We start from the raw sequence: 113,428 nt of genomic DNA, 5'->3' as shown, positions 1-113,428 counted from the left end.
GTGCGCCAGCGCCAACGCTGTATCTGGCCCAAACCGCTGCCCCCGAAGCCGCCCCTGAGGCTGCCCCTGAGGCTGTGCCCCCCGCCGTGCCACCGGTAGCGGAGAGTTCATCGGCACCCGATTGGGTACTGCAGCTCGATGGGGTGCTCGAACCGCTGGCCGATGGGGTGGGTCTGCTGTACCTGATTGGCGATGTTGTGCTGCTGATTATTGCGGGCACGCTGCTGGTGGCCTTTTGGGGCGGTCGCTACTCGCAGTCTTGGAAACTGATTGCGATCGCAGCCTTCTGTCTTTACATCGCCGACATGTTTTTTGCCTACGCCGTCAACACCGACACCTACATAGAAGGCAGCCTGTGGGAAGTCTTTTGGACGTTTTCGGCGGTGTTCTTTGGTTTGGGTGCTGTAGTTGAGCACGCAATTTCTCTAAACTCTCGGCGCAGCCCCCGACGGCGACGCGGCTAGAGCCACCGACGGGTTCTACAGAGATATTAGCCTTAAGATATTAGATGGCATTGTTACGGAACCCAAGGCATGGCACCCAAAAAGCTGACTGAGGCTGACAAGACATCTATCTTGAGCCTGTACCGCCAGCCCCAGGAGACAACCTCTACACTGGCGGAGCGCTACGGGGTCAGTAATAGCACCATTAGTCGCTTGCTCAAGGCCAGCCTGCCCGAAGATGAGTACAGCATTCTCATTCAGCAAAAGCGCGGCACTACCGATAAAGTTACGGTGCCCCCTGCCCTGCCCCAAGCCGACGCTCCGGCCAAAGCTAAGCCCCGTCGCCAGAAGACTGCCGACCCTGACCCGGAGGTGTCGGTTCCGGCGGCTGATTTAGAGTCAGCGAATTTAGCGCCAGGAGCTTTAGAACGAGGGACTTTAGAACTAGAGGATTTAGAGCCAGGAAATTTAGAACTAGAGGATCTAGAGCCAGCTAGCCCAGCCCTACTTGCTGTTGACAAAGCCCCGGCACCGCCTGCTAAACCCACCCGCAAGCGGCGATCGAGTGGGGAGGAAGCACCCGCTGTCGAAGCCGAGCCTGAGCCTGAGGTCGTTGTTGAAGTTCCGCCTGAACCCACACAGCTGTCGATTCCTGACCCGGCTCCGGCGGTGCCAGAAAAACCGGCCCGCCCAGTGCTGAAGTCGGCTCAGGCGGTGGCTCCAGTCGCTGCTGTGCTTGAGGCTGACGAGACGATTGAAGCCACTAACGACCTCGACGACGACTGGGACGACGCTGTTCTCGGCGACGACTACGGCGATGACGATGACGAGGGCGACGATGACGAAGGCTATGCCTGGGAAGGCAGCGATCGCGCCACCCCCAACCTCGGCATCCTAGAGATCTCGCCGCTCACCGCCGATGCGCTGCCGCCCCTGTGCTACGTGGTCGTTGAGCGCACCTCGTCGGAGCTGGTGGTGCTGCCCCTGCGTACCTTTGCCGATCTGGGTCAAATTCCTGAGGCCGAAGGCGATTCGCGCACCCTGCCTGTGTTTGAAAACCACAATGTAGCCCGCCGCTTTTCGCGCCGCAACCAGCGGGTGGTCAAGGTGCCCGATGGCAGCCTGCTGCAAACCACCAGCCCTTACCTACAGGCCAAAGGCATTACCCGCCTGCTGATCGACGGGCAGGTGTTTTCGCTGGGTTCAGACCCGGTAGAACCGCTGATCTCCGGCGCAGACGAGTAGTCTCTATGGACGTACTGCTGCACCTTGCCATTGGCATTGGCCTCAGCGCCGCCGCCGGGTTCAGAATTTTGGTGCCGTTTTTGATCGCTGGCCTTGCGGCGCAGCAGGGCTATTTGACCCTGTCCCCCAGCATGGCGTGGATGACAACTACGCCCGCCATTTTGGCCCTGGCCGCCGCTACGGCCCTTGAGATACTGATCTACTTCGTGCCGGTGGTTGACAACCTGATGGATGCGGTAGAACTGCCAGCGGCGGCGATCGCGGGTACCGTACTCACCGCTGCCGTCACAGGTGGCGACATCAACCCCTTCTTGCAGTGGAGCCTGGCGCTGATTGCGGGCGGTGGTGTGGCCAGCAGCACCCAGGCTTTTACTGGGCTGGCGCGGCTGGCCTCGACAGCGGCGGGTGGCCCGGTCGGCAACATTGCGGTTTCTACCACAGAACTGGTTAGCTCAACCATTCTTTCGGTACTGGCGATCGCAGTGCCAATTCTTGTAATGATCGTAGTAGGTGTGCTGCTGTACCTAGTGTTTCGACGGCGACGCCGCCAACGACGGACTTCTTAAACCGTTGGTCCACTGGCCCAGCCGCCCCGTCCCACCTTACCTCTATGGGAATCGCCTTGAGCTATGGCCAAAAAAAACACCATTACTCACGCTAAAAAAGCCTTTAAGCATCAATTCGACGCGATGGTGCCGCTGATTTTATCGGAATGGCCCCAGCTGCTTGAAGACAATCTACGGGCGACCAAGGGCGACCTGGAGCTGGCCGTAGACTATATCAGCGGCGAAGTGGACCACACCAAAACCCGCGTTCGTCGCCACCTAGATGAGCTGGCGGGGCTGATAGAACCGGCTCAAACCGCAGTCTCAGCGATCGCTGTAGATGGTTCAACCAGCTCAGATAGTGCAAGCAGCGCGCTATCCTCCAGCGTTGACCTGCTGCTAAACGACCTAGAAGCCCGCACCGAGCACCTAATCGCAGAATTTAAGGCTGAGATGCTGCCCGAGCTAGAGAAAAAAGCCCGCAGCAACCTGGGTACCAGCCTGCTAGTTGCCCTGGGGCTAGGATTTATTTTGGGCCTGCTCCTGGGAGGCAAGCGTGACTAGCTCAACCTCCACCTGGGATCAGCTCGAGGACTACATTCGGCGGGTGCTGCGCCTGGGCTCTGTGCTGGTCGATGTGCACCTGGATGTCGCCATACAGGAGGCCACCTACGAAAGACAGCGACTGCTGGGTGGCCTGGTCATGCTGGCGATCGGGGTTGGTATGCTGACTACGGCGGGGGTGCTGGCCGAGGTGGCCAGCGTTGCCTGGGTTCAGTCGCTGGGGCTGTCGTGGCTACAGGCCATTAGTGCTGTGGCTGGGGGCAATCTGGTTCTGGGGCTAGGGTTTTTGGGTTCGGCCAGGGCAAGGCTAAGCGGCCCGGTAATGACTCAAACTCAGGCAAGATTGGCGCGATCGATAGCGCTGCTGAAGGCTAAAGACGAGTAAAGCCTCTACCTTGGCCACGTCCCATCAGAAGGTATATTGCGCCCCTTAGCACGGCTTGACCAGTTCTTGCAGCAGGCCTATCACCTGCTCCATGCTTCCCCGCAGAAACACCATCTCACGCTCAATCGCGCTGAGCCGCTCTAGTACGGGCTCCTGGGTAGCGTTTGGCATTCTATTCTTAGCGCTGGCAGGGATATTGCTGGCCTGACTTAGCTTAGTTACCAACGCATCCCAGCCATTAGCCTTGATGCCGAAATGGGCCTTGGCCGCTTTGAGGGTCTTAAATTCTTGCTGCAAACTGGCCACGTCGTAGGGCGCTTGCCCCTCACCCGACTCCATCCGCTCCAGATCTTCCTCGACCATCTCTACCACCTCATCAATGAGCCGATCGTGGTTTTGGGCCATCTGGGCGGCTGCACCCAAAATCCGGGAGGTCGCTTTAATCTGCGTGTCCGTTTCCTGCCGTAGCTCCTCGGCAATGCCGCGCAGGCGATCGCCTAGAGTCGCAGGTTGCGAAGCTGAAACTATCGAAACTGAATCATTGCCCATGGGTAGCCTCCTTACTCCGCCAGAATTTCTCTCACAGCAACCCATATCCGCTGGAATTTTTGCAGCATCCCCACAGGATTACTTGCGGTCTCATCATCGACTGAATCTACTAGCCTCTGAATCCGATCCATCCGAGCTGCTACATCTTCCAAGCTCTTAATAGCTTGATCCTTCTTGGTCAGCGACTCGCGAAGGACAATCGCCATATCACCAATTTCCTGCTTCAGTCGCTCATTTTCTCGCTTGCGCCGGGTTTCCCAACCTTTAATACCGGCTTTGGAGCGCCGCTCAGTTTTTAGCTCTTGCTCAATCTGCTTATACAGCGCCAGGTAGTTCTGGGATTCCTGCTGGGCTTCATTGTACTTGACCTCCAACTCGCTGCTCCTGGCCTGCTCCTCGGTATACAGCGCCAGATAGGAACTGGCCTGCTCCTGGCTTTCCCGAAAGAGCACGATCGTCGATTGCAGCTTTTGCTCTTGCTCCTCGTAGAGAACAATTGTCGACTGCAGCTTTTCCGATTGCTTTTGGTAGAGCGTCTGGCTTTCCTCTAGCTGTCGCGCTTTCTCAACAATCTGGTCCTTGGCCTCATCCCGTTGCGATCGCACATTGGCAAGCAGCTGCCTCAGCTCCCTAGACGACGTCGGCTCAGCCTGTCGTGCGTGCGGGTGTCGGTTGGCATTGTCGTCGGATGTGGTACGTCTATCGTTTCGTCGCATTCCCGTCATTTGCAGACACCCCCTTAAACACAGCTGCACTAATGTCTTCTTTTTGAGAGTGCCCCTGTCCGGAGGCGAGGACTAAGCCTCAGAAAAAAGTTTTGATGAAGACCTCAATGCACAAGGTGATCGGTAGCATTACTGAAAGTAAAAGAATTAGCCCGCTATGACCAATGCAGGGATAGGCATCGGGGCACTCTGAAACCTACCAGAGTGTCCAAATCCTTTCTCCCGCTATGACTACTAACCTGTTGAAGCTGGCCGATACCGTGCGGATGGCTGCACGCACCTATGACAATGGCAAGCGGGAAACAGCCCTCAAGCTGCTCTCTATAGTCGCTTCTAAAGTTGAAACTTCAGAGGATGGGCAGAGGCTTTTTGCATTAGTAAGGAGTGATATCCAAAATTCAGGTATCAGAGTGTACTTCCAGTCCATTATCCTTGGGTCCGGAGGTACCGCTGTTCACAGATAAATATAGATTCCAGGGCTAATCTTGCTGAGTGGAGAACTGGCGTGCCCCGATCGCAGCCAGCACCCCCGCCACCACAATCAAAATTGGAATTGTAAACCACGGAAACTCGCTCAAAGGCTGATAGGCCGCCGCCCGTAGGCCTATGGTGGTATAGGTCAGCGGCAGCAGGTAAACAATTACCTTGAGGGCGATGGGCAGGGTGCTGGGGTCAAAAAACGTGCCGCCCAAAAACGACATTGGCACAATCAAAAAGTTGTTGAACAGGCCTACGCTCTCCAGCGATTTGACGTTGAGCCCCACGATGACCCCTAGGCCGGCAAACACCGCACAGTTGAGTACCACCAGCAGCAAAAACAGGGGGTTAATGAAGCTCCAAAACCGCCCCGTAAAGAGAATGGCCACCAAAATGACCGAGCCCGCTGTCATTAAACCGCGCACAATGCCCGCCAGCATTTTGCCTAGGTGCAGGGCGAGGGGATGCACCGGGTAGAGCAGCATTTCTTCGAAGGTTTTGGTGAAGAGGCGATCGCCGCAAATCGAGAAGGTGGTGCCGCCAAAGCTAATTACCATCGACGACAGGGCCACCATGCCCGGCAAAATAAACTCCAGGTAATTGTCGCCTGCCGGGGGTGTGGTCACCTGGTCGATGGCGCTGCCCAGGCCGAGGCCAAAGGCCAGAATGTAGATCAACGGCGACACCAGCCCCGAGGCCGCCACCTGGGGAATACGCACCCGTAAATCGAGCCAGTCGCCCCAAAACACCGTTAGCATGTCGGCCCAGAGGGTGCGCAAGGGCAGCGAGGCGACCTGCTGCGAACGGGGGCGGGAGAGAATGTTAGTCACGGGGCGGCTCCTGCAATGTTTCTTAATAGCCTGTTACTAGCTTACGCCCTGACTATCCCCAAAGAAAGCGATCGCAGGGTATAGAAGCGGCAACTGTATATATCCATTGCGTTAAAGACACGAAAAGTTAGACAAGCTTGTGGGCTGATCCCCAGATTTTTAGCATAGAGATATGCGGCGCGTTGACCTTTGCGAGAGCGTTCCGAAGAAAAGTCATTCCTCAGGAGCCTCGCCTGTCTCTGGCCCTTTTTCTGCCCTTTCTTAAACCCTTCACAAAGCCTTCACAAGGTGCCTTCACAAGGTAATAAACGTCTCGCTGGGCAGGGGCTGCGGTGGTAGTAAGCCCGCTTTTATCAGTACTTGTATGAGGTGGCGACATGGTAGCTACGTCTGTGGTTCAGCATTCTTCCATTCAGCGAGATCAGCAGCTGGTGCTCTGGCTCGACGAGCTGCGGCTAGAGGATGTGCCGATTGTGGGCGGCAAAAACGCCTCCCTGGGAGAAATGATTCAGCAGCTGACGCCTAAGGGGGTGCGAGTGCCGTCGGGCTTTGCCACCACCTCCTACGCCTACCGCTACTTTATTGAGAAAACCGGCCTTGATGCTCAGCTGCGCCAGGTGCTGGGCGGTTTTGATATCAACGATGTGACCGAGCTGCGGCGGCGGGGCCGAAAGGCGCGATCGCTGATTCTCAACGCCACCTTTCCCGACGACCTCAAGACTGCCATTCTCAACGCCTACCATCACATGTGCGAAACGGCGGGCCAAAGCCTCTGCCTGGGCGACGAGTCGTGCCTAGAAAACGCCTATACCGAAGTCGATGTGGCCGTGCGCTCTAGCGCCACCGCCGAAGACCTGCCCGATGCCAGCTTTGCGGGCCAGCAAGAAACCTACCTCAATGTCTACGGCGACCAGGCGGTGCTAAATGCCTGCAAGAAGTGCTACGCCTCGCTGTTTACCGATCGCGCCATTTCCTACCGCACTACCAAAGATTTCGACCACTTCGATGTAGCGCTCTCGGTCGGCATTCAGCGTATGGTGCGATCAGATCTCGCCACCTCGGGGGTAATGTTCTCAATCGATACCGAAACTGGCTTTCAAAACGCCGTGCTAATCACTGCGGCCTATGGCCTGGGCGAAAACGTAGTGCAGGGCAGCGTCAACCCGGATGAGTACGTTGTCTTCAAACCAACGCTCAAGTCTGGCCACAAGCCCATTCTGAACAAGCGCCTGGGCACCAAAGCGCTGCGCATGGTCTACGACACCACAGGTACTGAGCTGACTAAGAACGAGCCTGTGCCCCTGAGCGACCAGGGCCGCTTTGCAATCGAAGAAGACGACATTCTCCAACTGGCCCACTGGGCCTGTACCATCGAAGACCACTACACCGAGCTGCGGGGCACCAACAGCCCGATGGATATTGAGTGGGCGAAGGATGGCATTACGGGCGAACTGTTCATTGTGCAGGCTCGACCCGAAACGGTGCAGTCGCAAAAGGCTCAGAACGAGCTGCGATCGTACATTTTAGATGTGCCCAAGGGGGTAGAGCCGGTAGCCCGAGGTCGGGCCGTGGGCGATCTAATTGGGCAGGGTGAGGCCTGCGTGATTTTAGACGTTTCTCAAATCGCTCAGTTTCGCCCCGGTGAGGTGCTGGTCACCGCCCGCACCGACCCCGACTGGGAGCCGATTATGAAGCAGGCCGGCGCGATCGTTACCGACCAGGGCGGGCGTACCTGCCACGCCGCCATTATTGCCAGGGAGTTGGGCATTCCTGCGATCGTTGGCTGCGACAACGCCACCCAGATACTCACCACCGGAGAACCCGTCACCGTCTCGTGCGCCGAGGGCGAAGAAGGGTTGATCTATCGCGGCGAGCTGCCCTTTAGGGTTGAAACGACCAAGATCGACAGCCTGCCCGAAACCCGAACCAAAATCATGATGAACGTGGGCAACCCCGAGCTAGCCTTTACCCTGGCCGCCCTGCCCAACGACGGTGTCGGCCTGGCTCGCCTAGAATTCATCATTGCTAACCACATTCAGGTGCACCCCCTGGCCCTGCTCAACTTCGATCAGCTCACCGACGGGGGCGAAAGACGCAAAATTCAGCAGCTTACCGCCCTTTACGAGCACAAACCCGATTACTTCATCGATAAACTAGCCCAGGGAGTAGGCACCCTGGCTGCGGCCTTCTACCCCAAACCCGTTGTTGTCCGTCTGGCGGACTTTAAGAGCAATGAGTACGCCAACCTGCTGGGCGGCAGCACCTTTGAACCCAATGAAGAAAACCCCATGCTGGGCTGGCGCGGTGCTTCGCGCTACTACGACGATCGCTACCGCGACGGCTTTGCCCTAGAGTGCCAGGCTCTCAAGCGCGTGCGCGATGATATGGGCCTCACCAACGTGATTTTGATGGTGCCCTTCTGCCGTACCCCCGATGAAGGCCGCTGGGTACTCGAAGAAATGGCTAAACACGGCCTGGTGCGCGGCGAAAATGGCTTGCAAGTGTACGTCATGTGCGAACTGCCCAACAACGTAATCCTGGCCGACGAGTTTAGCCAGGTGTTTGATGGCTTCTCCATTGGCTCTAACGACCTCACCCAGCTCACATTAGGGCTCGATCGCGACTCGTCACTGGTGGCCCACCTGTTTGACGAACGCAGTACTGGCGTCAAGCGCATGGTGAAGATGGCGATTCAAACTGCGAAGGAAAACAACCGCAAAATCGGCATCTGTGGTCAGGGGCCGAGTGATTACCCCGAGTTTGCCCGCTTTTTGGTGGAGCAGGGGATTGATTCAATTAGTCTCAACCCCGACACGGTGATCAAAACCCGCCTAGAGATCGCCGATATGGAGCAGCAGATGGGTTGAAAAGCTAAGACTCCCAGGGTGTTGAAAGACCCCTGGGAGCTAGCTGAACCTGGGCGGCAGGGACAATCTAGGCGATTCTCTTTCAGAGAGGCTACGCCAACGCCGCCGCCCAGTCACCCTACGATCGCATCCCTCGCCTGCGGGTCATTACGGCGAGGTACTCGCCGCTGCGCCCGGTGGGGATAGGGTCTGACCAGGCCACTCTGTCGCTGTAGCCCAGCGCCACCAGTTGGCCAATGGCATCGGTCACAGCGCCGTAGTCGCCCAGCAGAATGTGCCGCAGGGTCTCCTGGCAATAAGTGGGCTTGCCCTGAGCGAAGTCGAAGGGCAGGGTAAACGGTACGGGGGACTCATCCCCCGAGGTGGGTTCTAAAAACATACGGGCCTCCGTTTTCACTAAAGAAAACGGGGAACTATCCAGCTCCCTCTTTTTCTCTGTGCCGTGAGGCCAGAGCTGTGGTGAAGCAAGAGACGGAACTACAATGATTCCAGTCATCTCAACTTACCCGGTTTAAGGTGGGATGATCAGGGGATTTGAGGAGCCGCTAACTCCTCTCTTCCCCGCCTAGAATCATTCCCCGCAGTCTTACCTTGCCAGAAGTGGGCTGTAAGTTCAACCGTATTGCCTAACCAATATCTAACGGACTCCTGACACCCCGAACCCCTCGGTTGAGTACATGTGAGTACATGGGTGTAGATCATCGTTGTCTTCACATCCTTGTGGCCCAACAACTCTTGCACCGTGCGAATGTCGTAGCCATCCTCTAATAAATGAGTGGCAAAACTGTGGCGAAACGTATGGCGCCCACCATGCTTGGTGATATTAGCTTGTTTTAAGGCTTGTCTAACCGCTCGCTGTAAAGCTCACTCGTGAACATGGTGTCGTCTTACAACCTTGGATCGAGGATCAACGGAACGCTTCCAAGACGGAAACACAAACTGCCACCCCCACTGCTGATTAGCGTTGGGATACTTTCGTTTTAGCGCATAGGGCAGTTCAACAGTGCCATAGCCCAACGACAAATCTAGCTCGTGGAGCTTTTTAGCCTTCTGGAGCTGAAGCTGAAGAGGGGGTTCTAACAACTTGGGTAACATGGTCTGGCGATCTTTCTTGCCTTTGCCATCACGCACAGTAATCTGCCCATAGTCAAAGTCCAAATCCTTGACCCGCAACCGCAACCCTTCCATCAAGCGCATACCACTGCCATAGAGCAGACTGACAATGAGGTGTTCAATACCATCTAAATGAGCCAAAATTTGCTTCACTTCTGAGCGACTAAATACTACAGGTAGCCGCTCTGGTTTCTTTGCCCGCTCAATGTCGTCAATGTAGGGCAAGTCAATTTGAAGCACCTGGCGGTAGAGAAATAGTAAAGCACTCAGCGCCACTGACTGGGTTGAGGAAGCTACGTTTCGTTGAATGGCTAGGTGCGAGAGATATGCCCGAATTTCATCTGCACCCATATCCTTCGGGTGCCGCTTGTCGTGAAACAAGATGAAATCTCGGATGTAGTGTACGTAGGACTTCTCAGTCTTGAGGCTGAAATGCTTGAGGCGAATCGCTTCCCTCACTTGGTCAAGCAGGCGCGGCGGTGACATAGGTAGATGCTGGATAATTCCCCGGAGCCAGGGGTTATCCAGCAAAAATGCTGGATAATACCCCCAAACTCTATACTTAACCCTCAAATCTGCTGGATAACACCCGGACGTTACGGACTTATCCAGCAAAAATGATGTTTAATTCCTTAAGATCCAGGTATTATCCCGTGGATCCGCTGGATAATTCTGGAGAGTAGGGGTCTTATCCAGCGGATCTGACACTTAATACATAGTTCTGCCGCTAAATCTTGGATGGGGCAGTAGTTTAAAGGTTATTTGCAGGCGTTTAGAAACTAGACAAAACCTAGTTTGTAGTATTTTTTAGCATGTTCAGCGAGATTCACAGATTCCTGTTGTAATTGCCTATGAGTCAGCAAACCTTTCTAAAAGTGCCCTTCGTTTGGGAAGAGCCGAAACCACTGATTGAAGTTTCACCGCGACTGACCTTTGAGCCAGTGAAAGCAAAACATGACAGTCAGTTAGTATCAGTTGTTACACGTGTAATGGCTTTATCATTAGACCCAAGTGATCAAAGAAGAGCATCAGAGGATGATCCTCATGCAGCGATTGAGATGTTTTTGAATTCAGCTAGAGATGAGTTCTCCTATCAAGATGACTGGTGGCAGATGGGGATTAACGGAACTGGAGACATCGTAGGGGTTGTTCTTCCGGTCACTTTTAACGGGTGTACTAAAGATGGGTTAGAAGAAGGAACAATCTACTACATCGGGGTTGTGCCGGAGTATCGAGGGCTTGGTTTTGCAAACGATCTTTTGTCACAAGGAACGCGGATATTACAAGAAATCGGAGTCTGGCGAATATTTTGTGATACGGCTGTGAATAATTTGCCCATGATCTCTACATTCAAACGGGTTGGCTATCGACAGCATGGTGAACCTTGGGAACGCCCTGTTCAGTTGTGATAAGTTTGCACGGTAGAACAACACAGTGGAGCGGACGTATAGAGTCTTCGCACTTCGCTTTGATCATATCTGTCGCCGCTCACTTTTGCCGTTATGCCTCTTGCCCTTCAGTGAAGAATAAGTTCCCTAATAAACTGTTTGGCATAGGTGTTTCATTGAAATAAACTTTGTTAGATTGAAGCTTGTAAAGAGACAAAGCTACAACCTATGGATCCTGTAATAGTTGCGATCTCGATCATGATGCTCCAGAAAGTCTTCGAGAAGACTGGAGAGATGTTAGGGGAAAAAGTTATGGAACAGAGCGCAAAGCTTCTTTCCTCACTCAGACAAAAATCTCCGGAGACTGTTTCTGATATCGAGTCTTACCCTGATAAAGCTCCAAATTATGGTCGAGCTGTACTAGCAATTGAAGCATTGGCAAATAGCGATCCTGAAGTAGCCGAAGCAGTTAGAGATCTTGCAGTAGCCGCTGTAGAAGATCCAGATGCCAAATTATATGAACCTCTTAAAGAACTTGTCAGCAACTTGAGTTATCAAGAGCAGACAGATCAGATCGGGGTAAAACTTGCTGAGAAGATTGGACTTGTAATTCAGGGTAGTTTTTCGAGTCGTAAAGACACAATAAATTTGAGAAAAGGTTACGATAAATACCGCTTTCAATGGGATGTTGTCATTAGATTCTCCGGAGAAACGTTTCGTGCAGCAGCAATTTTTCAGTTCCTTTTTCTACTTTCTGAGGTTTTAGAGTCCATATCAGGGGTTTCTGTAGAGATCGAAAGTCAAGGTACTGGCAGTTTATGGACTAAGCTCAAAATTTTCATGAAAGATGCTTTCCAAAAAGAAGAGGTGAAAGAGGTTTTAGAAAAAACTCGTGATGCTGTTATTGCAGAGCAATTAGATAAACGAATTGAAGGTGTCAAAAAGCTAGAAGAAGAAACTCTCAAGACAAGGGCTGAAAGGATTAGCCTTGAAAGGCAAAGTGAAAGTTTGCCAGATACTGAAGAGGCGAAAAAACTGAGAGAATTAGAAATTAAAAGGAAGGAATTAGAAATTAGGGAGAAAACTGTAGATATTGAGCGGAAAGAAATAGAAAATCAACAAAAGAAACTTGAGCTTTATGAAAAAGTGGCGTACATGATGAGAGAGGGAATGCTAAACTCATCTCCCATGGAAATTCAAATTAACGGGCTTCCTTTTCTATCATGCAACGATAAAAAAATTTTGCCAGGGTCAAGTATGGATGCTATTGATCAGGAAGGAACTGATCAACCTGATATTAATATCAATGATTTTAACTTTTAAGTTAAGCAGCATAACAACCACGCTGCACCGGAATGCAATTAACTTGTCGATGGAGCACAAAGGTTACTTGCATCCGGTGAGCGGGAACGTTGGACTGCTTCACCTTATCTATTGTGATCGTTTTCTAAGCTTCTTTGCCGAAGTTCAGTTGTTATAGAATTGATGGCTAAGTTGAGTATCTTTGAAATTGATGATTGATTACTACACTGCGAATGATTCTCACGCACTACCATCACAACGATGATAAGCCGTTCCAAACCTTGTCCTCTCTCGCTGAGAATGAAGCCCTGAACGTTATATCCAATCTAAGTAATCGAACAGGTGCCGTGTATGACAGATTTAGTAACCCTCGAAAGTATCTACGACGCAGGCAAGAAACAGAAGGTTGGCTCAGACAAGAATTTATTCGTAAGGGTGGTCAGCCTATCACTGCCTATCCTCATTACTTTGTAGTTGAACGAGCCCTCTGGATCGAGGAAGGGTTCAACGGACAAAGTAGCGCAATTCAGATTCCACTGTCGGCTTTTAGCCCTGAACAAGTCAGCTTCACTTATCCAGACAGCATGATCAGTTACTGGTTAAAAAATCAGGCGGATGAAGAGTTCTATCACCCTAAGTATCATGGTCAAGTATTTGTATTGAGTGAAATTTGCAGAGTCATTGAAGAGTTTGGCGTTCCTGGTGAAGAGTGGCGAACAGACGGAACGCGAAAATATGATCTTTTCATTGAGGCTCAAGTATGGAGCAGTTTCCCTTAAAGTTATATGCAACACAGACCAACAACCCCATGCACACCGACCGCCGAGAGATTATCTGTGAGCACCATAGGTTATCTGTGGCGGGTGATCGGGATCGTTAGCCTTTTGTTCATGGCAATCGGAAGTTTTTATGAGAGATAGTGCTTTGATAAGAAAAGCCGTGGTGGCAGACGCTGAAGCGATTTCTGCAGTACACGTCTCATCAAAACAGGCAACGTACAGAGGACTTGTGCCAGCGTCGATTCTCTCGGAGCTCTCCGCGCCTCAAGCAAACGCCGACCGCCAGGAAAGGTGGCGCAAGGTTTTGGCAAGCGATGAGGTAGACGTTTTTGTTGCCGAGCTTGATGGACAGGTCGTCGGTTTTGTGAGCTCGGGTACTACACATGATAATGAAGGACTCCAAAAGGCTACGGGAGAGATATACGCCATCTACGTTTCTTCCGATCAGCAGCGGGCCGGTATTGGCCGAAAGCTGATTGGCGCTGCATTACGTGGGCTTGAGAAACGAGGGTTCAGTGAGGCAACGCTTTGGACGGCTTTGCCATCTGCCCGAAGCTTTTATGAAGCAGTTGGTTTTCGGTTGGACGGTGCAGAAAAAGTGAGCCCTTTGGTCCCTGGATATTACGTCCAGGTCACAGATGTCCGCTACCGTTGTAATTTGGCTAACAAGGCGGTCGAGACGGATCGCTAAACGCAACCCTCACCTCGTCGTTATGCTCTAGGAGGAAAAGTGAAAGTAGTATCCAAGATAAATTCCGAGCACTATCAGTGGGGGGTAGGTTGTGATGGGTGGCACTTAGTCAAATCAGCGGCTTTGAGTATCATCCAAGAGCGTGTTCCTCCCGGATGTAGCGAAGTAAGGCACCTGCATGGAGAATCGGAACAATTTTTCTTCGTTCTTTCTGGTTGTGCCACATTGGAGGTTAATGGTGAGGCTTTTCAGCTCACTGAGCACCAGGGCTTTCACGTTCTCCGCAATACTCCACATCAATTAAGAATTGATGGTCAGATTGATCTGCATTTTGTTGTAACGTCAACACCGTCAAGTCATGGTGATCGTATTGAAGCATGAGCATAACAAGTCGCTCAAGTTCGCGCCAGCCCTGTCGGGCCTCCGCCGGACGGCTTTTCCGCTGCGCTCCAAAGCCGCTTAGCTAAATCGTTAGCCCTCTAGTCCTCGGTTGGGATGTGCATCACGATTATCCTTGGCAGCAAAGCAGTTGCGCTCAAAGCTATCAGGGAGTAGCTGCTTATGGTATTGACTTCACTGATGCAGTATCCGTTTTTTCCGATGTTCTGGCAATCACCATTGCGGACGAGCGGTTTGGTGAAGAACGGTTTATCACGATCGGCGTTGATGCATTTGGCAGCGTTTTGGTGGTTGTCTACACATTGTAAAGATGAGGAGCTCCGGCTTATCTCTGCTCGCAAAGCAACTCGACAAAGACGACAGCAGTACGAGGAGGAATAATCATGGAAGCCGAGTATGATTTTAGTAAAGGGAAACGAGGTGCGATCGACCCGACAACATCCGGCAAAACGCGCATCACGATCCGGCTAGATGATGAGGTTTTGGCGTGGTTTCGTGAACAAGTGCATAGTGCAGGTGGAGGAAACTACCAAACTTTGATCAACGAAGCTTTGCACCAACATATTCAAGCCATTCGCCAACCACTTGAGGAAACATTGCGGAAGGTAGTTCGTGAAGAGCTTAAACGTATTGAGAGATAAGGCTTCTGCCAAGGGCTAACAAGTCGCTGCACCGGAACGGCGAAAGGTGGTCGGTTGAGTGGCAGGGGTCATCTGTGTCCGGTGAGCTTGGTCGTTATGCCGCAAGTCATCGGTGGTAGTGAGAGGGCAGTTTGTTTGTTGATATTCAGACGAGAAACACTATGACTGAAACAGTTGAAACTCAGATTATCAACGCCGAAGAACGGCTCAGGCAGGCAATGCTTGCTTCTGATGTAGGCGTTTTGAATGAACTACTAGCCCCCACAATTATTATCACCAGCCATCTTGGAGAATTATTAGGAAAAGAAGATGACTTAGCCGCCCATGAATCTGGTTTGATTAAGATACATGAGTTGCAACCTTCTGAGCAGCATATTCAAATCCATAAAGAGGTAGCAATCGTTTCAGTCCGAATGCAATTGTCTGGCAGTTATAATGGTAGCCCTGCGAATGGTGACTTTCGTTTCACGCGAGTTTGGGCTGTTTCTTCGAGCGGAACTTGGCAAATCGTCGCTGCCCATATCGGTATGGTAGCTTAAACATTGGAAATTATGAAGCGATCGCTTTCTCGATCAATGAAAATTCGATCTGCTACTCCTGATGATGTATCTCTGATTTTCTCATTCATCCAGAAGAAATCAGAATTTGACCGAAACATTGGTGCATTCTCTGGTGTGCTGCAAGTATCCGAAGACAAAATACGCAAAACACTTTTCGGAAAAATTCCCTTTTCTTATGTTTTGTTTGCAGAGTTTTCAGCGCATGAGGTCGGCTTTGCATTATATGGATTCAGGTACTCATCATTTGCAGGTCAGCCAAGCATTTGGCTTGATGATCTGTACGTAGATGACGAGATGAGAAGTCAAGGTGCAGGAGCAGTATTAATGGCTCAATTAGCTCAAATTGCAAAGGAAAATGACTGTAGCCATCTTGCTTGGAATGCTGATGCTCGAAATACCCGTGGACTTCGCTTTTATGAGCGGTTGGGTGCAGAAATTACGGAGCAGCATGGCAATCGATGTTTTTTGAGATGGGTTCCGTGGGCAGATGCATAACAAGTCGATGTAGCGAACGCTTGAGAAGTTTTGGTAGGGTTGCAAAAGTTGTCTGCCGCCGCTTATCTTAGTCGTTAGGCATCCTGTAGTTATCGATTAACCTAAAGCTAGATGAGTTAGGACTTGAGTATGAAGATAGGATTTTGGGGCAGTGGTAACATGGCGCGAGTGCTCGGAGGTGCTTGGTCAGTAGCAGGGCATCAAATAGCCTTCGGTTCACGCGATGCCGCAAAGTCTCGTGGCGTAGCTGAGGGAATTGGTACAGGTGCGACTGGTGGAACGAATGACGAAGTTGCTGAATCTTGTGAGGTCATTATCAGCTCCGTACGTGCTGTGCCTTCAAGTTTCCTAGCATCAACCTCCGTGTTGGCAGGCAAAGTCATCATAGATTTAAATAATCGAGATTTTCCTCGTGAGTACAAGCCTGAAGAATTTCTCAACTCTCTAGCAGAAGCAACTCAAAAAGACGTTCCCTCTGCCAAAGTTGTAAAAGCATTGAATAACCAGGCAATGGAAGTTTTCAACTGCGATGCGGCAGCTCTCAGAAATGCAGGCATACAAGCTTTTATTGCTGGAGATGATGATAGTGCCAAACAAATTGTTATCGAACTACTGAACGATATTGGACTTAAGGCTGTCGATTTTGGCTTATTGTCTAATGCGTGGTTATTAGAAGTGCAAGCAGACATTCTCAGAACTTATATGTTTGCAACTGGAAATGCTCTTGTCACACCCGGTTTTATTGAGGCTCCTCGTGCTGAACCAAGATTTGGAGAGCGCCGTAAAGGTACATACTAAAAATGCCTAACAACCGCGCTGCACCGGAACATACCAAAATGGCTGGTTGAGTTGCTAAGGATATCTGCGTCCGGTGAACGCGACCGTTAGGCCTATGAAGAGTTATGGTACCCAATCCGGATCGTGTAACCCCGATTCCAAAGAGACTTGCGTAGGGGCAAACGGCGTTTGCTCAGTCCAATCAGGGGTAGCCAAGGCAGATTCCGTATGAAAGCTGCTCGAGAGGGCGTTTAATTCGGGGAAAGACACTCCTTATTCGAAGAAAGTATGATGTTAATTCTTCCTATGCTTGTACAACTAGGTATTCAAAAAGTACTTAATTATACTCTCCAGGAAGATCGGTTTTTATAACGGTAACTCCGCCAAATTTCTTTCCTGACATTCTCAGTAATTCATCACCTGAAAATTCAAAACCGAGTTTTAGTGCTATTCGCGCAACATCATCAGCAGTTGATGCTTGGAGCACCTCGTTCTTAAGTGCAGGTTCAGACTGCATTTTCTTTAAAAACGCTTCGAGTTGATCTAAAGGCATATTTGAAATTCCTATTCTTGTTAGCTGCTTATATTAATCAAAGAAAACTATTGCATTTTCAATTAGATTCTACTGTTCTTTTAAGGTACAGGCAATGAGTGGAACTCCCAACTACAGAAATCTTTGTTGAGTTGGTATAGTCAGCACATCGCGTAGTCGGCGTTTAAGAGTTAAGTTTCGCTACTGTTAGTACGCTTGGGCCTAACTACTCACAGCATCGGATGCAGGGTTAGATTCGCTGATTTTTCCGCAGTGTCCCAATGCGCCGATGAATTTACGGCTGTTAAGCGATCGCCCCCTTCACTCTGCAAACATTTCTGCCAGCGTTGCCAGCACTAGCCGCTGCTCTTCTGGGGCAATCTGCCCTAAATGCTTGACTAGCCGGGTTTTATCAACGGTGCGAATTTGGTCAAGCACAACTTGTCCATGCTTGCCCTCAAACTGGCAGGCTACACGAGTGGGGTATGACTTTACTTTAGTCGTCATGGGTGCAACGATTACTGTTGCAATGTGGCGATTCATCTCGTCGGGAGAAATAATGACGCAGGGGCGACTCTTCTTAATTTCGCTGCCCACAGTAGGGTCGAGGTTAACTAGAAAGACATTGAAGCGTTCGGCTACCACTCCCATTCAGCATTGTCCCAGTCGGTGGTGTTGGTGTCGTCTAGCAAACCATCGTCATGGTTCTCGGCCATAGCGGCAAAGGCTGCATCCCACCCAATTCGCTGCCGGGGTGCGGTACGAATGACCAGGTGGTCGCCCTCAACTTCTACTTCTACATCGGTAGTTAGACCGCTCTGCTCCAGCAACAGCTTGGGAATGCGAATGCCCTGGGAATTGCCGATTTTGACAATGCGCGTTCGGATGGCCGTGCCCATAGCGTGTTGGCTCAGTGCTAAGTAATTACATTGTAGATACTGAGAGCGAGCAGCGTCAACGACCTGTTGCCTGGTGCCGCTACGCTACTCCGGCAAACAGCGCCTCGTAGGGTTGGGGGTTGGCATTCTCCTGGGCCACAATTTCGACAATTTTGTTGCGCGACTGGGGCAGGTACAGCGCCTCAACGCAGGTTTGAGCGACCTTCTCACGCGACACACTGCCCTCAAATAGTGTATCGGCTGGGGCCATGATCAGCGCTCGGCTGTCGGTGTCATCGTCTTTGAGGCCGCCGGGGCGAACGATGGTGTAGGTGAGGCCGCTGGCCTGCAGGTAGGCCTCGGCCTGCTGCTTCCAGTAAAGAATTAAGAAGAATAGATTGAGGGGGTGGAAAAAGCGGGAAACGCACAGCGACGACACCATGACGAAGTGCTCGATGCCGGTTTCTTTGGCCACATCCACCAGGTTTTTGTTGCCCTCAAAATCGACCTGGTAGGGGGCGGTGGGGTCGAAGCCGGGGCGGGCACCGGTAGCGGAGATCAAAACAGTGCAGCCGCCGCTGGTGGACGATCGCCCCTCTAGGGTGATCGCTCTGCGAATGCTGTCTTTGTCGGTGACATCGCCCTCGGCCAGCGTGACTTCGATCGGTAGCTGAGAGCGGGCCGCAGCGGCGTCGCGGACGAAAGCAACCACCGGCACGCCGCGACTGACAAGCTGCTTCACAATTCTAGAGCCGGTTGCCCCGGTCGCCCCTGCTACAAATGCTTTCACTGCGCCCTCTCCCTGTTGATAACTGGGTTGACAACTGGCCTGATTCTACGGAATGACCGTTGAAAAAGGAACCAGCCCTAGGGCCAGTTCTAGGATTCCTTAGATGAAATCGTGATGGGTATAACAGTTCTAGGGGGCACACTTGAGATACAAAGCCTTACGATAGGTGAAAGCTTTGGCGCAATCAAACTATCTGATGTTGTTTAAGCAAGTGGTTGCACAGTGACTCTGGAATCCACACCGTCTGCTCAAAATACCCCCGCTCTGCCGCTGATTACAGCGACCGAGGATATTGTGGTAGGGCATGAGACGGGTAAAAACTTGCCGCTAGAGGCGATCGCCAGTCAGCCAGTAATCCACCCCGCTGCCGGTGGAGCGCTGGTTTTAGAGGGGTACTTTGCCGGCAAAATGGATATGGCCGCCGACATCGATACGGTAGGGCGCTACCTGAATAGCCACCGGGGCTGGTTTACCCGCTGCGCTCAACCCATGCAGGTGGAGCCCATCTCTGACCACGGCTATGCGCTGGTAGTGGGCCGTTTTTCGGTGCTGGGCTATGAAGTAGAGCCCAAGGTCGGCCTGTATTTGTCTCCCCTCGACCACCAGGTCTACCGAATTGACACTATGCCGGTACCTGGCTACGTACCGCCGGGCTACGATGTCGATTTCCATGCCGTGATGCGGCTGCAGGAGTCTCCTGAGGCCGTGCCGCCAGCGACAGCGCTAACCCAGGTAGACTGGGATTTGAGCCTGGCGGTCAAAATTCACATGCCGCGCCTGCTCAACTCGGTGCCGCGATCGCTGCTCAAGTCCTCGGGCGATCGCCTGCTCAATCAGGTGGTGCGCCAGGTCTCCAAGCGGCTGACCCGCAAGGTGCAAGAAGACTTTCACCACAGCCACAACCTGCCGCTGCCCGAGAGCTACCGAGGCCATCACTTCTGGTCGAGCTGGGGACGGCGATCGGGCGGTGGTGCTAACGATAGCCAGGCCTAGAGTACTGATACTTGAGCTGTAGGACAGCCCTCGGCTTGGTGCCGTCGCTCCGCCTGGGCACCTTGGTTTTGCTGCTCACTTAAGAGGCAGAGCCTCCGACGAGCGTTTCCAGGCTCTGCATGGGAACGAGGGGTAGATAATAAAGCGATCGCGGCCCAAGGGAAAGCCCTAGGCCGCGATCGCTGAAGATTGAGATGACTTAGGGCTGACCCAAACCTTGATTCTACAGATTAAGATCCGGCTGAGGCTTGAAGGTCAGACAGCAGCCGCTGCACAATTTTCATGCCGGTAAAGGCCTGCCAGCTAAACAACCCCACCAGCACCATGTTGAGGCTGATGTGAGTGAGCCGAGCCGTTTCGTTGCCCTTCTGCATAAAGGGTACCAGAGCGGCGGAGACCGCAATTAGGGTGGCCATACCCAGACCCACCAGCAGGTGAGGCCCCACGAACAGCTTGCCCGCCTCCAGATAGGTGGCCCCCATGCCACCCACGGTACCAATCACCATAAACGCCAGCAGGGCAGAGCCCACCTTGTGGTGCTTGAGGGCAAACTTGCCTTTAATCAATTCCTTGCGGGTTTCGGCGTCGGCCAGACGCGTGCGGCGAGACTGGATGCCCAAATACAGAGCGTAGAGGGTAGCGGCCAGCAGCAGCCACATGGTGATGGGGTGAACAAAGTTGAGCCAGGGTTGAATTGTGTCTAAAGTCATGGGGCTCCGTTGTGACAGGTTCCGGCGTTACATTTATTTAACAAAATTATAGGAGCACGGATTCTGGCTTGGCAAAGCTTTGGTCAAAATGGAAGGGGCGAGGCAGGAACCTGGTTGCGGAAACAGCGTCGTGCAGGGATAAACCTGTGCACAGCCCCAACTCATCAACACACAGGCCCTCATACTCAGGATGTACGGCCCACATTAGTTAGGTAATTGGCGCTACTAGAGAAAAAACTTAGGGAGACACCATGGGGCGAACGCAGCGGTTTATGACAACGCTACTGGCCAGCTTTTTGGGGGCGGTGCTGCTGAGTCAGGGGCTGGGCAATCCAGGATTTGCCGCCGAGCCTGGGGTGCTGGCAGACCGTTCAGCGTCAACATCAGCGCCAGGGCTGTTGGCCAATGCCGAAGATACGCTGCGGGTTGACCCAGCCTCGCTGCCGGACAGCACGCTGCCTACAGGCGACGTGGAGCCGCCCGACGGCACCCTCAAGCTGCCGCCCAAGGAACCTGAGATTCCGACCATTGAGCCGGAGGCAGCGGCTGAGGACGGGGCCGATATCGCCGAGCCCGATTTTGATTCGCCCGTAGGCCGCGCCCTGCTGCTGTCGGGGCTGTCGCCCGAGCAGGCCAAGCGCAGCGAAGTGCTGATGGAGGCCGATCGCCTGTACCTAGAGGGCGATCGCGCCGATGCTGAGCTGCTTTACCGGGTCGCCAAAGATCCTGAGTGGCTGGCCGAGGCGGGGACAGAGGCGGCGATCGCTCCCCTCACTGACCCCGCCGATTTGCCACCTGCCGGGCAGGTCTACTGGCGCGAGGCCCAGGCCGGGGCTGAGTCGGAGTTCCCCAACCGGGTGCTGGTGCCGCTGGAGCTGCTGGTCGAAAATTACCCCGAGTTTTTGCCGGGGCAGGCCCTCTACGCCCGCTACCTGGTGCAAAACGACCGGGCCGACGAGGCGCTGGGGGTACTGGAGGCGGCGATCGCCCGCTATCCCTTCAACCCCGACCTGCTCAAGGCCCAGGCCGAAGTGCAAATGGCCCGCCAGCAGTGGATCGAGGCCGCCATTTCCGCCAACCAGTTTGCCATTCTCAACCCCGAGCACCCCGAAGCCGAGGCGATGAGCACCCTGGCGCGGCAAAACCTCGATCGCTTTCGCGGCGAGATGAACCAAACTCTGACCCGCAACCTGGTGTCAAACATCATCACTGGGGCGGCGGGGTACATTCTGACCGGCGGGCTGCTAGGGCCGTTTAGCGCAATCAACTCTGGCATTTTGATGATGCAGGGCGAAAGCGGCCTGGGCCATCAGGTGGCTGAGCAGGTGAAGCGCCAGCTGCCGATCGTGGAAGATCCTGAGATTCGGGCCTACGTCAACGACATGGGCCAGCAGCTGGCGGAGCTGGCGGGGCGCGACGAGTTTGACTACAGCTTTGAGGTGATTATGGATGACAGCCTCAACGCCTTTGCCCTGCCCGGTGGCAAGATCTTTATCAACGCCGGAGCGATTACCAAGAGCCATTCCGAAGCCGAGCTGGCCGGGCTGCTGGCCCACGAAATCTCCCACGCGGTGCTCTCCCACGGCTTTCAGATGGTGACGCGGGGTAACCTCACCTCCAGCCTGGCCTCGTTTATCCCCATTCCTGAGGTGGCCAATATTGCCGCGGGCCTAATTGTGTCGAGCTACTCCCGCGATATGGAGCGCCAGTCCGACATTTTGGGCACCAAGCTGCTGGCCAACAACCGCTACGCCGCCGACGGTCTGCACAACCTGATGATTACCCTCGAACAAGAGTACGGCAACCGGGGGATTAGCTGGTTTGCGTCGCACCCTAATCCGGGCGATCGCGTCAGCTACCTGAAGCAGCTGATCGACCAGGGCGGCTTTAACCGCTACGCCTATGAAGGGGTCGAAACCCACCTCAAAATGCGCCACAAAATGAGCCGCCTGATTACCGCGTACAAGCTAGAGCAGGGCCTTGAGGAGGACGAGCCAATTAGCGGCCCTAGGGAGAGGTAGATTCATCCGTTCAGGACTGTGTAGGGGCGCAGCATGCTGCGCCCCTACTTTTTGGAGGTGGTTACTTCCTTGGGCAGGGCCCCGCTCAGCGCTTGGCGGGCAATGCGGGTGACGTAGAGGGTCACAGCCACCGTGGCGACCAAACCCACAAGGCGAATAATCCACTGCACCGTAGCGGTTTGGGGGCCGCCGTCGCCCGTCCCTAGCGTAGCCAGGTTGCCCACCAGCGAGCCCAGGTAGACGTACATAACGGTGCCGGGCAGGATGCCGACTGAGCCAATCACGTAGTCTTTAAGCGAAATTTGGCTCAGCCCCAGCGAGTAGTTGAGCAGGTTAAACGGAAAAACCGGCGACAGCCGCAGCAAAAAGATGATTTTGCGGCCATCTTTTGCGATCGCATCGTCAATCGCCTGAAATCTGGGGCTGCTGGCAATTCTGCCAGCCACCCAGCTGCGCGCCACGTAGCGACCCACCAAAAATGCCGCCGTCGCCCCCAGCATGGCCCCAACCAAGACCAAGATGGATCCCTTGACTATCCCAAACACTACCCCCGCCCCTAGGGTCACCACCGAGGCCGGTACAAAGGCGATGGTGATGACGATGTAGAGCAGGATGAAGGCCAGGGGTGCGATCGCCCCCAACCCGTCTATCCAGGCCAGCACCTGAACCAGCTGCTGCTGAAGCGAGCCAATTAGAGACAGGTCTGCGGCCATCATTGTCGTTTGGGTGACGGGCATTGGAGCCATAAGCATAAGTGCGATTGTCAGAGGCGCTGCGATTATTTGGGCGATCGCCAAAGTCAGAGGAAGCACCATCCCTACGCCTAGCCGCAGCAAAAAACGCAGCGCAGTGGCCGATACCGGCCGCGATTTAAGTCTAATAGACATAGCTTCAGGTGACCTTTAGGTGAAATGACAGGACGCAAGGCGAACGGGTTAAGCAGCTCCAGATCACACCCTTTCCCTGCGCTGACAATTCCATTCAATCTCGCTCCCCTGAGATCGGCCTGAGAACTGCATAAGTATGGCTGGGGAGACATATCAGCCTGTTCTCAGAATGGGCTGTTAGAGTCAGATCAAGTCGTTAAGCCGCCGTTGGCCTTTTCTGTAATCACGTGTTTATGGCGCATTTTGGGCTTCCACCAATTACTACCGTTCGTCACCTGCTGCAGGGTCGCAACATCGATCCGGGGTCGCTGCAAACTCGCCTGACCGCTGGGGTGGTGCTGGCGTCGCTGGTCGGTATTGGCTCTCTGGCTACCTGGATGGGCTGGCGGATGCAGCAGATTATGCTCAACAGCTATCGCCAGGGTGCCGCCCTAATCGCCGATCGCCTGCAGGAAGACGTGCGCTACTACAGCCAAACCATGACGCCCCAGGAGGCCTTGAACCGGGTGGTTGAGTATAGGGCTACGGGCGACCTAGCCATTTGGGTCGAGACGCCTGGGGGCGATAGCCTAGCCCAGTCAGAGGTGCTCACCATGGGCTCGTGGCAAACCTCGGGCGTTAGCGATGCCCTGCTCAGCATGTCTGTGCCCATGGGGGTCAAAATTGTGCCTGTGCAGGGCTGGCAGCTTGTTGTATGCGCTAGCCCTCTCAACCTGTCTGGGCTACCGCCAGCCACCCTATACATTGCCGACGACATCACCGCTGAATACCAGGGGCTACAGCAGCTGGTGCGGATGCTGCTGCTGGCCAGTCTGGTGCTGATCAGCCTGCTGTCGATCGCCTTTGCCCTCTACATTCGCCGCGCCCTCAGCCCGATTCGTCGGCTGAACCGATTGGCGGGTCAGGTTACCGCCGACACCCTCGATCGGCCCCTCAACCTGGAGGCTGCCCCCACTGAGCTGCAAGAGCTGGTGCGCAGCTACAACCTGATGCTGGCCCGCCTGGCCAAGGCCTGGGGGCAGCAAAAGCGCCTGGTCAACGATATTTCCCACGAGCTGCGCACGCCGCTGTCGCTGGTGCAGGGCTACCTGGAAAGCACTCTGCGACGCGGGCAAAACCTGACCGCCGCCCAGCGGGAGGGGCTGGAAATTGCCGCTGCCGAAGCCAGCCGCACCACTCGCCTGCTGTGCGAGATTCTCGACCTGGCTCGCCTGGAAAACGGTCAGGGAGCGCTTCAGCTAGAGCCTACCGACTTGCAGGAGGTGATTCATACAGCGGTGGCGATCGCAACCACGGCCCAGCCCAGCTCTCAACCTCGGGTTAAGGTCAACCCCTGCGCCCCGGCAATCGCCACGGTCGATCGCCAAAAGCTCTGCTCGGCCCTGGTCGAGCTGATCGACAATGCCCTGCGCTACGGCGACTCGCAGCAGCCGGTGCAGGTTTCGCTCACAACTCAGAAAGGCTGGGCTACGATTCAGGTGCAAGACCAGGGGGCGGGCATTCCGGCAGTTTGCCAGGGCGATATTTTTGAGCCGTTTTACCGCGTGGATGAGGCTCGCTCTCGCACTAGCGGCGGCACCGGGCTGGGGCTAACCCTGGTGCGATCGCTGGTAGAGGCGATGGCGGGCCAGGTTAGCGTTCAGTCGCAGCCCAACTGCGGCAGCGCGTTTACCCTTCGCATACCGATTCAAGCTGGAGATAACCCATGAGCGCCCGTATTTTAGTGGTAGAAGACGAAGAAAAGCTGGCCAAGTTTGTGCAGCTAGAACTGTCCTACGAAGGCTATGAGGTCAGCGTGGCCCACGACGGCCTCTCGGGGCTGATGGCCGCCCGTGACCAGGCCCCCGACTTGATTATTCTCGACTGGATGATGCCGGGGCTAACCGGGGTCGAGGTCTGCCGCCGCCTGCGCCAAACCGGCACCGCCACGCCAGTCATTCTGCTCACTGCTAAAGATGACGTCAGCGATCGCGTGGAAGGGCTCGACGCCGGGGCCGACGACTACGTGGTCAAACCCTTTAGCATTGAAGAACTGCTGGCCCGCGTGCGCGCCCACCTGCGCCGCATTGAGCCGCAAGATGCCGAGCTTTTGGTGTTTGGCGACCTCACCCTCGATCGCCGCAGCCGCGAAGTGCGCCGGGGACAGCGAGCGATCGAACTCACCGCCAAAGAGTTTGACCTGCTCGACTATTTAATGACCAACCCGCGCCAGGTGCTCACCCGCGATCGTATTCTCGAACAGGTGTGGGGCTACGACTTTATGGGCGACTCCAACATCATTGAGGTCTATGTGCGCTACCTGCGCCTCAAGCTCGAAGCTGAGGGCGAAAGCCGCCTAATTCAGACCATGCGCGGCGTCGGCTACGTGCTGCGCGACTAATATCAATCGTCATGCCGCTAGCGTGGCACCCTCAACAATAAAAATAGCCATAGCCGTTCCCTGAGCGAAGTCGAAGGGAACGGCTATGGCTATTGCTTTAGAGCAGGTCTGGGTTGCGTGACCTCGATTCTCAACGGGTGGCTTGCGTAGGGGCAAACGGTGTGCGCCCAACCCAACCGTTTGAATGTTGGCAATGGTGACTAAAGTGCTGTCATCACTTTTAGAAACTCTTCTGAGAGACAGACTGTCGAGGCGCTCTTTTGACGAAAAAGAACCCCGGCCAAAAAGTATATTCTCTCTGAAAAGAACGCTTGACGTCTACACTTGAGTTTTGCGATCGAGTCTCTTACCTTAGGTTCGCAACTGTAGTAGCCAAACTTGAGCGGCGTGACCATAAAATCAACCACTTCGTACCCAAGTTTGAGCGCGTGGTTAACCGTATTGACAGGGTTTGAATAGGCTGAAATCATCAGCATGACCTGCTCACAGCCCTGGGCAATGAGCTGATTGGTAATGGCAGCCCCGTCGTCGCCGCCGTGCAAAGACGGCATGTATAGCTGATTGTCAGGAGCGGGCAGGTAGGGCGGGTTGGCGATTAGGCAGCGCGCTTCTGCTGGAGAACCCTCAAAAAAACAGTCGTTATGAACGGTGTAATAAGGTGTTAGCCCATACTGCTCAATTCTCAGCTTTGCCAATTGGTAAGCCGCTGGGTTTAATTCGAAGCCCTGAATTGCCCCTTTAAAGGAGCTTCTCAGCAGTGCTTGAATGACCGGACTACCGTCCCCAGACCCAAATTCAACGATGGGGCCTTCTGAGGTGCTTTGGGACAGCACCATTTTCTCCAGACACTGGGCATAAAATTGTGATTCTTCAGGACAAAAGAAAACTTGATTGGGAGACTTAGCCTCAACCGCAGTGTCTGAGGTCAACAAGCTTTTGTTCATAGCAGGGGTTTAAGTAAGTAGGTTAAAGAAGGCTCGCAATTTAGGCGGCGTGAACACGCGGTAGAGGAGTAGATGCTTGCTGAATTTGCTGAATGATGGCTTGCCCAGCCCGTTCTCCAATGAACTTTTCTTGGGCATATCCCAGCAAAATTTCCCAGGCCTTGTCAGAGTATTGCTCCGCTAGTGGGAGTGCCACATCCTGTAGCATCCACAGCCCGTGGCGCTCATCTTCTCGAATGTGCAGCTCCCAATATCCTGATGACTCTTCGCTCAAATTTAATCGCTTGGCGGCCATCAGGTAATCGGTGTAGATTGAGGGGCCAACGATTTCAAAATAGGTTAGCCCACCGTTGTAGCGCAGAAAATACTGCTTGCATTCGGTTAGCAAAAAGTTGTGGTTAATGCTAGCCAATAGCTGCCAGGGAGCCAGATCAAAATACCCTTCTGGGGTAGTGTTGAGGTCCATTTCGGCCATCATTTTGGCAAAGAAAGTAGAGTGTTTACGGGCGAGGCGGCCGTTGCCGTACTCTTCCATTAGCACTCGAATCAACATGGCCTGGACTTCGTTACTGGCCCCGCCCAAAATGCGCGACATGCGGCTGGCTTCTACTAGGCCATCCAAGGAAGTAATCGCCAGCAGCCGTCGATAGCCCTCGCGGTCGAGGTCCTCGCGCAAGAACCGTCTATTTTCGGTAACCGGCGGGTTTAGGTCGGCTTCGTACCATTCTCTGAGCGTTTGCTGCACATCCTGCTGCTGTAGGGAGGCAACATCCATCTGCCCTAGTTCCCAGGCTTGCCAGGCAGACTCAATGCGATCGCGCAGCCACTGTAGGTAGAGCGATCGCTCGTTTTTGTAGTGCTGCAGGTCGTCGTACCAAAACAGGTTGAGGCGGTTAATTCGGTACAAAATGCGTTGCAAGAACCGATGGGCCGCTTCATCACCGGGTTCTGAGGCATTGCTATAGGCCATCGGCAGCGCGGCGGCGATCGCCGCTTCTAGCGCCTCAACACACTGGGGAGCTTGGGTGACCTGTTGGTCAAGATTTTCAAGATTTAGCAGATCAATAAACTCTTTCTCCAGAGCACCAAAATCAATGCTCTCTGGCGTTGAAAAGCTGTGACCTGAGACATTTTGCCTCAGATCTCGATTATTGACAGCGGCAAACATAAAGATACCTTAGAAATCTCTTCCCATTGATTTACTAATCGGCCTATCTTGAGTGAGTCGACTAGTGAACCGATCGACGAATAAGACCTATTAATCGCTTGATGGGCATAGTTTAACTCTAGCTACTGAATAGAAATATCCTATCTGCCTGTGGGCAGAATGTCGGGTTGGGCTATTTGTGGCTGAGCTGTTTACGCTAACCTATGCTATGCATAGGACCACAGCGCCGAAGTCAGTTTTTGCGCGGTTTGTGCAGAGCTAAAAAGATTTGTACTGCTCAGAAGCCGAGCGATTCTTAGTCTCTGGGTACCCACACCGAGACTGAAACTGCGGCACAGTTGAACCTGGCCCATCCTTCATCGTTAGTGGTTACCGGGCAACTGAGATGCTCGGTGATATCGTAGTAGGTGCAGTTGGGCAGTCCTACTTTCATGTATTTGGAACTGTTGCCGCCATTGGATGTAATGACCGCCATACCACCGGGGTGGTCGCTGTCCCCCAGGCGCGTCCAGCCAATAGAATTGGGATGGTTGAAGTAATCGTGCTGCTCACCAAAGGCATAGGTGCGTCGCACCTGTAAAAACCGATCGATTAGCCACCGATAGCTGTCGAGCTTAATATCTTGCTCTTTGCCATCGCGACCGACATCGGTGTAATGGGCACCGTAGTAGTCGGCATAAAAAATACAGGGATAGCCTGCTTGACGCAGCAGAATTAAAGCATAGGCCTGAGGCTTAAACCAGGGTTCAATGGTCGATTCTGATGCCTGTAGCGGTTGTGAATCGTGGTTGTCGACCATGGTAACGGCTAGCGCTGGCTGTTGCTTAACCAGCGTGTGATCGAAAATTGTGGTCAAGTCATAGCGATCGCCGCTTCTGCTGGCCCGGCTGAGGTTGTAATGTAGCGGCACATCGAATAAGTGAATATCGCCGCCGGTTCTATCGATAAACCTTTGCAGGAGGCTGGGGTCAGAGGACCAGTACTCGCCCACGGCAAACAGATTTTTGCCGCTTTGGTCGCGACAGTGCCGTAGAAAGTCTGAGAAAAAGTCAGATCTGACGTGCTTGACGGCATCAAAGCGAAACCCATCTATTTGGGTGGTTTTGACGTACCAATCTCCCCAGTGCTTCAGGGCATCTCGTACGTCCTTAGACTGGGTGTCTAGATCACAACCGATCAAAAAAGCGGTAGTTCTGTCCTCCAGGTCGCCGTCATCTTGAAGAAATTTGCCGTTGAATACGTAAATAGCGTCGTGATGTTTGTCATTGGCATCGTAGTCAACGGCATCAAAATGCCACCAGTGCCACTCCATCACAGAGTACTTGCCCTTGCGCCCCGGAAAGGTGAAGTGCGTCCAGGCTTTGACAATCCGGTTTTCGCCGATTACATCTTTTTGATTTTCGCGACTTAGCGGTGTGGCTTCTACGTCTTCGGTGGCATCACCCCCCACCATGTGATTCAAAATAACGTCAGCATAAACTTTTATGCCGGCGGCCCTGGCGGCCTGAATGGCGTGGAGATAATCATCTTTGGTGCCATACTTGGTGCGAATACTGCCTTTTTGGTCAAACTCACCTAAATCGTATAAATCATAGACGCTATAGCCCGCATCTAGGCCGCCACTACTGCCTTTGTAGGCTGGCGGCAGCCAGACGGCGGTAATGCCTGCCGCCGCAAGCTCGTTTGCCTGGTTAGCAAACTCGTTCCACAAGTGGCCATTGGCTGGCGTGTACCAATGGAAAAATTGCATCATGACGCCATGGGGCTCCGCCATAGCCTTAGCCTCCCAACTTTTTTCGGTGTTGCTAAATTGCGGCATGGCGCTGTCAATGCCATAACCTTACGTTGCTACCCTGTACTCCAAGTTTTGGAGGCTTTGAAATTCCGGCTTTCTCAAAGCAGAGAAGCTAGAAGGCAAAACGTCTCCGCGTTAAGCAACACCCTTCTTTTGGCCTGAAATTTCGCTTAGTCCGACTTTTTGAGGGTCCAGGCCAGCGACTTGCGAGGAGCCTCTTTTAGCGCCTGAGTAAGTTCGTCGTTGGAGGAGAACTGTAGCTGCGACAAATAGCAGGCATCTACTTTAACCGTAAATTTTTCGCAGGAAAATGGCCAGGGTGTGACGCTCAAATCGCCAGAATCTAGCTGGTAAATGCTGTAGGATTCACCACTTGGGCCATTGGTAATCTCTAGCTTGCGTCCGGCGGCGGGAATTTGACGCTGGGAGAGAATGAGCGAGAGGCGATCGCACCACCGCATGAAGGTATAGGCCTTTTCAGCATCCTCCTGGCTAATCTCTAGCTCGGCTTGCCATTCGGCCTGCCGCTGCCGCTGAACCTGCAAAAAGTCGGCTATCTCAGGGTCTTCGTCGCCTTTGCCCTGGTTTAGAAAGCAGAGGTGCATCGAAATTAGCATGGCCACCCAGCGGCCCTGGTACAGGGCTTCATCGGCGTGCTTGCGCAGCTTCTCAACCTGCGTTTCTTTCTCTAGGGTGAAGTCTAGGGGGGCACCGGCCTCGGTGAGCTGATCCTCTTCCCACTCTTTTTCGAGGTGGTCGTGGTGGGCGATCGCGGCAATGGTTTCGTAAAGGCGGTAGGTCTGTTTGCTAAAGTCCCAGTGACCTGCAATTTGGGCGGCTAAAAGAGCGTGGGCGCGGTGGTAAATAATTTCCCAACCATCGGTTTGAAGATTGACGATCATATTTTCTTGTTACAGGGCTTGTTGCTAAGGCTGGTGACTAGGGATAGGTGGATGAGCTGGGGATGCGATCGCTGTTGCTGTGGCCCAGATAAAACTCCAGGCAAAAGCAACCTGCTGTTACTTCTGCCTGGAGCGCTACCCTTCTCATGTAGTGGCTAAAAACTTAGCTGTTGGGCGTGTTGCGATCGACTGCGTTAGCGGCGCTACTAGCAGCTTCCTTCGTATTCTCAACCGCATTGTCGGCGGCCCGCTTGGTCGCTTTGCTAATATTCTTAGCGGCTTCTTTCACAGCATTGTCTTCAGTGCTCTCAATGCGTTGCTCGGCCTGACGAATCATGCGATCGGCCTTGGCATCGGCGGCGCTGGTGTCACGGACGGTATCTTTGTGAGGGTACATGGCCTCGTTTTGACCAGGGCCGGCACTACCGACACTGTCCCTAGCGGGTGTAGACGACTGGGCTGCGCCACAGGCCGTGGTCACAAGCACCACCAAACCAGCCAGAAAAACAATGGCCCACTGCCGCAGGGCGGTAGGATTAAAAACTCGTTTTACGATTTGCATGAATTGCTCCTTAAAGAACTAATTGAAACGTTTGAAACTGATGGGGTGAAACCCAAATTAGCTAAATTTCAAAGCCGGTTTGATTTCACCCGCGCTGGCGCTTACACAAGCGCCAGTAGAATCGCCAGCAAAGCGCGATTACATCTGGCTTTGCAGCGTCTGCTTGCTCTGCTTAAATCGTGCGCCCAGTTGCTCGCGGTCTTTTTGGGAGAGGTTTTTGCGCATAGATGCAAACATGGTGCTCTCTTCCTGACGGGTGTGATCAACTACCACGCCCTTGAGCTGCTTGATTTTGGTCATAAACGCATCGCCCGTAGAAGGCATAGACTTGAGTTCGTTGAGCAGGTTTTCCATTTCGGCCTGCTCAGCGTAAAGCTCCTGGGTGTCGTCGTTGCCGTAGAAGGGCTGAACAGCGGGGTAAACGACTTCTTCTTCCGCTTTGGAGTGCACTAGCAGGTCTTTGTACAGCTGACCAAACAGAACTTTGATTTGTTCAGCGTCGTCAGCGTTGCGAATTTCTCTAATTAGGGTGCTGGCCTTTTGGTGATCCATAAAGATCAGATCTAGGACATCAGCCGAGTCGCTGTCTGATGCTTGAGTGGTGGCGCTGCCCACAACTCCGGTAGCGGCGGCGATCGCATCCTGCACGCGAGCCCACAGCCCCTGCTGGGGTTCTTGGCCGGTTAGCTCTAGAGTGCCAAGGTACTCAAGCATGCCCTTGAGCTGCTCCTGGTGAGCGCGGTTTTCAAAGTTCACGGTATTGAGGGGAGCCAGAGCGGCTTCTACGTCTTGGCCTACCACCTGAGCCGCTTTGTGTACCACCAGACCCGATACGACTTGGCCATGCTTGAGCAGTTCGTGCTGGGCCATTTTCTCGTACAGGCTCAGCTCAGAGCGAGAGAGGGTGTCTTTGGCCTGGCTGACAAACTCTTGCACCGTAGGTTTAGGCTCGGCCTGGATGCCGTACTGGGTGATAGCGGTTTCGACGATGTCCAAGTTTTTTTGGTCGTCTTCCAGCATGTCTTCCAGCCGCTTGCGCAGGTGATTGTCGTTGCACTGGGTTAGAAACTGCTCCTCATTGTCGATGATCAAGCTTTGAATGGCCTTGATGTCGGCCAGTTTCTCAGCGATCGCAGTTCGCTTCTGATCGTTTAAGGTGGCAGGCATAGAGAAGGACTCCAGTGAAATATCCAATCACAGCTTAATAACTGCAGGCCAAAGTCATATCTATCATTGGAGCTGAATAGCCGACGCTATTTAAGTGCCGATCTACTTCTTTGGAGCTAGCCTTAAAGTTAGCCCAACGCAGATTTAACATACACATAAAAAACTTGAATTTTCTTTGCCAAAAATTTCTTTGGTTTGCCCCTGTGAGCCGTGACTACTACATCAGGTATTTGGCAACGGTGGTATAAAAAATAAGTGAGCGAGAAATAGCGTTTCATTCTAAACCCTGATGGCTTACCTCCGATTGGTTGAGGACAAATAACTGTTTGCCTCTACAGAATGCCCGTTTTGATTCGAGGTTTTTGAAATGCGGACTCGATACCAATTATTTTTTTGGCGCACTATTGAGTGGTCAGGCTGGTTTTAACGTGTGCTGTGACCAAGAATTTTCCAGCTGTGCGGTGTTCCTGTATCCAGCCCCTTGCCTCTGCCAGTCTGCTCATACAACAGCCGCAGCTAGTGGACTAAGCGACCAACTGCGGCTGAATGCGATCAGCAAGGCTGTCTTAGGCAGGAATGTGGGCCGGGGGCACCAAATCAGCTAGCGCTGTTTGGCTCGTCGCTGGTGTTGGCGATCGCCACGTGGTTGCTGTCAACCTCACGGGTACCGTCTACCCGGCTGGCCACATCGACAATGCGCTCCAGGGTGGTGCGATCGCCCACCTGGCCCGTGAGCTGAATGGTGCTGCCGTGCTGCACTAGGGTGAGGGTGTCGATGGCGGCCAAATCGGACTCGCGATCGAGGGCCTCAGCCAGGCGGCGCACCAGCCCAAAGTCGTCGTACTCGCCCTCCAGGCCCATGCACTCCGGCGGCGGCGGTGGCACGTGCTGACCCGCTTTTTCGCGCAGCTCCTCGTCGTAGGTGTTGGTTAGGCCCGGTGTCATAGAGCTGCGCGAAGACCCGTTGGAGGTGGTGCAGTGGTCAAAGTCAATGTGATTTTGCCAAGTCATAGCTACACCTCAAGTGCTTGCGGGATCAGGGTCTACGGAACTTAGGTGCTTACCGCTCCATGGTTTCACCTGGCCCAACGATGCCGACCTTATGGCGAAACATCAGCTCGCCTCCGAACCAACCGCTGGCCAGCAGCAGCACAGATACCACTACCGATATGATCAGACCCACGGGCAAAATAGCCCGAGCTGGGTCGCCCCACCGCAAAATGACATTGATAATGCTGAGCACCAGCGCTCCTACATTGAGGGCCATGTGTGCCCATCCGGCGGTACGCTTACGCGCCCGAGGAATATTGATAAAGTCGGCCATGCCGGTGACGGCAGCAGCGACAGCCGACAGCACCCCTAGCCCCAAAAGCCAAATACTGGCCCTGGCCCAGAAGAAGTCTTGGGTGAGCCAGTAGCCGATGTCAGCGCCTGCCGCACTGCTCAAAAATGCGATCGGGAAAATAACGATGATGGGATGAATGGGATGCCCAAAAATAGCCACCGAACTTGTAATGCCGGTACCCCGATATTCCGTAGCCCGACTGTCGATCAGCGGCGGCAAATTGGGATACGGCACCTGGTTAGACTGATTCTGGTAATCTTGGCCGGCCATAGCAATGTCCTCTAAAAATGTGCCAAAAATGTAAATATCGATCAACGCTCTCGTTCAATAGGCGGCATCAGCCAGCGTAAACCTTAGCTGATGCCGCACTGCTTTAGCGGCCGAGGTTAGCCACCGACTTAAAGCGATCCTTGAGCCAGTTACCGGCTTCCTTCAGGTTGTACTTCAGGGGTTCCTGCACGCTCAAGAACACGCGAGCACAGTTGCGCCCCGGTATACCCGAGATCGACCCGCCCGGATGGGTACCCGCTCCAGTCAAAAACAACCCTTCAATTGGGGTTTGGTAGTTGGCTAGCTCGGGCAGGGGGCGAAAGAACACCATCTGGTCGAGGGTCATGTCGATGTGGTAGTGGTTGCCCTTGCGCACGCCAATGCGCTGGGTCAGCTCTGCCGGGCTTTCGACCCGCCGTGCAATGATCGACTGCTTGAGGTTAGGGGTGTAGTCGGCCAGTTTGTCGAGCACGCGATCGGCCACTTTGTTTTTAAGTTCGTCGGTCCAGCCGGTGCCCAGCAGCCCTGTGCCTTCGGCCCCTTTCACCTCGTATGGGGCAAAAAACTCAATCCAAAGGGTGTGCTGACCTGCGGGTGCCATTGATGGGTCCATTACCGTGGGCACGACCACATAAAGCGATGGATCGTGATCGGGAATCAGACCCTGGCTGGGCATAGTGTGGGCTGTTTCCACCTGATCTACCGAGTCAGCGATTAGCACCGAGCCAATCAGGTAATCATCCTGGTGGTTGTAGGCCTCAAAGCGGGGCATTTCTGAGAGCGCACAGTCAATTTTGAGAATGCCTTCATTGTTGTTGACGATCCGGCGGTCTAGCCGTTCACTCAGATCTGGAGCCAGGGTTTGAGCATCGGATGCTGATATTAGGTCTTGAAAGACTCGCTGGGCATCAATATTAGAAATTACCCCTTTGGTGGCTCGATATTCTTGGCCACCGGCTACGCGCACCCCTTCTACGCGCCCGTCGGCATTGACTAAAATCTGCTCGACTGACTGATCACACAAAATGACGCCGCCATTGTCTTTAACCATGCGCACCAGGGCTTCGACGAGGGCACCCGTACCGCCTCGGGGACGGGCTACGCCGGGGTTGTGGCGCAGCGCCATCATCATCGACCCCACAGCCAGAGTCTTTTGAGAGGGCGGCCCTCCCAGTTCCGATGCCAGCCGTGCCAGGGGTGCTTTAACTACCTCGGTCTCAAACCATTCGTTGAGGGTGTCTTGGGGGCTATTCAACATGGTGCGGATTAGGTCTAGCGCCTTGTCAACGCCCCCAACCAGCGACAGCAAATCCTGCATGTTGTGCAGACCGTAGTTGCCTAGAATGTCGATAACAGATTTTGGCGGTGCGTTGAATACGGGGGTAATAGCCTGAATAAGGGTGTCCCAAAAGGCCATGAATTCTTTGTACTGCTCTGCATCTCGCTGGCTGTAGCGGGCAATTTCAGCACAGGTTTTGTCGACTGAGCGGTGGGCCAAAAATGCTTTGCCATCTGCCTGTGGGCAATAGGTGATGGGGTCACAATAGAGATACTCTAAGCCGTAACGCTCTAGCTCTAGTTCATCGACCACAGGTCCCAGGTGGATGAATTCGTGGTCAATAGCGCAGAGGTTAAAATAAAAACCGGGAGCTTCTTCGGGTAAGGCTTCTTCTGTGGTGGCTGCCCCGCCCGGAATCTCGCGTTTTTCTAGCAGTAAAACACTGTAGCCTGCTTTTAGTAAATATCCTGCGCAAACTAACCCATTATGGCCAGCCCCAATAATAACAACGTCAAATGTCTGCATAGGAGAATTACTCAAAATGTGTTTTGATGGTAAATAATCTGCTGCTTGAGGCGACCTACCTTTAGAAATAGATTAGTGAGAGAAAAATTTTCTCGAAGCCACTTCTTGGTCTGGTAGACAAAGTCAATACTCCTTAGGTGAGATTTAGAAGCTAATATCTTCTCTTTAAAGTAAGAGGTATGGCTTGAGATTTGGATGACACGGTTTTGGGCCTGGGTACTCCTGCAGGAGTACCCAGGCCCAAGGCTACGCATATTCACGGTGCTATTTGTGGTAGTAGATAAATGTCCTTAGCTTTGGGACATGGTCTTCATCAAATGCTTGCGAATTTCCTGAATCTGCTCCATCTCGGTCTGCTTAAGCTGGGTAAATAGCTCAACGCATTCCTGGGAGTTAGCGTCACGGGCGTCTTGCATGTACTTGTCGTAGGCTTGTAGAGCCTCGGCTTTGCTTTGCATGACGGTTAGCCAGTCATACTCAAGATTGCTGATGACCTGCTGAATCCTAGTTCCTGTAGTCATGGGAAGTTTCCTCTACGGTTTATTGTCTATAGGGTGTCTCAATTGACGGTGAAGCAGAACAATTTAAAATCCACTGAGGATGAGGCGCGGAGGCCCCGCTGAATCGCTACTGAAACGCCTTAAGGTGCTCACACTTACCATCAATGGTTATCAGGTTGACGCTTATCTCAGCCTTCCTCATCGTCCAAAGGAGGGTTTTGTCAAAATTGGCAGGAGGCGGAGGTTCGACCTGTGCGATCGCAGTTGCCAAGCAGCATCAACCTATTGCAATCCCTTGGGTTGAGTACGGTAGGCTGCGGCTGCGGGCTGAGCCAGCGCTGTAGATTTTCGAGGTCAGGGCGCGATGCAGGTGGGAGCTGTGGCCCCTGGGGCCGTTCAAACCTTCCTAAGTGTCATCTCCTAAAAGACTTCCTAGGAATAACCGTAAAACTTGGCGCGCCAGTAAGCGTTGAAACTGAGGTAAGGGCCTGGGTTTGTTCTGAAGTAGTTAAGCCAAAACTATAAACAGATGTTGCGCTCTCAGCCGAGCTTAAACAGTGTTGGAGAGAAATCAAGTATTTTCTAGGCAGAAATAAAAAGAAAAGTTAAGGCATCTTGAAGGGATTCTTGAGATGAGGATCCTAGATTTGGTATTAACCCAGTCAGCGGTTGTGCCGACGGTAATCACTATTAAAAAGACTTTGCTAGATAAGCTCTGTCTTTTGGCATATCGAGCCTATAGCTGCCGGGAGATGTTTACTCAAGCCGAGTTGCTTAAACTACTGATCGACCTGCGGTGAGGCCCAGTGCGATCGCTCTTAATCTAGAGTTATCTAGATTTTAAGGGTTGTTGAGATTTTAGTGTAAAGCTTAGCAAGCGATCACGCATTACGACTTCACCAGTCTTTTGTTATTGGAGTAAAGCCCATGTTGATTGCTTTAGAAATTGGAATGGTGATGGTTGGTCTAGGGGTAGCCCTGCGGCTGGTACGCCTTCCCAAGGCCGGACAAGCTAGTTTGGTCACCGCAGTTTGCCTGGCGGTTATGCTAGTTGGATTTACTCAACCGGCTGTTGCTGGTGCCGTCAATGGCGATGCCATAACCGATGGTCAACAAGATCTAAACGAGACGCTCCAAACAACCCCCCAGGGCAATCAATACCAGGGCATTGAGTATGCCGATACCAAGGGCACACCCTTGGGTGATCAGGAGATCACTGACCGGGTTGAAAGCAAGACTCCCAATGAGCTGAAGGTCAGCGTCTCCAATGGCTCGGTGCGACTGTCTGGTAAAGTGGACAACCGCGACGAAGCTCAGGCGATCATCAATGATGTCAAGGCTATTCCTGGCGTTCACGAAGTAGCTTACGATCTAGGCCTGCGGGGCTAAGCCGACGTACGGCTATAGGCCGGTCGCCAGGGTTTTTGCCCAGAACTATCTTGTTTAAAGATGTAACTCGCTGGGTCGGTTGGGTGAAACCCTGGATAAGTATTTAGCTGGAACATCCTGCAGCTAGTTTTAGAACCAGTTAGGCAAGATCAAAGCACAACCTACTCAGTTAAAATCGGCAGCCCAGGGCGGGTTGCCGATTTTTTCAGCTAGAGCAGCCCAGCGGGCTAAAGTTTGGTCTAACCTGTCTACAAGCTGTCATCAATTAACTGCTGATGGCCCAAAAATTAGTGGTTGCAGCCCCTAGCCTGTTTTTTGGGGGGTCGGGCGTGGCATTGCTGTCGATGTAAGGATTGTAGCGAGAATTGGTGACTTGCCCTCGGGCCTGTCTAAGGGGGGAGCGTAGCCCTGTTTCGACCACTCTAAGCTATACCTAAGGATAGTAAAGCGATGAATTCCCTAAGTTAACTAATGTTGCGATCGCTTAAGGGTTAACCAAGTGCGGTGCACTCTCTTAGCGAACGCCATCGCAGTTCTCCCCAGTGCCTCTTCTGGACCGCTAATGCCCTCATCTCCCCTACCTCACAATGAAGCGGGACGGTTGGAAGCCCTACGGCGATACAACATTCTAGATACTCCCCCCGAAGCCGGATTCGATCGCATTACGGCGCTAGCGGCCCGCCTATTTAACGTACCTGTGGCGTTAATTTCGCTGGTCGACGACTCCAGAGCCTGGTTTAAGTCAGCCTACGGGTTCGATCGGCAAATGGTACAGCGGCAGGCCTCGATTTGCAGCTACGCGCTGTTGACTGACCAGGTGCTTGTGCTGCCCGACGTTCGGCAAGACCAGCGCTTTGCGAGTAACCCGCTGGTACATGGCGAGCCGGGGGTGCGCTTTTACGCTGGGGCACCGCTGCTGACCAAAGATGGCTTTGCCGTAGGTACCCTGTGCATACTCGACGCTCAGCCCCGCGATGGGTTGAGCGCCGACCAGCAATCGGTGCTGGCCGACCTGGCGGCCCTGGTTGTCGATGAGCTAGACCTGCGCCTGGCCGCCCACCGAGTGGCTGAAATTGACGCAGCCCTGGTGGCTGTGACCCAAGGGGTAGCCGCCCAGACAGGAACGGCCTTTTTCGCGGCTCTGGTGCAGCACCTGACCCACACCCTGGGGGTCGATTACGCTTACATTGGGCTGGTCAACGGCGATCGCCAGGATGCGGTCAAAACCATTGCCGCCTGCGTACAGGGAAAAATTGCCGACAATTTTGAATATCTGCTGCACCATACCCCCTGTCATCAGGTGCTGCTAAAGCGCAAGCTGTGTTGTTATCCCGGCGGTGTCAAGGTGCAGTTTCCCGATGCGCCGCTGTTGCAGCCGCTGGGCATTGACAGCTATGCCGCCATTCCGTTTTTTGATGCCGAAGGCACACCCATGGGGCTGCTAGGGGTCATGGATGGTAGCCCTTTTACCAATGTTCAGCTGATTGAGGCGCTGCTGCCCATTTTTGCGCTGCGCATTGCCACCGAGCTCGATCGCCAGCACACCGACGCCGCCAGGCTGCGGGTGCAGCAAGACCTAGAGCAGCTAGTTGCCCAGCGCACCGCTGAGCTTTCGCGCACCAATCGGCAGCTGCAGCTCGAAATTGCCGAGCGGCAGCAGGCTGAAATTGCCCTTCAAACCGAGCAGGAAATGCTGCGCGTGCTGCTCGAAAACGTACAGGCAGGAATTGTGGCCTGCAATCAGGCGGGTATCTTGACCCTTTTTAACCAGGCGGCCCGCGATTTCCACGGCCTACCCGAGCAACCGCTGCCCCCCGAGCATTGGGCTGACTACTACGATCTCTATCAGCCCGATGGCCACACGCCGTTGCGTAAAGAGGACATTCCGCTGTTTCGGGCTCTGCAGGGAGAGGCCGTAGACAGGGTTGAGATGGTAATTGCCCCCAAGGGGGGAGAGGCCCGCACCGTGTCGGCAAGCGGGCAGGCGATCGCCGCCGCTGATGGCAGCCCCCAGGGAGCGGTGGTAGTAATGCACGACATCACCGATCGCAAGCGCATGGAAGACGCCCTCAGAGCCAGCGAGGCTCAGTTGGCCAGCATTTTTGAGACAATTCCTGACGGCGTTGTGATCTTTAACGCCCAGGGTCAGATAGTAACGGTTAACTCCGCCGCCGAAAAGATACTGCGGAGCAATCGCCAAGCACTCGCCGAGCACAGCTACGACAATCCACCCTGGAAGGTGACTAATCTGGCGGGAGAACCCTTGGCAACCGAAGATTTGCCCTTTATGCGGGTTCTGCACACTGGGCAGCCCACCCACGGAGTTGAAATGGCCCTCGACCATAGCGATGGTGACCGCACAATTTTGTGCGTCAACGCCTCGCCCCTGCTCGACTCTAGGGATGGCATCACCCATGTGATTGCCTCGATTAGCGATATTACCAAGCGCAAAGAGGCAGAACTAACCCTGCAGGCCTCTGAAGAACGCTATCGCTCGGTCATTGAGACGACTGCCGAAGGCATTATTTTACAAAGCAGCGACGGCACTATCTACACCTGCAACGCTAGTGCCGCCGATATTTTGGGCCTCACTGTCGAACAGCTGACGGGGCTCAGCTCCCTCGACCCCTCCTGGTCAACCATCCACGAAGACGGCTCCCCATTCCCTGGCGATCAGCATCCCAGCATGATCACGCTGCGCACCGGAATGTCGCAGTCCAACGTGGTCATGGGGGTAAACAAGCCCAATGGCACCCTGACCTGGATTTCGATCAACACCCGGCCGCTGTTTCACCCCAACGAATCTACTCCCTTTGCCGTGGTGGCCTCGTTTTTTGACATTACCGATCGCAAGCTAATCGAAGCCGAGCGGGCTCAGCGCATTCGTGAACAGACAGCCCGTATCGATGCCGAAGCCGGGCAGTTTCGCTCGGCGCTGTTGGTCGATATCAGCACTACACTGGCCTCGTTGCTCAACCACACCGACACACTTCAGCAGGTGGCCGACCGGGTAGTGCCGTTTTTTGCCGACTGGTGCACGATCGACCTGCTAAATGCTGAGCGGGGCATGGAGCGGGTTGCTGTAGCCCACTGCGACCCGGCCAAAGTAGAGCTGGCCTGGCAGCTTCACCGCCGCTACCCCCAGCCGGTAGGGGCCCCGGTGGGGTTAGCCCAAGTTTTGCGCCTCGACCAAACCGAGCTAATGGCCGATATTTCAGCGGTTAACCTGGAGTCGGTGGCCCAAGACCCCGAGCACCTGCGCCTGCTGGAGGGGCTGGGGCTGAGGTCTTGTATTGCTGCGCCGCTGATCGCTCGGGGGCAAATTTTAGGGATAATTTCGTTCGTGACGGCCCAGTCAAACCGTCGCTACACCCCCACCGACCTGGCCCTGGCCGAAAATGTGGCCCACCAGGTGGCGATCGCCGTTGACAACGCCCGCCTCTACCAGGACGAGCAGACCGCCCGCAGCGAGGCCGAGGCCGCCAACCGCATCAAGGATGAGTTTTTAGCCGTGCTCTCCCACGAGCTCAGGTCGCCCCTCAACCCGATTTTGGGCTGGTCGCAGCTGCTGCAAAAGCGCCAGCCCGACCCCGACACCCTGATCCGCGGCCTTCAGACCATTGAGCGCAATGCCAAGCTGCAAACTCAGCTAATTGCCGACCTGCTCGATGTCTCGCGCATTTTGCAGGGCAAGCTCAACCTCGATATCACCCCCGTGCAGCTCAAAGCCACCATCGAAGCGGCGATGGAAACGGTGCGGCTGGCGGCGGAGGCCAAGGCTATTCGGCTGCACACCCAGCTCGACGCCGACGTACCGCCCGTGTTGGGCGATGCCGGTCGACTGCAGCAGGTGGTTTGGAACCTGCTGTCTAACGCAGTCAAGTTTACGCCCGAGGGGGGCCAGGTCAAGATTAGGCTAGAAGCGATTACCCCAGTGCCAGACCACCCCATTGCCCAGTCGCCAGCAGGCGCAACCCATGCCCAAATTGTTGTTACCGATACGGGCCAGGGCATTACCCCAGAGTTTATTCCCTACATTTTTGACCGCTTTCGCCAGGCCGACAGCAAAACGACTCGCCAGTTTGGCGGGCTGGGCCTGGGTCTGGCGATCGTGCGGCAGCTAGTAGAACTACACGGCGGTACGATCGCCGCCGTCAGCCCTGGCGCTGGGCTGGGGGCCACCTTTACGGTGCGGCTGCCGCTGCCAAGCAATCTCAAGGACGCCACCCAGGAGACCGCCGCGTACGCTTTGCACCGCGCACTCCAGCCCGCCCAGCTACCTGGAGTGCGTATTTTAGTGGTTGAAGATGAAGCTGATGCCCGCGACCTGCTGGTGCTGGTGCTAGAGCAGGCCGGGGCCGTGGTTACCGCCGTTACCTCTGCCGCCGAGGCGTTGCGACAGCTGCCTCAGCTAGAGCTAGACGTCTTGATCAGCGATATCGCCATGCCCGATGTTGACGGCTATATGCTGTTGCAGCAGGTGCGATCGCAGCTCGCTCAGCAGGGCACACAGCCCACCTTTAAGGCCGTAGCCCTGACAGCCTACGCTGGCGAAATCAACCGGCAGCAGGCCCTTGCCGCCGGGTTTCAGCGCCACTTGAGCAAACCCTTTGAGCCTGCCGAACTGGTAGCCGCGATCGCCGCCTTAATCAAATAACGCTCTTGCCAGACCTGCTACTCTAGGCCACTACTGTGAAGCTGAGTCGTGGTGGTGGTGGCACGACTCCAATAGCGTTGCCACCTTGTTCAACAGCTGGTCAAACTCAATCGGCTTACGAATAAAGTGATGAGAACCCGCCATCGTCCCCTGGCCCGTATTGACTGTGTCGTAGGCGGTGACCATCAAAATAGGCATAAACGGTAAGTTTGGATTTTGCCGAATCTGTCGGGTTACTTCATAACCGTTCATGTCAGGCATCATCACATCCATCAAAATTAGGTCGGGGGGAGAGCTTTCGACTTTTGCCAAGGCTGTGCCGCCGTTCCCAGCCGTATCCACCGCATAGCCCTCCGTTTCCAGTACAGTTTGCAGTAAAAAGAGGTTGTCGTCGATATCATCTACGACAAGAATACGAAAATCTGATGGAGTACACACTGTAATTGGTTAATAAAATGTGTTGAATATAGCTAGCTTAGTCGATAAGCTATTATGCTTACCTCAAACTTCCGGTACAGATCCTTTCTTACTTAAATAGCCAGAAAGATATAATAGCTTTATTCAGTAAAAAGGCCAATAAAAAAGGTAGGCCTAAACCTACCTTTCAACTGTCTGCTGTGTTGATAATTGATAGTGCTAAGCCACTATTTAGCGGGTTGCGGTACGGGGGCTGCGAGCACCAGTGGCAGAACCGGCCAGGGCAGCAATCAAGCCCAGCAACGAACCCAGCGCGAACGACCAGCCCACTTTGGCGGCGTTGCCCGCAGCGTTTTGAACCTGCTCGGGGGGCACGTTGGGGTTCTGGGTAACGTCAGGCAGTGAACCAGTGGGTACCTGGTTGATAACCGCATCGGCCCCCTGAGCAACGAGGCCAAAGGCTCCGGCTACTCCGGTAGACAGCAGCCAGGCGCTCACAGCCAGGGTGGTAGCCCACAGAATAGCTCCGTTGAGCATAGCGGTTTTGCGGTTCATGGGGCCGCAGGCGCGGGCCGTAACCCAGCCGCCAATGAATAGCGAAATGAGCAGGCTAATAATGGACCAAATACCGACGGCAGTACCGACTTCGCTAGCATTGCCTTGGGGGGTCGCCGTGTTTGCCAGGGTGGTAAGGCCGATGGCGGCTCCTATGCCGGTCAGCACAAGTTGAGTTGCGATCGCAATCACTAATCCCGAAAGAATTGGGCCCCAGCGCACCAAATCATGGTACTCAGCTACGGGCATCGTCGTTGTAGTTTCAGTAACCCGGTAGTTAGGATTGGTGGTGGGGTCATCCCGATAGGTTCCGGGCTCGTTTCTGTAAGCGCCAGGTTCGTTGGTGTAAGACATGGGTGTGTTTTCCTTCTCAATTGCTACGCAATGAATTGCGAACGGTAATCAATTCTTGCCAACTAATGTATGCCGTAGCTAAATCCGTCCCATCTACCCACAGACGCAAAAGAAATGGCCAGAAGGCGTAGATAGACTTCGAAATTCAAAAGTTTCGACGCATATCGAAGCTTAATTAAAGAAATAGTCTTTGTTAAGAACCATTTAGACTGAGTTTGTTATTATTGCTCGCCCTCTTCACAAAATTGAATGCTTGTTCAGCAGGGTTCCGCCCTTAGGTACAGGTCAATGGAGAGAAAAGGGCTTATTTCTAGAGTGTAAAAGCAATAGCCGTCAGAATTTCAGTGGTTTTCAGCAGACGAACTCTACCTTCTGTGGGGTGCGTCGTCGCAAGTAGCGCGATCGTGGCCAATCTCAACGATGGGTTGGCTACGACTCTATGGCGACAAAACCGACCCTGCAGCTTCGCTTAGTTATGACTCTCTGCTGATCGCAGGAGCAGCCTAGGGGAACAGTGCTGTTCTTCAAAAAGCGCAAAAAGGCGCAATTTAACCGCTCTAGTCGTAAGCTACAAACAAGGAGATATCGTGAACAGAGTGTTAGGAATTATATTGGGCGGTGGCGCTGGAACTCGCCTCTACCCGTTGACCAAAACTCGGGCTAAGCCCGCAGTACCCCTAGGCGGGAAGCACCGGTTGATCGATATTCCCATCAGCAACTGCATCAACTCAGACATCTCAAGAATCTATGTGTTGACGCAGTTTAACTCGGCCTCACTGAACGAGCATATCTCGCGTTCCTATAGCTTTTCAGGCTTTCAGCAGGGGTTTGTAGAAGTACTGGCAGCCCAACAGACTCCCGAAAACCTAGATTGGTTTCAGGGCACCGCAGATGCTGTGCGGCAGTACCTCTGGCGCTTTGAGGATATGAAGTTTGATGAGTACTTGATTTTATCGGGTGACCATCTGTACCGCATGGACTACCGCGAGTTTGTGCGGCACCATCGCGAAAACAATGCCGACATTACCCTATCGGTACTACCGGTAGACGAAAAACGAGCGTCTAGCTTTGGCCTCATGAAAATTGATGACTCCGGTCGCATCATCGACTTCAGTGAGAAGCCCAAGGGCGATGCCCTCAAGGCAATGCAGGTCGATACCACCACCCTGGGTCTCTCTGCCGAAGAGGCTAAGGAAAAACCCTACATTGCCTCCATGGGGATCTACTTATTTAAACGAGAGGTGCTACTCGACCTGCTTAAGCAGCACCCCGACCAGACTGACTTCGGTAAAGAAATTCTCCCCAACTCTGCCAAAGATTACCGGGTACAGGCCTACCTGTTTAACGATTATTGGGAAGACATTGGTACTATCGAGTCGTTCTTTAACGCAAATTTGGCCTTGGTGAAGCAGCCAAATCCGTTGTTTAGCTTCTATGACGAATCTGCCCCCATCTACACCAGGGCTCGTTATTTGCCGCCCACCAAATACCTGCAATGTACTATCTCTCAGTCGATGGTCAGCGAGGGCTGCGTGCTCAAGGAATGCAATATTACCAACTCGGTGATTGGTATTCGCTCTCGAATTGAATCGGGCTGTACTATCGAAGACAGCTTGATTATGGGAGCCGACCATTACCAAGATAACTTTGAGCGTCGGGGCAACTGCGATACCACCAAAACTCCCCTCGGTATTGGGGCAAACAGCACCATTTACCACGCCATCATCGACAAAAATGCTCGCATCGGCTGCAACGTGCAGATTCTCAACAAAGACCGTGTTGAAGAAGCCGATCGCGAGGATCAAGGGTTCTATATCCGCAGCGGCATTGTCACCGTTTTGCGAGGAGCCACCATTCCTGATGACACCGTAATTTAAGTCATCGTATACCTAGGGGCTGTCATCAATTAGTTGGTGACGGCCCAATGATCAGTCGGTACAGCCCCCAACCTGTTTGGATCGGGCGTGACAGCGTTGATGATCTAGGGATTGTGGCCAGAATTGATGATACGCCCTTGCACTTGAGCAAGATTCCCTACATGCTTGTGGGAAAATCTGCTCGAGTGCGGGTTTGTTGTGGGCCACAGCAGCAAGTAAAAATTAGCCATCGCCCAAGGACCAATTTTGAAGTCTTTGAGGCTTGACCCGCTAGCTTTGCATGTCATGCTTGAGGGGCAGTCAGGTATAGCGACAGCCATTGGGCTGAGGACATTGGGAGCTGCCACCAGCAAAAAACCGAGGGGTAAATCTGCGTAGTAGCCATCGCTGAAGCTTTGGTGTGCCCTAATACTGGCGGTAGCTATACCTCCAATAAGCGGTGCTAGAACAGGAGAATGGCTGTTCTCATCATCCTTTTGAACTCTGGTAGGAGCTTTACATTCTGCCTAGTGACGTAGGGAGAGCTACCCCTTATTAAAGAGGTTGATGCTGTTGAAAGTTATTAACTTGATTGCAGTTGTCGCGCTTAGGCCGAATCTGTTATGAAGACTACACAAAAATTTGCACTAATAATTGGTATTGTCTATGTCGCCATTGGCGTCATGGGTTTTGTTCCGGCGCTGGTCTCCCATCCCGAATCCTTTAACTCTGCGGCTAGCAACCTGGAGGTGATTTCTGGCTATGGTGCTCTAATGGGTCTATTTCCCGTCAACACTGCCCACAATATTGTGCACATTGTTACCGGATTGCTGGGTATCGTAGCGGCCATTTCGCTGGATAGCTCACGCCTGTTTGCTGGGCAACTAGGTATCTATTACACCGTCCTTACTATCATGGGCTTTGTTCCCGTTCTAAATACGTTTTTTGGCCTCTTTCCTCTCTTTGGGCCTGATGTATTCCTGCACGGTCTAACGGGTCTGCTGGGCATCTATTTTGGTTTCTTTGTTACCCCCTCTCTGCTGACTCTGTTCAAGAAAGAGATCAAGGATGGCGAGGGTGCAGGCGAAGTTCTCTAATTAAAAGTTCTCTAGCTTCGTAGGCTAGTTTAGCCCTACCTGCTATGAATATGAAGGCTAGGTCTGCGAGCAGACCTAGCCTTTTATGCCGACTTTAAGATGGCTGCTTGAGTGATTGAACGTACGGCTACGATCGCGATCGCAAGCCCTGTTTTTCCAGTCAGCGCTGGTTTGCCCTTCAACCGCTCAAGTCGGCGGTGCCTCAGATACTACGGCAGCGATCGCAGCGCCGATTCTGAAATTAGCACTGTATAGGATGATCGTGCCCAGGTCTATTTATTCTCCAACGGACAGTTTTGAAGAGCTAGAACTCAAAGGCATTCTGCAACAAAAGTGTTCCTATTGACCGATAGGCAAAGCAAACTATTCTCTTACACTATAAACATATCGAATTGGAGAATAGCCCATGGGTATTCAAGATAGAGCAGAAGCTACTGCTAAAAACGTTGAAGGTAAAGCAAAAGAAGCTGCTGGTAAAGCAACTGGCGACACCTCCACTGAAATGGAAGGTAAAGCTAAGCAGGGCGAGTCCAAAGCTGGGCATGCCAAAGAAGACCTAAAAGATCAGGTTAAGAAAGCCATCGACTAATTGCGCTAGCGCTAAATATCAATTTGGTCTCTTTACTTAGAATCTGACCAAAGGGAGCAGTGAACTGCTCCCTATTTTTTTGCTTAATACCGGCTTTATTGAGGAAATGCGAACCTCATTAAAATCGATTTGGGATCACAAACAGAATTGCATCCTAATTCTCAGAACTAACAAAATCCCCTCACTTGTAAATCTATAGACCTACAGATAACGCTGAATAAATCTACTATTAAGATTTGTGTAGATGTTTAATTATTCAAGGAGAAATATTGAATGGATTTTGGCATTAAAGGTAAGGTGGCCGTGATTACTGGCGCTGACTCAGGCATTGGTCGCGCTACGGCCAAACTTTTGGCCGACGAAGGCGTAAAAGTTGCGCTACTCGACAAAACCGACGACAAACTAGATGCTGCGCTCAAAGAGCTGAACAAGGTTGGCGAAGCTATAGCGGTACAGACCGACCTGCGCAATTTAGACGATATTGAAGCGGCTAAAACCAAAGTGCTAGACCAGTACGGTCAGGTCGATATTTTGGTGAACTGCGCTGGTATCACCGGTGCCACGGGTGATTTTTTAGACATTAGCGATGACGAGTGGCTAGAAACGCTTGACGTTGATTTAATGGCGGCAGTGAGAGTGTGCCGCACGTTTATACCGCCTATGCGCGAGTCGGGCTGGGGTCGCGTTGTGCTGGTTACTTCTGAGGATGCCGTGCAGCCCTACACCGATGAGATGCCCTATTGTGCGGCCAAAGCCGGGGTGCTTAACTTTGCCAAAAACCTCTCTAAGGCCTACGCCGAAGATGGCGTGCTGGTTAACTCGGTAGCACCTGCTTTTATCGCCACCCCCATGACCAACGCCATGATGGAGCAGCGGGCTGAAAAAAACGGTACTGATGTCGAAGGCGCGATCGCATCTTTCCTAGAAAAAGAGCGGCCTCATCTGCAGCTAAAGCGTCGGGGTAAGGCCCAGGAAGTGGCGGCTGTAATTGCCTTTTTGTGTTCTCAACAATCTAGCTTTGTGGTGGGGGCCAACTACCGCGTTGACGGTGGTTCGGTGGCCAGCATTAGCCTGTAATTGCCCGTCTAGCCAAACCCAGGTCAGACCAAACTGCACCCCAAGAAGGATGTGAACCAGGGTCTGTGCGCCCAAGATGGTACGGATCTAGCCAGCTATTGCCACTACCTACTGCTGTTTATGACCGTCGAACGTCCGGGCTTGCGCCTGCTGATTACGATGAACCTGGGCTTTTGGGGGGTGCAGATTGGCAACGGCCTGCAGCTGGCCAACGCCAGCACTATCTTTGAGTCTTTGGGGGCCGATGTCAGTCAGCTGCCGCTGCTGTGGCTGGGGGCACCGCTGATGGGCCTGCTGGTGCAGCCCATTGTAGGTGAGCTGAGCGATCGCACCGTCAGCCCCTGGGGCAAACGCCAGCCCTACTTTCTGGGGGGCGCGCTGCTGGGGGCCGTCGGCCTGGTGGCGCTGCCCTGGGCTACCAACCTGACTCAGGCGGTGGCCCTGTACTGGCTGCTGCAGCTGGCGCTCAACATTAGCGTCGCCCCCAGTCGTCCCTTTGTGGGCGACTTGCTGGCCCCCCGCTATCTCACCTGGGGCTACTCTATTCAAGGGTTTTGCATTGGCCTGGGGGCTATCTGTGCAGCGGGGCTGCCCTGGCTGCTAGAGCATTTGCTGCACCTTCAGCCCGCCGCCGAGGCGACCGATACCGGGGTGCCCGCCGTCATCGGCGGTGCCTATATGGTGGGGGCGGTGCTCTGTTTGGGCAGCACCCTGGGCACCTTTTGGACGGTCAGTGAACCGTCGCCCCAGTCGACCCCAAACCCGGTGCTAGCGCCTGAGGCAGAGGTGCTAAACCCGATGCAGGCGATCGCCCAGGCCATGACCTCGCTACCGCCGATGATGCGCCAGCTAGCCGGGGTGCAGGCTCTGAGCTGGGCGGGAGTCTACTGCATTTTTCTGTACCTGCCCAATGCGATCGCCCGCAATATTTTGGGGGCTACCAGTCGCGACTCGCTCAGCTATGCCCACGGTGTAGAATGGGCCGGTCTCTGCACCGCCTTCTATAACCTGGTGTGTCTGGGCGTCTCGTTTTTGATTCCCGCTTTGAGTCAGCGCTGGGGCCGGGTGACGACCCACGCTGCCTGCCTGATGGCCGGGGCGGTGGGCCTGCTATCGCTGCTGCTGGTGCACGATCGCTACTCCATTTTGCTGTCTATGGTTGGGGTGGGCATTGCCTGGGCCAGCATTCTGTCGATTCCCTACTCCCTGCTGATGGACGAGCTGCCCGAAAGCCAGAGCGGGGTATATATGGGCCTGTTTAATGGTTTTGTCACCCTGCCTCAAATTGTCATGTCGCTGGGCTTTGGCTGGGTCATGCGCCATCTGCTGCACGGCGATCGCCTGTTGGCCCTGGCCCTGGGAGGCATTTTGCTCGGCCTGTCGGCTCTGCTAATGCTGCGCGTGCCCGAACCTGTAGTTGAGCAGGCTGCCAATGATCTGCCAGAGGAGACAGATCGCGCCTTAGAGAGCAACGTTTTGTCTCCTTAGAGCGATGTTGCCACCCGGCATCGCTCGCTAGGCTAAGGCCAGTTGTAGACCTGGAAAAACAATATGGCTACTCAAAAATCTGACCAAAACTCCGATCAGCGCCAGGAAATCCATCAGCCGCTGACCCCTGAGGAAGTGTCGCCCGAGCAGAAGGCGGCCCACAAAAAAATGCTGGAAGAAAACGAGAACATGGTTCTCAATCCGGGGGATATCGTTGACGGCGAAAAAACGCTGCAGGAAAAGTCTCAGCAGGTGGCCGTCGATGCCCCTGACATTACCGGCGACCACATCGTTGTGCCCACCTATTTTGTGGTCGACGACCCCGAAGAAGGCCAGAAGGCCCTGCACCACGTCAAAGATGCCGAAGAGATTTCTGATGTCATTCGTCAGGCCCGCGTAGACGAGTCGGGCGAGCGCACCTGGAACTAGCCGCAAGCAGCCTCACGATGCCATGAAATATTCAACTACCGACGAACCTGAACTTTCTGATCTGTCGGCTAAAGCGAGAAACAGCAGGTTGAGCACGTTTCTAGGCAAGGTTGCGCTATCCGTCGTCGCCGCTCCCCTAGGGGGCTACCTGCTGGGGCTGCTGCTGGAGCGGCTGTGGCCAGGCGAAATATCCTGGTCGCTGACGCTGCTGCTGTTTAGCCTCATCGTTGGCGTGATCTACCTCTGGCTGTGGATGAAGCGCGATCGCTGGGGCGATCGCCCCAGTCTGAGCGAAGAGCCTCGTTCTGAACAAACGAGCTAGAAATTGTTCTCTAACCCCCTGCCGCCGATAATTTAGCCGTCTCCCTCTTTCAACTCCGCTGAACCTCTCGTCCGGGCTGGGTGAAGTCGAAAGGGGGAGATCGCCGTGCTGCTCAGAAGGCATCCGGTTCCCAACTCCTTTTTCAAAAGCATTATTTTGTTGCCAGTAGATTCCCCATCCACAGCGCTATTTGGGGATCGCTGACCACGCCGAATTTCTGTTTCCAGCGGGGCGAAAATCTTTCGCTCAACCCGTGCCCAGTCTGGCAATCCCTGCTAATGTGAATGTCTGAATTCTGCCGCTAACGGGTGAAGACATCGTCGGTGCTAGCACCATTTGAACTACTGTGGGCCTTGATCGGGTTGGTTCTCACCATTGTGGCCACCTGGATGGAAGCTTTTACCCTCAGCGCTCCCTGGAGCTGGGGTCAGTCTGGGATGGCGATTTTATCGCTGGGGGTGAGCTTTCAGGTCGGAGCCGTGCTGCTGACCGGCTGCGTGGGCGGCAAAAATGCGGCGGCACTCTCGCAAATTGCCTACCTGGTGCTGGGGCTGGCCCTGTTTCAGGTGTTTGAATTTCCGGTATTTACCCAGGGCGGTGGCCTTAGCTACGTGCGCGAGCCCGGCTTTGGCTATTTAATTGGCTTTGTGCCCGCTGGCTGGGTGTGTGGCTACCTGGCTTTTCAAAACCCACCCAAGCTCGAAACCCTGGCCCTGAGCAGTCTCAGCGGGCTGGGCATTATTCACGGGCTGGGTATTATTTACCTAACTCTGGCCTCCCTGCTAGGCTGGTTGCAGACCGTATCAGCCTCCTACTGGGAGCTGCTGCTGGGCTACTCAATTTTGCCGCTGCCGGGCCACCTGGTGGTAGTGTGTGCTGTGGCAGTGCTGTCGCTGGTGCTGAGACAGCTGTTGTTTTACTAGGCCCATGAGATTGCGCAATCGTTGGTTTTGGATCGCCGCCGGAGTTGGGCTAGCCCTCGATCAGCTGACAAAGATGTGGGTGGCTCAAACCTTTGAACTCACCACGCCACCCGATTCCCTGCCAATTTGGCCGGGGGTGTTTTACTTTACCTATGTCACCAACAGCGGTGCCGCCTTTAGCCTGTTTAGCAACAATGGCGAATGGCTCAAGTGGCTGTCGCTGGCGGTCAGCCTGGGGCTAATTGCCCTGGGCCTCAAAGCACGATTGCCCAACCGCTGGGAGCAGGTGGGCTACGGGCTGATTTTGAGTGGTGCCCTGGGCAACGGCATCGATCGCCTGCTGGCCGGAGAAGTCATCGACTTCCTAGACTTTCGGCTAATTCGCTTTCCAATTTTTAACCTGGCCGATGTGTGCATTAACATCGGCATCGCCTGCCTGCTGGTAGCGGCCCTGAGGGAGCCGCCCAAGTAAGAAGTGGAAGAGTTCAAAATGCAAAGTTCAAAATTTTGAACTTTGCATTTTGAATTTTGCATTCCCTATTACTCCCCTACCGGCACCGCCTTCACCTTCCAAATATCGCGAGCATACTCGGCGATGGTGCGATCGGCAGAGAATTTGCCAATCCGAGCGGTGTTGAGAATGGCCATGCGTACCCAGCGATCGCGGTCTTCGTAGGTGCGGCTGACGTGCTCTTGGCACTGCACGTAGGCGGCGTAGTCGGCCATCACCATATAGGGGTCATCGACCAGCAGCGAGTCGAGAATGGGCAGAAACAGGTCGGGCTCACCGGGCGAAAACAGCCCCGAGGCAATTACGTCCAGCACCCGCTTGAGTTCGGGGTTGGTGTCGTAGTAGTACCAGGGGTTGTGGCCCACGGCCTTGCAGGCGGCCACCTGTTCCGTAGTGAGGCCAAACAGGAAGAAGTTGTCGGCCCCGACCTCCTCGCGGATTTCTACGTTAGCGCCGTCGAGGGTGCCCACGGTGAGCGCCCCGTTGAGGGCAAATTTCATGTTGCCGGTGCCCGAGGCTTCCATGCCAGCGGTAGAAATTTGCTCAGACAAGTCCGAAGCCGGAAACAGCCGCTGGGCTTGTGACACGTTGTAGTTGGGCAAAAACACCACCTTGAGCCGCCCAGCCACAATGGGGTCATTGTTGACCACATCGGCCACAGCGTTGATCAGCTTCACCACCAGTTTGGCCATGGCGTAGCCTGGGGCTGCCTTACCGCCAAAAATCACCGTGCGAGGCACAACGTGGTCATTGGGGTTTTGCACCATGCGGTTGTACAGCGTGATCACATGCAGCACGTTCATGAGCTGGCGCTTGTACTCGTGGATGCGCTTGATCTGCACATCAAACATCGAGTCGGGGTTGACCTCCAGGCCCAGGGTGTCGTAGATGTAGCGGGCCAAACTCCACTTGTTTTCCTGCTTGATGGCCTGCCAGGCGTGGCGGAAATCGGCGTTGTCGACATGGGCCTCTAGATCCTTGAGGAGATCTAGGTTGGTAATCCAGCGATCGCCAATCGTTTCAGAAATCAGCTGAGCCAGGCGGGGGTTGCACTGCAGCAGCCAGCGACGAGGGGTAATGCCGTTGGTCTTGTTGCTAAACTTATCGGGCCACAGCTCGTAGAAGTCTTGCAGCACCTCCTGCTTCAGCAGCTCGGTGTGCAGCGCCGCCACCCCGTTGATGGCGTGGCTGCCCACGCAGGCCAGGTTGGCCATCCGCACCCGCCGCTCGGGGCCTTCCTCAATTAGCGATAGGCGCTCCAGGCGCGCGGGGTCTTTGGGGTAGCGCAGCTTCACCTGGTCTAAAAAGCGCTGGTTAATTTCATAGATCAGCTCCAGGTGGCGCGGCAGCAGCTTGCCAAATAGGTCTACCGACCAGCGCTCCAGGGCTTCGGGCATCAGCGTGTGGTTGGTGTAGCCAAAGGCCCGCTGGGTAATCTGCCAGGCGGTTTCCCACTCCATGTGGTGCTCATCGAGCAGCAGGCGCATCAGTTCGGCCACCCCAATCGCCGGGTGGGTATCGTTGAGCTGAATCGCCGCCGAGTCGGCCAGCTTGGCCAAATCGCCGTGGTCGCGCAGGTGCAAACGAATGATGTCTTGCAGGGAGCAGGCCACAAAGAAGTACTGCTGCTGCAGACGCAGCTCTTTGCCCTGGCGCGTTTCGTCGTTGGGGTAGAGCACCTTGGTGATGTTCTCAGAGATCATCTTGTTGGCTACCGCCCCAAAGTAGTCGCCCGAGTTAAAGGCAACCAGGTCAAAGGCTTCCCCAGCCTCGGCCTTCCACAGCCGCAGAATGTTGACGTTCTCGGTGCCGTAGCCCGGTACGGGCACATCGTGGGGAATGCCAATTACCGTCTGGCTCGGAATCCAGCGCACCTGGTAGTCGTCGTCGCCGTCTTTGTAGACCTCGGTGTGGCCGCCAAACTTGATCTCAACCCGGTAGTCGGGGCGAGCAATTTCCCAGGGGTTGCCGTAGCTAAGCCACTTGTCGGGGGCTTCTACCTGGTGGCCCTGGCGAATTAGCTGGGTAAAGATGCCAAACTCGTAGCGAATGCCGTAGCCCACCGCTGGCAAATTGAGGGTCGTGAGCGAATCCATAAAGCAGGCGGCCAGACGACCCAGCCCGCCGTTGCCCAGACCCGGCTCGGCCTCGCGCTCTAGCAGTTCGTCGAGGTCGAGGCCGCAGTCGGCCAGGGCGTGGCGCATGGTGTCGTAGAGGCCCAGGTTGATGAGCCCGTTGCCCAACTGTCGCCCCATCAGAAATTCTGCCGACAGGTAGTAAACAGTTTTGGCGCGCTTGTCGGCGTAGGTTTTAGCGGTGCGAATGCGCTTTTGCAGCAGCTGGTTGCGCACGCTGTGGGCGAGGGCTGTGTAGTAGTCGTGGGCGTTGGCAAACTGCTCGTCTTTACCCTGCACCCAGTGCAGGTTGTTGACCAACGCCTGCTGTATTTGGCTCACCTGTGCCTCGGCATCGAGAATGGCATCTCCCGCAACCCCTAGCGACAGGGGCACCTCGGCCTCTGTGCTCGATGCGGGCAGGTGTACAGATTGCTTAGCCATAAGAACCCTTAATACTGTAATGGTCACCCAAGAATTCGCTGGCAGCTCGCAGACTCTAAGCAGATGCCGCAAGCGCCCCGCCAAGGGCAAACTTCGGCTATTTACTTCGACATTGCAGCCTTAATTACTCAAGACTTTTATACCAACAAACCCCAACACATATTGTTTACCCACCAAACTACTGCGTTAAACACTAACTCAGCCGTTTGGCGCGATGGACCCATTTTAACTGGCCACGAATAAAACACTGTTACCAAACCAACACTCAGCAGCCCCGCACTGTCAGGAATGGCTTTGTGTGACCCCTACATAACCCTTAAAACAGCATTGCGTTCCGGATAGAAAAAAGTCTATCAATGCCTAAAGCGTTGCTGCGTAGAGCATTGACGGTACTTAAAAAATTGTTAAGGGAAATATTATGAATAGGTGATTTAGAACTGTTAAGTTGCGTTAATTAGTGCGTCAAAGAATGGGTTTAGCTGTGGAAAAAGCTTGAATCCCTTGAAGGGAGAGGCTTTCGCATGTAACAAAAGCTTTGTAAAAAATTCTCAATGTGGTTAAGAAGAGCTTTATATTGCTGCGCTGTTGTTGCTCGGGCCAGTCTCCCTGGCGCTGGGTTGCTTACTGCTCACTATCTTAATCAATCTGTTATCAAACCGAGTTTGAATATTAAAAAACTAATGGTTGGTGTTGGCGGCTCCAGATAATACCTATGGATTAAGTTAAGACCAAGAGTGCTTTAAAGCTACTACAAAACATTCTTTTTATAGCCTTAAAGTATGCGTTGAGTGACCCAAACTTCAGCCCGGTTCTTATCTGGGCCTAGGGTAATGCGGGTTGCAGCGTTGCCCTAGGCTACACAACCTCTGGCTTGGTGACTATTGACTGCGTTATTTGGTGCCAAATAAGCGATCGCCCGCATCCCCCAGGCCTGGCAAAATGTAGCCGTGCTCGTCGAGCTTTTCATCGACGGCGGCGGTGTAGAGGGGCACGTCGGGGTGCTCGCGGTGAAAGTGGGCCACGCCCTCGGGGGCTGCCAGCAAACAGAGAAACCGCAGCGATCGCGGCTGGGCCTGCTTGAGCGGGTACAGCGCTGCTACAGCGGTATTGCCCGTGGCGATCATGGGGTCTACGACGAGAACGTCGCGATCGCTTAAATCTTCCGGCACCTTAAAGAAGTACTCGATCACCCGCAGGGTCTGGGGATCGCGGTAGAGGCCAATGTGCCCTACCCGCGCCGAGGGCATGAGTTCTAAAATGCCGTCGAGAATGCCCTGGCCTGCCCGCATGATTGACACAACGACCAGCTTTTTTTCTGGAGCCAGCACTGGCGCTTCCATCGTTGTCATCGGCGTTTGAATAGTCTCTAGCTTCAGCGGCAAATCGCGCGTCACCTCGTAGGCCATCAGCAGGCTAATTTCCTTCAGCAGGGTGCGAAATTTTGCCGTGCTGGTCTCAGCCCGGCGCATCAGGGTGAGCTTGTGCTGAATCAGTGGATGGTCGATCAGATGGAGGTCGGGCATGGGGAGTGGGTGATTGGATGGGTGGGCGGGCACGGGGAGGGGGGAATTCAAAATTCAAAGTGCAAAACTTTGAATTCTCCATTTTGAACTTTGAACTTAAAACACCGTGCCGTCGCTGACAAGCTGAATCGGCGGGGTACCCCCAGTCCGCTTCTCCGCTGCAATCTGCCGCCCCGCCGTCCAGGTGCCGCCCTGGAGAATTTTGACTAGGGGTAGGGTCTCAGCATCCATCCCGAGGGTTTGGCGAATGTGGGCGGCGAGGGCATCGAGCAGACAGAGGGTGAGCGCGCGCCACTCGACAATCAGGGGGGAGCCGGGGGCGTGGGAGATTTCAAGCGCGGCGGCATCCTTGAGGCTCAGCACGCCGCAATCTATGAACAGGCCACCGTTGCGATATTCGGCCAGGCCGGTGAGCTGGTCGAGATCGGTGATTGTGAGACCCAGGTCTTGCAAGGGTTCCAGCAGCGAGTAGGTCAGCCACTGGGAGAGCTTGTGAAAGGGGACTAGGTTGCTGCCGAGGCCATTGTCAGATGATGGGGCTGGCAGTTGAGGATGGGGCCACACGTCGCCCAGGTTCACGCCCGCCAGCTCCACCCTCCCTGGCCAAATCGGGCCTAAACCCTGAAGAATCGTTTGCAGAATGGTTGTGGCCGAGAGCCGGTTATCCGTCGCCTGGGTCAGCCAGTAATCCACCAAATGCCCTGGGCGGGACAGGTCTGTACCAAAGAACTGCGGCTGTTTTTGCAGGGTATGACCGAGCTTCTGCAGCAGCGCCACCCGCCCTTCTAGCCCCAGCAGGCGGTTGCCGTCATTGACCTGAAAGGCTTGGGCCAGGTGGGCGGTGGTGAGTTGTGTGAGTCCGTGAGCATCAGCCTGCCAAGAACGATCGGGCTGGCTTGAAAAAAGCCCTGCGGTGAAGGCGTGGAAGCTGGCGATCGCCAGCCCCTCCGATCTTTGAAACTCTATCCCAGTCTCAGGTTCCACGTACCGCCACCGGCTCCCGGCCCCGGCATCGAGCAGCACGCTGGTAATGGCCAAATCTACCTTCAGCCGCGCCTGTTCCAGGGCATCCAGTGCGGACAAACCTGGTTCTAGCAGAGCTAACCGCGATCGCCCCGCCACCTCAAAGTGTCGCCAGCGTGAGTGAAAGGGCACATTGCCATCGGGGTACTGCTGCCGCATCACCGCCAGGACATAATCAGCAGCAGCAGGTAGCGCGTCGGGATGATAGCGAAAATGCTGGAGCTGATCCTGCTCCGCCAGGGCAAAGAGGGCGCAGCTGCGATCGCGCACCGCCGCCGCACTCTGCAGGTAAGCTACCACCGCCGTAGGGTGGGCACTGCCCACCACCCCATCCTTGCCTGAAGACGCCATCCTTACTTACTCCAAACCCCGTCCCTTAATCTGGGCCAAATCCTCCTCCGTCGGCGCAACCCGATCGCTGTAATACCCCGCCGCCTTCTTCGCCTCGATCTCCACCCGCGCATCGGGCGGTACCAGGTCGTCGGGGATCGGCACCCGCTCGACAATCTCAATGCCCGATCGCACGATAGCGTTGTACTTCATGTCGCTCATCGACACAAAGCGATCGATGCGGGTCACCCCCAGCCAGTGCAGCACGTCGGGCATGAGTTCCTGAAAGCGCACGTCCTGCACGCCAGCAACGCACTCGGTGCGGGCAAAGTAGGCATCGGCGCGATCGCCCCCTTCCTGCCGCTTGCGAGCGTTGTACACCAAAAACTTGGTTACTTCCCCCAGGGCCCGCCCCTCCTTGCGGAAGTAGACGATCAGCCCCGCGCCTCCGGCTTGGGCGGTAGCGATGCATTCCTCTAAACCGTGCACTAAGTAGGGGCGGCAGGTGCAAATGTCGGATCCAAACACATCCGAGCCGTTGCACTCGTCGTGGACGCGCACCGTCAGGGGGCGAGCCGGGTCGGCGATCGCGTCAAGATCCCCCACGATGTACACCGTGATGCCGCCGATGGGGGGCAAAAATACCTTCAGGTCAAACCGCGTCACCAGCTCCGGAAACATGCCCCCGGTCTGCTCAAACAGGGCGTAGCGCAGATCGTCTTCGCTGACGCCCAGGCGCTGGGCCACCCCCGGCAGGTACCACACCGGCTCTACAGCGGCCTTAGTCACTACCAGGTCACCGCCGGGCTTGACAATTTCACCGTCTTCCTTGATCCGCCCCTGGCGCACCGCCTCCAGCAGCTCCGGCATTTGGATGTGAGCGCGGGTGACGGCGATCGATGGGCGAATGTCGATGCCCTCGGCCAGCAGAGACTTATACACATCTCCTACCAGCGCCCCAAAAGGATCTAGAGAAACAATCTTCTCCGGATCAGCCCAGCTGGGGTAGGGGCCGATCGCGATCGCAGGCGAAGTATTGGTAAAGTCAGGTCGATGGTCAGCCTGGAGTACGCCGCTGGCCACGGCCAGGGCGCGATACACCGCATAGGAGCCGGAGTGGGTGCCAATGGCGTTGCGGTGGCTGGGGTCGGTCACCGTTGCCACGATCGCCCCGCGCTGGAGCGGATCGCCCTCGCCCCACCGAACCGGGGCACCTTTCAAGCCCGACCGACTGGGGTGGGATGTCAGCACAATATGGCGACGCTTAGGGGCGTCTGCCTTGTCCGAAGGCTGCCCTAAAGGAGTTGTATTTCCCGCTGCCGAACCGTTGCCCTCGCTCATCGGTGCCTCGTGTAACAGGAACTACTAATCTGCCACACTTTCCACCTTGCAAACCGCTCATAAGTGACAGACAGTCGCGCCCTCTATCCCTCGGCTCCTCAAGCTCTCTGGCCTCAGGCCAAAGTTGCCCCAGTAGGTTGAGTTGCCCCAGGTCATTTTGGTAACGATGACTTGGGGAATGACGCATCCATCGCTGCAGTCGCCGCCGCCGTCGACTCTGGGGCTGGCGCTTCCATCACTGGCGCTAGCTGAGGCTTAGGAAGCTGATCGTTAAAGTCGAGCCCTAGCATTTCGCTGTAGAGCTTGACGTAATCTACCGCCGATTTGTCCCAGCTAAAGTCTTGCTCCATGGCCCGCTGCTGGAGCGCCCGCCAGGCATCCTTAAAGCGGTAGCCCTCCCAGGCGCGAATTAGGCAAGTAAATAAATCGAGCGGCTCGTAGCGATCAAAGCAGTAGCCAGTGCCTGTGTGGTGCTCGGGGTCGTGGTGCTGCACCGTATCTACCAAGCCGCCTGTGCGGCGTACCACCGGAATGCAGCCGTAGCGCATGGCGATCATCTGGCTGATGCCGCAGGGCTCAAACCGCGACGGCATCAAAAACGCATCGGCCCCGGCGTAGATGCGGCGACCCAGCCCCTCGCTGTAGAGCAGGTAGGTGGCCATCCGGCCCCGGTAGCGGCTGGCCATTTGCCAGAGTTGGGTCTCGTAGTAGCGATCGCCCGTGCCCAGCAAAATAAACTGCGCGTCGGTGTACGACAAAAAGCGATCCAAAATTTGCAGAATTAGATCCAACCCCTTCTGCTCCACCAAGCGGCCCACCAGGCCCACTAAAAAGGCCTTTGAGTTCACCTCTAGGCCCAGTTCTTCCTGAATCGCCACCTTGTTGGCGCGGCGATTCTCCAGGCTGTCGGGGGTAAAGGTTTTGCCAATGTAGCGATCGGTGGCGGGGTCGTAAGACTCAATATCAATGCCGTTGAGAATGCCCGTCAGCTTACCGCTGATAAATGACAGTAGCCCCTCTAGCTCTTCGCCGTAGTCGGGGGTTTGGATCTGCTGGGCGTAGGTGGGCGACACGGTATTGACGCGATCGGCAAACTGCACCGCCGCCGCCATGGTGTTGTGCCCCTGCATGTACCACGGGCACCAGGTAATGCGCTCTAGCTCCCAGCGCCACGGCCCCTGGTAGGCCAGATTGTGAATGGTAAACACTGTGGCAATGTCGGGCGACTGGTGCATCCACACCGGAATCATGCCCGTATGCCAGTCGTGGCAGTGGATGATCTGGGGCTTCCAGTAGTTCCAGGCAAATTCTGCGGCACCGTTGGCAAAGAAGGTGAACCGCCAGGCCTCGTCGTCGCCGCCGTAGACTTTGCGGGGGTCAAAGGCGGGGTGACCAAATAAGTACACCGGCACGTCAGAGTCGGGCAGGGTGGTTTCGTAAACCGCAAAGTCGTTGAACATGGCATTGCCCTGCCACACTGGCTCCTCTGGAATGGGCGCATCAACCTTGTCGGGCAAAAAGCCGTAGTAGGGCATAAAAATGCGCACGTCGTGCCCCATCTTGCGCAGCACCTTGGGGAGGGACCCCACCACGTCGCCCATGCCGCCGACCTTGGCCAGGGGCGCTGCCTCCGCTGCCACAAAAAGAATTTCCATATCGCCCGCTCTGCTGTTGGATCAATCGGTTGTCCTCAGTCTACGGGGGTGTGGGCGTTCTGCCTAGATCTTTGGCTCCTAGGAATACTTCATAATGGGGCATGCGCTCAGGCTTGACTATGACTGCCCTCACCCTCGATCTCAGCCCGGTCATTCGCCTCACCCATGAGCAGTTTGAGCAACTGGCCCTGGCCAACCGCGATCTGCGCCTGGAACTTACCGCCGCCGGAGAACTGGTACTCATACCCCCCACCGGAGGAAACACAGGCCGCCGCAATAGCGACCTGACCTATCAGATCGAGTCTTGGAACCGCCGTAGCAAGCTGGGCGTCGTGTTCGACTCATCCACAGTCTTTCGCCTGCCCAACGGGGCCGAACGCTCTCCCGATGTGGCCTGGGTCAGCCTGGCCCATTGGAACGCCCTCACCCCGGCAGAGCAAGATTCATTTCCGCCCCTGTGCCCGGACTTTGTCATTGAACTGCGCTCTAAGAGCGATCGCCTACAACCCCTCCAGGCCAAGCTGGCAGAATATCAAGCCAGCGGCTGTCGCCTGGGCTGGCTAATCAACGTGCAAGACCGTCAGGTCGAGGTCTATCGCGCTGAGCGGGAGCCAGAAATTCTCCAGGCACCCCCATTCCTCGCTGGGGAAGCGGCGCTGCCGGATCTAACGGTGGTGACCTCTGGCATGTGGTAAAGCGAACGGTTCCAGAGCGTACCTAACGAGCCAGGTTCATCACCTACAGGCCCTAACCCAGGTATTTGCCCAGGGTCTCAGTGTACTCGTCATACTTTTTGACGCCCACCAGGGTCTCGGCCACGTCGCCCTGCTGGAAGAACATCACCGCCGGAATGCTGCGAATACCGTAACGCTGGGCCACAGTTTGGTTGGCATCGAGGTCGAGCTTGAAGACTTTGACGCGATCGCCGTACTCATCGGCCAGCTTATCCATCAGTGGTGCAACCAGCTTGCAGGGGCCACACCAGGCCGCAGTGCAGTCAACTACAAACAACGATTCCGCACTCAGCAGCGCGTCAAACTCGGTTTCGTTTTCAATATAGGCGGCGGGCATACTTAAGTCTCAATTAAACGTTCATTCTCCCACGGCGATGTCCCAGCACTGCCCGCATCATCAAAACACAAATCTTTACATGACGACACCAGCCACACAGTAGCCTGCAGGCGATGTTTTTGGCCGGGTTTGATAATCTTGGGTCAACTTTTTGGGCTACTTCACCTTCCAGTGCACCATCCTCTTTTCAAACATGCTAGGGTGTCTCAAGAGATATAGAGATTGGTTAGCAGTATTTGTTTTTAGTACTAACGAGTTTTTCCGTTTTTCCATTGACAGACTTCTCTCCAAAATTTTGCTCTACACGTCCTTTAACTTTTGGAGACCAACCATGTCAATCTACGTAGGCAACCTGTCCTATGACGCTACCGCTGAGGATCTAACCTCTGTATTTGCAGAGTACGGGTCTGTTAAGCGGGTTCAGCTGCCCACCGATCGTGAAACCGGGCGCATGCGCGGTTTCGCCTTTGTCGAAATGGGTGCCGATGCTGAAGAAGACGCCGCCATTGAAGCCCTAGACGGTGCTGAGTGGATGGGCCGCGACCTCAAGGTCAACAAAGCCAAGCCCCGCGAAAATCGCAGTGGTGGCGGTGGTAACTTTGGTGGCGGCGGCGGTCGCAGAGGCGGCGGCGACAGCTTCTCTCGCGGCGGCTACTAAGCTCTCATCAGCTAAGTTAGCTAATTGATCCAGAAGGGGGTTCAGACAGGTTTGTCTGAACCCCCTTCTGTGTGGGTAGTACCAAAGCCGGAATGAATACCCCCGATTTGTAGGGGCGTAGCATGCTACGCCCCTACAGAGTTCCTGATCGTGAGTCGGGGCTTACCAAATCGGATTTGCTCTATAAATAGCCGTCCCTTCGACTTCGCTCAGGGACCGGCTATGGCTATTTTTATCGTTGGGGGTGCCGCGCTAGCGGCATGGACGATTTGTATAAGGATGTGTGGGTAAGAATATTGGCAAGGACTTCTGCGATCGCCCGCACCTACCGGTCAAAGCCGATCCCCAGCCAGTACCCGCAGCGCAATTCTGAGCAAACTCAAATCGGCGTCTGCTGATGGAGCATCAGCTTAAACTCACCGTCGCTCATCGCGTACGTGCTGCTAATCAGCGCCGCGTACGGAGCGTTGCCTGCCCGCTGGGCACTTACCCGGTAGGTCACGATCCCAGCCGCTGGTGATAGCACCATCACCTCCAGGTCTTCCAGGTGAAACGACTGCCACGGCTGAGCCGCTAGAGCAGCCAAAATATCCGCCTTGCCCCGCAGCACCATGCCGCCCGGCAGCAGCATAACCGCCCGGTCGTGCAGCACCTGGCTATAGAACTGCTGGCCAGCAGTTCCCTTGGTTGAGAGGGCCTGCCATCCCTGTCGCTCAATAGCAGCTAAATCTTGCACCTGAATTACCTGAGGCAACAATTTGGAGTTCAAAGCTTTAAGACCGGGGCTTTAACCCTGCGGGATATCCGTCTCGGCTGTCCTCAGGTAGGCAGGATGCCCAACCTACAGAATGTGGACACTCAGGTCCTTATTTCCAAGGGTTCAAGGCTTAGATCAATCCTAAAACCCTGAACCCCAGACCTTGAACCCCAATCCCCTAGGACAGGGCTAGTACCCCTTCACTATCGACCGGATGGGCTTTGCTGGGCAGTTGCAGCATGTCCGTCAGGAGGGCAGTGGGGGGCAGGCTGTGGGGCCAGGCAAAGGCGTGGCGAAAGGCGGCTTCCTGGCAGGCTTGCAGTTCCTCAAAGCCAATCACGTCATGGGTGAGCAGACTTTCGTACTCAAAGGGCAGCCGCACGTTGTGTAGCCCAGCGTTGTCGGTGCAGATGGCGATATCGACTCCGGCCTCAAAGCAGCGATCGAAGACCACCTTGAGCTGGTGGATATCATCCAGAGTGCCGGTCTTGAGATAGGTGGTAGGGCATACCTCCAGGCATTGGCCCCGCGCCGCGACCTCGGGTAGCAGCTCTGGGTGCCGCAGCGGAATTTGAATGCCGTGGCCAATTCGCATCAGGTAGGGCAGCAGCTGCGGGTGATCACCGTCTACGGTTTCGTAGAGGTGGCCGGTGGTCTTGAGGCCCAGGTCTTGGGCGCGCTGGTAGAGCTGGGTGAATTCATCAATGCGATCGCCGTAGTTGGCATCGCCCCCGGCCACATCCACCGCGCAGATGTAGTCGGGGTACTGTCCCGCTAGCTCTACAATTGCTTGATTGACCTCGTAGGGTAGCCGCGAGTGCATGCAGAGAATCTGCTTAGTCACAATTGGGTACTCGGGCAGCTGGCTGGCTCGGCCCACAATTTCTACGATTTCAGCCATCGCCTCAATGCGCTGATTTTGGGGCAAATGCTCGGGGGTGCGCAGGTAGGGGGTATAGCGCAGCTCTAGATAAGCCAGGTTCTCAAAGATGTACGCTCCGCGAATCAGGCGGTAGATAAAGTAGGGCAGCGCTTCGTGGGTTTGCACGCTCTCGACTAGGGTGTGCAGCTCCAGATACTCCGCCAGGGTGTTGCGGGGACGGGTGTAAAACTGCTCAAATGCCGGGTAATCGGCAAACTGGCCTGAGAGATCGGGGCGGTTGCGCTCAAAGTAGCGCCATAGCACTCTGGGTACCACCGAGCCGCCCAGGTGGCGGTGTAGTTCAGCATATAGACTCACGGTAACCTCCGCCTTGGTGGGGTTTATGGGGTTTGGTAGGCCTGCGATCGCCCGCTTGACCGCTCGCTCTCAGGGGCTGCTCTAGGCGGCCGGTCTTGTAGCCATCGCAAAATCGGAAGGAATTCTAAAGAAATGTAAATTCGTTATCCATCTGTTCTATCGCATATTTTACTGATTGGGGGGTATAAGGTTAAATACATTTAATTTGCTAGGGGTTCAGGCTGTAGAGAGAGCTGACTCAGCCCAGGCACGCAAAAGAAGTGAGTTGACACAATTCCATTCGCTTAGTGATAATGGGAATTTGTGTGAACTTTAGAAGCTGAATTCCCTTGGCAAACGTTGTAGTAATTGGGGCCCAGTGGGGCGACGAAGGTAAGGGCAAAATCACCGATTTGCTGAGTCGTTCGGCAGATGTGGTTGTGCGCTACCAGGGCGGGGTTAACGCAGGGCATACCGTCGTTGTTAAAGATCAGACGTTTAAGCTGCACCTGATTCCCTCCGGTATTCTCTACCCCGATACTGAGTGCGTAATTGGCAGCGGCACCGTCATCGACCCTAAGGCGCTGATCGGTGAACTCGATAAGCTCGACGAGCTAGGGATTTCGTCTAAAAACCTGTTTATTTCAAACGCTGCCCACGTCACCATGCCCTACCACCGCTTAATTGATCAGGCGGCAGAGGAGCGTCGGGGCAACCACAAGATTGGCACCACTAAGCGCGGCATTGGTCCCACCTATGCTGACAAGTCCGAGCGCATCGGCATTCGCGTCATTGACTTGATGGACTACGCTCGCCTGCGCAAGCAGCTAGAGTGGACAATTCAATACAAAAACGGCATTCTCGAAAAGCTCTATGATCTAGAGCCCCTAGACCCTGCTGCGGTTATCGATGAATACATTGAGTACGCCGAGCGGCTGCGGCCTCACATTATTGATAGCTCGCTGCACGTTTACCAGGCTATTCGCCAGCGTAAAAACGTGCTGTTTGAGGGGGCGCAGGGCACTCTGCTCGACCTCGACCACGGCACCTATCCCTACGTCACCTCCTCTAACCCGGTGGCGGGTGGGGCCTGCATCGGCACGGGCATTGGCCCCACGGTAATCGATCGCGTCATTGGGGTGGCCAAGGCCTACACCACGCGGGTGGGCGAAGGCCCCTTCCCCACCGAGTTGACCTGTGGAGTGGGTGAGCTACTCTGCGAGCGCGGCGCTGAGTTTGGCACCACCACGGGCCGTCGCCGTCGCTGTGGCTGGTTTGACGCCGTGATCGGTCGCTATGCCGTCCGCATCAACGGTCTCGACTGCCTGGCCATCACCAAGCTCGATGTGCTCGACGATGTCGATGAGATCGAGGTGTGCGTGGCCTACGAGCTCGATGGTGAGCGCTGCGAAGAGCTACCGGCCAGTGCCGAGGCCTTTAGCCGCTGCAAGCCAATCTACAAAACGATGCCCGGCTGGAAACAGCCCACCGACCACTGCCGATCGCTCAGCGACCTGCCCAAAGCCGCCCTAGACTACCTCAAGTTTTTGGCCGAGCTGATGGAGGTGCCGATTGCGATCGTGTCGCTGGGAGCTAGCCGCGACCAGACCATCATCGTAGAAGACCCCATCCACGGGCCAAAGCGGGCGCTGCTCTACGAGAATGGTGAGTCTCAGGTAGCCTAGGGATTCGGCAAAGTTTGTCTTTTAATCTGTTATCAACGGGGGGATTTTCCATGGAACTGACTATTGAATGTAAATCACGCGATCCTAAAGCCAAGCCCAACGCGCTGCGCCGTCAGGGTCTGCTGCCCGTCGTGCTGTACGGCCACGACGGCACCGAGTCGGTATCGCTGACCGTCGATCAGCATGCGGCCGATATGCTACTACGCAAGGCAGCGGTCAACAACACCATGATTGACCTGCAAATTCCTGACATGTCGTGGAACGGCAAGGCGCTACTGCGGGAGGTGCAGTCGCACCCCTGGAAAAATCTGGTGTATCACCTCAGCTTCTTTGCGGTTAAAGCGCAGGATGCGGTCGAAGTAGGCGTTGCGCTCAACTTTGTAGGTGAGCCTACGGGTGTCAAAAACGAAGGCGGCGTGCTCAACACCGAAGTCAACGAAGTCACCGTCAAGTGTAAGGCGATCGACATTCCCGAAACCATTGACGTCGATGTGTCTGGTCTGAGCGTAGGTGACTCACTAACCGTTGCCGACCTGGTACTGCCTGAGGGCGCTGTGGTGGCAGGCGACCAAACTCAAACCGTTGCTACCGTGCTCCAGGGCCGTATGGCCGAAACCGGTGACGGCGACAGCCCCACTGCGGCTGCGGCGGAACCGTTGGCAGCTGAGTAGGCCGACCTTGGCCCTAAGGCTGATTCCGCTGAGCGGTTTTAGCATTTAATTGGCGGGGGTGGGGAAGATGTCTCCGCCCCCGCTTAGTATTGATGAGATTCTTTCTAGGTAGGTTATGGCTGTCTCCGCGCTTCCTGAGCTAATTCAGCAGATGTGTCAGCCGGGGTTTTACCCCCATCCGGTCGTTGAGCCCATTCGGATGCTGCAAACCCACGTATCCTACGTGCTGCTGACCGGCGACTACGCCTACAAAGTGAAAAAGCCGGTGAACTTTGGGTTTCTAGACTATTCCACCCTGGAGAAGCGGCACCACTTTTGCCAGGAAGAACTGCGGCTGAACCAGCGCGGTGCCGGACCGCTCTACTTAGAGGTGGTTGCCATTGGCCAGGCAGGAGATACCTACGAGCTGGGTAGCGGTATGCCCGTGGAATATGCCGTCAAGATGGTGCAGTTTCCCCAGGACACGCTGCTTAGCGCCCTGTACGATCGCAGCGAACTCACCGACGCCCTGATGGAAGACCTGGCGGTGGCGGTGGCCGACTTTCACCTGGGGGCCGAAACCAGCGACCACATTCGCACCTTTGGCGCAGTAGAGCAAATTCGCCAGGCCTTTGACGAAAATTACGCCCAAACGGAAAGCTACATCGGTGGCCCCCAGACTCAGGCCCAGTTCGACGAAACCAAAGCCTACACCGACAGTTTTTTTGCTGCCCACCGAGATCTCTTTGAGCGGCGGATCGCCCAAAACTGGATTCGGGCCTGCCACGGCGACCTGCACTTGAATAACATTTGCCGCTGGCGCGATCGGCTCTACTTATTTGACTGCATTGAGTTCAATGAGCCCTTTCGCTACGTCGATGTGATGTACGACGTGGGCTTTGTGGTGATGGATTTGCTCTCTAAGGACTGCGCTGGCCTGGCCACTGTATTTTTGAATCACTACGTAGAGCGCACGGGCGACTGGGAGGGAGTGCAGCTGTTGCCCCTTTACATTAGCCGTCAGGCCTACGTGCGGGCTAAGGTGACCTCGTTTTTGCTCAACGACCCTGGGGTGGATGAGGACACCAAGCAGCAGGCCGCTGCGACGGCGGCGGGCTACTACCGCCTGGCCTGGTCGGTGTGCCAGCCCCAGCGCGGCCAGATTTACCTGATGGCAGGGCTATCTGGGTCGGGTAAGTCGACTACGGCGCGACTGCTGGCCAGCCAAATTAACGCTATTCACTTGCGCAGCGATGCGGTGCGTAAACACCTAGCCGGGGTGTCGCTCGACCAGCGCGGGGACGACAGCTTGTATACGCCAGCGATGACTGAGCAAACCTACGATCGCCTCCTCACCCTAGGCATGGCTCTAGCTCAGGCGGGGTACCCGGTAATTCTTGACGCTAAGTACGATCGCCAAATGCTGCGACAAAACGCGATCGCACAGATTCAAGAAGCTGGGTTACCTCTGGCTATTCTGCACTGCACGGCTCCGGCGGCGGTGCTAGAGCAGCGGGTGCGCGATCGCGCGGGCGACATTGCCGATGCCACCGTGGCCGTGCTTCAGCGCCAGCACATGGAGCCGTTTACCGAGAGCGAGCAGCCGCTGGTGCGGGCGATCGATACCACCCAGGCTGTGCCTCAGCAATTAGTCGATATAGTTTAATCGCTATAGTAGGGGCATAGGCTCTGGCCTCGGTGCTTGGCCTGCCTCACTAGCGTTCCAGAGAGGACGAATCGGTGGCCGATAAGATCATTCCCCAGGCGTTAAAAATTTGGCTGGTCTTTTTGTTTTTATTTTTGCTGTTGGGCTACGAGGTGGTGCCCAGTATTTTGCTGGGGGCCATAGCTGGTTTTGCCGGGGGCACCATTCACGCCTGGTGGATTACCCCTGGAGGTGAACCTACCACCACCCTAGAGCTACCTGCCCCTTTGCGTCAGCTCAACCCCAGGCGACTGCCCCTTAGCAATTTCTTTAGGCGCGGCCGCACGCAGCGCTTACCTAGAGCGCGTCGATAGCGGCCCTTGGGTCGCAGACGGGCACAATGAGCGGTAGCAATTCTTCACCGCCCGGCATGGTAGAACGAGCGTATTGGCTGGCCTGGTCTCAGGCTAAGGGCCTGGGCCCAATTTTATTGAAGCGTTTGTGCAGCCATTTTGGCACCTTGACTACTGCCTGGCACGCTAGCGGGGCCGAGCTGCTGGAGGTTGAAGGTATTGGGCTGGGGCTGGGGTCTAGCCTGGTGGAGTACCGGCAGCGCGTGTCGCCCCTGGAGCTGTTGGCTAGCTACGAGCAGCAGCACGCCAACTTTTGGACCCCTGCTGATGCTGAGTACCCAATCCTACTCTACGAAATTGCCGATCCGCCGCCCATCGTTTTCTATCGGGGGCGGTTGGAGCTGGCCAACGCCCTGCAGCTGATGCCCTCGGTGGGGGTTGTGGGCACCCGCAACCCGTCTGACTACGGGCAGCGGTGGACTCGTCGCCTGACTCAGCAGCTGGCCCACCACGATGTGATCGTAGTTTCGGGCTTGGCCAAAGGGGTCGATCGCTACGCCCACCAGCAGACCCTAGACAGTGGCGGGCTGACCATCGCGGTATTGGGGACTGGGGTTGACCAGGTTTACCCCTCAGTCAATCGCGACCTGCACGAGCGCATTGCTCGCCAGGGGCTGTTGCTCAGTGAGCACCCCAACGGCACCCCGCCCGATCGGGCGCACTTTCCGCGCCGCAACCGCATCATTGCCGGACTCAGCCGAGCGGTGGTCGTCACCGAAGCGCCAGCCCGCTCAGGGGCGTTGATCACGGCACAGCTAGCGAACGACTATGGCCGCGATGTATTTGCGGTGCCGGGCTCGCTAGATAACCTCAACAGTGAGGGCTGTCTGGAGCTAATTAACCAGGGTGCCCAAATGATTTTGAACGATATGACGCTGATCACCGCCCTGGGCCAGCTGCCCCAGCTCGAGACCGCTGGGTCAAACGCCAGTAGGCCAGACGCTAGTGGAACTGATGGGCCGCGCGATCGCCTCACCCACAGCACAACCCCGCCGCTGTCGCCAGCGATGACTCAAGTGCTGGCGGCCATCACCGACGAGCCCGCCACCCTCGATCAGCTGGTGCAGGCGATCGCCCAGCCGACTGGCGAGGTGCTGGCTACTCTGGTACAGCTAGAGCTGCTGGGCCTGGTGACTCAGCTGCCGGGGATGCGCTACCAGCGCGGCTAGTCGTCATTCCATACGGGCAGATCGCAGCACTGCTGCAAAAACTCAAACCGCAGGCTGCCCAGTTTCACCAGGTCGCCATCTTGCAGGTAGTGGCGCTGGGCCGGAGCTAGCCGACGGCCATTCACCCAGGTGCCCCCGCTGGTACCCAGGTCGGTAAGAAAGAAGCCCCGCAGCGGATCAAAGTTGAGGGCCGCATGGCAATCGGCAATGCCAGGCTGGGGTATGACTACCGTGCAGCGACCGCCCTGGCCCAGCAGCCAGCGGGTGCCGCAGAGGGTGACCTGGATGGCGCGATCGGTGTTGATGTTGGTGCTAAGAAAGGCGCGATCTTCGGCCACAATGCCCTGCACATACCAGTCAGTGCGGTAGCAGTGGTTTTGGGCCGTCAGAATGGGGTCGATGACATCGGCTACTTGCTCTAGGTCGTAGCTTAGATTGCGAAAGAGGGTGTCTAAAATCCAGGGGGGAGAAGCCGCCGGGTCGTTATCGAGGCTTTGAGGGGCTGTACCAGGTAATTCCGGTACGGATACTCGTTCCGAGTCGGATCCTAAACGCTTTGCGAATTGCCGCCCTGCGTTGGCAGAAAAAAACTGTGAGGAAACCATAGCGAACCGTCATCTACCACTAACTACGTCTCTAGAAAAGGCACCCACTGACCGCAGCAGACGGGGCCGTAGCCCTTCGCTGTGTGGTCGCGATTGCGGTGTACCTGGTCTAATGCACCGGCGCTCTAGGCGTTGGACCCAGGGCGTTGTAGAAACTCCTTAGGGAATGTGTACGTTACACGCGACGATTTTCTCAAGCGCCTGGCCCGGTCGGGTTTGGCTCCTGCCATTAAACTGGGTTTGTACGGGTTGCACAATCCTGGGGCTGGGGTTGCTTATAAAAGCTTTATGATTTGTCCGCAAATTTACTGAGGGGCTTTAATCACCTCCCAGAAGCTGAGGAGTTTGCTCCTGCTCTGCTATATCATCGGGGTGTTCTCGCCCCTGGGATGAACCTGTGGTCAACCTCTCCACCCGCGCCCAGCCGCCCCTAGACTTCATTCCCCCCGCGCTAGATCGGCGAGTGCTGGCCCTGGTGCGTCTGGGTCTGCCCTACTGGATGCGCTGGCGCGAACAGATTCGGCGGGTAGACGTTATCAATGCCGATGGCCTGGTACATCTGCTGCGAGCATTCAACAATCAAGAAACCCGGCTGCTGCTGGCTTTCCGCCATCCCAGCCCGCTGGACTCCTACTGTTTGGCCCATTTGCTGTGGTACGCGGTGCCCCAGCGAGCCAGGCAGCTCGGCGTTGAGTTAAATCGTCCGGTTCACAGCCACTTCATCTACGATCGCGGCATCCCGCTGTGGGCTGGTAACTGGGTTGGGTGGATCTACAGTCGCCTGGGGGGCACGCCCATTCAGCGGGGCAAGGTCGATCGCCAGGGGCTGCGGTCGGCCCGCAACCTGTTGGCCAATGGCCAGTTTCCCCTAGCCGCTGCGCCCGAGGGCGGTAACAATGGGCACACCGAAATTGTCAGCCCCCTGGAGCCAGGGGTAGCCCAAATGGGGTTTTGGTGTGTGGAAGATATGCACAGCCAGGGCCGGACCGAAGGGGTGGCGATCGCGCCCCTAGGTATTGTCTATCGCTACATCACCCCGCCCTGGCCAGAAATCGATCGCTGGCTCGACCGGCTGGAGCACGAGAATGGTCTGACCGCTCCCGCCGCTGCCTACGCGCCTGGAGATGCTGGCGAGAGCGCTATGGCGCACCGCTACCAGCGGCTCTATACCCTGGGTGAACACCTGCTGACGCTTGTGGAGGGCTACTACAAGCGGGTTTACGGGGCTGCTCTGGCTCAGCCCCGCCTCACCCCCGACGTCGTGCTGCCCACCAATGCCTTAGGCGATGCCGGAGCGGATACTCGTCTTGAGGCAGACCCCGAAGACTTCGCGAAGCGCCTTGAAGCCCTGATGAATGCAGCGCTTCAGGTAGCCGAAACTTACTTTAAGCTCCCCGCTAAGGGCAGCGCCATCGATCGCTGTCGCCGCATTGAGCAGGCCGGGTGGGATCGCATTTTTCGTCAGGATGTGATTGGCAACCCGCCTCCTTCTGAGGTAGAGCGAGGGCTAGCCGATCGCGAGGCGGAAGAAGCCAGTCTGCGGATGTGGCACATGCGCCTGGTGGAAAGCTTTGTCGCCGTCACCGGACATTATGTGAAGCAGTGCCCCTCCGCCGAGCGCTTTGCCGAAACCGTAATGATTTTGCGCGACATAGGGTGCTTAATTCAGGGCAAAAACCCCTTCCCCCGGCCTAAGCTGGGGCCACAGCGAGCGGTAGTAACGGTGGGGGAGGCAATTTCGGTGAGCGATCGCTGGCCCGACTACAAAGCCAACCGCAAACAGGCCGTGGCCCGGCTCACCGCTGACCTGCAAACCGCGTTGGAAGGGATGATTACCCCTACTCCACCAGGAGCGGGGTTACCAAAGGCAGACTTGCCACAATAGCCTCTACCTGTTCTTGGTAGGCCGCCTCTGGTAGCGCTGGGGTATGGCTATCGACCTCGACCTCCTGGCCAATGTCTACCCACGATCGGCAACCGCTGTAGCCCTTGTGGCGCGGCAGCATGAGAGAATTTTGAAACCGATAGGCCCGCAGCAGCAGGGCGTACAGGGGGCGATCGGGTTGCCAGGCCAGCCGTTCGGCCACAAATTGCTCGTTCCACACCAGGTAGGGCAGCAGCGGGGCCACCTCCGTTTCGGCCTTGAGCAGAAAGGCATGGGTAATGGCCGCCCAACCCTCAAACTGCACCTGGTCAGGCTGATCAGCCTGACCAGAATGGGCCAAAGACCGAAACTCATCCTTCAGTAAATCCAGCTTTTGGTGCTCTAGGGTGGGCAGCAGCAGTACCTCGCGGGCCACCAGCGAAAACTGCCCCTTAGCCTCACGAATGCCGCCCTTTCGCAGCAAGAGAATAGTGTCGCCTTGCAGCAGCGCCGCGATCGCCACCTGCCATTCTTTGAGAACCCACGAGACCATAGCGCAAATCTCCGTTAGTCAGGGCTTGCCCCACCCCTACCACTTTCGGGAGGGGAGTAAAGCTCAGGCGTTGACTTCAAGGTCATCCCAATCGCTAAGTACTAGGGTAGCGCCGGGGACAGGCGATCGCCCCCAGGGCTCTGACACTGAAACAAAGCCCGCTGCTTTAGCCCGTTCTGCCAGGGCTAGATCGGCCCAGCTATCGCCAATGACTAGGGTACGTGCCACTGAGACCTGGAGGCGATCGCACACCTGCTCCAGCAGCGTCGGGTCTGGCTTGGGTGGATCCTCTGGCTTTGTACCCTGCCACTCATCCACCCAGGGCATCAGGTCGTAGTAGCGCAAAAATTCTTCTACATAGGCCGGGCTGTCGGACGACAGCACCCCTAGTTTCAAGGGGCTCTGGTGCAACCGCTTGAGCATAGCTGCTGTGCCCTCAAAGGGTGGCGTGTGGGCCGCTTTGCCGTTGCGGGCTGCATTCACTGCCGCAAAGCAGTCGGCTACCAGCGCCGTCACTTTTTCTTGGGGATAACCCGCTTGCACCAATACCGTTATGGCCCCCTGCCGATTGGCCTCGCGCGTGCCCGCTGCCATCAGTCCATCGGGATCTATGCCCTGGGGGGAAACTCCAAAGCAGGTCAGTAAGGCCTGTACCATTTCATCGTCGGCCCCTACCGCTGTTGCACAGGCTTCTGCCCGCGCCAGAGCCGTGCGGTGCAGCAGTTGATGGGAGTTGGCCAGGGTGCCATCCTTATCAAAGACGATCGCGTCTATATCGGCTATCCACTGTTGCCCGCACCGCACCCGAACCATAGCTATATCCTCAAACCTGCCGTTGTCGAATCAAAGCCTCTATTCGACTGTAGGCCAATGTTCCCTTTCTCGTCTGGGGACACGGCGTGTTGGTATCACCTAGCTGTAAGACCTCTGATTTTGCTCAGGAAACGCTGACTTAAAGGCCACCGCAAATTGCTCAAAAAATTTGCTTTCAAGCTCAGCCACTATCCTAGATAATGGGAAGGTTTTGAAATTTGAAATATAAGCAGCTCACTATGCGCACCCACTACTGCGGCACCCTGCGGGCCAGCGACATTGGCAGTACCGTTACCCTGTTCGGCTGGGTCGATCGCCGCCGCGACCACGGGGGCGTTATTTTTGTGGACTTGCGCGATCGCACGGGCGTTGTTCAAATTGTCAGCGACCCCGAGCGCACCCCGGCATCCTATCCCCAGGCCGAACAGCTGCGCAACGAGTACGTAGTCAAAATCGAGGGTCGAGTCAGCCAGCGCCAGGAAGGCTCTGTCAACCCCAAACTGCCCACTGGGGAAGTGGAAATCTACGCCGACACCATTGAGCTGCTCAACGCAGTGCGCAAGCCCCTGCCCTTTCAGGTGTCCACCGCCGACTCTGAGATGGTGCGCGAAGACCTGCGGCTGCGCTATCGCTATCTGGATCTGCGGCGCGATCGCATGGCCCAGAACATGCGCATTCGCCACGAGGTGACCAAAGCCATTCGCCGCTTTTTAGAAGATCAAGAAGGCTTCTACGAAGTCGAAACTCCCATTCTTACCCGCTCTACTCCAGAAGGCGCGCGCGATTATTTAGTGCCCTCGCGGGTCAACCCCGGCGAGTTTTATGCTCTGCCCCAGTCGCCTCAGCTGTTTAAACAACTGTTGATGGTGTCGGGGATCGATCGCTACTACCAGATCGCCCGCTGCTTTCGCGACGAGGACCTACGCGCCGATCGCCAGCCCGAGTTCACCCAGCTCGACATGGAAATGAGCTTTATGACCCAGGACGAGATTCTGGATCTCAACGAAGCGCTGGTGGCCCACATCTTTAAAGCCGTGAAGGGCATCGACATTCCTCGCCCCTTTCCCCGGCTGACCTACGCCGAAGCGATGGATCGCTACGGTAGCGACAAGCCCGACACCCGCTACGGCCTGGAGCTAGTCGATGTGTCTGACCTGGTGAAGGACTGCGGCTTTAAGGTATTTTCTGGCGCGGTGGCCGACGGCGGCATCGTCAAAGTGCTGCCCATTCCCAACGGCAATGACCAAATCTCCAACGTGCGCATCAAGCCCGGCGGCGACCTGTTCAGAATTGCTGCCGATGCCGGGGCCAGAGGTCTCGCCTACGTGCGGGTGCGGGCCGATGGCGCAGTAGACACCATCGGGGCGATTAAAGACAACCTCGGCCCTGAGCAAATGGCGGAACTGCTGCGCCGCACTGGGGCGACCGACGGCACCCTGCTGCTGTTTGGGGCGGGGCCAACCGATACCGTAAATGCCACTCTCGACCGCCTGCGGCAGGCGATCGCCCGTGAAATGAACCTGATCCCCACAGACAGCCTGAACTTGCTCTGGGTGACCGACTTCCCCATGTTCGAGTGGAACGCCGACGAGCAGCGCCTCGAAGCCCTGCACCACCCCTTCACGGCACCCAATCCTGAGGATGTTGACGACCTGAAGACCGCCCGCGCGATCGCCTACGACATGGTGCTCAACGGCTACGAAATCGGCGGTGGCAGCCTGCGCATCTACCAGCCCGAGGTGCAGAGTCAGGTGTTTGAAGCCATTGGGTTGAGGGAAGAAGAGGCCCGCGACAAGTTTGGCTTTTTACTCGAAGCCTTTGAGTACGGCACTCCGCCCCACGGCGGCATTGCCTACGGGCTAGACCGCATCGTCATGCTGATGGCGGGTGAGGAGTCGATTCGCGATGCGATCGCTTTCCCCAAAACCCAGCAGGCCCGCTGTCTGCTCACCCAGGCCCCTTCAGGCGTAGACGAAGCTCAGCTCAAGGAACTGGCGATCGCCTCTACCTACGACCCCGAGGCCGACGAGTAGAATTGGGGTTAGGGAATCGGCTATCGGCTGATTCTATCCTGGTGGGCAGTGCCCACCCTACGGTTGCCTGGGGTTATCGATGGTTGCTACTAAGCTCTCTCTGGCGGATTTCTTAAGTCTGGAAACAGACTCAGATGCCCGTTGCGAATTTGTGGATGGGGACGTGATCGAGATGCCGCCCGAGAGTTCGCGAAATGTTTTGGTCTCATTATTTCTGTTGCAACAGCTCTTGCAAGTCTTGCCCTTGCACTGGTTGCGCCGAATGGATACCGAAATTGTGGTATCTGGACGAGTGCGGATTCCAGATTTGCTGGTGTTGGGCGAAGACTTGGCGGCCTTGTTAGAAGACACGGGTCGCAGCACGATTACTGAAGACATGCCATCGCCTCTGTTGGTGGTTGAGGTGGTTTCGCCCGGCAAAGTCAATGAAGACCGAGACTACCGCTACAAGCGATCGGAGTATGCGGCTCGGGGCATTCCAGAGTATTGGATTGTTGACCCGGCCAAGGCTGTGGTGACAGTGCTGACGCTGGTGGATGGCCTATACGAAGCTCAGGAGTTGCAAGGAGAGGCACTACTGCGTTCTCCTCAGTTTCCGGGATTGAGCCTGACTACGGCTAAGCTGCTATCGCCTAAAGGTACGGTCCTGTGAATCAGGCCCGCGTTTCTTCGGCGAGGCTGACAGCGGTATAAAAACTTGCACCACTAACAGTAATTCGTGGCAACCTATGGGCTTATTAGAGAAAGCCGATTGGGAGACACGTCGAGTTATGCTGCAGCCGCAGGAATGGGCCTTGAAACAACCACTGCATCCGCTGGGAAAGCCGGGAGGGCGATGGCGCTATGTGCCCTGGCTAACATTGGGTAATTTATTAATGCTTTGCCCGGCTGCTCTGGCCCAGGGGGTTAGCACCACTGACCTTCAAGTCGCCCTAGATACGGTGTGGGTACTGGTAGCCGGGTTTCTAGTGTTCTTTATGAACGCTGGTTTTTGTATGCTCGAAACCGGTTTTTGCCGCAGCAAAAATGCCGTCAACCTGCTGGCCAAAAACCTGATTGTGTTTGGCCTTTCGACCCTAGCGTTTTGGGTAATGGGCTTCGGCCTCATGTTTGGTAACGGCAATCCCCTGTTTGGTCTTTCGGGGTTTTTGCTGCAGGGAGCCGACAATAGCCCTGCCGTTGGTGAAGCCTATCGGGGCACCTTTAATGCTCTGAGCTGGGCTGGAGTGCCCTTAAACGCTAAATTTTTCTTTCAGCTCGCCTTTGCGGGTACGGCGGCTACTATTGTCTCTGGGGCAGTGGCCGAGCGAATTAAGTTTCTGGCCTTCTTCATCTTTAGCCTGCTGCTGGTGGGCATCTCCTACCCGATCACAGGCCACTGGATCTGGGGCGACGGGATGCTGTCTAACCTGGGTTTCTACGACTTTGCCGGGTCGACGGTCGTGCATTCCGTGGGCGGCTGGGCGGCGCTGATTGGGGCAATCTTGCTGGGGCCGCGACGAGGCCGTTTTCAGGCACGCCCAGTGGCGATGCCGGGGCACAACCTGAGTATTTCGGCTCTGGGCTGTCTCATTCTGTGGCTGGGCTGGTTTGGCTTTAACCCCGGATCTACAATGGCCGCCGATCCCTTTGCCATTAGCCACATTGTGGTGACAACTAATATTGCGGCTGCCCTGGGAGGGCTAGCGGCTACCGTCACCTCCTGGATCTATCTCAGCAAGCCCGACCTGTCGATGATTATCAACGGCGTGCTGGCGGGGTTAGTATCGGTGACCGCATCCTGTGCCTACGTGACCTTGGGAAGCGCAGCGCTCATTGGCCTGGTGGGAGGCGTTATTGTGGTGTTCTCGGTCACGCTACTAGACGGGCTCAAAATTGACGATCCGGTGGGGGCGGTTTCGGTGCACCTGGTGTGCGGCCTGTGGGGCACTCTGGCCCTGGGCTTGTTTAGCGTTACCCCTGGCGTTTTTCCCTGGTATGACCAGGAGTCTGGCCCCCTGGCTGGGTTGTTGATGGGCGGCGGCATTCAGCAGGTGTTGGTGCAGCTGTTGGGCATTGTCGTGGTAGGGGCGTTTACGGTGACCTTTAGCCTGGTGTGCTGGCTGGCTCTGCGGGCCACGGTGGGCATTCGGGTTTCTGAAGCCGAAGAAATTCAAGGCCTTGACCTGGGCGAGCACGCGATGGAGGCGTATCCAGAGTTTCAGGTCGGGCCGTAGCGATTTTGGGTTTGCGATTTTGGCTTTTGGATTGGGGTGGGCCTCAAAAAATCTAAAATCTAAACCCAAAATCGCTAGACAAAGTGGTACGGGGGGAGCGGCTCACTGAGAACGAGGCTCCAGTGGGGGGTCTGCGATCGCCACTCCTCCACCCGCTGCGATAGCGTTTCATCTCCGCGATCGACCAGGATGTAGACGCGGGCTTCCCCGGCGGGGCCTTCGGCTTCAACACAGTCGCTATAGGCGCTGTAGATGTGGTCGAGCACCTGGCTGAGTTCGGCCTGCTGCTGTTCTTGGCTGGTGGTTTGGTCTTGAATGCGCTGCTTTTTGGCCAAAAAGTAGTCGCGCCCGGTTAGGCCTGCGGTCACGGGCGGTAGCTCAACCGTTTGGGCAATCAGCTTGAGCTGGTACTCAGCTTTTGGAGCCAGGGTTTCAAGCTTAGCGGCGTAGTCTGCACCCTGGGTTGCCAGGTGGGCCTTGAGATGGTCGAGGGAGGCAATCTGAGTGCCAAACCGCAGGGGCAGCAACGGCGTGGTTTGAAACAGCTCACAGATAACGCGATCGTGGCTGAGCACGGCATTTAACAGGCGTGGCTCGTCGGTTTGCAGAGTTTCTAGGTCAACGCCGGTTTCGACTACGGCGGCAATGTTGTTGACGGCAATCAGCTGGGTAGGCTCGGCTAGCCCCAGGGGTAGCGTTAGGGGCTGCTGCGGTCGGGGGCAAATGCTGTAGAGGTAGATAGGCCCTGGAGTCAGCTCTGAAGACACGATATCAAACGCCTTTGGATGCGCCACGTTCGATCTCACTCTAGGCGATCTAAGCTTTGCCGCGGAACGATATCCCGTAAAAACGCCATAAAACTTACGGCCTTGCAACCGCTACAACCACCGTGTTACTGGGAAGGGATTGTTTTGAGCGACCCTGCTGACAGACGGCATTGACAGACTTTTTACAGAGTGGTTTGTAGGGTGAAACACCAGTCTAGAGTGAGCTGGCCCGCCTGGCAGCCGGAGTCGGCATCGAGCCTGTGCAGGTGAATGGGGGTGCCTTGGCGCATAGCGGCAATGGCTGGGGTAGAGGTGCCCAGGTCGCGATCGATGAGGGCGTCTAGATCGGCCACGGTAAGCGGATTGCGCCAGGGGGCGTCGGCTATGTCTACGGCGGCATCGGTGGGTAGGGCCAGGGGGCTGGTGGGCAGCAGTCGCCCTCGGCTTAGGTCGAGAATCCAGCTGCGGTGAGGAGTTGTCAGCTGCATCAGCGGGCGCAGGTAGAGGCTGCCCTGCTGCCAGCCCAGGCCGGGGGGTAGCACCTGGGCCGAGACTCCACCCATTAACTGCATCACGCGTTCTGAACTTTGGGCCAGGTACCAGCGCAGCCGGGGCCACAGGTCGGCGACCAGCACCGGCTCGTGCACAAAGGTGTGTTTAAACAGGCCATTGGCCCCCTGCACCAGGTCGGTGGCGGTGTAGGTAATGAGGTTGCAGAAGGCTTCGCGCTGGCGCAGCTGCTCTGACGTAGCGCTGCCAGCTAGCGCTATTTGGAGCAAGTTTTGGGCGATCGCGCGCTGGGCGTAGGTGCTTAGAAAGGTCTGAATCCAACTTTCATCGGTAAATGTTAGCCAGTTGCCTAACACCCCTGCCGTAGCATCACCAGGGTCTTCGATTAGCGTGCTGGCAAAATCGTCGAGGGTGAAGCCTGCCTCAGCTCTAGAACGTTGCGTCTCGTCTGGCGGCAGGTAGAGCGCGTTGGGAGTGGCCACGGGGCTACTTGAGGGACGCGGTTGCGATGGGGCCGCCATTTGGGCCAGGTGGAGGTGCAGGCTGAGGGTAGCGGGCTGCCAGGGCTGAAAGGGCCGCAGGGCTTCGACAGAGCAGCGATCGCCCAGTAAAGGAGCCAGGCCTGGCTGGGCATAGCTGAGGATCTGGGCCACTTGCTCCAGCAGATCTTGACAGCGCCAGGAGCGATTGTCTAGGTCATTGTCTAGCAGGCGCAGGTCAGTCGTCTCAGCCAGGTGAAGGGAGGGCACCGGGTCGCTCTGGGTAACCAGATCGAGGGCGTAGCGGGCTTCTTCGGTAGTGAGCATCAGCACTGGCACCAGACGCACAATGTGTGCTGCCCCTTGGCCATCCGGACCAGCAACGCTGGCCTGGACCCCTTCAATTAGGCGCATGACCTCGTAGCCGCCGCTGGCCAGCATCCACAGCAGGTGGGGCACCAGAACGGTGATGGGGATGAGACCGGGCGCTGTCGCTGGTGGGGAAGCCGATTGGGCAGCCTCTAGGGCGTCTAGGAGTTCCCAGGTTTCCTCGCTCAGGTAAGCGCCGAGGTTCTCTGGGGTTTGGGGAAGGTTAGTGGGCCAACCGCCTGTGGGCGATCGCAGCGCCATACTCTGCTCCACCAGCCGTTCTAGCGCCGCCGCTACCGCCGGTACCTGCTCTAGGGCGGGCTGCTCCATCGCCAGAGAAGCCATACGACACACCGTATTGCTCAGGGTAGAGGCTGTTGCGCCCGGCAGCGCCGCCGATTCTAACGGCAACCAGGGAGTAAGCGATCGCACAGCGGATGAAACCATAGCAGCAGCCCGCGCCGGGGGTGAGGGATCTCCCTAGAGAGTGCCTATTTTGGCGGCAAGATCGACAGGCCGTTGCAAATCTATGGGCGGTATGGCGCGGGTGGCGTGCACCCGCAATTTTTGATTTGGGTAGTTTGTGGTTCTAGTCAGGTGTTTCGATTACCAGGCCACGTAGGGCAGCTGAGCCGCTGTGGCGCGAATGGCTTCAGCGTTGGCCACCAGCTGGCCGCAGGCATCCCAGGTGCCCGCCAAAAAGGCCTGACGCACACCCTCAGGCATGGCTACGGTCTCGGTTCTAGCGCCAAACTGTACAGTTTGCGAGACCAGATCAAGGGTGATTGCGGCGGTTGGATCAGCTTCTAGGGCGGCCTGCACCTGCCCCACTACCTCTGAGGTGCCCGTCAGGCAGGGAATGCCGATCGCAACACAGTTGCCAAAAAAGATCTCGGCAAAGCTTTCGCCCAGCACAGCTTTGATGCCCCAGCGGGCGATCGCCTGGGGAGCGTGCTCCCGCGAAGAGCCGCAGCCAAAGTTGCGGTTCACCACTAAAATCGTCGCGCTCTGGTACTGGGGCTGGTCAAAGGGGTGGCTGCCCTCTAAGGCGGCGCGGTCGTCGGCAAACACCTGCTCGCCTAACCCGTCAAAGGTGACGCATTTGAGAAATCGAGCCGGGATAATGCGATCGGTGTCGATGTCGTTTCCTCGTAGAGAAATGCCGGTTCCCGTGATCTGTTCTATCTGCGTCACTGCGATCGCTCCTTACCCTTGGGCCATTGCCTTAAACCAACAGGCTACCTCCACTGAGATAGCCGCCTATCAATAGTAGCGTCTGAACGTACCCGCAGCATTGCTTCCACTGCCCTGTCTACAGGCGTTCCGGCTGTTCCAGGCAGAGTTGAAATTCTGGTTTTTCCAAAGCTATGAGAGCAGCCATTAACCAAACCATAAACTTTGGTATCATCACTAGCCATGCCTAAGCTCGGGGAGTATCTTAATAGATAAGGAAGTGAATCACCTGACACCAAAACCTGATTGCTTCCCCTGACAGATCAAATAGTTCAGTCCTTTTAAATAGGAGGTACGTTATCGAGTTAACGTCTGAATCTATTTCGTCAAATACCAGCAGCACTTTACTTGGTTGTTGATATTTCCTCTCTGTAACTGATAGAGAGCTCTGTAAGAAATGCCCAGAGACGCTATAAACCCCACGCGATGGTTTCTTTACGACGGCATTTGAACATCTCTATTTAATCGGAACTTTCTTGAGGAAAACTCTCAAGTTAATCAGTCAAAGTGCTGCTGTCTCCGAATCGCTTTCAAAAACATCTTGCCCAAGCCATTTACTGTTGGCATTCTATTCCTGGCAATATGTTGAGTTACAGGCAAAAGGTTACATAAAGTCTACGTTTAGAACCCCCTGGTAAACATGTCTGCCAGGGGGTTCCTTTTAGCTGAATTAGTAACAATTTGAAGACAGCCTGCCGCGCCAGATTAACCGGCAACGCGATCGCTCTCAGGACCGTGAATCAGCTCTGATAACTCTGGCAACATCCCATCGGTTTGGGCTATTGGTGCAGCATTTGCCGCTGATATGGGTTCTTCAATCGGCGCGGGGGCCATCATGTCGCTGGGTAAAAAGATACGGGCGCTCACCGCCAGCATCGCCACCGCAAAAATCAGCACAATTAGCAGAGGGGCAATATAAGACCGGAAAAACGACATAGGGCGATCGCGTGTGAAGGGATGTAACTGATGTTCTCATCTTATCGCTTATCTCCCCGTATCCTCATCATCCCGGCGGCTCATCTACCCCCGGCCTTGACATGGGCAGCGCGGTCTTGCCCATGCGTCGTAGGCCAACCCAGCCAGCTACTGCAATCAGCAGCCAAAACCAGCCGGTGAGGGGTTGGTAGAGCAAAAAGCCGCCGACACCCAGCATCGCCCCCAGCAGCAGCAGTAGGGCAAATCCTGCCCTCAGCAGGTCGCGGTCCAGGGCTTGAGCAGGCCAAAGGCCGGTACGCTGGCGCTGGCGAGCCCAGCCGGGGCCGCCGGGGCGTACTTTGCTATAGAAAGTATCCAGCGTGGCGTCACTTTCAGGGGCGGTAAGCAGCATGGCGGCGACCCAAATTACCGTGGTGATGGCGGTGGTGCTTAGCAGCCGCAGGCCAAAGTCGGTAATCGTCAAAATGGGCACGACGCTGGTTACCAAACCCACCACAAATCCGGCTAGCATGGCGGCTAGCTCAGCCGCGGCATTGATGCGCCACCAGAACCAGCGCAGAATGAGTACCAGGCCCGGCCCGGTACCGATCGCAATTACCAGGCGAAACACCGTGGCCACATCCTGGGAGTAGAAGGCGGCGATCGCCCCCAGGCCGGTCACCACCACTGAGGCGATTCGCCCCGCCAGGACCAGTTCGGTTTCGGTGGCAGTGGGGCGCACAAACCGCCCATACAGGTCGTTGGTGAGGTACGACGCACCCCAGTTAATTAGAGTTGAAACCGTGCTCATAAAGGCGGCAATCAGCGAAGCCACCACCAGCCCCAGCAGCACCGGCGGCAAGAAGTCGAGCATCAGCATGGGGTAGCCCAGCTCTCGGTCTTCTAAATTGGGGTAGATGACCACCGCCGCCAGGGCCACTACCACCCAGGGCCAGGTGCGAATGACGTAGTGCAGAATGTTGAAAAACCAGGCGGCTTTTTCAGCCTCGGCCTCATCTTTAGAAGCAGCCAGGCGCTGAATAAATTCGCCGCCCCCGTCGCTGCGGCGAAAGGCCCACCACTGCAGCGTCACGTAGGCCAAAAAGGTGCTGATAGAAATGCCTGCGGTCTCGCTCCACTGGTACCAGCCGCCCGCCCCCCGCTCTAGGGGCACAAAAGCAAGTAGATCGGTGCCCCCGGTGGCCTTCACCTGGTCAATCAGGCTGCCCATACCGCCCAGATTAATCACCGCCGCTACGGCAACAATTACAGCCCCTAGCAGCGCCAAAAAGAACTGGAAAAAGTCAGTTGCCACCACCCCCCAAAGCCCTGAAAACCCGGCATAGATCAGCACCAGCACGCTGACCCCGACCACGCTTAGCAGCTTCAAGCTTTCGCCGGGTTCAATACCAACTGACTGCCAAATTTGCAGGGCGTCGATCACTTTAACCATGGCCAGCATGGCGTAGCCAATGCCAATGCAGTTGATCGGCACCGCAAATAAAAAGGCTTTAATGCCCCGCAGCCAGGCCGCTGTTGCCCCGCCGTAGCGCAGCTCCGTTAGCTCAGCATCGGTGATGATTTCAGAACGCCGCCACAGCCGGGCAAACACGTAGATCATCACGACGTGGGCAATGCCAAAGCTCCACCATTCCCAGTTGCCGGCAATGCCTCGGGTGCCGACTACGCCAGCGATGTATAGCGGCGTGTCGATAGAGAAGGTAGTAGCCGCCATACTGGTGCCCGCCAGCCACCAGGGCAGCGATCGCCCCGACACAAAAAAATCCACCAGCCCCCCCGCTGCCTTGCGAGAGAGGTACAGACCCAAAGCTAGGCTGAAGACCATATAGACGGCCACAATGGCCCAGTCAATCCAAATCACAGCGGGGTACCCGTCAAACGCCGATGCTATCTTGCCACACTGATTCGATCGAACCGCTACTTTGGGCAAGAGTAGTCTTGGCTAGCGAAGCCCCGATTGGATAGGCCAACCTGGGTTTGTAGAGGTGAGAGCATTGACCTCAGCAGCAGCAAATTTAGTGAAGATCCAGCCGTAAGCCTCTTTCACCAAAGTTCGGTCGGTTAGGGCTAGGAACCCGCTCTTTCAAGCTGCGTGACTCGAGTTTCAAGCTGCCTGACCTGCTGCTTCAGTTCGATCGCGAGGGTGGCCAGGTTGTCGAACTGCTCGTCGAGGGAAGGCTCAGCCACGGGTGGGGTAATGGTGGGCAGATTGGGAGCCGGGCGGCTGGGAATGGAGAACTGAGATTCTATCTGTCTCACCTGCGACCTGAGCCGTCCAAGCTCAGATTCTAGGCGGTTTAACCGCGAGTCTATGCGGGCCTCGCTCTGGGCTTCAACGTAGTGCCCTAGCCCCAGCCACAGCAAGACCCCCAGCACAATACCAATTGACCAACGTGCGATCGCCATATTTTCTCCTTGCCGCTGCTCGCCGCTGTCGTAAATGGACAAGGCCGCCGCCGAGTACCCTACAATTCTAAAAAAAACTCTTTAAACCCGTCTCTCAACCTAAATAAGCTGACCTATCATTAGCGCCAGGGCATAATCGCTAGAAACGTAGGTGGGTACTCTAACAACGGCCCCTCTGAGGGGCGGCACCAATCTACTCAATCTGCAAACACCATCGGTGGAGGGGAAGCCATGAAATTGCGTTATTTAGTTGTGCTGTTGGGCCTGGGGTTGGCTACAGGGGTAACGCCTCTGGGGGCCTATGCCCAAACCCCGACCACCGAATCCGACATGGTCGCACCCGACGTTGAGCTAGAGCCTGAAGCCGAGACCGGAGTCGAACCTGAAGCGGCTGAACCTGGCTTGACGGCTGTTGCGGCCTACAACCAGGGGGTTGAGCGCTACAACAGCGGCGACTATGAAGCCGCCCTCGCAGCCTTTGATATGGCCCTTGAAAAAGATCCAACCCTGGCTGGTGCTTATCTGTATCGAGGCCTGATCTACGCCGATCAAAACAACTACGATCGAGCCCTAATCGACCTGAACCGAGCCCTAAGTTTAGATCCTGGTAACGCCAACGCCCTCTTTGCGCGGGGTAGCGTTTACTACCGGCAGGGCAACTCTACCGAGGCCCAGACTGACTTTAATGCGGCTCTAGAGGCTAACCCCGATGCGGTCGATGCCTACCTCTACCGAGGGTTGATCGATTCGCAACAGGGTCGCAATGACCTGGCACTAGAAGACTTTTCCACCGCTATTGAGCTTGACCCTGATAACCCTTCGGCCTATGTGCTGCGGGGCTTTGCCCTTGAGCGGGTTAACAACTACAGCGATGCCGTAGCTGACTTTAGCCGCGCCATTGAGCTACAGGGCGACCTGCCCAGGGCTTACATGGGGCGCGGGGTAGCCTACTACCACCTCGGGCTCTACGATGCTGCCCTCGATGATTTGAATCAGGCGGTACGGCTTGATCCCAATATGGCTCGGGCCTACCTCAACCGGAGCTATGTGTCCTACCGCCAGGGGCGAATCAACCGTGCTCTGCAAGACCTCGATCGCGCCATTGAACTCAACCCTAGCCTGACCGAAGCCTATATGAGTCGGGGCACTATTCGCGCCGCTCAGGACAACCTAGGCGGTGCCCAGCAAGATTTTGCTCGGGTGCTGCAGCTCAACCCTGACTCAGCGATGGCCTACAAGCAAAAAGGCGATGCCCTACTGCAGGCGGGGGATGCTACCGCTGCGATCGCAGACTATACCGAGGCTCTGTTCCTAGATCCCACCTATGCCGCTGCCTTTAAATCTCGAGGCGATGCCCGCCTCTCTACGGGCGATGTATTTGGCGCGATCGATGACTACAGTCAGGCCCTAGCGGCACAGCCTGATTACTTAGAAGCCTATTCTGCTCGGGGGACGGCCTACCTGCAGGTAAACCAGGCTCAAAATGCCTACCAAGATCTCACCCAGGCTATTGTCAGCGCTCCCAACAGTGCTGACCCCAGGCTGTTTTACAACCGGGGCGTTGTGCGCGCTCGCCTCGGCGACGATGCCGGTGCCCGCCGCGACTTTGAGCAGGCCGCCCAGCTTTACCTGCAGCGAGGCGAAGCCGCTGGGTACCGGCAGACGCTGAACCAGATGAGCCAGCTGTAGACTAAAGATCAGGAGGGGAGAGGTGATCTTTGGTCAGTGCAAAATTCAAAGTTGGGAATTCAAAATTTGAGTTCTGCATTTTGAACTTTGCATTCCTCACCCTTCCACCCCATCACATTCCATGCCATGTCTCATCTTTGGCGCGCCCTGCGGCTCACAATTCTGGCCCTGCTGCTGGGCTGTCTGCTGCTACTGGCCTTAGCCGAGCCAGCAATGGCCTCTGTGCATACTTACCACGAACAACCAGGGCAAACGACCTATCGATCGCGCCAAAGTTTGCGTGACCAAAACGAGGTGGCCTGGCAGGCAACGGTCTTCAAGCGCTATAGAGAAGGGCATTTAGAGGGCGTATACCTGAGGTTGGTAGGGTTTCCGGGGCAAGGACTGGTCGATCGCCAGGGTGAGCTATCGGTGCAGACTGGCACTGCAACTCAGTGGGCAGCGGTGCCCTCACTCGATTCTCAAACTCAAAACTTGCCAGAGAACGTGGCTCAGTACGATATCGATACGATCTTGAGCCATATTCAGCGCCCTGGCCCTCTCACGCTGGTTGTGCCTTTAGCTAACGGAACTGTCGCGCGACTGGTGGTAGCGCCCTACATTGTTGAGGAGTGGCTGAACGTTTACTCGTTCAATGGCGACTCTGAAGCCGCCGTCTGAGCAGCTTCTCTTAACTAACGACTTAGCGAAAGGCCACGCCAGCTAAGGCTCAGCCGGGAGAAGGGGCGAATGACTGTAGCAAGTTTCTGTTTTACCGAGCCAACGCGATCGGGCTAATCCCTGCTAGGTACGGCTGACGGCATGGGTTTTTAAAAATAAAAAGCCGGGTAAGGCGCTATCACTGAGGAGCGAACCTCCACAATGTCCTGTGGCCCTACCCGGTCTTAGCTTTGGAGCACACGCGAGTCTACAGGATGTTTAGATAATCGGTCATAGAACAGAATCCGCCAATACATGAAAGTTCTGGAAAGTTCAGGATCTTGTTCAGGTGATGGATAAACACCCCTGTTTTGGTCGAGAACTGAGGCAAAAACCGTTCTCTTTCAAAGCCTAACCCTAAATTTATCGAAACAACATCTCCAGACGGGAACTTTCTGGATGCTATTTCGTCGCTTGCTGCCCAACGCAATTAGCGCTGCAGGCTGTATCCACCAGCGTAATCAAGGCAAAGTCGGTCGGCGGTCAATATTGCGAAAGACTAAGTAACGCAACGGCATGTACCAATCCCCTGCTGCTGACGGATGACCAGCCGATTCATCGAGTTAGGATGATCGTGCTAGTTTCTAAGTCGGTTTCATGCTCGTCATTGTCCTAATTTTTGTGGTCGGTCTCACCCCAGCGATTGTGTCAGCGTGGATGAGCGTTCGTGCTGACCGCAATGAGAAGTGCGGCAGTGCTGCGGTGCCAACGGCCCTGGGGCAGAGCATGGCCAAACTGCTCGACAACAATACTGACCTGCACTACGTCGACGGCATGGGCTACATGATTGGCGACATCACCTGCGACCTCAACGCGCGATCGCCCTATCTGCGCTGTGCCATGAACCCCATGGGCCCCTGCGACGGGTGCAGTGCCTACGCGCCCAAGGTGTTCGATCGCCAGGTGTAGAGTTTCTCAAGCGTTTCACAGGGCTGGCTGCAGGCTTTTGCTGGTAGAGTACAGTGCTAAAAGGCACCTGGGATTCCTGGGTGCCTTTTAGTAGGTGGGGCGCGAACCAACCAGGTACCAGTGCCGGTGCCGCGTTGCCAAGGGCTTGCGCTACAATTCTTAAAAGAATCCTCTAAACTCCGACCGGAATACCGGGGTTTATGGGAGAATAGCGAAAGTGAACGCTAGGCAACGTTTTTTGCACAGACTAACGGAGATTTGAGATGGCGCTTCAACTTGGCGATCAGGTACCTAACTTCACCCAGCAGACCAGCGAGGGTGAGATTGATTTTTACAGCTGGGCTGGCGATAGCTGGGTGGTGCTATTTTCTCACCCCGCCGACTACACCCCTGTCTGCACCACCGAGCTAGGCAGCGTGGCTAGGCTCAAGCCTGAGTTTGACAAGCGCAATGCTAAAGTTATTGCTCTCAGCGTAGACAGCGCTGACTCGCACCAGGGCTGGATTGGCGATATCAACGAAACCCAGGGTGTTTCGGTCAACTACCCCATCATTGCCGATGACGACAAAAAGGTCTCTGACCTCTACGGTATGATTCACCCCAACGCGAACGCCAAAGTAACCGTGCGCAGCGTGTTTGTAATTGACCCTAGCAAGAAGTTGCGGTTGACCATCACCTATCCGCCCAGCACCGGGCGCAACTTTGCCGAAATTTTGCGGGTGATTGACTCGCTGCAGCTCACCGACAACTACAGCGTAGCGACCCCCGTTGACTGGAAGGATGGCGAAGACGTTGTGGTCTCCCCCACCATTCCTACTGAAGAAGCTAAGCAGCGCTTTCCCAAGGGCGTTACCGAGATCAAGCCCTACCTGCGCATGACTCCCCAGCCCAACAAATAGTCTTTGAGACATCACTCACAATCAGGGCGCACTGCGGTGCGCCCTTTTTTATGCCCAATTGGGTAGAGAGGAATGCGATCGCTGTATTAAACTCGCTCTAGAGACGCATTCCGTAGGTACGCTGTGCTAGACGAACAGGCTAAAAAGACGCTTTTGCGCAAAATTCCCCACGGCCTCTATATCTGTGGCGTTAAAAACGGGGAAGACCTCAATGGCTTCACGGCCAGTTGGGTCATGCAGGCTTCCTTTGAGCCGCCCCTAGTGGTCAACTGCGTCAAGAACGACTCCACCTCCCACGCCATGGTCAAAGCCAGCGGTGTATTTGCGCTCAGCTTTTTAGAGGCAGGGCAAAAAGAACTGGCCCAAAATTTCTTTAAGCCCCTGCGTCGGGTCGGTAACAAGTTTGAAGACATTGAGTTTTACCCCGCCCCCCAAACCGGCTGCCCCGTCATCAAAGACACCTTAGGCTATGTCGAGTGCCGCGTAGTTGGCTCTGTAGAGCACGGCGACCACACCGTCTTTGTGGGCGAGGTCGTTGGGGCTGCTGTCCATCGCGATGGCGAACCGCTCCTGCTGGAGAGCACCGGCTGGAACTACGGCGGCTAGAGAGTCTAACTACGCCAGTGCTTAACAGGGGGAAACAGGGTTGAGCCAATCGTTCCCCCTTGCTCTAGACTCGCCTTACTTCAAGAAAACTTCGGGTTGCAGCTGCCATGCCGCTGATTAAAGTGCAAACCTCTATCCCTTCTCCCAATCAAGCTCAAGTTGAGGGGTTACTCAAGGATCTTTCTGCTAGGCTAGCGGAGCATCTCGGCAAACCTGAGTCCTACGTCATGACAGCCTTTGAGGCTAATGTACCAATGACCTTTGGCGGTACCACAGACCCAGTTTGCTACGTAGAAATTAAGAGTGTGGGTACCATGGGCAGCGCCAAAACCCGCGCCATGAGTGAGGAGTTTTGCGCCCAGCTAGAAACGGCCTTGGGAGTGCCCAAGAATCGCACCTATATTGAGTTTGTTGATGCCCCTGGCGCAATGTGGGGCTGGAACGGCGGCACCTTTGGTTAAAGAAAACGTCTTTGTAAGGAGTAGGTGCGGCTAGAGGACACATTGCTCCTTTAAGCTGACTACCTTCATTGCCCCTGATGCGGGTAAGCCAGGAGAAAATTAGCTGTTCCAAAAGCTTAGGTCAATCTGGGCGTTTGAGAAATTTAGACAAACCGAAGTTGTCACCATGAGACATAGCATGTTTTTCCGCTTAGCCCTGAGTGTAGCTGTCGCCCAAGTGGCAGTAGGAATCAGCGCCAGCCCGAACTTGCTATTCAGTCCATGGCTAGGCACGATAGCCGAGGCCAACCAAAACTACCCCACCCAAGCTAATTTTGAATACCAGGACAGTGCCCTTGAGCTAGGAGAAGAAGGCTTTCAGGCAATCTATGTAGACGCCCTTGGAAATGTATTAGGTACCTTTGTCACGGTTCCTGGGGCGCGCTTTAAAGTCTATGCCAATGGTCAACTGACAATTGACCAGCGTGACTTCACTACAGAGGTTACCTACTTCAGCAATGGCCGCATCCGTACCCTTGGAGATGCTCGCTTTGAATACTTCAGCGGTGGTCAAATCAGCAGTATTAACGGCATTCGCTTTAGCTATTTCAGCAGCGGTCGTCTAGCGTCTATTGGCGATGTACGCTTTAGCTACTTTAGCCAAGGCCAGGTTCGGAGCATTGATGATGTGTCGCTTGAATACGAACCCGGAGGCGTAATCAGGAGCATCAGCCAAAATCAGACTAGCGACGGTATTCGCGTTGTAGTGGTTCAGTAAAGCTTTTAGGCTGATGTCTCAGCTCATACCAATCGTCTGTACCGCTAGCACAGCAGCCCCAACGATAACAACAGCCATAGCCGTTTCCTGAGCAAAGTCGTTGGTGAAGCCGCCCCAAAGGGGCTAGGGAACGGCTATCTTCAGGATAAATCCTTCTTGATCGCCCCCGATGCAACAGGGCGAATAATGCCAAGATAGAGCCTCCTTGGTTACGCTTACGCTCCTACGGTTTGGCCATTTAGAAATCGGGGTAATGCGGTTCGGATTTGCTATCAGGTATTGGCTTCGAATTGAGGTTGGGCAAGCCGGATGCGTGTGAGCCTTCAGGATTGAAGATGTTCAAATCAACCTCTAAAACGGCACGTCCTTGTCTGGATGGGATGGCTGCTTAGCCGCTGCCTCAGAGGGTTTAAGTGGTGTGTTTTCAATGCCGAGGCCATCGTCTAAATCGACAACTTGACCGTTAAAAAAGTGGGCAAAGTTTTTGACAGCTCGATCAAAGTCGCTGGCGATCGCTGGCAGCGACGGGGTATCTACCGGATTCACCTCGGCTTGGGCGGCGGGGACCGGTGGCTCAGAAATGGGGAGTGGGGTAGGGGGTAGCTCAACGGGGGCTGGCCGCTGTTCTATATCCTGGCTTGGGGCCTGGGCGATTGTGGGGGCTGGTGCCTCAGGCTTTGGGTCGGGCAGCACCTCCAGGGAAACTTGCACCTTTTGGCTCAAAACTTTTTGGAAGGCCGCTTCGACGTTTTCCACCCGGCCCTGGGCCATCTTAAACAGTGGTCTAGAGCTGATGCCCACCCGAGCGACAACGCCATCAAAAAAGAGTAGGCTGCCCTGCTGCTGCATGAGGGCGCGAGTGCCCAGGGGCTCTAGCACCGCAATCACCTGAAGCCAAAGCTGGTCTAGGTTGGGCACTGGAGTAGTGCTGGAGTCGGGAGGCGGAGCATTCTGACCGTTGTGCGGGGGTGAGTTAGATGCGGTGACTGGCTCAGGGGTTTGGGGCTCAGGCGTTGCTCCATTAGCTGGCTCAGACCTTGATGCTTCCGGTGCTACTGGTGCTACCCCATTGGCAGATTCTACCGCTGGGGAGGGGACGTCTAAGGCATCGGCTACGGGCGGTGCCACGGATGGGGGAAGTGGACTAACGGGTGGGGCTGGCTTGGCGATCGCGCCTGCTGTGGGCGGAGAGGCGATCGCAGGCGTACCTGCAGATACCCCCGTTGCCTGCCCTGCCAGGGTAGATGGCAGCAGCCCCAGCAGCGTCACCTCTAGCCACAGTCGAGGTTGGGTAGTGTTTTTGACCTGTCCTTCGGCGGCGCGCAGGTGCTGTTGCCCTAGCAAAAAAAGTTTTGGATCCAGGTTTTGGACTAACGCCTGCATGTCGGCCCAGGTGGGGGGCGTAATGGCGACTAAATCTTGGCGATCGCCCGCCGTTTTAGCAATTAGCAGGTCGCGGTAGAACCCGGCCAGGTTCTGCAGCACAATCAGTGGCTCGCGGCCTCGATCCATCAGTCTGCGGGCGCTGTCGAGCACGGTGGTGCTGTCGTCGCTGAGAATAGCCTGCACGAGGGCCAGCAAATCCCGCTCGGGCACGGCCCCGACTAAGTCCCACACGGCGTCAGCACTAACCGGTGGCTCTAGCAGACTGAGCTGGTCGAGCAAACTTTGGGCGTCGCGCAGCCCCCCTTGCGACACCTGGGCCACCAGCCGCAGGGCGTCGTCGTCAATGGCAATTTCTTCTAGATCGGCAATTTTTCGCAGGTGGCCAATCATCGGCTCTAGGGGAATGCGCCGATAGTCAAACCGCTGGCAGCGAGAAATAATCGTCGGCAGCACCCGCTGGGGGTCGGTCGTCGCGAGGATAAACACCACATTACTGGGCGGTTCCTCTAGGGTTTTGAGCAGCGCATTAAACGCCGCCGTACTGAGCATGTGACACTCGTCGATCACGTAGACCTTGTAGCGGCACTGTACCGGGGCAAACTGGGCCCGCTCGATCAGCTCCCGGATGTTGTCGACGCCGGTGTTGCTGGCGGCGTCGATTTCAATAAAGTCGAGGGCCGAGCCATTGGTGATCGAGCGGCAGGTTTCGCAGGTGCCGCAGGGCTCTGGAGTGGGGTAGTCTTGGGCGATGCAGTTGAGCGATTTGGCCAGAATCCGGGCGCTGGAGGTTTTGCCCGTGCCCCGAGGGCCACAGAAGAGGTAGGCCGGAGCGATGCGCCGCTGGCGCAGGGCATTGGCCAGGGTGGTTGCGATCGCATCTTGCCCCACCAGAGCGCCAAAGGTCTGGGGGCGATACTTGTGGTGCAAAGGTTCGTAGGCCATAGCACTAAGATACCTTGCTACACCCTATCTCAGGGGCCTGGTTCGAGGGCTTAGAGCAGAGGTTTGGGGCAGGGCATCGCCACCGGCTGGGCTAGGCCACCGGTTGCCAGTGTTCTGGAAAGTCAATGACCAGGGTTTCTAGTTCAGAGAGGGCACAGTGGGTTACCTGCCCTCGCGCTGTGCACATGCGACTCTGGGTCTTTTGGGCCAGTGCCTTCACTCGCTCTACCGCCGCCGAAATTTCCTGCCGACGCTGGCGATCGCTGGTAGGGCAGGGTGGCGAAACAGGCGAGCGGTCGACTAGGGCTGCCTCAGCCTCCCCTGCTTCGCGCGAGTAGCCTCGGAAATAGGCCAGTGCCAGTTGCCGAAACAGCGTTTTTAGGTGGCTAGGAAGGTTTTGCTCCACCCGGGCCGGTTTCTCTAGTAAATCGACTAATTGCCCCATGGCGTGAGCAATTAATGTGTTGTCTTGGCCACTGGTGGGGTAAATATCCTTAAGATCTAGCCAGCAGGCCTCAAAGGCTTCCAGTTCTCGTAGCATCATGGGGTTAACTCATCGTGAGGGTAGCGTGACGAAGGTAGGTGCACCCTGCCCATGACCTTGGGTGTGGCATCCATAAAGGACGGTTCGGTCTTAGAGTGTTCCAGCTATATGTGCTCTGAAGTTTTGCGGCAGCAGACCCAACTGGCTGAGGTTGCGATCTCTTAAAGAGACGTTTATTAGATGGAATACTCTTAGCATTAGGATGCCCCTCCAAACCCCAGACATTACAGGGGTTAACCCGCAATTTTTTAAGGATTGTACAGATCAACATGGCCATCATCGAGCGAATCTATACCGACGGAGCCTGCTCCGGTAACCCTGGCCCCGGCGGCTGGGGCACCGTGCTGTACCTGACCGACGGCGGCGTACACGAACTGGGTGGCGGGGCCGCCCAAACCACCAACAACCGCATGGAAATGCAGGCGGCGATCGCGGGTCTCACCCTGCTGCGCGACAGCGGCCAGACCACGCCCGTCACCATTCACACCGACAGCGAGTACGTGCTGAAGGGCATCACCCAGTGGATTGCGGGCTGGAAGCGGCGGGGTTGGGTGAACTCAGCCAAAAAGCCCGTGCTTAACCGCGATCTGTGGGAAGTGCTAGACGCGGTCACCACCGAGGTCAACCAAACCCTCGATCGTCCCCTCCAGTGGGTGTACGTGCGCGGCCATTCGGGCGATGTGGGCAACGAGCGCTGCGATACCATTGCCCGTGCCTTTGCGGCCAACCGTGCGATCGCCCTGGCTACCGCAGCGCTACCCTAGCCGCTGCTCCAGCCGCGAAGGGGTGGCCGGTCATCGATAGGATGATTGAGAGCTGACTGAATCTGACTATATATAGTGTGCTGTCTCCAGCGAGGAATGCCGTGCTGCTGTCGAAAGGGTTTGAAATTGAGATGTATACCGGTACCCCAGCCGGGGAAATTGTCGGTCTCTCCGACCGCATTGTGGCCGATCTCAACGGCTTTGTGCGCGAACCCGACAGCCGCAATGTGGAGTACACCACCCCACCCCTCTGTCAGTACGAAAAACTGCTGTGCGAGCTAGTGCGCCCTCGCCACGAGCTGCGCCGCTACCTCAAGGTCTTGGGCGACTACACGCTGATACCCGGCAGCGCGCTAGCGCTGGGGCCAACCGATCGCTTTTATCGGTCTGACCCCCATAACCCCTACCACAGCTATATCGAGCAGACCTACGGCACCACCGTAGTTACCGCTAGCGTCCACATTAATATCGGCATTTCAGATCCAGATGTGCTGATGCGGGCCTGCCGCCTGGTGCGGGTCGAAGCTCCCCTATACCTGGCGCTGACTGCCTCATCGCCGTTTTTGGGTGGTCAAATCACGGGCTCCCACTCCAGCCGCTGGCAGGTTTTTCCAAAAACTCCGGCTCTGGTGCCCCTGTTTACCAGCCACGCCCACCACATTCAGTGGATGGAGGCGCAGCTAGCGGCAGGCACCATGCAAAACGTGCGCCATCTGTGGTCGGCGGTGCGGCCCAACGGCGATCGCCGCCCCTACAACCTCAATCGACTGGAGTTGCGAATTTGTGACCTAATCAGCGACCCGGTGGCGCTGCTCGCTGTCACCGCCTTGCTTGAGGCACGGCTCATTCAGCTTATTCAAAACCCTGAGCTAGATCCGCTGCTCATGAGTGAGTTTCCTGCAGACCGTCGCAATGACGATCTGGTGGCCCTCACCGACGCCAACGAAGCCGCCGTGGCCAAGCACAGCCTAGATGCCGAACTGCGCCACTGGCAGGACGGTCGCCCCATCCTGGCCCGGCAGTGGATACAGCAGCTCTATGAGGAAGTATCGCCGATTGCCAAAGCTAACGGCATTAGCTGCTTCCTCAGTCCGGTCAAGAAGATCTTGCGGGAGGGCAACGAGGCCCAGCGCTGGCTGCGGCAGCACGGAGCCGGGCAGTCGGTCGCCCAGGTAGTGCAGAATGCGATCGCAGAGGTCGCAACCACTGAGGCGCTCCTAGCCCAGGAACTGTGCGAGCCCTGTGCCGCCTGAGGCAATGCGGTCCAGCCAAGGGTAAGAAATTACTTATAGGTGCAATAAGGAAAGCTTTTTCAGTAGAACCCGATCCCCCCGCTCATAAAACAATTTTCGAATAGGGTGGAACCACCGAAGGAAGTATTAATAAAATCTATATCCCCTAGACATTTCCTCCCTTGCCGTGAATAAGCCTTGACCCAGTGGGTCGTGCCCCCTGTTCTAGTTCTGGTCTATATGCCTGTCATTGTTCTGGTCAATCCCCAAATCCCCCCCAATACGGGCAATATAGCCCGCACCTGTGCCGCTACAACAACGCCTCTACACCTGGTTGGCCCCCTTGGGTTTGACCTTAGCGATCGCGCACTCAAGCGCGCTGGCCTAGACTACTGGCCCCAGGTCGACCTCACCCTGCACCCCGATTGGGAAACTTTTCAGGCCCAGCAGCGTCTACAGGGAGGACGAACCATTGGCTTTAGTACCTCTGGGCGATGTAACTATACAGATATGGTCTATCGACCCAACGACTGGCTGTTGTTTGGCAGCGAAACCGAGGGTTTGCCCAAGCAAATCCTGTCCAGCTGTGACGAAACTGCCTTTATCCCCATGGATCGCAGCATCGTCCGCAGTCTTAACCTTTCGGTTAGTGCCGCTGTTGCTCTCTTTGAGGCCCTGCGTCAGCTGCAAACCTCTCATCCCGACTCCGCCCTGGCCTGAACCTGCACGCTGCTAGACCCCAGTTCTGCCAGCGCGATCGCTATCCCGTCTCCCCCAGCGCTGACGAAACTAGAACTCAAGGCCCTCTCTAAAGAACGTTTTGTGCCTAGATTGCACTGTTCAATAGCCATGAAGTAATGAAATGGCTTCGACTTAACCCTGTTAAGGGCGTGCTCTAAACCCTGGTTGTACCAACAGCTTTTGGGGCTTATCCCTCCAAAAAGGCCTCTATTTAACAACCCCCGGCTCAAAAAAACGGCTCAGAAAATAAGTGGTTGTCAGGGATACAAATTTGGGGCAGCCAAGATAAGAAATTTATATGACCTGGCTTTCATCCCGCTGTTTTGGGTTTTGCCTAGGGCTATAAGCTCCTGTCGAAGCCCCGGGGCAGGACCTCGATCATGCCCCGGGGCCAAGGCTTTTCATACCTTTTAGCGGCAATTCGTCCCTTACCAAAGCCGGTTTGTGCTCAATTCGTGCCGATTTTGTGCCGATGTGTTTTCTCGGTCAGGGCCATGGCAATACGCTTGCCAAATACTTTTTTTTAGGGTTAAACGTTTATGTTGTGCACGTGAAGTTCCCGGTCACGAGCCTAGGGTTCAGGGAAATGACAGAGAATGCCTGGGTATTGATTTTCGTGTTAAGTCATGTAAACTTGCCTAGGTTGCCAAAGCGGGTTATTGTTACCAAGCCAAGGCGTAAATCTGTCGATCCGTTGTTGTTCTTTTGCTAGCAGCTTGCCTCAAAACTTTTGCAAAGACAGGGTTTCTGCCCCTTGGACAGTTCCCTCTTGGCTGGTTGATAAGGCGTTCTACGGGCTGTTAAGCGCTGGTTTACAGGAGGTCGTTCCTTGAAACGCGTAGTTCCCAAAGAGTCTAAAGTTGATTGTCTACCCTCTAGTTTGAGTGACACTCAATCGGAGACTTCAGGAGGTTATCGTCGAGTGCAAACTTCGGCAGCCATGCTGGGCCTGGCCCTATCGTTTGGAGCGTCTGCTCCTCTGCTCACCGAACCCGAGCTAGCCCTAGCTGCCGACGGCTCTCACTTGACTGTATTGCCCGCTGCCAATCGCGAGCAAGGCCAAACGCCTAAGCTAGTGTCGGCCCAAGCGGCCAGTTCATCGGCCTATCACAAGGTTGAACCCGGCGAGAGCCTGTGGAAAATTGCGGCTCAGCACGAAGCTGATGTTCAATCTATCAAGGCAGCTAACGGCATTGTTGCCGACGACACGCTGCGTGTGGGGCAGGTTATTCGGGTGCCGTCCGTGGGCATGGATAACTTGACCACTGCTACGGCAACCTCTCGCTTGGCCCTTAAAGCTGGGGTGGCTGGTGGTGTCGGTGGTGACCTGGCTGCTGCCAGTGGCTTGCTGCCCACTGGCGATATTCCTTCAGTAGATGAGCTCAAGCAGGCCTGGGAGCTAGATGAAGCCCTGTCTCTGGGTGCAGAAGATGAGCTTTCTGAGGCGCTTCTAGCCACTTCCGACGCTGAGAAGCTGGAGTTAGGCGAAGTTGTTGCCGACGATGCGACCGAGCCCGCCGCAACGGCTGCGATCGCCAGTACCGCTGGCGCTTCCGCTCAGGCGGCCTCCGAGGTACTGACTCCTGAGCCTGTAGCTTCTGAACCAAGTCAATCCTGGCTGGTTGCTGACGCTCAAGGCGCGCCCTCCGCAGATCAGCAGGCGGTTCAACTCAATGCCGTAGCTCCTGCTCAGCCTGCTGTTGAGGCAGCCCAGGCCGATTCACTCCAGACCAGCCTGCCCCTATACGACGGGGGAGATGTGCCTGTAGCCAGTCGCCAACCTGCCCCTGTGCCCGCCGCCGTTAGCACTCAGGTCGCAAGCGTTAAGAAAGACTTGACCCTGGCGGCGCTGCCTTTGCGGTCGTCGAATACGGAGGCCGTCACGAGCACTGGTGCTCTGCGCTCCTATCAGGTCAAACCAGGGGACACGCTCTGGTCGATTGCCTCAAGCAACGGTGTCACTCTAGATGAACTGCTCAGCCACAACAGCACTGTAGATAGCCCAGAGGCTCTGCTGGTTGGCGACAGCCTTAGTATTCCGGTGGCTTCAGCTCCTGCTGAGGTGGTCGAAGCTCCCGAAACTCCTAGCCCATCGACGAGTGAGCTGGCGGCTGCTCCCATAACCCGCGAGCAAGCTATCCGCGATCATCTAGCCCGCATCCGTGAGTCCAACAGCGCCCTAGTCGATCGCAACGAGCTGAATGCCCGCATCCGTGAGGCCCGTCAAGAGCTAGAGCGGAGCCGTACCAGTGCAGTTGCTCCCGCCAGGGTATCGCTTGAGTATCACGCTCCTCAACCCGCGGCACTGGCACAACCAGCGGTCGGCGGTGTTGAACCGGCTAGTGCTACAGCTTTGGCGGTTAGAGAAGGTGCTCAAACCACCGAAGCCCAGTGGACGGTTACCGATGCTGCCAAGGATGAAACCCAAACCGTTGCCGCTCTTGGCACGGTGCCCGAACCCGCTGTTGAATCTGTTGGACAACCCGTACAGGCAGATTCTGCTCGCCCCGAGAGCGAAGCTATTCCCAGCCAGCTGCTGGCTGCGGCACCTTTGGGGGCCGATGCCTATCGGGTTGCGCCTAACCTGCCGGTGGGTCAGACCGTCACGCCCAACATGCCCATGATGCCGGGAGCCGATCAGTTTTTGCCCGAGGCACCCGCTCTGTCTAACGGCTTCGTTTGGCCTACCCAGGGAACATTTACCTCGGGCTATGGCTGGCGCTGGGGTCGCATGCACCGAGGTATCGACATTGCTGGACCCGTAGGTACGCCCATTGTCGCGGCCGCTTCAGGGGTAGTGGTCCGATCGGGCTGGAACTCCGGGGGCTATGGCAACCTGGTGGACATTCGCCACGCCGATGGCAGTATGACCCGCTATGCCCATAACAGCCGTTTGCTGGTGCGCGAGGGTCAACAGGTCAGCCAGGGCCAGCAGATTTCGGAGATGGGCAGTACTGGTTACAGCACCGGGCCTCACCTTCACTTTGAGATTCACCCTCCCAACAGTGGCGCTGTTAACCCGATGGCCTATCTGCCAAGTCGCTAGTTGATGCGCTTGTGATCAGACAGCGGGCTAATAGATTTATTGGCTCGCTGTCTGGTCTAGCGGATTGCTGACTTCAGCAAAAGTCTTGGCAAAATTGCCGCTAACGACTTGGTATCTTGTCTATTTTGTGATAGATTCATTAACTGTTGGCTGACCAATAAAGCGCAGCTCTGGTTGGCAAAATCATACGCTATGGCTCAGTAGCTCAGTGGTAGAGCAGGGGACTCATAAGCCCTTGGTCGCGTGTTCAAATCACGCCTGAGCCATCTTTTTAATGTCTGCAAACCGCCCAGAACTCCTACAGCCAGGGAGTTCTAGGCGGTTTACGTTTTGTTAACCCTCCCTAATGCTCCCTAACACTCCCTAACACTCCCCAGGTTTTTAGGACGGATTTTAGGCGCATGGATTTTCAGGGCAGATTGAAGCAGGCTAACAGCCGACTGCGTACCGGCAGGGTAGGCGTGTCGATCGAGGTGAGTGGTAAGCGGCTCTGTCTGCGAGCCACGTTGCCACCCAGGCCGGGTAGTTCCAGGCACGGCCCATATCAGCAGCGGCTCTTTCTGGGCCACCATGCCAACCCAGCGGGGCTTAAGCTGGCGGAGGTCGAGGCCAAGCGCCTAGGACTGTTGCTAGAGGCGAGGAAGTTTGACTGGGCTGACTATGGAGCCACCGGCGAGAGCCGCACAGTTACCGATTGGATCACAGCCTTCGAGCGAGACTACTTTACCCGTCGCCAGCGCAGCTCAAAAACAGAGACTACCTGGCGCGATGATTATCTCAAGGCATTTAGCAAGCTGCCTCCGGGAAAGCCGTTGACCGTGCAGCTGCTGCGGGACACCATTAAGGCCACAGACCCGGACACCAGGACACGCAAGCGGGTGTGCGACTGCTTTGGGCGGCTGGCCAAGTTTGCGGGCCTGGAGTGCGACTTTAGCCCGCTCAAGGGTCACTACTCAACTACCACCACAGAGGTGCGCGAGGTGCCCCCAGACGCGCTGATTGCCGAGTGGTGGGCCAACATCCCCAATCCGACGTGGCAGGCTGCCTATGGGCTGATGGCGGCCTATGGGTTGCGGAATCATGAGCTGTTCTACCTAGATTTCTCGAAGATGCCGGTGCTGCTGGTGCTCGACGGCAGCAAAACGAACTTTCACCGGGTCTACCCGCTGTACCCGGAGTGGGTCGAGCAATTTGGGCTCAACTGTCCCCAATTGCCCTCATGCACCGGCGCGAACAATAGCGCCCTAGGCCATCGGGTAACGGTGGCTTTCAGGCGCTACGGGGTGCCCTTCGGCCCCTATGACCTGCGCCACGCCTGGGCGGTTAGGAGCCTAGAGTTTGGTATGCCGGTGGAGCTGGCCGCGCAGCAGATGGGGCACAGTGTCGATGTGCACTGCCGGACCTACCACCGATGGATCAGCGAGGAGGTTCACGACCGGGCGTATCGGGTGCTGATGGCGAGGGCTGATCGGCCTCAAGCTCCCCTTTCTTCCTGAGAGAGGCTGAGCAGCTGCTCTATGCGGGCCAAGTGCCAGCGGTAGGTAGGTCGGGCCGCTTGGGGTAAGGCGATGTTTCGGTAGTGAGTACCCTGCTTAAAGAGTTTTGTACGTAATTTCCAAAGCTGTTTGTCGCTTATGCACAGGGCTTTGCAGGCCGCCCCGGTGGTAACCCATTGATCGTTAAGTTTGTTAGGCATCGCCCCGACCTCCCAGTTCTACCGGCTTCCCCCACGCTTGAGCCATACGGCCAATGATGTACAGCAGGTTTTTATAGCCGTGCTCTGCCACCAGCTGCTCTACCAGGCGATCGGCCTCGGCCCAGGTTTCGGGTGGGGTCTCTGGGTCAGGATCGATAAGGTAGCTTTCGGTGCGGCTCCCATCCTCCAGAGTGACCAGATAGGGGCCTGGGGGGTTTTGTACGTTAKCCAGCAGGCGGCGGGTGGCCTCTGCGTTGTCGAGCTGCCTGGCTAGGGCCATAGCGGCGGGGATGGCGTGTTTGGGCAGCCGCACGGAGTCGGTGGGGCTGTTCCATTTGGGGTTTCTACCCATCGATCGCACCTCCCAGCAGGGGCAGCTGCCGAGGGCGGCGGCACGCGCTGATATGGCGTCTGCCCTCCCTTTGCATGACTCCAAACTGACCGATTAGCCACACCAGACCACGGCGGTTTAGGTCTCTGGGGTCATTGCCGTCGCATAGGACCGTTAAGTCGATCCAGAGTTCGTAGCCCAGCAGCCGCCGGAGAACATCGGCCTGAGCGATGAGGTCGGATAAATCTTCGCCACCGGTAGCTGGCGTGGCAGCATCGGCGGCCTGGGGGCCGCGATATTGGCGGAGGATGGGGCGTTCTCTAAGCATGGCTACCCCCTGAGTAATTGGGCTGCCAGTTTAGAGGGGGCCATGGTGTTGGTGCTGGTGCTGGTGCTGGTGCTGGGGATAACCCCTCCTCTCCCCCGGACCCCCTCTTCTCCCCCCCGGAGGATAAATTTTTTAAAGGGGCGGTCTCCAAAATACACACTTCATTCTCTCCCCCTAAAGGTGTAAACGCCGCTATATCAGCGCTTTCGAGGCTGTTYASKWTTTYTTKKYKTWWAKSMTCYGGNGRYSRCYGMGATCNRCRCNTCTNAKCNKKCGTYRSMRGYKTYASRTGTNGNTMTRGRKWSRGGTGCCAGAGATCGCAGTTTTTGTAGAGGGTCTGGGGGCTACAGTGGGCCTCTGCGATGATGGCCTTAACCCGCTGGCCTACGTTGAGGCCATCCAGGCAAAGTTGCTTGACGGCGGCGGCGATACGATCGCGGGCTTCGTTGGCGCGTTGGGTGCAGACATCCATTAGGCTTTTCCTCTCTCGTAGGGGTTCGCTGCCCATGGGCCAGTAGTACTTCTCTACGGACCTGGACCAGGTGATGCACCGCTTAGCAAGCTCATAGGTGTGGTTACACCATTCGTCTAGGCCGGGGCGGTTGAGGGCGATTTTGACCACGTAGCGTTGCAGGTCTACGCCGCTGAGCCTTTCAAAGACGCGGCCATAGGTGGCGATCGCTTTCAGCATGTCGTTGGTCTGGCCGTGGCCGGTCCAGCCTTCGTTGATGACGGTCTCTAGGTCGTCTTTCCACTCCTGGCATTTGCCGTTGGCTTTGCGGCGGTGGCGGCGGCGGTTGCCACGGGCCACGCTGAGGGCCTCTAAGATTTCGTAGTGGTCGTTAAACTGCACGGCGTTGTCCCAGAGGGCAAAGAACCGCGATAGGTCTTGGCTGATGGGCTGCAGGTCGTCGTCGAGGATGACGCTGCCGGTGCCGGGCTGGAGCGGCAGGCGGTGACCGTTGTATTCAAAGAACTCACCGACCCAGCTTTTGCCATAGGGCTTTTCGTTGGGAAAGACCTCGAGCTGGCCGGGGGCAAGTTTGAAGCCCTGGGCCTCTAGGCACTGCCGAATGGCACAGGCCACGCTAAATGTGCGGTAGGGGTGGGGGAAGGGGATGTAGATGTGGAGGCCACCGCTCCAGGAGCTGCGCACGATGATGACTCGGGTAATGCCGATGGTCTCTAATGCCCATCTAATGCGCTGGGTGGATTCTATGTAGTCGCTGCCAGCATCGATGTCGATCATGGCGTAGCTGGTGGTGGGGGCAAACCTGACGCCGACGATGGTGGCGGCGTCTTGCCACTTGGCCCAGAGCACTCGGGCTTTGATGGGGTATTTGTCGTTGGTCTTCCAGTCGGCGGTGGGGGTGTCGCTGGGGGTCTCTATCCACTTCCACGGGTAGCTGAAGAGCTGGCAGAGACGCTGGCCGTTGAGGTCTCTGGGTAGTGCGATGTCCTTCTGCTTCACTGCTCTGGCCCTCTGAACTGGGTCTGCTGGGGCCGTTGGCTATGGTCTGATGGTTTTCGTTGCATAATGGCTCCTGTTGGAGAAGATGTACTTACTGGTCACAAAAACGGCGATCGCCCCCTCAGAAGGCGATCGCCGTTTTTTTAGTGCCTATTCGGATGCCGTGGCGTTGGCTCTGTAGCTTTCATGGATCAGCGTCGAGTGTTGGGATAATTGGGTTTCACTCGGCGGGCAAGCCGGCAAGCGATTCCGCCGAGTGAATTGACCTGTAAAGCGATTTACGCTTCCCATTGAAAGGATAGCGTAAACGACTTTACCCGTAAATGGGTTTACGCTATTATGGAGCAAAGTTCCAAGAAGGAGTCACCGTTGGAAGTCCTTCGGATGAAAGCCGGTGTTACTCAAGAGGCCGTTTCGGAAGCTCTGGGAGTAACCGATCACAGTTATCGAAACTGGGTCAAAGGTCGTTCTGAAGCAAGACTGACAATCCGCCAGGTTAAAGCCCTTTGCGCGATTTTGAAGTGTGAGCTGAAAGACCTGCCTGATGACTTTTTCGAGCAATAAAAAGGGGACCGCCCGCAAAGCTAGCCCCCTCAGTCCACTGTCTATCTAGTAAACAGGAACCATCCAATTATGAATCAACCGCCCGCCCCTCCACCGGGGGCTAATTTTCAGTGCCCATGCAACCTCAGTTCTATACGCCCCAGCCTGCTGGCCCTGTCCAAAAAGGCGCGCGCCAACGGTGGGCAGCTCACTCCCATCCAGGCCGAGCTTTATAGCGAGCTCTGTGAGGCGTGGCAGTATTACCGCCCTACTCAGCCCCCCAAGTTTAAGGGCGAGGTAGATGGTCTGGTGGATGCGATCGGCGCGTTTCGCGTTGGGGTGGCGTAGTCATGACAAACCCAAACGACAACATATTTCCACTTGATGCTGGGGAGATCGCCTTTGGCCAATGTGGCCTCACCAAACGCGAATATTTTGCTGCAAAAGCCATGGAGGGGCTACTGGCTGCGGAACTTATAGACAGCCACTCTTACCCCCGCGATCTCGCTGATATGGCTGTTCAACGTGCCGACGCCCTGATCACAGCTCTGAACCAGCAGCGCACCGACTAACAAATTTGTAAACCCCAGGGGCAGAGCCGTCGAAAGCAGACCCCTGGGATTACCCCACGAAGGGCAATTTCATTATGTACCGAGACCCGTACACCCTCGCATCCTCCCACCCTGACAACCAGGCCGCTGACTTGCCCCTGCATCACATCGGGCAAGACGATGCGATCGCCACAGCCCAGGCCGTCAGGGTAAACAACCCTGCGATCGGGGCCATGTCTGCCCACATCAAAGCGGTACGCATTCTAGCCGCCACCCAATAACCGTTGCTGAGCCCGCGCCCCCACTCTCCTGGGGGGCGCTTTTTGTCGTTTTAAAAACTAAAGCCATGGATGAATACTTAGAAACACTTCGCATTGAAGGCCGCCACGAGGAAGCAGACGAATACGAAAAGTACCGTCAGGAACAAAACAAAGCGGTGCAAGAATGGGCCTCCAAATTAAGGGCTGAAGGCAAAGAGGTTAAGTATCTCAAGGACGGGGGGATAGAAATTCAGTTATGAATAACAACTGCGAAAGCGCCCAAGTTTCACTGTCCACTGATGAGCATGGCCGCAACTGGGAGCACTTTTGGTTAGGGCAGAACTACGCCTTCTCTAATCAGATTCCCAACCGCCAGAGCTTCACCACTACTAACCCCGGCGAGGTCATTTATCAGCGTGGTTTATGTCAGTGGAGCGCTCAATCATCGGCCCCCATGACAGCTCAATCTGCCCCCGCTATGGCCCCAGGTGAAGGCGGCGCGATGGGTCTGCTGCTGCTGGTCGGAATCATTGTCAGCGGCATTTATGCGTGGTTCACGGAAGTAAAGCCCGACTGTTCAGACGACTATCACCCCATGGCTGATGTGCCACCCCTACCCACCACCTGGCTGCCGGGGAATTCGACCCACGGAATTCCTACCGTTGAGCCCATCGAATTCGAGCGGAATTCGAGCGAATTCGAGTGGAATTCGCAAAGCGACAATGCGAATTCGCAAAGCGACAATGCGAATTCGCAAAACAGCCCAGATGCGAATTCGCACGGAATTCCGGGGGTTACAGCCGATTCGCAAGACTGGCCACCCAAAACCATGGGGGCACCCTATGACCCCCTCCAGCCAGAGCAGGCCGACGAATTCGAGACCTACTGCCGCCACCTTGAGAAAGACGGCCTCAACCCTAAAGGCAACGACATTATCAAGACTCTCTGGGGGGTCACCCCAGGCCGTAGCGCAGCCTACGATGCCGCCAGAAAACGGCGCGACACCTTTGCCAAACGCCTCGAATACTACCGCTATGAAGGAGCCTAAAACAGATGGCAAACACTGCACATTTCCCGAAACCCCCAGGGCAAAGAATTGGACATAGGCGCGTTAACGCGATTAAGTTCCTGGCACTGGTCGGTGCTGTTGCCTTAACCGTTTTTGATGCCAAGGTCTCTTACGATGGCTTCACCATGATGGTGCTGCCTCAGTACGTTCCCCTGGTGCTGGCGTTGCTAATCTTTGTCGTTCAGCTCTGCACAGGAGCAGTGCAGCAAATGGGGATGAATCCCTTTTATGGGGTAGGTGGTTCAGCCCTAATGGACTTCTTTTGGAGATGGGTTTTAATTGGCGTTTATGTCATTGATATAGGCTCTAATGCAATCGCTTTTAAGGTGCAGCAGTTCCTAACCTGGCAATCGCTAATGCTTTCCCCTGTCGAGTCTTTGACCATGGCATTAGTCTTACTTCTGCTCGCGGCCCTGCTCACCTTTGGCGATGAAATTTTGCTCCGCCTGGTCGATCGGCTCGACATCGGCGGCAAGGGCAACTCAGTCGCCGCCCAAAAGTTAGCCATTGAGGAAGCCGCCTACTACCGCTATCTGAGAAGCTACAAAACCCGCGCCCTAGCTCAGGCTGAAACCATAGGCGAGCATTCCCCCGTCACCTTTGACTGGTTGAAGGAGCCAAACGAGTGACCTACCTACGCCTGGCTCTCACTGCACCAGCTCGCGCTTGGGCCTGGGGCCAGCGCTACCCCTACGGAGCGATCGGTTATGGGCTGATTTTGCTCGCCGGGGCCTGGCTCAGCCGCCCCCTACTGGTGGCGATCGCCGCCGCCGCTATCATCAGCGGCCTAATCGCAATCTTCAAGCACAACTACTAGGTAAAACCATGGCAACCGAAAACCAGTCTGAAGGCCGCAGCGGAGCAGCTGCGCGAAACGCTGAACTACGCGCCAGAGCTGCCCAAAGAGAGGCGTATTGGAACACTCCCGAGTCTAAGCAGAGAGCCAAAGAGGCTGAAGCACAGTTTAAGAATCCCTTTGATGAACTGTGGGGAAATCGGGAGTAGGGTTAATTTCAAACCAACACACCACGCCCCCAACCACACCAGGGGGCGTTTTTTATTCGTAGGAGCTTTGAGAGATGAATGTCGCGCATTCCGTAGGCTGTTGGCCAGATTGCTCAATGATATAAAGCGTGTCTTCTAGCTCATTGAGCAAAGCAAATTGAATCCCATCCTCTCCCCTGGCCTCGATTTCGTTAAACGAAAGATTCAGCACCGACGAGAGCTTCTCTGGGCATCGAGCATCAAGGCCCAATATCGCCGCTTCATAGTTGGGTTGATAACGCATGTCGCCTTGGGCGTCCATATCCGTTATTTCTGCAATTGCTTTACTTACCTCAGCCTGGTATTCGGCAGGGCTCACCGGCTGCGTTGACTGGTCTAAATCCTTTCCCTTCTGGCTCAGGACAGCTAACCCCGCCGATAAACCAATCAGTCCCCAAAGATAAAGCTTGGCTTTGCCCATTGCCGCTACCTAAAACTCTTGTTTTATCATTCCCCCCGGCCTTACCTAATTTCGTACAAAACCCTAACGTTGGGCCAAATCAACTAGGGCCACGACGAAAGCCGTAGCCCCAGCGAGCATCACAACTCGGTAAACCTTGCCCAACACAGTCGAGCCCGAAAACAACCACTGCACCGCATAGAATGCCGTATCGGCATAGGTTCGCGGCGGTGCTGGTGCTGGTGTTGGTGCTGGTGGCTCAACTGGCCGGTAATCTAGCGGCTCTGTGCTAGCGATCGTCGGTGGGCCAGAGTCACCGCCCACCGTATCCTGCTCATCCTCGACAACGTTTAACAAGTTGTCAGCCAGGTAGAAGCGATCGCCAATTTTGAGCGGTTGCAAATCACCTGGGGGCAATAGTCTGCCGTTTAGAAACGTTCCTTCGCTGCTGCCCAAGTCCTGAATAGACCAGCGATCGGCGGCATAGGAATAGGCGATCGCCGCGTGCCGCCTGCTCACATTGCGAATGCTGATCCTTAGGTCGCTCGTTGGTGCCCGACCTAAAATCCACTCACCGCCCCGCTTACCTCCAGGGCAGTCAAGCTGGTAGGTCAAGCCGCGCCAGTCCTCATCGGCAAAATCTAAACCAAAGTAAAGGGAAAGGGTGGGCATTACTCCGAGGCAACGATAAACGTCACGGGGATTTGGTTCTGGTCAGCAATCTGCTGCCACTCAGCAACGGCGGCAGGCCCTGGCAGCGTTAGGGCAGCGCAGTGGTTATAGGTAACCTGCAGGGCCTCGGCGTTGGCCACCAGAGCCGCCATCTTGAGGTCTTCCCGCCAGGTCGCGGGCAACAGCTCCGACCAGGCTCGAAACATGGCCGACTTCAGCAGCGCCAGGCGGAAGGCGGGCCAGTCGGGCGGCAGTGGCTCCGGCTCAGTCTGAGGCGACTCGTAGGGCTCCCAGTTTCCTAAATCGTAGGCCGCTTGCAAGGCGTTTTGTGTGGCGACACTGTTTGAGTATGCCGCAAGCTCTGGAACGCTATTTACTACTTCGATTGGGCCATGAGTGATGCCGTCAACGGTCTGGATGGTTATGCTATTCATCGAATTTTTCTGTAGGAATAAACGGCGGTGCCTCTTACTAATTGGCTAGGACTGCCGAACGTGGACGTTTCTACCCAGATAAAAAGAGGAGTATTCCCACCCACTAATGGGTTGAATACAGACTCAAGATTTATGCCTACTTCAAAAACTGAGCCTGAAGGAGTCGCAAGGATTTCAGCCGTGTTTCCGGTAAACAAAGGGCCTATTGCTACAACTGAGGATGGCCCCACCCCTCTGACCTGAAAATTAATATAGTTGCTTGCATTATAGACAGCCCCTCTGCCAACTCGTATAACGGCGCGACTAAGTAAGCATCTAAAAGGCAGCGATGCCCTAAATACAGTGGAGGCAGAAATATTCGCAACTTCTGGTACGCCGCCCGAATCGTATTCCAAATCGCTCAGCCATAGGCTACCGCTCCACTGCCACTGGCCCACGATCAACCCTCCATTGCTACGCTCGCGCCAGGTCTGCCCCACCGTTGGAGCAATCGGCTCGGCTGGCTGGTCATAGGTAAACCCAGCGGGTATGGTTGGCTTCCCCGACAGGTCAGCGTAGGCCCCAGAAAATAGAGCCGGTTTGCCGCTGAGGTCAGCGTAGGCCCCAGAAAATAGAGCCGGTTTGCCGCTGAGGTCAGCGTAGCTGCCGGAGCTGGCCACTGAGGCCAGGGCGGCTAGTGTGGCGGCCTGGTTGCCGGTGGTGGTGATAAGAGAGGCGATCTCATTATTCTGTGCGCCCTGCTCGTCCTCAATGGCGGCAATGGAGATGTCTTGGGTCGTTTGACTGCTATCGAGTAGGGCAATGTCAGCCGCCAGGCCATCGATTGCTGTGTTTTGGGCTTCGTCGCTGGTGGTGAGTGCGGCGATCGCCGGGCCGTAGTCGGTAAGGGTTGGAATGCCCGTGAGGTCTGCATAGGCCCCCGAGAAGGCTACAGGGGCAAGTGGGGCTTCGCTTGCCCCAAAGGTAGAAGGGGGTAACGCGGGGTTGGCCCTGCCAATGTAGAACTGCTGGTCTGCATCGCTGTAGCCCAGCTCTCCAAACAGCAGCTCAGGCGGTGGCCCGCTGCCGGTGGTGCGCTTCGCCTTGAGCCTAACTCCCGTTGTCATAAGTACCGCCGTCAATGATTTGGAACGGGTCGTCATCGCTGGGCAGATACTCTTCGATCGTCACCTGCCAGTTGGCCACCGCGAAGATTCTGGCCCGCATATTGAGCTTGAGCTGAAACCGCCGCGCCACATAGCCCGCCTCTATCAGCACCGGGTCAAGGGGATAGGTGATCAGCTGCTCGTCTCGGGTGGCGTAGAGCCGCCCCATTTCGTAAAAACTACCATCGGCCTGCACCAGGCGCAGCCTGATGTAGCCCTGCCCCGGCCACTCCCCAACCCAGTTCTGACGGACTCTAAACAGGTTTCCCAGAACCGAAGCGGGGATAGTTTCCCAGTTCAACAGGTTAGGGTTAACCGTGCCTAGAGTCTGCCAGGGCATTATTTATCGGCCTTGGGCTCGGGTTTAGCCGCTGGTTTGGCGGCAGCCTTAGCTGGAGGCGGTGCCGAATCCCCAGCAGGGATCAGCTCCTCACCCTCATTAAAGGACGGCGGTTTAACGCGGCGACGGCGGGGGCGTAGGCTTGCCAGAGTCTGTTGATATAGCTCTTCTTCTTCAGTCATGGTTAGTTCTCGGTAGTAATAGGCCGTGTTCGTTGCTCGTAAACTCAATGCCTGAACTAATGCCCCACTCGAGGTTGTCTACCACCTGGTTAATCCAGGCGTCGGGATCGATGCCTTGCTCGGCTAGACAGTCCAGTGTGGTGTCGAGGTACCCTGTGCCGTTAATGAGGTCTTCGATTAGCCCCTCACGGACGGCCAGGGCCTCGGCCTCGGCCCTGGGGTCGCGCTGGTCGCCCTTAGAGTCGAGGTTGCGGAAGACGGTAGAGAATGGGTCGAAAATGTCCAGAGCCATAGCTTAGATTGCTTCAACGCCTACTTTTTCTCGCACCAGGCTGACGCGCTTGACGGCGGCGGCAGCGTTGGCGGTCAGCAGCCGAGCCTTGACATCCAGGAAGGAGTCCATCTGATCGTCAATATCAGCCGTTGCACCGAAGGGGCAGCTAAAGCGATTGCCGTTGTACTTCAGATATTGAAGCCCAGTCACATCGCTAGTGGCCACCGTGACCGCTCGGGTGTTATTGCGGAACAGTACGATTCGAGCGGGCGAGAACTTGGGGAAGTTCACCACGGTCTTAGCACCTAGGGCAGCGGTGACCCTGGCGATAGAACTAGCGTTGATGGCGGTGCTTAGGGTGGTAAACGATGTAGGGCTACACCGTGCCTGAACCACTTCGTCAGCTTCGATGCCAACGGTAAAGGGTTCGATGTAGACAATCTGGCTCAGGTCTCGCGCCCCTCGGGTGCCCACCTTACTGGGGCGTGTTGCCGCGGTCTGTAAATGGTTAATGTAGTTGGTCAGCCCCTGCTGGAGCTTGGCTGCGCGCTTAATGTCTGAATACCGTCTACCCATAACAATCCACCTTAAAAAACGTTATGCCTATGCTGCCCGACTCGCAGTGGGTAGATTTTCGGCGGAAAGGCTATGACTCTCCGACAAATTTTAAGAACTGCGGGCGAGACATTAACTTGCCAACTCTGAGGGCCAAAGGCCAGTTCGATCAACCAGGGGAATAGGGTTTTGCAGGCCCCAAATGTGCAGCAAGGCATATTGAAACCGGACGGTGGCGATCGGCCTACGGCGGGGCAGTCGCCTAATTTCGCCATAAATGCGCTCTGTTGGCGGAATCACAGGGTAAGCGGCCCCCTCTTCTAAGTTTTCGCTATAGCTTGCCTTTTCCCAATCGGGGGTGTCTTGTCCTACGTCAAGCACCCTATCGACCAGCTCTCGCCCGCTGCCCTCGTTTCGGCAAAGGATTTGCAGCTGATACCCTTTCCGTTTATCGGTATAGCTGAGCATTCCTCGTCCCTTGCGCCATTGGTAACCACCACCGACAGCAAAGTTGGAGCGCACCCGAGTAGCGAGCACCTGGGCGATCGCCGGGGTTATGGTGTCGCTGTCGTACTGCATCAGTCTAAAACTCACCTCGCCGGTTACCGGGGCAAATTCTACGTCTACGTCCTCCAAATCCTCCTGGAAATAGAGCTGAATTTGAGGCTTAAACCTACGAGTAGGCTGAAATGTTCCTGTTGGGATGCCAGTAATAGGCACTTGGATTCGTTGTAATCTGACTCGCTCAAATAGCAACCAGCGCAATTGAGTCATGATTAAGCTATCGGTGTCTTTATGGCTACAGGCCCATGCCAAAGAACTTTTTGGAGTTGTAATGTCTTCGTCTAACTCACCTTCATCAGACGTTCTAAAGTAATCTCGTATCTCTCGATTCATCCACTTTCTGACAACACTTTGAAGGTGCTCTTGTTCTGAGAAGTCGGGAGGTAAAGGCATGGCTAATTAGTCCTTTCAGCGTCGCTAGCGGTTAGGTTAGGGCTGGCACTGGCGGCTGATTCAGTTGCAATCTGAGATTCTACAGGTTGATTAGCCAGCCAAGGATCGGGAACGGCTTCAATCACAGAAGATTTAAACCCTTGCCAGTTTTCGAGTAATTCCCCTGACTCTTCCTGAATTTCTAAAACGTTGCTGGTGGCTACTGAAGCAGAGCTAACAATATCTTCTGTTCGCTCTGCGGCGTCGGTTAGCTTGCTAAAACGAGTCCTCATGCGGTGCTGAGCTTGAGCGCGTTCGCTCATGGGTTTATAGGCTCGCTCTCCAACGACACCAAATCTAAGCAGGGCATTACCTATTTTGCCCGTGTTCTCAGCCACCCATTCAAGCAAGTCCTGAGTCGAGTCTGAGATACTTCGAACCGTCCAAATAATCATAGATGCGCTTTGAACGATGCGGTTTGCTTTACGGTAAGAATCAATCGCACCATCCACAAACGCATCACCAAAGACAGAGCGAACGTAGTTTTTAACTGTTGTGCCAACGATTTCGCCAATATCTAATTGGTTGCCTTCTTCATCGTCAATGCCAATAATATCTAATCCCTGCCCCAGCACATAGAAAAACGTTTCTCCAATGTCGCGGCTCAGCATTGAAACGTTGTGCATCACACCAACAAAGGTTAGAAAATCCAAAACCTTTTGCATACGTGTGGTCTCCCACGCCTTTCTTAGAAACTGATTAAGAGTTTCTAGCAAGGTGAAAGTCTGCCCTAGCTTCAACCGCGATTCAATTCCGATTCCGTACAGGCCAGGAAAGCCGCTCACCGGGTTAGCGGCTCGCTGCTGGGTGTCGGTCGCCTTGTTTTGAATGTCCATCACCCGCTGCCGCTCGTAGATGCAGGTTGGCGGCTGGGGTAGATTGGCTGTTTGAACTGGCTGCGGTTTGACCACCTGCACGCTGGGATTGGGCTGGGTGCGATTGGTTAGATCAGCGGTGGGAGTGTTGACCTTCTGCCTCACCCCTTCTAGCAGTACCACTGGAATGGCCACTTCTAGGGGCGATGTTGACGAACCACTGAACGTGCCCGGAAGGCCGCCCAAAATAGGCGATCGCCCCCCTGTAGGTTTCGTTTTGTCCACTGGAGTCAGCGGGTCTTCTGCGGGCGGTGTCAGCGGGTTATCGGCCAGGTTAGAGGGGGTTTCGCTCGGGGATTCCAGGTCGGTGGGCTGAGGAACTGGCTTCGGCGTGGTGGTGGTGGTTGGCTCTTCTGTGGGCGTAGGCGAAAAGTTGGGAACCGGAGCCGGAGAAGCCAGTGGAGTGGTATCGGGCACGTCCTGGGGCGCGGTCTCTGGCCAAGAGGTATCGCTTGGCGTAGGTTGCGGTGCCGGTGACGGCAGAGTGCGCGGGGCAGCGCCAGGCGTAGCCTGCCTTGCTGGGTTGGGAGCACGTACCGCATCTACTCCACCCGGTGGATCACCCCCGGTGTCTGGTTCTCCATACCAAGGTGTGACGGTTAAGCCTGTGACGGAAAACGCGCTTTCCCCGTTGACAGAATTGATCCATCGGAATGATGCTCCGCCCAAATTCAAAAAAACTTGGACAGAGGTTCCAGCAGAGGTTCTTACTGTGCCGGGGTAGCTAATGCCATAAGATTCACCAAAAGGCCCAGGGCCGGGCGTCTCTTGCCGCGTTAGGCCGGAGACAGGGCCGTAGACGTCCATGGAAGGGATCACCCCTTCGCGTGGAACCCCTCCCACGCTGTAGCGGATTCGATAGTTGACACCCGGACTTTGGCCGCCAGTAAAAGGTGGAGCTATCCCAGGGTCTATGAGCGCGCCCTCGTACATCGCGAAGGGATTGAGTTCGTTGGGGTACTCGTCGGAGCCGCCAAAGAAGTCGGGAACCAGATCGTCAACGAAACGGCCCAACCCGC

General features: G+C 55.6%; 115 protein-coding genes, 1 tRNA gene and 2 pseudogenes (1 of these 118 cut by a window edge). 64 read left to right on the top strand and 54 right to left on the bottom strand.

The genetic code is table 11. The features are described from left to right. The 5 genes from IQ265_RS23790 to IQ265_RS23770 all read left to right on the top strand — a co-directional run. Positions 1–464: the 3' portion of a hypothetical protein gene (locus tag IQ265_RS23790; protein ID WP_228038377.1), read on the top strand. It extends 529 nt beyond the left edge of the window; the window shows 464 of its 993 coding nt (coding positions 530–993); its start codon lies off the left edge, out of view; it ends in the stop codon at positions 462–464. A 69-nt stretch (positions 465–533) separates the two neighbouring features. Then, positions 534–1,688, top strand: a complete 1,155-nt coding sequence (locus IQ265_RS23785; RefSeq protein ID WP_194058215.1) for a transposase — start codon at positions 534–536, stop codon at positions 1,686–1,688. Positions 1,689–1,693: 5 nt separating this feature from the next. Then, positions 1,694–2,254, top strand: coding sequence for a DUF4126 domain-containing protein (locus IQ265_RS23780; protein ID WP_194058213.1), 561 nt, complete (start codon positions 1,694–1,696; stop codon positions 2,252–2,254). 63 nt (positions 2,255–2,317) lie between these two features. Further along, a complete protein-coding gene (locus tag IQ265_RS23775) occupies positions 2,318–2,797 on the top strand; it encodes a hypothetical protein (protein ID WP_194058211.1) in 480 nt (159 codons plus the stop codon). After that, entirely contained in the window at positions 2,790–3,182 is a 393-nt protein-coding gene (locus IQ265_RS23770; RefSeq protein ID WP_194058209.1) for a phage holin family protein, read from the top strand. The genes IQ265_RS23775 and IQ265_RS23770 overlap by 8 nt, the downstream gene beginning before the upstream one ends. A gap of 45 nt (positions 3,183–3,227) precedes the next feature. Here the strand turns inward: IQ265_RS23770 and IQ265_RS23765 are convergent, their stop codons facing one another. After that, a complete protein-coding gene (locus tag IQ265_RS23765; protein WP_194058207.1) occupies positions 3,228–3,731 on the bottom strand; it encodes a hypothetical protein in 504 nt (167 codons plus the stop codon). 11 nt (positions 3,732–3,742) lie between these two features. Beyond that, a complete protein-coding gene (locus IQ265_RS23760; RefSeq protein ID WP_347405010.1) occupies positions 3,743–4,336 on the bottom strand; it encodes a hypothetical protein in 594 nt (197 codons plus the stop codon). A 347-nt stretch (positions 4,337–4,683) separates the two neighbouring features. Here IQ265_RS23760 and IQ265_RS23755 point away from each other — a divergent pair, with 347 nt between their 5' ends. After that, a complete protein-coding gene (locus IQ265_RS23755) occupies positions 4,684–4,920 on the top strand; it encodes a hypothetical protein (RefSeq protein WP_194058203.1) in 237 nt (78 codons plus the stop codon). Between the two features lie 15 nt (positions 4,921–4,935). On the opposite strand, the gene IQ265_RS23750 is transcribed toward IQ265_RS23755, so the two are convergent. Continuing rightward, positions 4,936–5,691: an ABC transporter permease gene (locus IQ265_RS23750; protein WP_228038401.1), complete on the bottom strand. Its 756-nt coding sequence runs from the start codon at positions 5,689–5,691 to the stop codon at positions 4,936–4,938. 449 nt (positions 5,692–6,140) lie between these two features. Between IQ265_RS23750 and ppsA the strand changes: the two genes are divergently transcribed. Next, positions 6,141–8,630: a phosphoenolpyruvate synthase gene (gene ppsA, locus IQ265_RS23745; protein ID WP_194058201.1), complete on the top strand. Its 2,490-nt coding sequence runs from the start codon at positions 6,141–6,143 to the stop codon at positions 8,628–8,630. Positions 8,631–8,748: 118 nt separating this feature from the next. Here ppsA and IQ265_RS23740 read toward each other — a convergent pair whose 3' ends face one another. Both IQ265_RS23740 and IQ265_RS23730 read right to left on the bottom strand, forming a co-directional pair. Continuing rightward, positions 8,749–9,009 carry a hypothetical protein gene (locus IQ265_RS23740; protein WP_194058199.1) on the bottom strand — a complete coding sequence of 87 codons (261 nt, stop codon included), beginning with the start codon at positions 9,007–9,009 and terminating at the stop codon, positions 8,749–8,751. Between the two features lie 247 nt (positions 9,010–9,256). After that, positions 9,257–10,229, bottom strand: a pseudogene (locus tag IQ265_RS23730) (integron integrase). Between the two features lie 365 nt (positions 10,230–10,594). On the opposite strand from IQ265_RS23730, the gene IQ265_RS23725 reads away from it, so the two are divergent. From IQ265_RS23725 to IQ265_RS23680, 10 genes and pseudogenes are all read left to right on the top strand, one after another. Next, positions 10,595–11,152 carry a GNAT family N-acetyltransferase gene (locus IQ265_RS23725; RefSeq protein WP_194058195.1) on the top strand — a complete coding sequence of 186 codons (558 nt, stop codon included), beginning with the start codon at positions 10,595–10,597 and terminating at the stop codon, positions 11,150–11,152. Positions 11,153–11,359: 207 nt separating this feature from the next. After that, entirely contained in the window at positions 11,360–12,454 is a 1,095-nt protein-coding gene (locus tag IQ265_RS23720; RefSeq protein WP_194058193.1) for a hypothetical protein, read from the top strand. Positions 12,455–12,666: 212 nt separating this feature from the next. Continuing rightward, on the top strand, positions 12,667–13,212 hold the full coding sequence (locus IQ265_RS23715; RefSeq protein WP_194058191.1) for a hypothetical protein: 546 nt from the start codon (positions 12,667–12,669) through the stop codon (positions 13,210–13,212). Positions 13,213–13,342: 130 nt separating this feature from the next. Beyond that, positions 13,343–13,903, top strand: a complete 561-nt coding sequence (locus tag IQ265_RS23710; protein WP_194058189.1) for a GNAT family N-acetyltransferase — start codon at positions 13,343–13,345, stop codon at positions 13,901–13,903. Between the two features lie 39 nt (positions 13,904–13,942). After that, positions 13,943–14,284 carry a cupin domain-containing protein gene (locus IQ265_RS23705; RefSeq protein WP_194058187.1) on the top strand — a complete coding sequence of 114 codons (342 nt, stop codon included), beginning with the start codon at positions 13,943–13,945 and terminating at the stop codon, positions 14,282–14,284. Between the two features lie 185 nt (positions 14,285–14,469). Next, positions 14,470–14,683 (top strand): annotated as a pseudogene (locus IQ265_RS30275) (BrnT family toxin). A 2-nt stretch (positions 14,684–14,685) separates the two neighbouring features. Next, on the top strand, positions 14,686–14,943 hold the full coding sequence (locus tag IQ265_RS23695) for a BrnA antitoxin family protein (RefSeq protein ID WP_194058185.1): 258 nt from the start codon (positions 14,686–14,688) through the stop codon (positions 14,941–14,943). A gap of 161 nt (positions 14,944–15,104) precedes the next feature. Next, positions 15,105–15,482: a nuclear transport factor 2 family protein gene (locus IQ265_RS23690; RefSeq protein WP_194058183.1), complete on the top strand. Its 378-nt coding sequence runs from the start codon at positions 15,105–15,107 to the stop codon at positions 15,480–15,482. A gap of 36 nt (positions 15,483–15,518) precedes the next feature. Further along, a complete protein-coding gene (locus IQ265_RS23685; protein ID WP_194058181.1) occupies positions 15,519–15,998 on the top strand; it encodes a GNAT family N-acetyltransferase in 480 nt (159 codons plus the stop codon). A 129-nt stretch (positions 15,999–16,127) separates the two neighbouring features. Beyond that, a complete protein-coding gene (locus IQ265_RS23680; protein ID WP_194058179.1) occupies positions 16,128–16,796 on the top strand; it encodes an NAD(P)-binding domain-containing protein in 669 nt (222 codons plus the stop codon). A 316-nt stretch (positions 16,797–17,112) separates the two neighbouring features. Here the strand turns inward: IQ265_RS23680 and IQ265_RS23675 are convergent, their stop codons facing one another. The 4 genes from IQ265_RS23675 to IQ265_RS23660 all read right to left on the bottom strand — a co-directional run bounded on the left by IQ265_RS23675 (position 17,113) and on the right by IQ265_RS23660 (position 18,975). Next, positions 17,113–17,328 carry a Nif11-like leader peptide family natural product precursor gene (locus tag IQ265_RS23675; RefSeq protein ID WP_194058177.1) on the bottom strand — a complete coding sequence of 72 codons (216 nt, stop codon included), beginning with the start codon at positions 17,326–17,328 and terminating at the stop codon, positions 17,113–17,115. 300 nt (positions 17,329–17,628) lie between these two features. Then, the gene (locus IQ265_RS23670) at positions 17,629–17,958 is read right to left on the bottom strand and encodes a type II toxin-antitoxin system PemK/MazF family toxin (RefSeq protein ID WP_194058175.1); all 330 of its coding nucleotides are present in this window, start codon (positions 17,956–17,958) and stop codon (positions 17,629–17,631) included. After that, positions 17,946–18,206, bottom strand: coding sequence for an AbrB/MazE/SpoVT family DNA-binding domain-containing protein (locus tag IQ265_RS23665; RefSeq protein ID WP_194058173.1), 261 nt, complete (start codon positions 18,204–18,206; stop codon positions 17,946–17,948). Before IQ265_RS23665 ends, IQ265_RS23670 begins: the two co-directional genes overlap by 13 nt. A gap of 79 nt (positions 18,207–18,285) precedes the next feature. Further along, positions 18,286–18,975 carry an SDR family oxidoreductase gene (locus IQ265_RS23660; RefSeq protein WP_194058171.1) on the bottom strand — a complete coding sequence of 230 codons (690 nt, stop codon included), beginning with the start codon at positions 18,973–18,975 and terminating at the stop codon, positions 18,286–18,288. Between the two features lie 222 nt (positions 18,976–19,197). On the opposite strand from IQ265_RS23660, the gene IQ265_RS23655 reads away from it, so the two are divergent. Next, positions 19,198–19,968, top strand: a complete 771-nt coding sequence (locus tag IQ265_RS23655; protein ID WP_347405009.1) for a DUF1997 domain-containing protein — start codon at positions 19,198–19,200, stop codon at positions 19,966–19,968. Positions 19,969–20,198: 230 nt separating this feature from the next. On the opposite strand, the gene IQ265_RS23650 is transcribed toward IQ265_RS23655, so the two are convergent. After that, the gene (locus tag IQ265_RS23650; protein ID WP_106869821.1) at positions 20,199–20,678 is read right to left on the bottom strand and encodes a DUF4079 domain-containing protein; all 480 of its coding nucleotides are present in this window, start codon (positions 20,676–20,678) and stop codon (positions 20,199–20,201) included. 251 nt (positions 20,679–20,929) lie between these two features. On the opposite strand from IQ265_RS23650, the gene IQ265_RS23645 reads away from it, so the two are divergent. Beyond that, positions 20,930–22,699, top strand: coding sequence for a M48 family metalloprotease (locus IQ265_RS23645; RefSeq protein WP_194058169.1), 1,770 nt, complete (start codon positions 20,930–20,932; stop codon positions 22,697–22,699). A 44-nt stretch (positions 22,700–22,743) separates the two neighbouring features. On the opposite strand, the gene IQ265_RS23640 is transcribed toward IQ265_RS23645, so the two are convergent. Beyond that, complete coding sequence (locus IQ265_RS23640; protein WP_194058285.1) at positions 22,744–23,412, bottom strand: TVP38/TMEM64 family protein; 669 nt, start codon at positions 23,410–23,412, stop codon at positions 22,744–22,746. 407 nt (positions 23,413–23,819) lie between these two features. Here IQ265_RS23640 and IQ265_RS23635 point away from each other — a divergent pair, with 407 nt between their 5' ends. Together IQ265_RS23635 and IQ265_RS23630 are read left to right on the top strand one after the other, a co-directional pair. Then, entirely contained in the window at positions 23,820–25,295 is a 1,476-nt protein-coding gene (locus tag IQ265_RS23635; RefSeq protein WP_194058167.1) for an ATP-binding protein, read from the top strand. Then, positions 25,292–25,966, top strand: a complete 675-nt coding sequence (locus tag IQ265_RS23630; RefSeq protein ID WP_194058165.1) for a response regulator transcription factor — start codon at positions 25,292–25,294, stop codon at positions 25,964–25,966. Before IQ265_RS23635 ends, IQ265_RS23630 begins: the two co-directional genes overlap by 4 nt. 200 nt (positions 25,967–26,166) lie before the next feature. Here the strand turns inward: IQ265_RS23630 and IQ265_RS23625 are convergent, their stop codons facing one another. From IQ265_RS23625 to IQ265_RS23580, 10 genes are all read right to left on the bottom strand, one after another. Beyond that, on the bottom strand, positions 26,167–26,910 hold the full coding sequence (locus IQ265_RS23625) for an SAM-dependent methyltransferase (protein WP_194058163.1): 744 nt from the start codon (positions 26,908–26,910) through the stop codon (positions 26,167–26,169). A 40-nt stretch (positions 26,911–26,950) separates the two neighbouring features. Next, positions 26,951–28,078 (bottom strand): iron-containing redox enzyme family protein, encoded by a 1,128-nt coding sequence (locus tag IQ265_RS23620; protein WP_194058162.1) that lies wholly within the window; start codon positions 28,076–28,078, stop codon positions 26,951–26,953. 295 nt (positions 28,079–28,373) lie between these two features. Then, positions 28,374–29,852: an alpha-amylase gene (locus IQ265_RS23615; RefSeq protein WP_194058160.1), complete on the bottom strand. Its 1,479-nt coding sequence runs from the start codon at positions 29,850–29,852 to the stop codon at positions 28,374–28,376. Between the two features lie 191 nt (positions 29,853–30,043). Next, on the bottom strand, positions 30,044–30,775 hold the full coding sequence (locus tag IQ265_RS23610; RefSeq protein ID WP_194058158.1) for a DUF3891 family protein: 732 nt from the start codon (positions 30,773–30,775) through the stop codon (positions 30,044–30,046). Between the two features lie 163 nt (positions 30,776–30,938). Beyond that, the gene (locus IQ265_RS23605; RefSeq protein WP_194058156.1) at positions 30,939–31,337 is read right to left on the bottom strand and encodes a hypothetical protein; all 399 of its coding nucleotides are present in this window, start codon (positions 31,335–31,337) and stop codon (positions 30,939–30,941) included. Positions 31,338–31,475: 138 nt separating this feature from the next. Next, a complete protein-coding gene (locus tag IQ265_RS23600) occupies positions 31,476–32,504 on the bottom strand; it encodes a hemerythrin domain-containing protein (RefSeq protein WP_194058154.1) in 1,029 nt (342 codons plus the stop codon). Positions 32,505–33,101: 597 nt separating this feature from the next. After that, entirely contained in the window at positions 33,102–33,515 is a 414-nt protein-coding gene (locus IQ265_RS23595) for a BON domain-containing protein (protein WP_194058152.1), read from the bottom strand. Between the two features lie 49 nt (positions 33,516–33,564). Further along, entirely contained in the window at positions 33,565–34,119 is a 555-nt protein-coding gene (locus tag IQ265_RS23590; RefSeq protein ID WP_194058150.1) for a DUF2231 domain-containing protein, read from the bottom strand. A gap of 103 nt (positions 34,120–34,222) precedes the next feature. Beyond that, complete coding sequence (gene crtO / locus IQ265_RS23585; protein ID WP_194058148.1) at positions 34,223–35,923, bottom strand: beta-carotene ketolase CrtO; 1,701 nt, start codon at positions 35,921–35,923, stop codon at positions 34,223–34,225. Positions 35,924–36,213: 290 nt separating this feature from the next. After that, on the bottom strand, positions 36,214–36,444 hold the full coding sequence (locus IQ265_RS23580; protein WP_194058146.1) for a hypothetical protein: 231 nt from the start codon (positions 36,442–36,444) through the stop codon (positions 36,214–36,216). A 906-nt stretch (positions 36,445–37,350) separates the two neighbouring features. Between IQ265_RS23580 and IQ265_RS23575 the strand changes: the two genes are divergently transcribed. After that, positions 37,351–37,812, top strand: a complete 462-nt coding sequence (locus IQ265_RS23575) for a BON domain-containing protein (protein ID WP_194058144.1) — start codon at positions 37,351–37,353, stop codon at positions 37,810–37,812. 562 nt (positions 37,813–38,374) lie between these two features. Continuing rightward, a complete protein-coding gene (locus IQ265_RS23570) occupies positions 38,375–42,469 on the top strand; it encodes a PAS domain S-box protein (RefSeq protein ID WP_194058141.1) in 4,095 nt (1,364 codons plus the stop codon). A 30-nt stretch (positions 42,470–42,499) separates the two neighbouring features. Here the strand turns inward: IQ265_RS23570 and IQ265_RS23565 are convergent, their stop codons facing one another. Together IQ265_RS23565 and IQ265_RS23560 are read right to left on the bottom strand one after the other, a co-directional pair. Further along, entirely contained in the window at positions 42,500–42,907 is a 408-nt protein-coding gene (locus tag IQ265_RS23565) for a response regulator (protein ID WP_194058139.1), read from the bottom strand. A 210-nt stretch (positions 42,908–43,117) separates the two neighbouring features. Beyond that, positions 43,118–43,795, bottom strand: a complete 678-nt coding sequence (locus IQ265_RS23560; protein ID WP_228038374.1) for a hypothetical protein — start codon at positions 43,793–43,795, stop codon at positions 43,118–43,120. A 587-nt stretch (positions 43,796–44,382) separates the two neighbouring features. On the opposite strand from IQ265_RS23560, the gene IQ265_RS23555 reads away from it, so the two are divergent. From IQ265_RS23555 to lspA, 9 genes are all read left to right on the top strand, one after another. Continuing rightward, positions 44,383–45,672, top strand: a complete 1,290-nt coding sequence (locus tag IQ265_RS23555) for a glucose-1-phosphate adenylyltransferase (protein ID WP_194058137.1) — start codon at positions 44,383–44,385, stop codon at positions 45,670–45,672. 602 nt (positions 45,673–46,274) lie between these two features. Continuing rightward, positions 46,275–46,748 carry a DUF4383 domain-containing protein gene (locus IQ265_RS23550; RefSeq protein WP_194058135.1) on the top strand — a complete coding sequence of 158 codons (474 nt, stop codon included), beginning with the start codon at positions 46,275–46,277 and terminating at the stop codon, positions 46,746–46,748. A 406-nt stretch (positions 46,749–47,154) separates the two neighbouring features. Next, on the top strand, positions 47,155–47,337 hold the full coding sequence (locus IQ265_RS23545; protein WP_194058133.1) for a CsbD family protein: 183 nt from the start codon (positions 47,155–47,157) through the stop codon (positions 47,335–47,337). A gap of 273 nt (positions 47,338–47,610) precedes the next feature. Next, on the top strand, positions 47,611–48,414 hold the full coding sequence (locus IQ265_RS23540; protein ID WP_194058131.1) for an SDR family NAD(P)-dependent oxidoreductase: 804 nt from the start codon (positions 47,611–47,613) through the stop codon (positions 48,412–48,414). A gap of 120 nt (positions 48,415–48,534) precedes the next feature. Then, a complete protein-coding gene (locus IQ265_RS23535; protein ID WP_194058129.1) occupies positions 48,535–49,902 on the top strand; it encodes an MFS transporter in 1,368 nt (455 codons plus the stop codon). A gap of 63 nt (positions 49,903–49,965) precedes the next feature. Next, positions 49,966–50,331, top strand: a complete 366-nt coding sequence (locus IQ265_RS23530; RefSeq protein ID WP_194058127.1) for a hypothetical protein — start codon at positions 49,966–49,968, stop codon at positions 50,329–50,331. 22 nt (positions 50,332–50,353) lie between these two features. Then, positions 50,354–50,653 carry a hypothetical protein gene (locus IQ265_RS23525; RefSeq protein WP_194058125.1) on the top strand — a complete coding sequence of 100 codons (300 nt, stop codon included), beginning with the start codon at positions 50,354–50,356 and terminating at the stop codon, positions 50,651–50,653. A 323-nt stretch (positions 50,654–50,976) separates the two neighbouring features. Continuing rightward, complete coding sequence (locus tag IQ265_RS23520; RefSeq protein ID WP_347405008.1) at positions 50,977–51,576, top strand: biotin transporter BioY; 600 nt, start codon at positions 50,977–50,979, stop codon at positions 51,574–51,576. Positions 51,577–51,580: 4 nt separating this feature from the next. Beyond that, complete coding sequence (gene lspA, locus IQ265_RS23515) at positions 51,581–52,048, top strand: signal peptidase II (RefSeq protein ID WP_194058123.1); 468 nt, start codon at positions 51,581–51,583, stop codon at positions 52,046–52,048. A gap of 68 nt (positions 52,049–52,116) precedes the next feature. On the opposite strand, the gene IQ265_RS23510 is transcribed toward lspA, so the two are convergent. From IQ265_RS23510 to glgA, 5 genes are all read right to left on the bottom strand, one after another. After that, entirely contained in the window at positions 52,117–54,645 is a 2,529-nt protein-coding gene (locus IQ265_RS23510) for a glycogen/starch/alpha-glucan phosphorylase (protein ID WP_194058121.1), read from the bottom strand. An 890-nt stretch (positions 54,646–55,535) separates the two neighbouring features. After that, positions 55,536–56,168 (bottom strand): uracil phosphoribosyltransferase, encoded by a 633-nt coding sequence (gene upp / locus IQ265_RS23505; RefSeq protein WP_194058119.1) that lies wholly within the window; start codon positions 56,166–56,168, stop codon positions 55,536–55,538. A gap of 96 nt (positions 56,169–56,264) precedes the next feature. Further along, positions 56,265–57,542: a URC4/urg3 family protein gene (locus IQ265_RS23500; RefSeq protein ID WP_194058117.1), complete on the bottom strand. Its 1,278-nt coding sequence runs from the start codon at positions 57,540–57,542 to the stop codon at positions 56,265–56,267. A gap of 6 nt (positions 57,543–57,548) precedes the next feature. After that, positions 57,549–58,862 carry a GTP cyclohydrolase II gene (locus IQ265_RS23495; RefSeq protein WP_194058114.1) on the bottom strand — a complete coding sequence of 438 codons (1,314 nt, stop codon included), beginning with the start codon at positions 58,860–58,862 and terminating at the stop codon, positions 57,549–57,551. A 152-nt stretch (positions 58,863–59,014) separates the two neighbouring features. Beyond that, entirely contained in the window at positions 59,015–60,517 is a 1,503-nt protein-coding gene (gene glgA / locus IQ265_RS23490) for a glycogen synthase GlgA (RefSeq protein WP_194058112.1), read from the bottom strand. Between the two features lie 119 nt (positions 60,518–60,636). Between glgA and IQ265_RS23485 the strand changes: the two genes are divergently transcribed. Continuing rightward, positions 60,637–61,212, top strand: coding sequence for a Uma2 family endonuclease (locus tag IQ265_RS23485; protein ID WP_194058110.1), 576 nt, complete (start codon positions 60,637–60,639; stop codon positions 61,210–61,212). A gap of 52 nt (positions 61,213–61,264) precedes the next feature. On the opposite strand, the gene trxA is transcribed toward IQ265_RS23485, so the two are convergent. Continuing rightward, positions 61,265–61,588: a thioredoxin gene (gene trxA / locus IQ265_RS23480; protein ID WP_194058108.1), complete on the bottom strand. Its 324-nt coding sequence runs from the start codon at positions 61,586–61,588 to the stop codon at positions 61,265–61,267. Positions 61,589–61,919: 331 nt separating this feature from the next. Here trxA and IQ265_RS23475 point away from each other — a divergent pair, with 331 nt between their 5' ends. Next, positions 61,920–62,246 carry an RNA-binding protein gene (locus tag IQ265_RS23475; RefSeq protein WP_106922259.1) on the top strand — a complete coding sequence of 109 codons (327 nt, stop codon included), beginning with the start codon at positions 61,920–61,922 and terminating at the stop codon, positions 62,244–62,246. 379 nt (positions 62,247–62,625) lie between these two features. Here the strand turns inward: IQ265_RS23475 and IQ265_RS23470 are convergent, their stop codons facing one another. Both IQ265_RS23470 and IQ265_RS23465 read right to left on the bottom strand, forming a co-directional pair. Beyond that, complete coding sequence (locus IQ265_RS23470) at positions 62,626–63,015, bottom strand: nuclear transport factor 2 family protein (RefSeq protein WP_194058106.1); 390 nt, start codon at positions 63,013–63,015, stop codon at positions 62,626–62,628. 166 nt (positions 63,016–63,181) lie between these two features. Further along, on the bottom strand, positions 63,182–64,243 hold the full coding sequence (locus tag IQ265_RS23465; protein ID WP_194058104.1) for an adenosine deaminase: 1,062 nt from the start codon (positions 64,241–64,243) through the stop codon (positions 63,182–63,184). 329 nt (positions 64,244–64,572) lie between these two features. On the opposite strand from IQ265_RS23465, the gene IQ265_RS23460 reads away from it, so the two are divergent. The 5 genes from IQ265_RS23460 to dprA all read left to right on the top strand — a co-directional run bounded on the left by IQ265_RS23460 (position 64,573) and on the right by dprA (position 69,784). After that, on the top strand, positions 64,573–65,907 hold the full coding sequence (locus IQ265_RS23460; protein WP_194058102.1) for an adenylosuccinate synthase: 1,335 nt from the start codon (positions 64,573–64,575) through the stop codon (positions 65,905–65,907). 50 nt (positions 65,908–65,957) lie between these two features. Then, the gene (locus IQ265_RS23455; RefSeq protein WP_194058100.1) at positions 65,958–66,578 is read left to right on the top strand and encodes a 50S ribosomal protein L25/general stress protein Ctc; all 621 of its coding nucleotides are present in this window, start codon (positions 65,958–65,960) and stop codon (positions 66,576–66,578) included. Between the two features lie 115 nt (positions 66,579–66,693). Beyond that, positions 66,694–68,223, top strand: a complete 1,530-nt coding sequence (locus IQ265_RS23450) for a bifunctional aminoglycoside phosphotransferase/ATP-binding protein (RefSeq protein WP_194058097.1) — start codon at positions 66,694–66,696, stop codon at positions 68,221–68,223. A gap of 74 nt (positions 68,224–68,297) precedes the next feature. Next, positions 68,298–68,576 carry a hypothetical protein gene (locus IQ265_RS23445; protein WP_194058095.1) on the top strand — a complete coding sequence of 93 codons (279 nt, stop codon included), beginning with the start codon at positions 68,298–68,300 and terminating at the stop codon, positions 68,574–68,576. 146 nt (positions 68,577–68,722) lie between these two features. Next, positions 68,723–69,784 (top strand): DNA-processing protein DprA, encoded by a 1,062-nt coding sequence (gene dprA, locus IQ265_RS23440; RefSeq protein WP_347405007.1) that lies wholly within the window; start codon positions 68,723–68,725, stop codon positions 69,782–69,784. On the opposite strand, the gene IQ265_RS23435 is transcribed toward dprA, so the two are convergent. Then, the gene (locus IQ265_RS23435) at positions 69,781–70,389 is read right to left on the bottom strand and encodes an FHA domain-containing protein (protein WP_194058093.1); all 609 of its coding nucleotides are present in this window, start codon (positions 70,387–70,389) and stop codon (positions 69,781–69,783) included. The two genes, dprA and IQ265_RS23435, sit on opposite strands and share 4 nt — an antisense overlap. A 397-nt stretch (positions 70,390–70,786) precedes the next feature. Between IQ265_RS23435 and IQ265_RS23430 the strand changes: the two genes are divergently transcribed. Further along, positions 70,787–72,274 carry a 1-acyl-sn-glycerol-3-phosphate acyltransferase gene (locus IQ265_RS23430; protein ID WP_194058091.1) on the top strand — a complete coding sequence of 496 codons (1,488 nt, stop codon included), beginning with the start codon at positions 70,787–70,789 and terminating at the stop codon, positions 72,272–72,274. Here the strand turns inward: IQ265_RS23430 and IQ265_RS23425 are convergent. Together IQ265_RS23425 and IQ265_RS23420 are read right to left on the bottom strand one after the other, a co-directional pair. Then, positions 72,228–72,806 carry a DUF1802 family protein gene (locus tag IQ265_RS23425; RefSeq protein WP_194058089.1) on the bottom strand — a complete coding sequence of 193 codons (579 nt, stop codon included), beginning with the start codon at positions 72,804–72,806 and terminating at the stop codon, positions 72,228–72,230. The two genes, IQ265_RS23430 and IQ265_RS23425, sit on opposite strands and share 47 nt — an antisense overlap. A gap of 63 nt (positions 72,807–72,869) precedes the next feature. Beyond that, entirely contained in the window at positions 72,870–73,619 is a 750-nt protein-coding gene (locus tag IQ265_RS23420; protein ID WP_194058087.1) for an HAD family hydrolase, read from the bottom strand. A 239-nt stretch (positions 73,620–73,858) separates the two neighbouring features. On the opposite strand from IQ265_RS23420, the gene aspS reads away from it, so the two are divergent. The 3 genes from aspS to IQ265_RS23405 all read left to right on the top strand — a co-directional run bounded on the left by aspS (position 73,859) and on the right by IQ265_RS23405 (position 77,868). Beyond that, on the top strand, positions 73,859–75,652 hold the full coding sequence (gene aspS / locus IQ265_RS23415; protein WP_194058085.1) for an aspartate--tRNA ligase: 1,794 nt from the start codon (positions 73,859–73,861) through the stop codon (positions 75,650–75,652). Positions 75,653–75,731: 79 nt separating this feature from the next. Beyond that, positions 75,732–76,304: a Uma2 family endonuclease gene (locus IQ265_RS23410; protein ID WP_194058083.1), complete on the top strand. Its 573-nt coding sequence runs from the start codon at positions 75,732–75,734 to the stop codon at positions 76,302–76,304. A gap of 76 nt (positions 76,305–76,380) precedes the next feature. Continuing rightward, entirely contained in the window at positions 76,381–77,868 is a 1,488-nt protein-coding gene (locus IQ265_RS23405) for an ammonium transporter (protein ID WP_278002842.1), read from the top strand. A gap of 74 nt (positions 77,869–77,942) precedes the next feature. Here IQ265_RS23405 and IQ265_RS23400 read toward each other — a convergent pair whose 3' ends face one another. The 6 genes from IQ265_RS23400 to IQ265_RS23375 all read right to left on the bottom strand — a co-directional run bounded on the left by IQ265_RS23400 (position 77,943) and on the right by IQ265_RS23375 (position 84,610). Continuing rightward, entirely contained in the window at positions 77,943–78,635 is a 693-nt protein-coding gene (locus IQ265_RS23400; protein WP_194058081.1) for a GvpL/GvpF family gas vesicle protein, read from the bottom strand. A gap of 182 nt (positions 78,636–78,817) precedes the next feature. After that, on the bottom strand, positions 78,818–80,440 hold the full coding sequence (locus IQ265_RS23395) for a hypothetical protein (RefSeq protein ID WP_194058079.1): 1,623 nt from the start codon (positions 80,438–80,440) through the stop codon (positions 78,818–78,820). Positions 80,441–80,599: 159 nt separating this feature from the next. Next, positions 80,600–81,187 carry a 3-isopropylmalate dehydratase small subunit gene (leuD, locus tag IQ265_RS23390; protein WP_194058077.1) on the bottom strand — a complete coding sequence of 196 codons (588 nt, stop codon included), beginning with the start codon at positions 81,185–81,187 and terminating at the stop codon, positions 80,600–80,602. Between the two features lie 744 nt (positions 81,188–81,931). Then, positions 81,932–82,162: a hypothetical protein gene (locus IQ265_RS23385; RefSeq protein ID WP_194058075.1), complete on the bottom strand. Its 231-nt coding sequence runs from the start codon at positions 82,160–82,162 to the stop codon at positions 81,932–81,934. A 67-nt stretch (positions 82,163–82,229) separates the two neighbouring features. Then, positions 82,230–84,023: a sodium:solute symporter family protein gene (locus IQ265_RS23380; RefSeq protein ID WP_194058073.1), complete on the bottom strand. Its 1,794-nt coding sequence runs from the start codon at positions 84,021–84,023 to the stop codon at positions 82,230–82,232. Between the two features lie 206 nt (positions 84,024–84,229). Then, positions 84,230–84,610, bottom strand: a complete 381-nt coding sequence (locus IQ265_RS23375; protein ID WP_194058071.1) for a hypothetical protein — start codon at positions 84,608–84,610, stop codon at positions 84,230–84,232. 189 nt (positions 84,611–84,799) lie between these two features. Between IQ265_RS23375 and IQ265_RS23370 the strand changes: the two genes are divergently transcribed. The 7 genes from IQ265_RS23370 (at position 84,800) to IQ265_RS23340 (ending at position 90,588) form a co-directional block, all read left to right on the top strand. Continuing rightward, positions 84,800–86,257 carry a tetratricopeptide repeat protein gene (locus IQ265_RS23370; protein WP_194058069.1) on the top strand — a complete coding sequence of 486 codons (1,458 nt, stop codon included), beginning with the start codon at positions 84,800–84,802 and terminating at the stop codon, positions 86,255–86,257. A 126-nt stretch (positions 86,258–86,383) separates the two neighbouring features. Then, on the top strand, positions 86,384–86,917 hold the full coding sequence (locus tag IQ265_RS23365; RefSeq protein WP_194058068.1) for a DUF3122 domain-containing protein: 534 nt from the start codon (positions 86,384–86,386) through the stop codon (positions 86,915–86,917). A 636-nt stretch (positions 86,918–87,553) separates the two neighbouring features. Next, positions 87,554–87,865 carry a DUF6464 family protein gene (locus IQ265_RS23360; protein WP_194058067.1) on the top strand — a complete coding sequence of 104 codons (312 nt, stop codon included), beginning with the start codon at positions 87,554–87,556 and terminating at the stop codon, positions 87,863–87,865. A 263-nt stretch (positions 87,866–88,128) separates the two neighbouring features. After that, the gene (locus tag IQ265_RS23355) at positions 88,129–88,764 is read left to right on the top strand and encodes a peroxiredoxin (RefSeq protein WP_194058066.1); all 636 of its coding nucleotides are present in this window, start codon (positions 88,129–88,131) and stop codon (positions 88,762–88,764) included. A 123-nt stretch (positions 88,765–88,887) separates the two neighbouring features. Beyond that, the gene (locus IQ265_RS23350) at positions 88,888–89,370 is read left to right on the top strand and encodes a flavin reductase family protein (protein ID WP_194058065.1); all 483 of its coding nucleotides are present in this window, start codon (positions 88,888–88,890) and stop codon (positions 89,368–89,370) included. 107 nt (positions 89,371–89,477) lie between these two features. Then, positions 89,478–89,831 (top strand): phenylpyruvate tautomerase MIF-related protein, encoded by a 354-nt coding sequence (locus tag IQ265_RS23345; RefSeq protein WP_194058064.1) that lies wholly within the window; start codon positions 89,478–89,480, stop codon positions 89,829–89,831. Positions 89,832–90,009: 178 nt separating this feature from the next. Continuing rightward, positions 90,010–90,588 carry a hypothetical protein gene (locus tag IQ265_RS23340; protein WP_194058063.1) on the top strand — a complete coding sequence of 193 codons (579 nt, stop codon included), beginning with the start codon at positions 90,010–90,012 and terminating at the stop codon, positions 90,586–90,588. Positions 90,589–90,939: 351 nt separating this feature from the next. Here the strand turns inward: IQ265_RS23340 and IQ265_RS23335 are convergent, their stop codons facing one another. Both IQ265_RS23335 and IQ265_RS23330 read right to left on the bottom strand, forming a co-directional pair. Next, positions 90,940–92,916, bottom strand: a complete 1,977-nt coding sequence (locus IQ265_RS23335) for a DNA polymerase III subunit gamma/tau (protein ID WP_194058062.1) — start codon at positions 92,914–92,916, stop codon at positions 90,940–90,942. Positions 92,917–93,007: 91 nt separating this feature from the next. Next, positions 93,008–93,460, bottom strand: coding sequence for a hypothetical protein (locus IQ265_RS23330; RefSeq protein WP_194058060.1), 453 nt, complete (start codon positions 93,458–93,460; stop codon positions 93,008–93,010). Positions 93,461–93,729: 269 nt separating this feature from the next. Between IQ265_RS23330 and rnhA the strand changes: the two genes are divergently transcribed. The 6 genes from rnhA to IQ265_RS23300 all read left to right on the top strand — a co-directional run bounded on the left by rnhA (position 93,730) and on the right by IQ265_RS23300 (position 100,739). Next, on the top strand, positions 93,730–94,224 hold the full coding sequence (gene rnhA, locus IQ265_RS23325) for a ribonuclease HI (RefSeq protein WP_194058058.1): 495 nt from the start codon (positions 93,730–93,732) through the stop codon (positions 94,222–94,224). A gap of 101 nt (positions 94,225–94,325) precedes the next feature. After that, a complete protein-coding gene (gshA, locus tag IQ265_RS23320) occupies positions 94,326–95,477 on the top strand; it encodes a glutamate--cysteine ligase (protein WP_194058056.1) in 1,152 nt (383 codons plus the stop codon). 219 nt (positions 95,478–95,696) lie between these two features. Next, positions 95,697–96,176, top strand: a complete 480-nt coding sequence (locus tag IQ265_RS23315; protein ID WP_194058054.1) for a tRNA (cytidine(34)-2'-O)-methyltransferase — start codon at positions 95,697–95,699, stop codon at positions 96,174–96,176. Positions 96,177–97,119: 943 nt separating this feature from the next. Beyond that, positions 97,120–99,243 carry a peptidoglycan DD-metalloendopeptidase family protein gene (locus tag IQ265_RS23310; protein ID WP_194058052.1) on the top strand — a complete coding sequence of 708 codons (2,124 nt, stop codon included), beginning with the start codon at positions 97,120–97,122 and terminating at the stop codon, positions 99,241–99,243. 194 nt (positions 99,244–99,437) lie between these two features. Further along, positions 99,438–99,509 (top strand) — tRNA-Met (locus tag IQ265_RS23305). A gap of 135 nt (positions 99,510–99,644) precedes the next feature. Further along, positions 99,645–100,739, top strand: a complete 1,095-nt coding sequence (locus IQ265_RS23300; protein ID WP_194058050.1) for a site-specific integrase — start codon at positions 99,645–99,647, stop codon at positions 100,737–100,739. Between the two features lie 192 nt (positions 100,740–100,931). On the opposite strand, the gene IQ265_RS23295 is transcribed toward IQ265_RS23300, so the two are convergent. Next, positions 100,932–101,291 (bottom strand): hypothetical protein, encoded by a 360-nt coding sequence (locus IQ265_RS23295; RefSeq protein WP_194058048.1) that lies wholly within the window; start codon positions 101,289–101,291, stop codon positions 100,932–100,934. Continuing rightward, on the bottom strand, positions 101,284–101,598 hold the full coding sequence (locus IQ265_RS23290; RefSeq protein ID WP_194058046.1) for a hypothetical protein: 315 nt from the start codon (positions 101,596–101,598) through the stop codon (positions 101,284–101,286). Before IQ265_RS23290 ends, IQ265_RS23295 begins: the two co-directional genes overlap by 8 nt. Before the next feature lie 1,840 nt (positions 101,599–103,438). On the opposite strand from IQ265_RS23290, the gene IQ265_RS30800 reads away from it, so the two are divergent. The 8 genes from IQ265_RS30800 (at position 103,439) to IQ265_RS30765 (ending at position 106,309) form a co-directional block, all read left to right on the top strand. Continuing rightward, complete coding sequence (locus IQ265_RS30800) at positions 103,439–103,633, top strand: helix-turn-helix transcriptional regulator (RefSeq protein ID WP_228038364.1); 195 nt, start codon at positions 103,439–103,441, stop codon at positions 103,631–103,633. Between the two features lie 69 nt (positions 103,634–103,702). Beyond that, complete coding sequence (locus IQ265_RS30795) at positions 103,703–103,960, top strand: hypothetical protein (protein WP_194058042.1); 258 nt, start codon at positions 103,703–103,705, stop codon at positions 103,958–103,960. A gap of 2 nt (positions 103,961–103,962) precedes the next feature. Then, a complete protein-coding gene (locus IQ265_RS30790) occupies positions 103,963–104,184 on the top strand; it encodes a hypothetical protein (RefSeq protein ID WP_194058040.1) in 222 nt (73 codons plus the stop codon). A 74-nt stretch (positions 104,185–104,258) separates the two neighbouring features. Next, a complete protein-coding gene (locus tag IQ265_RS30785; RefSeq protein WP_194058038.1) occupies positions 104,259–104,444 on the top strand; it encodes a hypothetical protein in 186 nt (61 codons plus the stop codon). A gap of 65 nt (positions 104,445–104,509) precedes the next feature. After that, positions 104,510–104,683: a hypothetical protein gene (locus IQ265_RS30780; protein WP_194058036.1), complete on the top strand. Its 174-nt coding sequence runs from the start codon at positions 104,510–104,512 to the stop codon at positions 104,681–104,683. Further along, a complete protein-coding gene (locus IQ265_RS30775; RefSeq protein ID WP_194058034.1) occupies positions 104,680–105,471 on the top strand; it encodes a hypothetical protein in 792 nt (263 codons plus the stop codon). Before IQ265_RS30780 ends, IQ265_RS30775 begins: the two co-directional genes overlap by 4 nt. 404 nt (positions 105,472–105,875) lie before the next feature. Beyond that, positions 105,876–106,121 carry a hypothetical protein gene (locus tag IQ265_RS30770; RefSeq protein WP_194058032.1) on the top strand — a complete coding sequence of 82 codons (246 nt, stop codon included), beginning with the start codon at positions 105,876–105,878 and terminating at the stop codon, positions 106,119–106,121. Then, positions 106,118–106,309: a hypothetical protein gene (locus IQ265_RS30765; RefSeq protein WP_194058030.1), complete on the top strand. Its 192-nt coding sequence runs from the start codon at positions 106,118–106,120 to the stop codon at positions 106,307–106,309. Before IQ265_RS30770 ends, IQ265_RS30765 begins: the two co-directional genes overlap by 4 nt. A gap of 240 nt (positions 106,310–106,549) precedes the next feature. Here IQ265_RS30765 and IQ265_RS30760 read toward each other — a convergent pair whose 3' ends face one another. The 10 genes from IQ265_RS30760 to IQ265_RS30715 all read right to left on the bottom strand — a co-directional run bounded on the left by IQ265_RS30760 (position 106,550) and on the right by IQ265_RS30715 (position 112,544). Next, positions 106,550–106,957: a hypothetical protein gene (locus IQ265_RS30760; protein ID WP_194058028.1), complete on the bottom strand. Its 408-nt coding sequence runs from the start codon at positions 106,955–106,957 to the stop codon at positions 106,550–106,552. A 63-nt stretch (positions 106,958–107,020) separates the two neighbouring features. Next, on the bottom strand, positions 107,021–107,608 hold the full coding sequence (locus tag IQ265_RS30755; protein WP_194058026.1) for an FHA domain-containing protein: 588 nt from the start codon (positions 107,606–107,608) through the stop codon (positions 107,021–107,023). Next, positions 107,608–108,042, bottom strand: coding sequence for a hypothetical protein (locus IQ265_RS30750; protein WP_194058024.1), 435 nt, complete (start codon positions 108,040–108,042; stop codon positions 107,608–107,610). Before IQ265_RS30750 ends, IQ265_RS30755 begins: the two co-directional genes overlap by 1 nt. After that, on the bottom strand, positions 108,039–109,148 hold the full coding sequence (locus IQ265_RS30745) for a hypothetical protein (protein WP_194058022.1): 1,110 nt from the start codon (positions 109,146–109,148) through the stop codon (positions 108,039–108,041). Before IQ265_RS30745 ends, IQ265_RS30750 begins: the two co-directional genes overlap by 4 nt. Then, positions 109,132–109,527: a hypothetical protein gene (locus tag IQ265_RS30740; RefSeq protein ID WP_194058021.1), complete on the bottom strand. Its 396-nt coding sequence runs from the start codon at positions 109,525–109,527 to the stop codon at positions 109,132–109,134. The genes IQ265_RS30745 and IQ265_RS30740 overlap by 17 nt, the downstream gene beginning before the upstream one ends. After that, positions 109,527–109,709, bottom strand: coding sequence for a hypothetical protein (locus IQ265_RS30735; protein ID WP_194058019.1), 183 nt, complete (start codon positions 109,707–109,709; stop codon positions 109,527–109,529). The genes IQ265_RS30740 and IQ265_RS30735 overlap by 1 nt, the downstream gene beginning before the upstream one ends. Beyond that, positions 109,702–110,001, bottom strand: a complete 300-nt coding sequence (locus IQ265_RS30730) for a hypothetical protein (RefSeq protein ID WP_194058017.1) — start codon at positions 109,999–110,001, stop codon at positions 109,702–109,704. Before IQ265_RS30730 ends, IQ265_RS30735 begins: the two co-directional genes overlap by 8 nt. Positions 110,002–110,004: 3 nt before the next feature. Continuing rightward, complete coding sequence (locus IQ265_RS30725) at positions 110,005–110,559, bottom strand: hypothetical protein (RefSeq protein WP_194058015.1); 555 nt, start codon at positions 110,557–110,559, stop codon at positions 110,005–110,007. A gap of 111 nt (positions 110,560–110,670) precedes the next feature. Continuing rightward, on the bottom strand, positions 110,671–111,174 hold the full coding sequence (locus IQ265_RS30720) for a hypothetical protein (protein ID WP_228038362.1): 504 nt from the start codon (positions 111,172–111,174) through the stop codon (positions 110,671–110,673). A gap of 323 nt (positions 111,175–111,497) precedes the next feature. Beyond that, complete coding sequence (locus IQ265_RS30715) at positions 111,498–112,544, bottom strand: hypothetical protein (RefSeq protein ID WP_194058011.1); 1,047 nt, start codon at positions 112,542–112,544, stop codon at positions 111,498–111,500. Between the last annotated feature and the right edge of the window lie 884 nt (positions 112,545–113,428).

This window comes from Nodosilinea sp. LEGE 06152 (assembly GCF_015207525.1).
GTDB lineage: Bacteria > Cyanobacteriota > Cyanobacteriia > Phormidesmidales > Phormidesmidaceae > Nodosilinea.
Note: the sequence above shows the minus strand (reverse complement) of the source record. Positions and strands in the feature narration are given on the sequence as shown.

Excerpts from the sequence above, each read along its gene's own strand:
- IQ265_RS23785 (WP_194058215.1), top strand. The coding sequence starts at position 534 with ATGGCACCCAAAAAGCTGACTGAGGCTGACAAGACATCTATCTTGAGC.
- IQ265_RS23780 (WP_194058213.1), top strand. The coding sequence starts at position 1,694 with ATGGACGTACTGCTGCACCTTGCCATTGGCATTGGCCTCAGCGCCGCC.
- IQ265_RS23775 (WP_194058211.1), top strand. The coding sequence starts at position 2,318 with ATGGCCAAAAAAAACACCATTACTCACGCTAAAAAAGCCTTTAAGCAT.
- IQ265_RS23765 (WP_194058207.1), bottom strand. The coding sequence starts at position 3,731 with ATGGGCAATGATTCAGTTTCGATAGTTTCAGCTTCGCAACCTGCGACT.
- IQ265_RS23755 (WP_194058203.1), top strand. The coding sequence starts at position 4,684 with ATGACTACTAACCTGTTGAAGCTGGCCGATACCGTGCGGATGGCTGCA.
- IQ265_RS23750 (WP_228038401.1), bottom strand. The coding sequence starts at position 5,691 with ATGCTAACGGTGTTTTGGGGCGACTGGCTCGATTTACGGGTGCGTATT.
- ppsA (WP_194058201.1), top strand. The coding sequence starts at position 6,141 with ATGGTAGCTACGTCTGTGGTTCAGCATTCTTCCATTCAGCGAGATCAG.
- IQ265_RS23740 (WP_194058199.1), bottom strand. The coding sequence starts at position 9,009 with ATGTTTTTAGAACCCACCTCGGGGGATGAGTCCCCCGTACCGTTTACC.
- IQ265_RS23725 (WP_194058195.1), top strand. The coding sequence starts at position 10,595 with ATGAGTCAGCAAACCTTTCTAAAAGTGCCCTTCGTTTGGGAAGAGCCG.
- IQ265_RS23720 (WP_194058193.1), top strand. The coding sequence starts at position 11,360 with ATGGATCCTGTAATAGTTGCGATCTCGATCATGATGCTCCAGAAAGTC.
- IQ265_RS23715 (WP_194058191.1), top strand. The coding sequence starts at position 12,667 with ATGATTCTCACGCACTACCATCACAACGATGATAAGCCGTTCCAAACC.
- IQ265_RS23710 (WP_194058189.1), top strand. The coding sequence starts at position 13,343 with ATGAGAGATAGTGCTTTGATAAGAAAAGCCGTGGTGGCAGACGCTGAA.
- IQ265_RS23695 (WP_194058185.1), top strand. The coding sequence starts at position 14,686 with ATGGAAGCCGAGTATGATTTTAGTAAAGGGAAACGAGGTGCGATCGAC.
- IQ265_RS23690 (WP_194058183.1), top strand. The coding sequence starts at position 15,105 with ATGACTGAAACAGTTGAAACTCAGATTATCAACGCCGAAGAACGGCTC.
- IQ265_RS23685 (WP_194058181.1), top strand. The coding sequence starts at position 15,519 with ATGAAAATTCGATCTGCTACTCCTGATGATGTATCTCTGATTTTCTCA.
- IQ265_RS23680 (WP_194058179.1), top strand. The coding sequence starts at position 16,128 with ATGAAGATAGGATTTTGGGGCAGTGGTAACATGGCGCGAGTGCTCGGA.
- IQ265_RS23675 (WP_194058177.1), bottom strand. The coding sequence starts at position 17,328 with ATGCCTTTAGATCAACTCGAAGCGTTTTTAAAGAAAATGCAGTCTGAA.
- IQ265_RS23670 (WP_194058175.1), bottom strand. The coding sequence starts at position 17,958 with ATGGGAGTGGTAGCCGAACGCTTCAATGTCTTTCTAGTTAACCTCGAC.
- IQ265_RS23665 (WP_194058173.1), bottom strand. The coding sequence starts at position 18,206 with ATGGGCACGGCCATCCGAACGCGCATTGTCAAAATCGGCAATTCCCAG.
- IQ265_RS23650 (WP_106869821.1), bottom strand. The coding sequence starts at position 20,678 with ATGACTTTAGACACAATTCAACCCTGGCTCAACTTTGTTCACCCCATC.
- IQ265_RS23645 (WP_194058169.1), top strand. The coding sequence starts at position 20,930 with ATGGGGCGAACGCAGCGGTTTATGACAACGCTACTGGCCAGCTTTTTG.
- IQ265_RS23640 (WP_194058285.1), bottom strand. The coding sequence starts at position 23,412 with ATGGCCGCAGACCTGTCTCTAATTGGCTCGCTTCAGCAGCAGCTGGTT.
- IQ265_RS23635 (WP_194058167.1), top strand. The coding sequence starts at position 23,820 with ATGGCGCATTTTGGGCTTCCACCAATTACTACCGTTCGTCACCTGCTG.
- IQ265_RS23630 (WP_194058165.1), top strand. The coding sequence starts at position 25,292 with ATGAGCGCCCGTATTTTAGTGGTAGAAGACGAAGAAAAGCTGGCCAAG.
- IQ265_RS23625 (WP_194058163.1), bottom strand. The coding sequence starts at position 26,910 with ATGAACAAAAGCTTGTTGACCTCAGACACTGCGGTTGAGGCTAAGTCT.
- IQ265_RS23620 (WP_194058162.1), bottom strand. The coding sequence starts at position 28,078 with ATGTTTGCCGCTGTCAATAATCGAGATCTGAGGCAAAATGTCTCAGGT.
- IQ265_RS23615 (WP_194058160.1), bottom strand. The coding sequence starts at position 29,852 with ATGGCGGAGCCCCATGGCGTCATGATGCAATTTTTCCATTGGTACACG.
- IQ265_RS23610 (WP_194058158.1), bottom strand. The coding sequence starts at position 30,775 with ATGATCGTCAATCTTCAAACCGATGGTTGGGAAATTATTTACCACCGC.
- IQ265_RS23605 (WP_194058156.1), bottom strand. The coding sequence starts at position 31,337 with ATGCAAATCGTAAAACGAGTTTTTAATCCTACCGCCCTGCGGCAGTGG.
- IQ265_RS23600 (WP_194058154.1), bottom strand. The coding sequence starts at position 32,504 with ATGCCTGCCACCTTAAACGATCAGAAGCGAACTGCGATCGCTGAGAAA.
- IQ265_RS23595 (WP_194058152.1), bottom strand. The coding sequence starts at position 33,515 with ATGACTTGGCAAAATCACATTGACTTTGACCACTGCACCACCTCCAAC.
- IQ265_RS23590 (WP_194058150.1), bottom strand. The coding sequence starts at position 34,119 with ATGGCCGGCCAAGATTACCAGAATCAGTCTAACCAGGTGCCGTATCCC.
- crtO (WP_194058148.1), bottom strand. The coding sequence starts at position 35,923 with ATGCAGACATTTGACGTTGTTATTATTGGGGCTGGCCATAATGGGTTA.
- IQ265_RS23580 (WP_194058146.1), bottom strand. The coding sequence starts at position 36,444 with ATGACTACAGGAACTAGGATTCAGCAGGTCATCAGCAATCTTGAGTAT.
- IQ265_RS23575 (WP_194058144.1), top strand. The coding sequence starts at position 37,351 with ATGTTGATTGCTTTAGAAATTGGAATGGTGATGGTTGGTCTAGGGGTA.
- IQ265_RS23570 (WP_194058141.1), top strand. The coding sequence starts at position 38,375 with ATGCCCTCATCTCCCCTACCTCACAATGAAGCGGGACGGTTGGAAGCC.
- IQ265_RS23560 (WP_228038374.1), bottom strand. The coding sequence starts at position 43,795 with ATGTCTTACACCAACGAACCTGGCGCTTACAGAAACGAGCCCGGAACC.
- IQ265_RS23550 (WP_194058135.1), top strand. The coding sequence starts at position 46,275 with ATGAAGACTACACAAAAATTTGCACTAATAATTGGTATTGTCTATGTC.
- IQ265_RS23545 (WP_194058133.1), top strand. The coding sequence starts at position 47,155 with ATGGGTATTCAAGATAGAGCAGAAGCTACTGCTAAAAACGTTGAAGGT.
- IQ265_RS23540 (WP_194058131.1), top strand. The coding sequence starts at position 47,611 with ATGGATTTTGGCATTAAAGGTAAGGTGGCCGTGATTACTGGCGCTGAC.
- IQ265_RS23535 (WP_194058129.1), top strand. The coding sequence starts at position 48,535 with ATGACCGTCGAACGTCCGGGCTTGCGCCTGCTGATTACGATGAACCTG.
- IQ265_RS23530 (WP_194058127.1), top strand. The coding sequence starts at position 49,966 with ATGGCTACTCAAAAATCTGACCAAAACTCCGATCAGCGCCAGGAAATC.
- IQ265_RS23525 (WP_194058125.1), top strand. The coding sequence starts at position 50,354 with ATGAAATATTCAACTACCGACGAACCTGAACTTTCTGATCTGTCGGCT.
- lspA (WP_194058123.1), top strand. The coding sequence starts at position 51,581 with ATGAGATTGCGCAATCGTTGGTTTTGGATCGCCGCCGGAGTTGGGCTA.
- IQ265_RS23510 (WP_194058121.1), bottom strand. The coding sequence starts at position 54,645 with ATGGCTAAGCAATCTGTACACCTGCCCGCATCGAGCACAGAGGCCGAG.
- upp (WP_194058119.1), bottom strand. The coding sequence starts at position 56,168 with ATGCCCGACCTCCATCTGATCGACCATCCACTGATTCAGCACAAGCTC.
- IQ265_RS23500 (WP_194058117.1), bottom strand. The coding sequence starts at position 57,542 with ATGGCGTCTTCAGGCAAGGATGGGGTGGTGGGCAGTGCCCACCCTACG.
- IQ265_RS23495 (WP_194058114.1), bottom strand. The coding sequence starts at position 58,862 with ATGAGCGAGGGCAACGGTTCGGCAGCGGGAAATACAACTCCTTTAGGG.
- glgA (WP_194058112.1), bottom strand. The coding sequence starts at position 60,517 with ATGGAAATTCTTTTTGTGGCAGCGGAGGCAGCGCCCCTGGCCAAGGTC.
- IQ265_RS23485 (WP_194058110.1), top strand. The coding sequence starts at position 60,637 with ATGACTGCCCTCACCCTCGATCTCAGCCCGGTCATTCGCCTCACCCAT.
- trxA (WP_194058108.1), bottom strand. The coding sequence starts at position 61,588 with ATGCCCGCCGCCTATATTGAAAACGAAACCGAGTTTGACGCGCTGCTG.
- IQ265_RS23475 (WP_106922259.1), top strand. The coding sequence starts at position 61,920 with ATGTCAATCTACGTAGGCAACCTGTCCTATGACGCTACCGCTGAGGAT.
- IQ265_RS23455 (WP_194058100.1), top strand. The coding sequence starts at position 65,958 with ATGGAACTGACTATTGAATGTAAATCACGCGATCCTAAAGCCAAGCCC.
- IQ265_RS23450 (WP_194058097.1), top strand. The coding sequence starts at position 66,694 with ATGGCTGTCTCCGCGCTTCCTGAGCTAATTCAGCAGATGTGTCAGCCG.
- IQ265_RS23435 (WP_194058093.1), bottom strand. The coding sequence starts at position 70,389 with ATGGTTTCCTCACAGTTTTTTTCTGCCAACGCAGGGCGGCAATTCGCA.
- IQ265_RS23425 (WP_194058089.1), bottom strand. The coding sequence starts at position 72,806 with ATGGTCTCGTGGGTTCTCAAAGAATGGCAGGTGGCGATCGCGGCGCTG.
- IQ265_RS23420 (WP_194058087.1), bottom strand. The coding sequence starts at position 73,619 with ATGGTTCGGGTGCGGTGCGGGCAACAGTGGATAGCCGATATAGACGCG.
- aspS (WP_194058085.1), top strand. The coding sequence starts at position 73,859 with ATGCGCACCCACTACTGCGGCACCCTGCGGGCCAGCGACATTGGCAGT.
- IQ265_RS23410 (WP_194058083.1), top strand. The coding sequence starts at position 75,732 with ATGGTTGCTACTAAGCTCTCTCTGGCGGATTTCTTAAGTCTGGAAACA.
- IQ265_RS23405 (WP_278002842.1), top strand. The coding sequence starts at position 76,381 with ATGGGCTTATTAGAGAAAGCCGATTGGGAGACACGTCGAGTTATGCTG.
- IQ265_RS23395 (WP_194058079.1), bottom strand. The coding sequence starts at position 80,440 with ATGGTTTCATCCGCTGTGCGATCGCTTACTCCCTGGTTGCCGTTAGAA.
- IQ265_RS23385 (WP_194058075.1), bottom strand. The coding sequence starts at position 82,162 with ATGTCGTTTTTCCGGTCTTATATTGCCCCTCTGCTAATTGTGCTGATT.
- IQ265_RS23370 (WP_194058069.1), top strand. The coding sequence starts at position 84,800 with ATGAAATTGCGTTATTTAGTTGTGCTGTTGGGCCTGGGGTTGGCTACA.
- IQ265_RS23365 (WP_194058068.1), top strand. The coding sequence starts at position 86,384 with ATGTCTCATCTTTGGCGCGCCCTGCGGCTCACAATTCTGGCCCTGCTG.
- IQ265_RS23360 (WP_194058067.1), top strand. The coding sequence starts at position 87,554 with ATGCTCGTCATTGTCCTAATTTTTGTGGTCGGTCTCACCCCAGCGATT.
- IQ265_RS23355 (WP_194058066.1), top strand. The coding sequence starts at position 88,129 with ATGGCGCTTCAACTTGGCGATCAGGTACCTAACTTCACCCAGCAGACC.
- IQ265_RS23345 (WP_194058064.1), top strand. The coding sequence starts at position 89,478 with ATGCCGCTGATTAAAGTGCAAACCTCTATCCCTTCTCCCAATCAAGCT.
- IQ265_RS23340 (WP_194058063.1), top strand. The coding sequence starts at position 90,010 with ATGTTTTTCCGCTTAGCCCTGAGTGTAGCTGTCGCCCAAGTGGCAGTA.
- IQ265_RS23335 (WP_194058062.1), bottom strand. The coding sequence starts at position 92,916 with ATGGCCTACGAACCTTTGCACCACAAGTATCGCCCCCAGACCTTTGGC.
- IQ265_RS23330 (WP_194058060.1), bottom strand. The coding sequence starts at position 93,460 with ATGATGCTACGAGAACTGGAAGCCTTTGAGGCCTGCTGGCTAGATCTT.
- rnhA (WP_194058058.1), top strand. The coding sequence starts at position 93,730 with ATGGCCATCATCGAGCGAATCTATACCGACGGAGCCTGCTCCGGTAAC.
- IQ265_RS23315 (WP_194058054.1), top strand. The coding sequence starts at position 95,697 with ATGCCTGTCATTGTTCTGGTCAATCCCCAAATCCCCCCCAATACGGGC.
- IQ265_RS23300 (WP_194058050.1), top strand. The coding sequence starts at position 99,645 with ATGGATTTTCAGGGCAGATTGAAGCAGGCTAACAGCCGACTGCGTACC.
- IQ265_RS23290 (WP_194058046.1), bottom strand. The coding sequence starts at position 101,598 with ATGCTTAGAGAACGCCCCATCCTCCGCCAATATCGCGGCCCCCAGGCC.
- IQ265_RS30795 (WP_194058042.1), top strand. The coding sequence starts at position 103,703 with ATGAATCAACCGCCCGCCCCTCCACCGGGGGCTAATTTTCAGTGCCCA.
- IQ265_RS30790 (WP_194058040.1), top strand. The coding sequence starts at position 103,963 with ATGACAAACCCAAACGACAACATATTTCCACTTGATGCTGGGGAGATC.
- IQ265_RS30785 (WP_194058038.1), top strand. The coding sequence starts at position 104,259 with ATGTACCGAGACCCGTACACCCTCGCATCCTCCCACCCTGACAACCAG.
- IQ265_RS30780 (WP_194058036.1), top strand. The coding sequence starts at position 104,510 with ATGGATGAATACTTAGAAACACTTCGCATTGAAGGCCGCCACGAGGAA.
- IQ265_RS30775 (WP_194058034.1), top strand. The coding sequence starts at position 104,680 with ATGAATAACAACTGCGAAAGCGCCCAAGTTTCACTGTCCACTGATGAG.
- IQ265_RS30770 (WP_194058032.1), top strand. The coding sequence starts at position 105,876 with ATGGCATTAGTCTTACTTCTGCTCGCGGCCCTGCTCACCTTTGGCGAT.
- IQ265_RS30760 (WP_194058028.1), bottom strand. The coding sequence starts at position 106,957 with ATGGGCAAAGCCAAGCTTTATCTTTGGGGACTGATTGGTTTATCGGCG.
- IQ265_RS30755 (WP_194058026.1), bottom strand. The coding sequence starts at position 107,608 with ATGCCCACCCTTTCCCTTTACTTTGGTTTAGATTTTGCCGATGAGGAC.
- IQ265_RS30750 (WP_194058024.1), bottom strand. The coding sequence starts at position 108,042 with ATGAATAGCATAACCATCCAGACCGTTGACGGCATCACTCATGGCCCA.
- IQ265_RS30745 (WP_194058022.1), bottom strand. The coding sequence starts at position 109,148 with ATGACAACGGGAGTTAGGCTCAAGGCGAAGCGCACCACCGGCAGCGGG.
- IQ265_RS30740 (WP_194058021.1), bottom strand. The coding sequence starts at position 109,527 with ATGCCCTGGCAGACTCTAGGCACGGTTAACCCTAACCTGTTGAACTGG.
- IQ265_RS30735 (WP_194058019.1), bottom strand. The coding sequence starts at position 109,709 with ATGACTGAAGAAGAAGAGCTATATCAACAGACTCTGGCAAGCCTACGC.
- IQ265_RS30730 (WP_194058017.1), bottom strand. The coding sequence starts at position 110,001 with ATGGCTCTGGACATTTTCGACCCATTCTCTACCGTCTTCCGCAACCTC.
- IQ265_RS30725 (WP_194058015.1), bottom strand. The coding sequence starts at position 110,559 with ATGGGTAGACGGTATTCAGACATTAAGCGCGCAGCCAAGCTCCAGCAG.